The organism is Affinundibacterium flavidum, assembly GCF_014284175.1.
GTDB lineage: Bacteria > Pseudomonadota > Gammaproteobacteria > Burkholderiales > Burkholderiaceae_D > Undibacterium > Undibacterium flavidum.
Map to the genome: position 1 here is coordinate 115,343 of NZ_JACOGA010000004.1, position 115,343 is coordinate 230,685.

At 46.7% G+C, this 115,343-nt stretch carries 76 protein-coding genes (2 of these 76 running past the window's edge); 22 read left to right on the forward strand and 54 right to left on the reverse strand.

The window, feature by feature from the left end:
* From H8K55_RS05395 to H8K55_RS05420, 6 genes are all read right to left on the reverse strand, one after another.
* Positions 1-876 carry the 5' end (the start) of a methylmalonyl-CoA mutase family protein gene (locus H8K55_RS05395; RefSeq protein WP_186941057.1) on the reverse strand. It extends 2,508 nt beyond the left edge of the window, so the window shows 876 of its 3,384 coding nt (coding positions 1-876); it begins with the start codon at positions 874-876; its stop codon lies off the left edge, out of view.
* Positions 877-1,073: 197 nt separating this feature from the next.
* Complete coding sequence (locus H8K55_RS05400) at positions 1,074-4,679, reverse strand: indolepyruvate ferredoxin oxidoreductase family protein (protein WP_186941058.1); 3,606 nt, start codon at positions 4,677-4,679, stop codon at positions 1,074-1,076.
* Between the two features lie 591 nt (positions 4,680-5,270).
* Positions 5,271-5,999, reverse strand: a complete 729-nt coding sequence (locus tag H8K55_RS05405) for a LytR/AlgR family response regulator transcription factor (protein ID WP_230408491.1) — start codon at positions 5,997-5,999, stop codon at positions 5,271-5,273.
* A 2-nt stretch (positions 6,000-6,001) separates the two neighbouring features.
* Positions 6,002-7,135, reverse strand: coding sequence for a sensor histidine kinase (locus H8K55_RS05410; protein WP_186941059.1), 1,134 nt, complete (start codon positions 7,133-7,135; stop codon positions 6,002-6,004).
* Positions 7,093-8,025: a LysR substrate-binding domain-containing protein gene (locus H8K55_RS05415; protein WP_186941060.1), complete on the reverse strand. Its 933-nt coding sequence runs from the start codon at positions 8,023-8,025 to the stop codon at positions 7,093-7,095. The genes H8K55_RS05410 and H8K55_RS05415 overlap by 43 nt, the downstream gene beginning before the upstream one ends.
* 133 nt (positions 8,026-8,158) lie before the next feature.
* The gene (locus H8K55_RS05420; RefSeq protein WP_186941061.1) at positions 8,159-9,208 is read right to left on the reverse strand and encodes a GGDEF domain-containing protein; all 1,050 of its coding nucleotides are present in this window, start codon (positions 9,206-9,208) and stop codon (positions 8,159-8,161) included.
* A 575-nt stretch (positions 9,209-9,783) separates the two neighbouring features.
* On the opposite strand from H8K55_RS05420, the gene ettA reads away from it, so the two are divergent.
* The 3 genes from ettA (at position 9,784) to H8K55_RS05435 (ending at position 12,656) form a co-directional block, all read left to right on the forward strand.
* A complete protein-coding gene (gene ettA / locus H8K55_RS05425; RefSeq protein ID WP_186941062.1) occupies positions 9,784-11,451 on the forward strand; it encodes an energy-dependent translational throttle protein EttA in 1,668 nt (555 codons plus the stop codon).
* Positions 11,452-11,629: 178 nt separating this feature from the next.
* Positions 11,630-12,043, forward strand: a complete 414-nt coding sequence (locus H8K55_RS05430; RefSeq protein WP_222612375.1) for a flagellar basal body-associated FliL family protein — start codon at positions 11,630-11,632, stop codon at positions 12,041-12,043.
* Positions 12,044-12,068: 25 nt separating this feature from the next.
* Entirely contained in the window at positions 12,069-12,656 is a 588-nt protein-coding gene (locus tag H8K55_RS05435) for an IMPACT family protein (protein ID WP_186941064.1), read from the forward strand.
* Between the two features lie 6 nt (positions 12,657-12,662).
* On the opposite strand, the gene slmA is transcribed toward H8K55_RS05435, so the two are convergent.
* The 4 genes from slmA to argB all read right to left on the reverse strand — a co-directional run bounded on the left by slmA (position 12,663) and on the right by argB (position 15,625).
* Positions 12,663-13,235, reverse strand: coding sequence for a nucleoid occlusion factor SlmA (slmA, locus tag H8K55_RS05440; protein WP_186941065.1), 573 nt, complete (start codon positions 13,233-13,235; stop codon positions 12,663-12,665).
* A 55-nt stretch (positions 13,236-13,290) separates the two neighbouring features.
* A complete protein-coding gene (locus tag H8K55_RS05445) occupies positions 13,291-13,989 on the reverse strand; it encodes a pyrimidine 5'-nucleotidase (RefSeq protein ID WP_186941066.1) in 699 nt (232 codons plus the stop codon).
* 299 nt (positions 13,990-14,288) lie between these two features.
* Entirely contained in the window at positions 14,289-14,681 is a 393-nt protein-coding gene (locus tag H8K55_RS05450) for a hypothetical protein (protein ID WP_186941067.1), read from the reverse strand.
* A 20-nt stretch (positions 14,682-14,701) separates the two neighbouring features.
* Positions 14,702-15,625 carry an acetylglutamate kinase gene (argB, locus tag H8K55_RS05455; RefSeq protein WP_186941068.1) on the reverse strand — a complete coding sequence of 308 codons (924 nt, stop codon included), beginning with the start codon at positions 15,623-15,625 and terminating at the stop codon, positions 14,702-14,704.
* 91 nt (positions 15,626-15,716) lie between these two features.
* Here argB and H8K55_RS05460 point away from each other — a divergent pair, with 91 nt between their 5' ends.
* The 4 genes from H8K55_RS05460 (at position 15,717) to H8K55_RS05475 (ending at position 18,027) form a co-directional block, all read left to right on the forward strand.
* A complete protein-coding gene (locus tag H8K55_RS05460; protein ID WP_186941069.1) occupies positions 15,717-16,301 on the forward strand; it encodes a sigma-70 family RNA polymerase sigma factor in 585 nt (194 codons plus the stop codon).
* Between the two features lie 21 nt (positions 16,302-16,322).
* Positions 16,323-16,529 carry a zf-HC2 domain-containing protein gene (locus H8K55_RS05465; protein WP_186941070.1) on the forward strand — a complete coding sequence of 69 codons (207 nt, stop codon included), beginning with the start codon at positions 16,323-16,325 and terminating at the stop codon, positions 16,527-16,529.
* Positions 16,530-16,694: 165 nt separating this feature from the next.
* A complete protein-coding gene (gene folE / locus H8K55_RS05470; protein WP_186941071.1) occupies positions 16,695-17,399 on the forward strand; it encodes a GTP cyclohydrolase I in 705 nt (234 codons plus the stop codon).
* Between the two features lie 202 nt (positions 17,400-17,601).
* The gene (locus H8K55_RS05475; RefSeq protein ID WP_186941072.1) at positions 17,602-18,027 is read left to right on the forward strand and encodes a BLUF domain-containing protein; all 426 of its coding nucleotides are present in this window, start codon (positions 17,602-17,604) and stop codon (positions 18,025-18,027) included.
* A 27-nt stretch (positions 18,028-18,054) separates the two neighbouring features.
* On the opposite strand, the gene H8K55_RS05480 is transcribed toward H8K55_RS05475, so the two are convergent.
* From H8K55_RS05480 to H8K55_RS05495, 4 genes are read right to left on the reverse strand one after another with little or no spacing between them, the layout of a single operon-like run.
* Positions 18,055-20,064, reverse strand: a complete 2,010-nt coding sequence (locus H8K55_RS05480) for a M48 family metallopeptidase (RefSeq protein WP_186941073.1) — start codon at positions 20,062-20,064, stop codon at positions 18,055-18,057.
* Positions 20,065-20,124: 60 nt separating this feature from the next.
* A complete protein-coding gene (locus H8K55_RS05485) occupies positions 20,125-20,712 on the reverse strand; it encodes a LemA family protein (protein ID WP_186941074.1) in 588 nt (195 codons plus the stop codon).
* A gap of 59 nt (positions 20,713-20,771) precedes the next feature.
* Positions 20,772-21,443, reverse strand: a complete 672-nt coding sequence (locus tag H8K55_RS05490; protein ID WP_186941075.1) for a BON domain-containing protein — start codon at positions 21,441-21,443, stop codon at positions 20,772-20,774.
* Positions 21,436-22,044, reverse strand: a complete 609-nt coding sequence (locus tag H8K55_RS05495; protein ID WP_186941076.1) for a phosphoheptose isomerase — start codon at positions 22,042-22,044, stop codon at positions 21,436-21,438. The genes H8K55_RS05490 and H8K55_RS05495 overlap by 8 nt, the downstream gene beginning before the upstream one ends.
* A 122-nt stretch (positions 22,045-22,166) precedes the next feature.
* On the opposite strand from H8K55_RS05495, the gene H8K55_RS22010 reads away from it, so the two are divergent.
* Positions 22,167-22,292, forward strand: coding sequence for a hypothetical protein (locus tag H8K55_RS22010; RefSeq protein WP_268977987.1), 126 nt, complete (start codon positions 22,167-22,169; stop codon positions 22,290-22,292).
* 75 nt (positions 22,293-22,367) lie between these two features.
* Here H8K55_RS22010 and H8K55_RS05500 read toward each other — a convergent pair whose 3' ends face one another.
* The gene (locus tag H8K55_RS05500) at positions 22,368-22,754 is read right to left on the reverse strand and encodes a YraN family protein (RefSeq protein ID WP_186941077.1); all 387 of its coding nucleotides are present in this window, start codon (positions 22,752-22,754) and stop codon (positions 22,368-22,370) included.
* A gap of 40 nt (positions 22,755-22,794) precedes the next feature.
* Between H8K55_RS05500 and rsmI the strand changes: the two genes are divergently transcribed.
* Positions 22,795-23,703, forward strand: a complete 909-nt coding sequence (gene rsmI, locus H8K55_RS05505) for a 16S rRNA (cytidine(1402)-2'-O)-methyltransferase (RefSeq protein WP_186941078.1) — start codon at positions 22,795-22,797, stop codon at positions 23,701-23,703.
* Between the two features lie 34 nt (positions 23,704-23,737).
* Here rsmI and H8K55_RS05510 read toward each other — a convergent pair whose 3' ends face one another.
* The 6 genes from H8K55_RS05510 to H8K55_RS05535 all read right to left on the reverse strand — a co-directional run bounded on the left by H8K55_RS05510 (position 23,738) and on the right by H8K55_RS05535 (position 30,980).
* Positions 23,738-24,925 (reverse strand): septal ring lytic transglycosylase RlpA family protein, encoded by a 1,188-nt coding sequence (locus H8K55_RS05510; protein WP_186941079.1) that lies wholly within the window; start codon positions 24,923-24,925, stop codon positions 23,738-23,740.
* A 9-nt stretch (positions 24,926-24,934) separates the two neighbouring features.
* The gene (gene rodA / locus H8K55_RS05515; RefSeq protein ID WP_186941080.1) at positions 24,935-26,044 is read right to left on the reverse strand and encodes a rod shape-determining protein RodA; all 1,110 of its coding nucleotides are present in this window, start codon (positions 26,042-26,044) and stop codon (positions 24,935-24,937) included.
* A 1-nt stretch (position 26,045) separates the two neighbouring features.
* A complete protein-coding gene (gene mrdA, locus H8K55_RS05520; protein WP_186941081.1) occupies positions 26,046-28,190 on the reverse strand; it encodes a penicillin-binding protein 2 in 2,145 nt (714 codons plus the stop codon).
* Between the two features lie 18 nt (positions 28,191-28,208).
* Entirely contained in the window at positions 28,209-28,724 is a 516-nt protein-coding gene (mreD, locus tag H8K55_RS05525) for a rod shape-determining protein MreD (protein ID WP_186941082.1), read from the reverse strand.
* Positions 28,721-29,821, reverse strand: coding sequence for a rod shape-determining protein MreC (gene mreC, locus H8K55_RS05530; protein WP_186941083.1), 1,101 nt, complete (start codon positions 29,819-29,821; stop codon positions 28,721-28,723). The genes mreD and mreC overlap by 4 nt, the downstream gene beginning before the upstream one ends.
* Before the next feature lie 124 nt (positions 29,822-29,945).
* A complete protein-coding gene (locus H8K55_RS05535) occupies positions 29,946-30,980 on the reverse strand; it encodes a rod shape-determining protein (protein WP_186941084.1) in 1,035 nt (344 codons plus the stop codon).
* A gap of 521 nt (positions 30,981-31,501) precedes the next feature.
* Between H8K55_RS05535 and gatC the strand changes: the two genes are divergently transcribed.
* From gatC to gatB, 3 genes are all read left to right on the forward strand, one after another.
* Positions 31,502-31,804, forward strand: a complete 303-nt coding sequence (gene gatC / locus H8K55_RS05540) for an Asp-tRNA(Asn)/Glu-tRNA(Gln) amidotransferase subunit GatC (RefSeq protein ID WP_186941085.1) — start codon at positions 31,502-31,504, stop codon at positions 31,802-31,804.
* 109 nt (positions 31,805-31,913) lie between these two features.
* Entirely contained in the window at positions 31,914-33,368 is a 1,455-nt protein-coding gene (gatA, locus tag H8K55_RS05545; protein WP_186941086.1) for an Asp-tRNA(Asn)/Glu-tRNA(Gln) amidotransferase subunit GatA, read from the forward strand.
* Positions 33,369-33,609: 241 nt separating this feature from the next.
* Complete coding sequence (gatB, locus tag H8K55_RS05550) at positions 33,610-35,082, forward strand: Asp-tRNA(Asn)/Glu-tRNA(Gln) amidotransferase subunit GatB (protein ID WP_186941087.1); 1,473 nt, start codon at positions 33,610-33,612, stop codon at positions 35,080-35,082.
* Positions 35,083-35,195: 113 nt separating this feature from the next.
* On the opposite strand, the gene H8K55_RS05555 is transcribed toward gatB, so the two are convergent.
* The 6 genes from H8K55_RS05555 to H8K55_RS22130 form a co-directional block, all read right to left on the reverse strand.
* A complete protein-coding gene (locus H8K55_RS05555) occupies positions 35,196-36,545 on the reverse strand; it encodes a TolC family outer membrane protein (RefSeq protein WP_186941088.1) in 1,350 nt (449 codons plus the stop codon).
* A gap of 2 nt (positions 36,546-36,547) precedes the next feature.
* The gene (locus tag H8K55_RS05560; RefSeq protein WP_230408492.1) at positions 36,548-37,903 is read right to left on the reverse strand and encodes an HlyD family type I secretion periplasmic adaptor subunit; all 1,356 of its coding nucleotides are present in this window, start codon (positions 37,901-37,903) and stop codon (positions 36,548-36,550) included.
* Positions 37,904-37,905: 2 nt separating this feature from the next.
* Complete coding sequence (locus H8K55_RS05565) at positions 37,906-39,729, reverse strand: type I secretion system permease/ATPase (RefSeq protein ID WP_186941089.1); 1,824 nt, start codon at positions 39,727-39,729, stop codon at positions 37,906-37,908.
* Between the two features lie 332 nt (positions 39,730-40,061).
* Entirely contained in the window at positions 40,062-41,582 is a 1,521-nt protein-coding gene (locus H8K55_RS05570; protein ID WP_186941090.1) for a class I SAM-dependent methyltransferase, read from the reverse strand.
* A 247-nt stretch (positions 41,583-41,829) separates the two neighbouring features.
* Positions 41,830-42,435, reverse strand: coding sequence for a calcium-binding protein (locus tag H8K55_RS05575; protein WP_186941091.1), 606 nt, complete (start codon positions 42,433-42,435; stop codon positions 41,830-41,832).
* Between the two features lie 391 nt (positions 42,436-42,826).
* Complete coding sequence (locus H8K55_RS22130; protein ID WP_329605000.1) at positions 42,827-43,441, reverse strand: calcium-binding protein; 615 nt, start codon at positions 43,439-43,441, stop codon at positions 42,827-42,829.
* Between the two features lie 1,525 nt (positions 43,442-44,966).
* Here H8K55_RS22130 and H8K55_RS05585 point away from each other — a divergent pair.
* Positions 44,967-52,679 carry a DUF4347 domain-containing protein gene (locus tag H8K55_RS05585; protein ID WP_186941093.1) on the forward strand — a complete coding sequence of 2,571 codons (7,713 nt, stop codon included), beginning with the start codon at positions 44,967-44,969 and terminating at the stop codon, positions 52,677-52,679.
* A gap of 533 nt (positions 52,680-53,212) precedes the next feature.
* Here the strand turns inward: H8K55_RS05585 and H8K55_RS05590 are convergent.
* The 6 genes from H8K55_RS05590 to H8K55_RS05615 form a co-directional block, all read right to left on the reverse strand.
* Positions 53,213-53,806: a calcium-binding protein gene (locus H8K55_RS05590; protein WP_186941094.1), complete on the reverse strand. Its 594-nt coding sequence runs from the start codon at positions 53,804-53,806 to the stop codon at positions 53,213-53,215.
* Between the two features lie 280 nt (positions 53,807-54,086).
* Positions 54,087-54,938, reverse strand: a complete 852-nt coding sequence (locus H8K55_RS05595) for a SapC family protein (protein ID WP_186941095.1) — start codon at positions 54,936-54,938, stop codon at positions 54,087-54,089.
* Between the two features lie 134 nt (positions 54,939-55,072).
* Positions 55,073-67,525 (reverse strand): DUF4214 domain-containing protein, encoded by a 12,453-nt coding sequence (locus H8K55_RS05600; RefSeq protein ID WP_186941096.1) that lies wholly within the window; start codon positions 67,523-67,525, stop codon positions 55,073-55,075.
* A gap of 333 nt (positions 67,526-67,858) precedes the next feature.
* Positions 67,859-69,085, reverse strand: a complete 1,227-nt coding sequence (locus H8K55_RS05605) for a tetratricopeptide repeat protein (protein ID WP_186941097.1) — start codon at positions 69,083-69,085, stop codon at positions 67,859-67,861.
* A gap of 178 nt (positions 69,086-69,263) precedes the next feature.
* A complete protein-coding gene (locus H8K55_RS05610; RefSeq protein ID WP_186941098.1) occupies positions 69,264-71,246 on the reverse strand; it encodes an adenylate/guanylate cyclase domain-containing protein in 1,983 nt (660 codons plus the stop codon).
* A gap of 86 nt (positions 71,247-71,332) precedes the next feature.
* On the reverse strand, positions 71,333-72,700 hold the full coding sequence (locus H8K55_RS05615; protein ID WP_186941099.1) for a FecR family protein: 1,368 nt from the start codon (positions 72,698-72,700) through the stop codon (positions 71,333-71,335).
* Positions 72,701-73,021: 321 nt separating this feature from the next.
* Between H8K55_RS05615 and H8K55_RS05620 the strand changes: the two genes are divergently transcribed.
* Positions 73,022-73,726 carry a Crp/Fnr family transcriptional regulator gene (locus H8K55_RS05620; protein ID WP_186941100.1) on the forward strand — a complete coding sequence of 235 codons (705 nt, stop codon included), beginning with the start codon at positions 73,022-73,024 and terminating at the stop codon, positions 73,724-73,726.
* 39 nt (positions 73,727-73,765) lie between these two features.
* On the opposite strand, the gene H8K55_RS05625 is transcribed toward H8K55_RS05620, so the two are convergent.
* The 3 genes from H8K55_RS05625 to H8K55_RS05635 are packed head-to-tail and all read right to left on the reverse strand — an operon-like array spanning position 73,766 to position 79,759.
* Positions 73,766-74,728 (reverse strand): acyltransferase family protein, encoded by a 963-nt coding sequence (locus tag H8K55_RS05625; protein WP_186941101.1) that lies wholly within the window; start codon positions 74,726-74,728, stop codon positions 73,766-73,768.
* Positions 74,722-78,246, reverse strand: a complete 3,525-nt coding sequence (locus H8K55_RS05630; protein ID WP_186941102.1) for a glycosyltransferase family 4 protein — start codon at positions 78,244-78,246, stop codon at positions 74,722-74,724. Before H8K55_RS05630 ends, H8K55_RS05625 begins: the two co-directional genes overlap by 7 nt.
* Before the next feature lie 13 nt (positions 78,247-78,259).
* Positions 78,260-79,759, reverse strand: coding sequence for a class I SAM-dependent methyltransferase (locus tag H8K55_RS05635; protein ID WP_186941103.1), 1,500 nt, complete (start codon positions 79,757-79,759; stop codon positions 78,260-78,262).
* Positions 79,760-80,087: 328 nt separating this feature from the next.
* On the opposite strand from H8K55_RS05635, the gene H8K55_RS05640 reads away from it, so the two are divergent.
* Genes H8K55_RS05640 through H8K55_RS22135 form a run of 3 tightly spaced genes read left to right on the forward strand, consistent with a single transcriptional unit; the run spans position 80,088 to position 83,653 of the window.
* On the forward strand, positions 80,088-81,539 hold the full coding sequence (locus tag H8K55_RS05640; protein WP_186941104.1) for a mannose-1-phosphate guanylyltransferase/mannose-6-phosphate isomerase: 1,452 nt from the start codon (positions 80,088-80,090) through the stop codon (positions 81,537-81,539).
* A gap of 60 nt (positions 81,540-81,599) precedes the next feature.
* A complete protein-coding gene (locus H8K55_RS05645) occupies positions 81,600-82,394 on the forward strand; it encodes an ABC transporter permease (RefSeq protein WP_222612376.1) in 795 nt (264 codons plus the stop codon).
* Positions 82,391-83,653 (forward strand): ABC transporter ATP-binding protein, encoded by a 1,263-nt coding sequence (locus H8K55_RS22135; RefSeq protein ID WP_329605001.1) that lies wholly within the window; start codon positions 82,391-82,393, stop codon positions 83,651-83,653. Before H8K55_RS05645 ends, H8K55_RS22135 begins: the two co-directional genes overlap by 4 nt.
* 42 nt (positions 83,654-83,695) lie before the next feature.
* Here H8K55_RS22135 and H8K55_RS05655 read toward each other — a convergent pair whose 3' ends face one another.
* The 7 genes from H8K55_RS05655 to H8K55_RS05685 form a co-directional block, all read right to left on the reverse strand.
* A complete protein-coding gene (locus H8K55_RS05655; RefSeq protein ID WP_186941105.1) occupies positions 83,696-84,814 on the reverse strand; it encodes a glycosyltransferase family 4 protein in 1,119 nt (372 codons plus the stop codon).
* Positions 84,815-84,896: 82 nt separating this feature from the next.
* Complete coding sequence (locus tag H8K55_RS05660; RefSeq protein WP_186941106.1) at positions 84,897-86,129, reverse strand: glycosyltransferase family 4 protein; 1,233 nt, start codon at positions 86,127-86,129, stop codon at positions 84,897-84,899.
* Positions 86,126-87,118 (reverse strand): GDP-mannose 4,6-dehydratase, encoded by a 993-nt coding sequence (locus tag H8K55_RS05665; RefSeq protein ID WP_186941107.1) that lies wholly within the window; start codon positions 87,116-87,118, stop codon positions 86,126-86,128. The genes H8K55_RS05660 and H8K55_RS05665 overlap by 4 nt, the downstream gene beginning before the upstream one ends.
* A complete protein-coding gene (gmd, locus tag H8K55_RS05670; protein WP_186941108.1) occupies positions 87,102-88,139 on the reverse strand; it encodes a GDP-mannose 4,6-dehydratase in 1,038 nt (345 codons plus the stop codon). The genes H8K55_RS05665 and gmd overlap by 17 nt, the downstream gene beginning before the upstream one ends.
* A gap of 203 nt (positions 88,140-88,342) precedes the next feature.
* Positions 88,343-89,008, reverse strand: a complete 666-nt coding sequence (gene pyrE, locus H8K55_RS05675) for an orotate phosphoribosyltransferase (protein WP_186941109.1) — start codon at positions 89,006-89,008, stop codon at positions 88,343-88,345.
* Positions 89,009-89,043: 35 nt separating this feature from the next.
* Positions 89,044-92,022, reverse strand: coding sequence for a glycosyltransferase (locus tag H8K55_RS05680; protein WP_186941110.1), 2,979 nt, complete (start codon positions 92,020-92,022; stop codon positions 89,044-89,046).
* Between the two features lie 22 nt (positions 92,023-92,044).
* The gene (locus tag H8K55_RS05685) at positions 92,045-92,428 is read right to left on the reverse strand and encodes a hypothetical protein (RefSeq protein WP_186941111.1); all 384 of its coding nucleotides are present in this window, start codon (positions 92,426-92,428) and stop codon (positions 92,045-92,047) included.
* Positions 92,429-92,581: 153 nt separating this feature from the next.
* On the opposite strand from H8K55_RS05685, the gene H8K55_RS05690 reads away from it, so the two are divergent.
* Complete coding sequence (locus H8K55_RS05690; RefSeq protein WP_186941112.1) at positions 92,582-93,352, forward strand: exodeoxyribonuclease III; 771 nt, start codon at positions 92,582-92,584, stop codon at positions 93,350-93,352.
* Positions 93,353-93,473: 121 nt separating this feature from the next.
* On the opposite strand, the gene H8K55_RS05695 is transcribed toward H8K55_RS05690, so the two are convergent.
* From H8K55_RS05695 to H8K55_RS05720, 6 genes are all read right to left on the reverse strand, one after another.
* The gene (locus H8K55_RS05695) at positions 93,474-94,370 is read right to left on the reverse strand and encodes a M48 family metallopeptidase (RefSeq protein WP_186941113.1); all 897 of its coding nucleotides are present in this window, start codon (positions 94,368-94,370) and stop codon (positions 93,474-93,476) included.
* Positions 94,371-94,595: 225 nt separating this feature from the next.
* A complete protein-coding gene (locus H8K55_RS05700) occupies positions 94,596-95,921 on the reverse strand; it encodes an AmpG family muropeptide MFS transporter (RefSeq protein WP_408057952.1) in 1,326 nt (441 codons plus the stop codon).
* Positions 95,922-95,924: 3 nt separating this feature from the next.
* Complete coding sequence (gene metW, locus H8K55_RS05705) at positions 95,925-96,530, reverse strand: methionine biosynthesis protein MetW (RefSeq protein ID WP_186941114.1); 606 nt, start codon at positions 96,528-96,530, stop codon at positions 95,925-95,927.
* Complete coding sequence (gene metX / locus H8K55_RS05710; RefSeq protein WP_186941115.1) at positions 96,527-97,654, reverse strand: homoserine O-succinyltransferase MetX; 1,128 nt, start codon at positions 97,652-97,654, stop codon at positions 96,527-96,529. The genes metW and metX overlap by 4 nt, the downstream gene beginning before the upstream one ends.
* A 291-nt stretch (positions 97,655-97,945) precedes the next feature.
* Positions 97,946-100,159, reverse strand: coding sequence for a carbohydrate binding family 9 domain-containing protein (locus H8K55_RS05715; RefSeq protein WP_186941116.1), 2,214 nt, complete (start codon positions 100,157-100,159; stop codon positions 97,946-97,948).
* A gap of 270 nt (positions 100,160-100,429) precedes the next feature.
* Complete coding sequence (locus H8K55_RS05720) at positions 100,430-101,494, reverse strand: porin (protein WP_186941117.1); 1,065 nt, start codon at positions 101,492-101,494, stop codon at positions 100,430-100,432.
* Between the two features lie 402 nt (positions 101,495-101,896).
* Here H8K55_RS05720 and coq7 point away from each other — a divergent pair, with 402 nt between their 5' ends.
* A complete protein-coding gene (coq7, locus tag H8K55_RS05725; protein ID WP_186941118.1) occupies positions 101,897-102,529 on the forward strand; it encodes a 2-polyprenyl-3-methyl-6-methoxy-1,4-benzoquinone monooxygenase in 633 nt (210 codons plus the stop codon).
* Positions 102,530-102,572: 43 nt separating this feature from the next.
* Here coq7 and H8K55_RS05730 read toward each other — a convergent pair whose 3' ends face one another.
* The 4 genes from H8K55_RS05730 to H8K55_RS05745 all read right to left on the reverse strand — a co-directional run bounded on the left by H8K55_RS05730 (position 102,573) and on the right by H8K55_RS05745 (position 106,538).
* Positions 102,573-104,855, reverse strand: a complete 2,283-nt coding sequence (locus H8K55_RS05730; RefSeq protein WP_186941119.1) for a UvrD-helicase domain-containing protein — start codon at positions 104,853-104,855, stop codon at positions 102,573-102,575.
* A 51-nt stretch (positions 104,856-104,906) separates the two neighbouring features.
* A complete protein-coding gene (locus tag H8K55_RS05735) occupies positions 104,907-105,413 on the reverse strand; it encodes a 3'-5' exonuclease (RefSeq protein WP_230408493.1) in 507 nt (168 codons plus the stop codon).
* A gap of 279 nt (positions 105,414-105,692) precedes the next feature.
* Positions 105,693-106,070: a hypothetical protein gene (locus H8K55_RS05740; RefSeq protein WP_186941120.1), complete on the reverse strand. Its 378-nt coding sequence runs from the start codon at positions 106,068-106,070 to the stop codon at positions 105,693-105,695.
* Between the two features lie 9 nt (positions 106,071-106,079).
* Positions 106,080-106,538 carry a DUF2721 domain-containing protein gene (locus H8K55_RS05745; protein WP_186941206.1) on the reverse strand — a complete coding sequence of 153 codons (459 nt, stop codon included), beginning with the start codon at positions 106,536-106,538 and terminating at the stop codon, positions 106,080-106,082.
* Positions 106,539-106,762: 224 nt separating this feature from the next.
* Here H8K55_RS05745 and H8K55_RS05750 point away from each other — a divergent pair, with 224 nt between their 5' ends.
* Positions 106,763-107,284, forward strand: coding sequence for a DUF6622 family protein (locus H8K55_RS05750; RefSeq protein ID WP_186941121.1), 522 nt, complete (start codon positions 106,763-106,765; stop codon positions 107,282-107,284).
* A 5-nt stretch (positions 107,285-107,289) separates the two neighbouring features.
* On the opposite strand, the gene H8K55_RS05755 is transcribed toward H8K55_RS05750, so the two are convergent.
* A complete protein-coding gene (locus tag H8K55_RS05755) occupies positions 107,290-109,713 on the reverse strand; it encodes an EAL domain-containing protein (protein ID WP_186941122.1) in 2,424 nt (807 codons plus the stop codon).
* A 334-nt stretch (positions 109,714-110,047) separates the two neighbouring features.
* Here H8K55_RS05755 and H8K55_RS05760 point away from each other — a divergent pair, with 334 nt between their 5' ends.
* Together H8K55_RS05760 and H8K55_RS05765 are read left to right on the forward strand one after the other, a co-directional pair.
* The gene (locus tag H8K55_RS05760) at positions 110,048-110,344 is read left to right on the forward strand and encodes a DUF4286 family protein (RefSeq protein WP_186941123.1); all 297 of its coding nucleotides are present in this window, start codon (positions 110,048-110,050) and stop codon (positions 110,342-110,344) included.
* A 560-nt stretch (positions 110,345-110,904) separates the two neighbouring features.
* On the forward strand, positions 110,905-115,343 hold the 5' portion of the coding sequence (locus H8K55_RS05765) for an Ig-like domain-containing protein (RefSeq protein WP_186941124.1). It continues 1,984 nt past the right edge of the window; 4,439 of the gene's 6,423 nt are visible here — the first part of the coding sequence; it begins with the start codon at positions 110,905-110,907; its stop codon lies off the right edge, out of view.

The following is a 115,343-nucleotide window of genomic DNA, read 5'->3' on the forward strand; positions in this document are numbered from 1 at the left end:
CAAAGCTTGCGAAATTTCTGAGCCTGCTTCCCGTGTCGCTAAAGAGCGCATGAAAACTTTGACTTTGCCTTTCCACGGATTGATCGCGTTCATACGGATACGGTCACCGAGCAAAGCACCGCCAGACTTACGACGCGATGGATCAATCGAGATCAAGGCGATATTGAGTTCATCATCTTGATCGAGACGAACGCGGCGTATCAATTCGTCAGTTAAGGAAGATTTACCTGCACCGCCGGTACCTGTGATACCAAAGGCTGGCGTCTTGATGGTTTTCGCAGATTCAATAATACTGGCGCGCAAACCTGCATCGACTCTATCGTTTTCTAAAGCGGTAATCAGTTGCGCCAATGGACGATGTTTGTCGGCCAAATCACCTTGCTGCAAGACATCCAGCGTCGTCGGCGCAAACGAAGAGAGATCAATATCACAAGCTTTGATCATCGCCAAAATCATGCCGACCAGACCCATGCGCTGACCGTCTTCTGGGCTAAAAATACGCGTCACGCCATAGGCATGCAAATCCGCGATTTCTTCTGGCACGATCACACCGCCGCCGCCGCCAAATACCTTGATATGCTCACCACCACGTTGCTTGAGCAAGTCAATCATGTATTTGAAATACTCTACGTGACCACCTTGATAGCTAGAAATCGCGATGCCTTGCGCGTCTTCTTGCAGGGCTGCCGTGACGATTTCTTCTACCGAACGGTTGTGACCCAAGTGGATCACTTCCGCGCCATTTGCCATCAAGATGCGGCGCATAATATTGATCGAGGCATCGTGGCCATCGAACAGGGAAGCTGCAGTCACGAAACGAACTTTATTGGCGGGTTTGTATTCGGTGAGTTTTTCAGTAATTGACAGATCAGTCATTTTCTTTCCTTAGATGCTTGTGGCATGGTTTGGGTGTTTTTTCGATTATATGACGTTTCGATTTACGTTTACGTTCGCGTCACTTATTAATTGTGGTTTTGTGTTGGTTTTGGCAATTTCGTAGGGTGCGCCGTGCGCACCGTTTTTCGTTGAATAATCAGACAACGGTGCGCATGGCGCACCCTACGCACTCAATTTCAAGCCGCGTGTTGCTTCCCAGGCGCACTCATCAAAGCCGTTTTCTCAACATGATAAGCCTGCATTGCCTTTTCTTTCACATGACCAAAGCCACGGATTTTTTCTGGCAAGCTCGCTATCGCGACGATTTGATCGAGATTGTCTGCGTTCAACTTGGTCAGCAAAGCCAAGACCGTGTCGCGATAATCAATGATCAAAGCGCGCTCTTGTTTGCGTTCTTCGGTGTAGCCAAATACGTCAAGTTTGGTGCCGCGTAAGCCCTTGAATTTTGCCAGCAATTTAAAGGCTTGCCACATCCAGGAACCATACTGCGCTTTGATCAAATGGCCTTGACCATCTTTCTTAGCAAATAGCGGCGGCGCTAAATTGAATTTGACTGAGAAATCGCCTTCAAATTGTTGTTTGAGTTTTTCTGTGAATTCACCATTCGTGTACAAACGCGCGACTTCGTATTCGTCTTTGTATGCCATCAATTTGTAGGCATATTTTGCTACCGCTGTCGCTAATTTATTGCCGCCGATTTTTTCTTCGACTGTGCGTACTTTGCTTACTAGGTCTTGATATTGAGCGGCGTAAGCGGCGTCTTGGTACTCGGTTAAGAAAGCAACGCGACGTTTGATGATGCTGTCTAAACTTTGCGGCATTTGAATCACAACCGGTTGACCCGGGATCGCGATTTTTTCTACACGTGCCAGATCGACTGCTGCTCTGCGGCCCCACAGGAAGGCTTTCTTATTCGCGTCGATTGCCACACCGTTTAATTCAATCGCACGTAACAAAGCGGCTTCGGACAAAGGTATCGCGCCTTTTTGGAAGGCAAAACCTAAGATGAATAAATTGGTGGCAATTGAATCGCCCATCAAGGCGGTCGCGAGTTTGGTCGCATTGACGAAATCGACATTGCCACCAACTGAATCAGAGATCAGACGCTCAGTTGATTCTAAAGGGAATTGCCAATCAGGATTTTTAGCGAATGGGCCAGTTGGCTGTTCGTGCGTATTGATCACCGCACGGGTGCGACCTGCACGCATCTTAGAGATGGCATCATGTTGGCCTGCGGTCAAAATATCGCAACCCAAAATCAAATCAGCTTCACCTGTAGGAATGCGTTGCGCACGGAGTTTGCTGACTTTTTCTACGATGCGAATATGCGAAGTCACTGAACCATTTTTCTGTGACATGCCGGTCATATCGAGCACTGAAGCTACCTTGCCTTCGAGATGCGCAGCCATGCCGAGCAAAGCACCAACTGTGATCACACCTGTGCCACCAATACCGTTCAACAAGATGTTGTAAGAAGTATCGCAGCTTGGCAATACTGGTAGAGGCAAATCACCGAAATCATCGGTCTTCGCTACACCCGTCTTCGACTTCACTAACTTGCCGCCTTCTACCGTGACGAAGCTAGGACAGAAACCTTTAACGCAAGAGTAATCTTTGTTGCAGGAAGACTGATCAATCGCGCGCTTGCGACCGAATTCGGTTTCCACCGGCATGACAGAAGTACAGTTCGATTGCACACCACAATCACCGCAACCTTCGCACACTGCTTCGTTGATAAACATGCGTTGATTCGGGTCAGGGAATTGACCTTTTTTACGACGACGACGTTTTTCAGCGGCGCAGGTTTGATCGTAAATCAAAACACTCGCGCCTTCGATTTCACGCAACTCACGTTGTACTGCATCCATGTCTTTGCGATCGTGCAAACTGATGATGGCGGGTAAGCCACTGCGATCTGTATAACGCGTGAGATCTTCGGTCACCAAAGCGATACGCTTCACGCCTTCGGCTGCCATTTGCTGCGCCATCATTTGTACGCTAATCGTGCCATCGACGGGCTGACCACCTGTCATCGCAACTGCATCGTTATACAAAATTTTGTAAGTGATATTGACCTTCGCAGCAACCGCGGCGCGTATCGCCAAATAGCCGGAATGGAAGTACGTGCCATCACCCAGATTTTGGAAAACGTGCGGCAAGGTCGAGAACGCTGCTTGACCTATCCACGGTGCGCCTTCGCCGCCCATGTGGGTCGTCAACTTATTAAACTCAGGATAGATCGCGGTCGCCATCACGTGGCAACCGATACCTGCTAAAGCCAAACTACCTTCGGGTACTTTGGTGGAAGTATTGTGCGGGCAACCTGAACAATAGTAAGCGGGACGCGCTGGCGTATTGACTTGTTTGTTCAGCACTTCGTCTTTGGCTTCGAGGAAAGCCAGACGAGCTTTAATTAAATCACTGGTATGGAAGCGCGCAATACGTGCTGAAATTACGCGAGCGATTTGCGATACGGAGAAATCCGCTTTCGAGGTCAGCAACCATTCACCGCGCGGCGCCACCCATTCGCCTTTTTCGTCAAACTTACCAATCACGCGTGGACGCACATCATCGCGCCAGTTGTAGAGTTGTTCTTTGAGTTGGTACTCGACCATTTGACGTTTTTCTTCGACCACCAAAATCTCATCCAGACCTTGCGCAAATTCACGCACACCATCGGGTTCGAGTGGCCATGGCATCGATACTTTATACAAACGGATGCCGATGTCAGCCGCCATTTGTTCATCAATACCGAGATTTTCAAATGCTTCTAAAACATCGAGATAAGATTTACCGGAAGCGACGATACCGAGTTTGGCGTGCGGACTATCTATCGTGACGTGATTGAGTTTATTCGCGCGGGCATAAGCCAATGCTGCGTAAATTTTGTAATCCTGCATCAAGGCTTCTTGCTTACGTGCTTGTATACCCAATGTATCAAGCGAGAGACGCGTATTCAAACCACCTTCTGGCATCACAAATTCTTCTGGGATTGTGATCTTTAAACGGAAAGGATCGGCATCCACTGAGGAAGTCGATTCAACAGTATCCGCCAATGCTTTGAAACCCACAGCGCAACCCGAGAAGCGCGACATCGCCCAAGCATGCAAACCCAAATCCAGATATTCCTGCACATTGGCTGGATACAACATCGGGATCATGCAAGCAGAAAAAATATGATCGGACTGATGTGGCAGCGTTGAAGAATAAGCGCCGTGATCATCGCCCGCCACCAAAATCACACCGCCGTGTTTTGATGTGCCTGCGTGGTTCATGTGCTTGAAGACGTCGGCGCTACGATCAACGCCCGGGCCTTTGCCATACCACAAGCCAAACACGCCATCGTATTTTGCGGGACCTATCAGATCCACAGTTTGTGTGCCCCACACAGCGGTGGCGGCGAGGTCTTCATTCACGCCGGGGACGAACTTAACGTGATGTTGTTCTAAGAGTTTTTTGGTTTTCCACAAAGTTTCATCCAAACCTCCGAGCGGCGAACCTCGATAGCCTGAAATGAAACCAGCCGTATTCAAGCCAGCGGCGAGATCACGCTGTCTTTGTATCATCGGCAAGCGCACTAATGCCTGAATGCCTGATAAGAAAATCGTGCCGGTGTTCGAGGTGTATTTATCGTCTAGAGTGACTGGCGCTAATTCGTGTACAAATGCAGTAGTTGCATTGATGTCGGAGGATGTTGCTGAAGTTGATGCTATAGCTGAGGCGGACGAAAGCGAAGACGCTTCCACCAGACCAGCAGATTTCATTGCTGTGTCGGATGACATGGTAGAGCTCCAAAAAATTTGTGATTTTTGTGTGCAAAGAACTTGGGCTGCGTCCGGTAAGACACAAGTCTGTTCTGAACTTATGGGAAGGTAATCGCCAAAAATTCAAGTTGCATCGGCTGAGATAGCAGCCATTTTAATTCAATTCAGGCCTGATACCCAAGAAAAAGCCCGGCAATTCTGGCGTTTTTCTCGCGAAAGTTTCTTAAAACCTAATTATCCGCACCACTATTCAAATGATAGGCGCTTGAAAATCAGGTTTTAAAACTTCGACTTAGTTTCCACTTAGTTTCAACTTAGCATCAGGCAAATCTGAATCGGAGACATCAAAGAAAGCTTTCGAAATTCTGGGATGGAGACCACACCCATTCGCTGCAGCGCTTTCTCGACTTCCTTTGAAATCTGCTGTGTTCACAGTGTAGTGAGAGTTATTGGATTTGAAAAATACGGAATAGAAATAGGGGTATCGTGAAAAATGATAGCAAAAATAATCACAAAAACCTTGATCACCATCGCAATAGAGATTTTTTGTATTGTCACTTGATTTTTCATTCGCAAAAACTATCCATATATGAAATGGACCCGTCAAAATCAGCTCTGCTGTTGCAGACGTTGCAAAATTTCTTCGCGGTATTGACGGCTACAAGGGATTACCGCACCACTCTGCAAATAAAATTCGCCGTCGCCTTTTCCATTTGCGTCAAAACGTAAAATTTGATCACGCCTGACCAGATAGCTACGATGGCAGCGTGAAAATGCAGCACCTAATCTTTGCGCACTCACCGACAAAGTTTGGCGCAGCATGTGAGTGGTATGTGCGGTGTGTAGCAAGACATAATTGTCAGCCGCTTCGACCCAGTGGATATCTTCCACCTGAACTACCTGCATATTGCCACGTTCTTGAATAATCAGTGGTGCGGCTTTAATTGGCACCGCCGATTGCACACGTTGCGCCGCTATTGCATTTCTGGCTTTATTGAATGCGCGCAAAAATCGCTCTTCATCAAATGGTTTTAGCAAATAATCCAGCGCATTCGCATCGAAGGCCTGCAACGCAAATTGGTCGTAAGCTGTCACAAAGATGAGTTGCGGTGCGGGTTCAGGAATTTGTTGCGCAACGCTTAAGCCATCAAGCTCTGGCATTTGAATATCTAAAAAAACGATATCAAATTTTTCTTGTGCCAAGGTCTGCAAGGCAGCAACGCCATCGCGTACTTCTGCGATAAAACTCACTGCCGATTGCGCACTAAGCAAACGCCGCAGCTTATCGCGTGCTGGTCGCTCATCATCCACAATTAAAACGCGCAGTTGCTCAGCCATGTTTATCCTTCGCTCCGCAATGGCAAGCAAATTTCACTACGAACCCCAGCAAGGTGCTGCGGCTCAATTTCAAAGCTCGCACGTTCACCATACATCACCGCCAAACGCTGGCGTAAATTATTCAAACCTATGCCCGCAGGTTTGCTATCTAAATTACTGCCTGAGTTACTACACAAATGCCCGGCATCATCTTCCACAATCAATTGTAATTGGTCGGCCAGCACATTCGCTCGCACGACGATTTGCGTCATGCCCGAGCGTTTTTCCACTGTATGTTTAAAGGTGTTCTCCAATAGCACTTGTAAGCACATGGTAGGTACTTTACAGCGCAAAGTTTGGGGTGCGATTTGCCAACTTATGAGCGCCCGCTCGTCAAATCGTATCAACATTAAATCAGCATAAGCATGCAAGAGTTCTAGTTCACGCTCCAGGCTGGTTTCTGTCTCCTCACCTAAGTCTAGGGTATGACGTAGTAAGGCCGCGAGCCGACTGAGTGCTTTATCGGCGGCATCCACATCGGTATACATGAGCGAAGAGATCGCATTTAAGGCATTGAATAAAAAGTGCGGTTGTATTTGCTGACTCAATCTTTGTATATGTGCGGCTTGCAATAATTTGGTAGCGCGCTCTGCGTTATTTTTTTCTTCTAGCAAAAATATATACGATTGCACGCCGAAAATGACCACGTAAAACAGGCCAAGAAAGATCGACAACTTAATCGATTCATACACAAAAACTTCTGGCCAGGGATCGTGCGAATAAGTGCGCCCAAAGAGAAAATACACAGCATGGCGCAGTGAAAAAGTCAGAACAATAAAGCCGATGCAGACCAAGGGCAAGTAAGCAATCTGGCGCAAGAACCAACGCCGCGGCGTTTGTAGTAGCTTTCGCTCGGTCAAGACCGGCAACTGCAAATAAAACAGAAAACTACCCACGAGTGCCGAAGAGCTTTCCCAAAATATAGGCTCCCACACATTCTGCCCGCCATCACGCCAGTAATCCTGCACCGCGACTGCGACCATCAACGCCCAGAACAATATTGCACCGCCTATCATACTGAGGCGACCGATGCGTTGTTGTGTCAGACCGGTCATCAGATCAAACTCTTCGCGCCCAGCCATTTGCCACTCAGGCATAAGTCACGGCTAACATCGAGTACCAATTTTTCTACTGCTTGCGCAGCATTGGTGAGTGGGATATTTTTAGAAGAACATAAAGTCACCGTGCGGGATAGTGCAACATCGCTGATCACGCTCGCTCGCATATCACCACGTTCAATTTCTGCCAGCAACGGCGATACAGGTAAGATCGTCGCTCCCATATCCGCCAAAATTGCAGACTTTAAAATCGCAATCGACGTAATATCGATCACATTCACAATCTGTTTGCCTTGTTCGCGTACCACTTGTTCTATGCGCGGCCGGACACCGTGCTGAATGCTCGGTAGTATTAAAGGTGCTTGAAGAACTTTATCGAGCGTGATGGATTTACGCTTGCATGCATATTGCGAATCGGCACGCGTGATGTACATCATCTGCTCTTCAACCAAAGGCTTGGTATTGAATTTCCCTAGCTGTCCATCGTCAAACAACACGGCCAGATTCAAACGACCTGAAGCTAGCTGTTCGGTCAAATTGCCAGTTAATTCTTCAGTCAATTGAAACACGATATCGGGGAATGCCGCACGCACCGCGGTTAACAACGGTAATGCCAATGCGCCCGAGGCACTTTGAGGGATACCAAGTGCCACTGTACCACTCGGTTTATCGGTCGATTGGTTCACTGCAGATTTTGCATCAGCCACTTGTTTCAAGATCGCTAAAGCATGCTCGTAAAAAATCTTGCCCGCATCGGTCGCCTGCATACCTTGTGCAGAGCGATGTAAAAGATTCGCACCCAATTCTTCTTCTAATTGTTGAATCTGTTGGGTTAAAGCGGGTTGAACGATATGCAAAACTCGTGCTGCACGTGATAAAGAACCGTGATCAACAATAGCGACGAAATAGCGTAGTTGACGTAGTTCCATGAGTGAGGATGTGGGTGGTGGAATTCAAAAAACTGGCGCAAATCTCATGTGCAAGACGATGCACCCGACTGCAGACGTTTCAATCAATAGGTTTCAATGAATCAGTTTCAGTGAATAAGTTTCAATGAATGGGTTAGAAGAATTCCACACTATCATGCGATTGTTCTATGTGCAGATCACCTGACTGAACCAGATCTTCGTAGTGGCAAACACGATTACGACCATTGCTCTTGGCGAAATACAAAGCTTGATCGGCGCGACCAATAATCCCAACAGCTGGTTCGAAAGGGTCGATATGCGCAAAGCCAATACTGATGGTGACAGTACCCACTTGCGGGAAAGGATAACGCGCCACGTTTTCACGGAAACGCTCAAAGATCATACGCGCATCATCTTTACTGGTTGAGCGCAACAAGATCACAAACTCTTCACCACCAAAGCGGAACAATTTGTCACTTGGCCGAAAGGACGTTCGCATGAGATTCGCGACCAGAATCAACACTTCATCGCCATACAAATGTCCAAAAGTATCATTCACACGTTTGAAGTGATCGATATCCAGTACGGCCAGCCAATGCTGTTTCTCTTTATCGCTGTTACGACGTTCAACATCGGGTTGATCAATTTCATCCGACAATTGCTTCTGTACGCTGGTGCGCAAAATCTTTGAAAAATTGTCGTCGAAAGTTTTGCGATTTAATAAGCCCGTTAAAGAATCACGCTCACTGTAATCGAGCAAATTTTGGAAGTTACGATAGACCACCAAAATGCCACTCATGACTTCTTTGGTATTTTCTGAATACACGCCGGGATTATAAATTTCCAAGCAAACATTCACTTTTTCATTGATCCAGATCGGCAACCACACTGTGCGTATGCCTTGCTCATCAAGCTGTTCAATCACGTTGTCTTGCTGACTTAATCCTTTTAACAACTGAGGAAATTGTTCTATCGGTAGCTCTGGCACCAAATGTACGAGATGCTCTTCGTTAGGTGCTACTTTTCCGTGATCTACAGTAATTTGCGCTTTGACCAACACCTTATCGCCGACGTGCAAGATATCCAGCACGCGCGCACGCGCTGCCTGAGTCAACTCACTGAGCGCAGAAATAACGGAAATATTGAGCAGATCATGGTCACGATGACCCGTAATCTCCATCAAATGTTTAATGATTGATTCCATAAATACGATCTAAGGAACAACTTCCAAAAAAAGACAACAATGAAGACAGCAAAAAAGTCCACAAAAAAACAAGTAAAGCAGGACAAACAACAACGACACTAGGCATACGACATGACACAAACTACATCAACTGAGACTAATGCTGGCACCCACCATGCAAATGAGGCGAAATGTCGACTATACCAGTATTTTGTTTATTTTCTAACCATTTTAACGCCAGTCGCATTCATCTTAACTTTATATGACAATCGATAGCAACACTTTCAAAGTGTCTTTAAAGAATATCAAATTATTGTTGTCTGATTGCCTTATTTTTGTGCAGCTGCTTCGGCGCACACGACGCACCTAGCTTGCCACATTGACTATCAATGCCAATACGATTTCCATCTTTATCGCGAATGACAAGAGAACACAACAACGCCCGTATCTGTTTTACGTAAATCCTATGAACCTCTTGCCATTTAAGTATGCATAGCAATTCTCTCAACAACTATTTTTCTTCGCCATGGCACGATTCAGTCTGCTCTTGAGGTATCCTAGCGGCTTCCAATTTTCACTCTGAAAACTCCCCAAAAATGGCAAATTACGTCTATACCATGAACCGGGTCGGCAAAATCGTGCCGCCTAAGCGTCAAATTCTGAAAGATATTTCTCTGTCCTTTTTCCCAGGTGCCAAAATCGGCGTGTTGGGTTTAAATGGCTCCGGGAAGTCTTCTCTCTTAAAAATCATGGCGGGTATCGATAAAGATATTCAAGGTGAAGCCGTACCTATGCCGAATCTGAACATCGGCTATTTACCGCAAGAACCACAACTCGACCCAGAACAAACCGTACGCGAAGCCGTTGAAGGCGCGCTCGGTGAAGTGTTTGAGGCCAAAGCAAAACTAGAATTGGTATATGCCGCTTATGCTGAAGAAGATGCTGATTTTGATGCGCTGGCAAATGAACAGGCGCGCTTAGAGGCGATCATTTCCACATCAGCGGGTGACAACGTCGAATTGCAGTTAGAAATGGCAGCTGATGCTTTGCGTCTGCCACCGTGGGACGCCAAAATTGGCGTCTTATCTGGCGGTGAAAAACGTCGCGTCGCCTTATGCCGCTTGCTATTATCGAAACCAGACATGCTCTTGCTCGACGAACCGACCAACCATTTGGATGCGGAATCAGTCGATTGGCTGGAACAATTTTTATTGCGCTTCCCGGGCACTGTAGTGGCGATTACGCATGATCGCTATTTCCTGGATAACGCAGCGGAATGGATTTTGGAGCTCGATCGCGGCGCAGGTATTCCTTGGAAAGGTAATTACTCTTCCTGGTTGGATCAAAAACAAGCGCGCTTGAAGCAAGAAGAAGCCACAGAATCAGCCCGTCAACGCGCCTTGCAAAAAGAATTGGAATGGTCACGCCAAAATCCAAAAGCACGTCAGGCTAAGAGTAAAGCCCGTTTGGCACGTTTCAATGAAATGAGCGAGCACGAATACCAGAAGCGCAATGAAACGCAAGAGATTTTCATCCCAGTCGCAGAGCGTTTAGGTAATGAAGTCATCGAATTCAAAAACGTCAGCAAATCCTTCGGTGATCGCCTGTTGATTGACAATTTGAGCTTCAAGATTCCACCTGGTGCTATCGTCGGTATCATCGGCCCGAATGGTGCGGGTAAATCCACCTTGTTCAAAATGATCAAAGGAATTGAACAACCCGATAGCGGTGAGGTCGCGCTCGGTCAGACTGCCAAAATCTCACTGGTTGATCAATCCCGTGAGGACCTCGGCAATACCAAAACCGTGTTTGAAGATGTCGCGAACGGCGCAGATGTTTTGACAGTCGGTCGTTTCGAAATGCCATCGCGCGCCTACCTTGGTCGTTTCAATTTCAAAGGTGGCGATCAACAAAAAATCGTCGGCAATTTATCTGGCGGTGAGCGCGGTCGTTTGCATCTGGCAAAAACTTTACTGCAAGGCGGCAACGTCTTATTACTCGATGAACCATCGAATGATCTGGACGTAGAAACTTTGCGTGCCTTGGAAGACGCCTTATTGGAATTCGCTGGTAGTGTGATGGTCATCTCGCATGATCGCTGGTTCTTAGATCGTATCGCGACGCACATCTTGGCGTTCGAAGGCGATTCACAAGTGAGTTTCTTCGACGGTAACTACCAAGAATATGAAGCGGATAAGAAAAAACGTCTGGGTGAAGAAGGTGCGAAACCCAAGCGTATTCGTTACAAACCTTTGACGGTGTAAGGCGAAAACGAGTAACAGAAAAAGTAACTAAGCAAGTAACTAAGTACGTAACTAAGCAAGTAACAAACGTCATAATTAAGAATATAAATAAACGGTTGATGCAATGCTGTCGGTACAGCAGCATCAACTGTATATTTATCGCAGTAAGGAAATGAGATTGATCAGTAAAAAATTAGTAATGCGCATCGGAATACGCGAATTTATTTTTCTCAGCAGCCTGTTTTTCGGCACTGTATTTATCACAAATGATGCGCGAGCAAATAGCGACAAAGCGCCTGCCAGTGAAAGCGCACCAGTTGCGCGTTTAGAACCTTTCGTCGTCAACTTGAGCCGCTTTGATCAGTATCTGCAAACAACCATGACCTTGCAGTTAATGAATGCGAATGCGGCAGAAAAAATCAAACAACTGATGCCCGTGATACGGCATGTGATTATTTTGACGCTGAGCGGAAAAGAATCGGCGGATATCCTCACGACTGCGGGAAAAAAATACTTAATCGATGAATTACGTGACAAACTCAATAAAGCTTTGACGCAATGGGATAAAGAAATAGTTGCTGAAATTTTTCTTGAAAATTTCGTAGTCCAATAATTTTTTCAGCTGACAAAAATCTGATATGTATCAACTTAAATCGGCAGTCGCTGCTGAAATCGAGATTAAGAAAAGTCGTTTTCTTGGTCAGCTTTATCCGATTTATAGCCGTGGCGAAGCACAAACATTACTCAGCCAAATTCGTGCGCAACATCCAAATGCCGTGCACGTTTGCTGGGTTTTGTTATGTGATGGAGATTCAGGTTTAGACGATGATGGCGAACCTTCAGGGACTGCCGCAAAACCTATGTACAACGTCTTGGTACATAAGGAATTATTCAACGTGTTAGCGGTCGTAGTGCGTTATTGGGGCGGTACCAAGCTAGGTGCAGGCGGATTAACCCGCGCTTACGGCCAGGCGATTTCAGATGCGTTTAAAAATGCAGAATTGATCGCGATTGAAGTCTTGAGTGAAATTCAATTAGCGGTTAACTTCGCCGATGAATCGCAATTACGGCGTGTATGCGATCACTATCAGGCGAGTATTTTGCAAGCAGACTATGCTGAGCGCGCAGTATTGACCATCAAACTTAAAGCCAATCAAGTCGATGCCCTATATCAAGAAGCTTTCAATCTCTTGCGTGGCAATTTGGAACGGCTGTCGGAAAAGTAAATCCCATCAGAGCAGTACGGCAATTTGCAAGGTCGCCAGTTCAGTCGGGCTAGCTTTAAAACCTGTCTTAGCATACCGCTGCCAACGTCCAAGTACAAAAGTCGTCAACAAATTCGCCCGCATCGCCACTTCCGATTCGGGCACTTGTCCCTGTGCACCAGCTTGTCTGAGTGCCTGCTTGTACGCTAACTCAATTCTATCCATCAATTGATTGATACGCAGTTGTAAGCGATCATCTTCATGTACCAAAGCATCCCCAATTAACACCCGCGTCATACCCGGATTGCGCTCAGCAAAACTCAGTAACATCAAAGTGATTCCATGCGCTTGTTGCAGACCGTCTTTATGTTGTTGACTGATTTGATTGATCAATCCAAACACCGTGGTTTCAATAAACTCAATCAAGCCTTCAAACATCTGTGCCTTACTGGCAAAGTGACGATACAAAGTCGCTTCCGACACATCAATCTTGGCGGCCAATGCGGCCGTGGTGATTTTTTCGCCCTTAGGATTTTCCAACATACCTGCTAAGGCTTGCAAGATCTGGAGCTTACGCTCGCCGGGTTTTGTGATAGACATAGCTTGAGAATATTTGGCAGTAACAATGAAGAAGACTAAGAGTAACTAAGTACAACTAAGCGAGGCGCAACTGACGCAAACGTCGTGGCAATTCGAATACTGATTTTACTGTGATATCGGCGCTGGCAGAAATACTTTTCTGTTGCACGTGTTGTCCATGCCCCGTCACCATCACAGTGCGTATGCCAATTTGTTTAGCGGCTACGATATTCGCGACACTATCTTCTACCAAAATGCATTGACTAGCTTGCCAGCCGTGTTGCGCTAAGAGCTTGCGCAAATAAGGCTTACTGGGCTTGGGATGAGATTTGCCGTGCACGCGCATGTTCTCTATAGCGATATGTGCAGCAAAATGCCGGTGTAGGTTGAAGTGCCTGATCGCTTGTTGTGAATAGTCTTGCGGGGCATTCGTGAACAGGATTTTTTTGCCCGGTAGACGCGCAAGTATTTTCGACAGGCCACGTTCTTTTTTCAGCAGATCAGGTAGGTGATCGAATTGGTGCGCTTCACGCAGGAAGTCTTTTTCATTGACACCGTGGTGGATGATCATGCCTTTTAGCGTGGCACCATAACGTTTTAAATAGCCGACACGTAATTCTTCTACGGTGGTGGGGTCGGATGGGTGATTCGCATCTGCCAACACCTGCGTAATGTAGCGCGTCATGTTGGTGGCGATGCTGGGGAAGACTGCTGCGCTGGCGTTGTGTAGGGTGTTGTCTAGATCGAATAGCCAGATGGTTTGTTTTGACTTCATACTTTTTAATCTTCTGGGCTAAATTTGTTGACCTCTGGTCGGGGGTGGCCCGACAGCCACATCCTTTCTTTGCTTCGCCAAAGAAAGGATGCAAAGAAAGGCGACCGCGCTGTCGCTGCCCTTCGGGTTCCCAATTATGCAATACAAAAAATGGGAAAACTTCGAAACTCGCTTCGCTCAAACAACGAAGCTTTCTTTTTCCATTTTCTGTATCGCACAATTGGCATCGCCAGAAGCGGAAGAACTATCCTCCAGCGTCTATAGACAAACTATTTACATCAAATTTCAAACGTAGTTGTTTAACTTTCGAGCTCATATTTTTCACGCAATTCAAAATATGCTCGCTTGCAGTGCTCAAAATAAGTTTGCTCGTTATAAGCTCTCTCTTTTGCTTCCTCACCACTGATAATGGAGTCAGCAATGTCAACATCTACAATTTCAATGATGACTTTGTCACCTAATTTTAAGTCATGATTTTCTACCCAAACCAAGTGTTCATCCGTAGCACCATCGATCCTCGATGTCAATCCTCCAAGTCGAAACATAAATTCCTGAGTGTCGTCACCACTTGGTGGGTTCGTAGCATCGCCCAATTTTCCTGAACAAGTCAGTATCGCAGACAACACAGAAAGGTCGTCTGCACCACCGACTATGCAAGGGTTATCATTGATTCTAACTTTAAGTCCATACATACCAAAATCCCAAAAAGATATTAATGCGATCGAATCATCGTACCAAAAGCCTGCTCAGTCAAAATTTCCAACAGCAACGAATGCGGAATCCGACCATCAATAATATGCACCGTATTCACACCTGATTTTGCTGCATCCAAAGCTGAAGAAATCTTCGGCAACATGCCGCCGGAGATCGTGCCGTCTGCGAACATTTCGTCGATTTCTCTGGCGGATAAATCTGTGACCAAGTTGCCTTGTTTATCTAAGACGCCAGGGATATTCGTCATCATGATCAGCTTTTCGGCTTTCAGGATTTCGGCGATTTTGCCGGCGACTAAATCAGCGTTGATGTTGTAGGCTTGGCCGTCTTCGCCGAAACCGATAGGGGAGATAATCGGAATAAAGGCGTCATCTTGCAAGGCTTTGACGACCGCAGGATTGATCGCATCGATTTCGCCGACGAAACCGATGTCTAAGAATTCACCTGGGTTTTCGCGGTCTGGCATTTTCATTTTGCGGGCGCGGATGAGACCACCGTCTTTGCCGGTTAAACCGACAGCTTGACCGCCATAGTGATTAATAAGCATCACGATATCTTGTTGGACTTCACCGCCCAAGACCCATTCCACGACTTCCATAGTTTCTTCGTCAGTAATACGCATACCTTGGACGAAAGTGCCTTGTTTGCCGACTTTTTTCAGGGCGTTGTCAATTTGTGGACCACCGCCATGTACAACGACTGGGTTCATACCGACTAATTTGAGCAAAATCACGTCGCGGGCGAAGCCGTGTTTCAAACGTTCTTCTGTCATCGCATTGCCGCCGTATTTCACGACGATAGTTTTACCGTGAAATTTACGGATATACGGTAAAGCCTCAGCCAAAATCTCCGCTTTGATTTCAGGTTCTACCCCGGCTAAGCGATCTGGTGTTTCGTCGAGAGTGTTTGTCGTAATGCTCATATTAAGGTTATCCTATGAAGTATCGAGGTCTTAGCCTGAATTTTACAGGCAAAAGCGATGCCCGTTAAAACCTGATCAGGTATTTTTATTCATGTCCCACATTGCGGAACTACATCAACAACTAGAGATTATGCGCCCCGCCTTGCTGCGGTTTGCCCTGCTGCAGCTGAGAAATGCTGTGCATGCGGACGATGCGGTACAAGAAACCTTGCTGGCCGTACTAGAGAAACCCGATAGTTTTAGCGGCAAATCCAGTCTGCGCACTTATGTTATTGGTATTTTGAAATTCAAAATTATTGATTTTTTGCGTGCGGGGAATCGTGAAGCGCAATTCGCCGATTTTGCCGGAGAAGATCAATCCGATGACGATGTTGTCGATCATTTATTTAATGCAAATGGGCATACGATAGAAGTCGCTAGCGCCTGGGGTGCGCCTGAGGCGAGTTTGCAGCAACAGGATTTTTTCAAAACCTTGGAAATTTGCTTGGAAAAATTGCCGGCACAAACTGCCCGTGTTTTCATGATGCGTGAGTGGCTGGAATTATCTACTGAAGAAATTTGTAAGGAATTGGCCTTGAGCACGTCTAATCTATGGGTTCTTCTCTATCGTGCACGCTTGCGTTTGCGCGAATGCTTGGAACTCAACTGGTTTGCCCACACACCGTCTGCGAAATAGCTTCTTTACCAGAATTTTCTTATGCGCATCTTTTATACCTGCAAACAGGCTCACCAAAAACTATCCGAAAACTTAGATCGTGAACTAAGCTTGGCAGAGCGCACCCAATTAAAAATTCATTTAAGTATGTGTCGTTCTTGCACGAACTTTGGCACGCAAATGCGCACCATACGCATGGCAATGCAAGAAATGGCGAAAGGAAAATCGTCGGATCGCGATGAACCCTAAATTATTAGGTTTGCTTGAATAGTTAACTTAGATGAATCGCTAAAAGCACTACAGTGCAAAACACAAGAGCGCTGATTCAGTTACCATAACAACTTATTGCACGCTCTTTTACCTATTTCCTGCACGAATTCTTGCTTTTTGGCGCCCGCGCCGACTGGACAAACAATGCCAACTGATTCCAAGTTTCAAGCCGTACCTAGCATCCCCGTCTCTCAACGTATCCGTGAGCGCATCGTCAATGCCAAAGTACGTTATCACGCGAATGACAATATCGCCGACTTCATCGAACCCGGCGAACTCGATCAATTATTGGCAGAAGTAGAAGACAAACTACGTGGTGTATTAGAAAGCCTGGTAATCGACACGGCCAGCGATCACAATACCTTAGACACAGGACGTCGCGTCGCTAAGATGTATTTGAATGAAATTTTTAAAGGACGCTACCAGCCTATGCCGTCGGTAACGGAATTTCCCAATGCATCCCATTTAAATGAATTGATGATCATCGGTCCGATTACGGTACGTTCCGCATGCTCGCATCATCTGTGTCCTATTATCGGCAAAGTCTGGATAGGCGTGATGCCAAACGAGCATTCGAACCTGATCGGCTTATCAAAATATGCGCGCATCGCCGACTGGATTATGAGTCGTCCGCAAATTCAGGAAGAAGCGGTCGTACAACTCGCCGACACCTTACAAGAAAAAATGCAACCCGATGGCTTAGCCGTAGTGATGGAAGCCGATCACTTCTGCATGCACTGGCGTGGCGTGAAAGATATGGATTCAAAAATGATCAATAGCGTGATGCATGGTTCATTCTTAAAAGATCCGAATTTACGCCGTGAATTTTTGTCGCTGATTAAGAAGTAAATGAGAAATAAATGAGAAATAAATGAGAAGTAAACAATGACTATATGCAGTAGGGTGCGCCATGCGCACCACTCCGACGGTCAACAATAGTCATGTCGATAGTAATAAATTCGGTGCGCATAATTCCTCCAATCAACACCGTTTAAACAGATCCGATTTTCAATAACCAAGCTTCAACAACAAACGTGATAGGAAAACCAGCATGTTAGTTCGTCTTTTATACGCGAGCCGTACCGTTGATGGCAATTTGAATGACGTCATACAAAGCATCATGCAACAATCGCGTGAACACAATCCGCAGCACGGCATCACTGGCATTCTGTGTCACAGCGATCATGTCTTTATGCAAGTTTTAGAAGGTGGACGTGAAGCCATTAACACTTTGTACGGGCACATCTTGCGCGATCCTCGGCATACCGATGTGATCTTATTGGACTATGAAGAAATTACCGAGCGGCGTTACGCGTGCTGGACTATGGGACAAGCGAATCTGGGTAAAATCAATCCATCGATTCTATTAAAGTATTCAGCTTTGCCCGAGCTCAATCCACATCGTATGTCGGGCAAGATGTCGCTGGCGTTGATAGAGGAATTGATCGCAACGGCGGCGATTGTAGGACGCGCTTAAGCTATTCTTGTACTATTTTTGTTGACGTCACAGTGCTGGTACCGAGGTGTAACTGGCACTAACAACTTCTGGCACTGGCGCATCTAAGGCCGCACAAACGCTGCGCAATAAATCAGCGCCAGCGGTACTCAATTCCTTACCACTTGCCTTGAGCATCAAGCGAATCAAAAATGGCTTTGCCAATGGTGCGAGTTGCTGCAATTTATCCAAAGCTTGCTTCACTTCAAAATAATCTACCTTTGCAAGCGGCACAAATCGGGCTGCACCCAAGCTAAGTTCGGGCATACTATCCAAGGCGGTCTGAAACCTTTGTTCCGCCTGCTCTAGACCAAATTCTGTGCTCGCCATGAGTGAAACAAGCAAAGCAGTTTCTGCTGGTAATTGATGTAGCCCTGCATATTTCACTTTCACGTCACGACCCGCTTGCGAACTCAAGCGTCGCTGCAGCACTGTCTGCAAGACAAATTCTGCTTGTGTCACCACTTGATCTGCTGCGATCAGACGGGCTGCAATACCCAATAATTGTTGTGCCTGCTCAGCACTCAATAATTTCAGAGCAGGCGTCGCGAGATCCAACACGGGCAAACGCATACTGGCGGACATGGTTTCCGTCATCTCATGCAATAGACTGACTAACGCGCATTGTGCAGGGATAGCTTGACGTAAAATGTCCAGCTGAATTTGAAAGCTAGCGGCATCGCTGCGATCCAGTAATAGCGCATAAACCAAGGCGCTGGCCGCTTTCGGGTCACGTGCTGCTTGCACGATTTCCGACGGTATACTAGCCGCCACTGGGCGAGTTATAGATGCAGTTGCAGGTACAGATAACTTATTGGCGAAGGGCATATCGACCGAAGACTTGGCGGTCTGATAACCATACTCCGGATGAAAGCTGGTGGTAGAAACGGCTATAGCCGCGGGCATCTGCGCTTTTGCAGAATTAGGCGCAAAACCAGCTACTGCCGCCCCCATCGCCGCAGCTTCGTCAATTTCAGGAGGCAGCTCACCAGCATCTAACAGCTCCACATTACGCCCGTACAAACGCTGCAAGCGGGTCGCAATAGGCGGATGAGTAGCGAATAGGCCGGACAATAAATTCGGCCGCGCCGCGCCTAAAAACATGTGCGATAACTGTTCAGCATTCGGATTTTTGATCCGCGAGCCACATTTATTTTCACGCGTGAGTCCACCAATCTTGCGCAAAGCACCGCCGATCCCATCCGGATTTCGGGTAAATTGTACGGCGCTGGCATCGGCTAAAAATTCCCGTTGGCGCGATACCGCAGATTTGATCAAACGTCCAAAAAATATTCCGATGTAACCGATCACAAACAAAGCCACACCCAGCAAGATCATCATCAACTGCAGCGATGGGCCTTTTTCATCGCGGCTACGTGAGCCCCCCATGCGGGCGCCCCACTCCATCAAATGCTGACCCAAACTGGCGAGCATTTGGATTCCAAACAAGACGCCAATCAACTTCACATTCATGCGCATATCGCCGTTCAAAATGTGACTGAATTCGTGCCCAATCACACCTTGTAATTCATCGCGGCTTAAGCGCGATAAAGTACCGCGTGTGACTGCCACCACCGCTTCATTTTGATGATAACCAGCGGCAAACGCATTGATCGCATCTTCTTCATCCATCACATACACGCGCGGACAAGCGATGCCCGCAGCTAATGCCATTTCTTCGACGATATTCAAAAGCCGACGCTCCTGAATATCGCGCGAATCAGGTTGCACTAAACGACCACCAGCCATCTGCGCCACGGCATCGCCACCGTCTTTTAAACGCGCCATTTCAAACAAAGTGCCGCCGACAATAAACAATAGCGTCACTGCCGTATTGGTCAAAAAGAATCCGCGCGGATAAGTGAACGACCCCGCCGCATGCATTCCTTTCGACCACAGCCATAACAAAGCTAAGGTGCCATTGACTGCCACCACAATCGCGATCACCGCCAGCACAAATAAGAATAGTAATTTCTTACTTTCTCGATGTGCTTGCGCCTGATGCTCGAAGAAGTTCATGGATGCGTATTTAAATGGTATAAATCGAATGAAGAAAATTCACACAAATCACAAAGAAAATCAGAAAGAAACTTTGACCGCTTTGCGCTCTTCCGGTGCTTCGGTCGATTCCAATAATTCAGCGGTTTTAAAACCAAACATACCGGCAAAAATATTCCCTGGAAATTGTTCACACGCCGTGTTGTACTGCATTACGCTATCGTTATACGCTTGACGGGCGAATGAAATTTTGTTTTCGGTGCTGGTCAATTCTTCCGTCAATTGCAGCATGTTTTCGTTCGCTTTCAGATCTGGATACGATTCTGATAAAGCAAACATTTTCCCCAAAGACGATGCTAAGGCACCTTCAGCATTCGACAATTGATGCACCGCTGCAGCGTTCGCTGGATCAGCCGCCACTTGCGCATTCGCAGTGACTGCCTGATTACGCGCCGCGATCACTGCTTCTAGTGTTTCGCGCTCGTGCTTCATATAGCCTTTGGCGACTTCCACCAGATTCGGAATCAAGTCGTAGCGGCGTTTAAGCTGCACATCGATTTGTGCGAAGCCATTTTTAAAACGATTACGGAAGCTGACCAGATTATTGTAAGTACTGATAGCCCAGAAAATCAGCGCGCCTACGATAAGTAAAAAAATAATGAATCCCATATCATTCTCCTAAAAAAAAGAGCTGCGAATTGTAATATTCTGCAGCTCTATGATTTTGTTTACTTCGATTCTTCGTTCAAATCTACTTTGCTAGGCGTTGCCAGCATGCTCTTCAACTCGTCTTCGGTAATGTATTCAAATACCTTGACCACCTTACGTACACCGTTCACACCAGCTGCGACGCGCGCCGCTAAATCCCCCTCACGATGAGTGACGCGGCCCATCAAAAAGACCGTACCGCCCTCGGTGATGACCTTGAATGCGCTGCGATAGAGATCTTTGGTATCCACCAGAGACGCAATCACTTTAGTGGTAATCACCATATCCGATGAACGTGCAGAAAAATTCGATAAGCCCGACACCAAAATTTCGTTTTGCACATTCATAACGCCTTGCACTGCACGTACTTCTCGCTCGGCGGCGGCTCGCGCTTCGTTATCGGCGACTTCGCCGGTCAATAAAGCGACTCGATTAAAACTATTGACATTCACGTGCGCTGCATCGCCTAAAACACGTTTAATCGCCAGTTCACCTTTTAAGACGATAGCTTTATCTTCGGTTTGTGCACCGAATGTACGTCTGTCAGTGGCGGCTAAAGTACCCATCACCGCACCGCCGACCACGACTGCGACACAGCCTTGTAAGCTCACTAGCACCGCGCAGGATAAACTCGCCACCAACAATGGTCGTGCCAAACTTTTTACTACTGGATTCCAAAAAGACTTATTCATTCGTATCATCTCCAAAATCGCCGCCAAATAAAGCGGCATCAATGCCGTCACACATACAGTGTATGGTTAATAAATGGACTTCCTGAATCCGTGCGGTTCTGTCATGGGGAACACAAATGTGCACGTCAGCTTCAGTCAGTCTGCTGCTCATCTCGCCGCCGCCTTTGCCAGTTAAAGCAATGACGCGCATATCGCGCTCTAGTGCAGCGTCAACTGCATTCAAAACCCCTTGTGAATTGCCGGAAGTCGTAATCGCCAATAAAATATCGCCGGCCTGACCAAAGGCTTGTACCTGCTTAGAAAACACCTCTTGAAAACTATAATCGTTTGCAATCGCCGTCATAATCGAACTGTCGGTGGTCAGCGCTAATGCCGGCAAAGGCAAACGCTCACGTTCAAAGCGTCCCACCAATTCTGCGGCAAAATGTTGGCAATCAGCCGCTGATCCGCCATTACCGCAGGCCAAAATTTTGTTGCCGTTCGAGAGTGCGGTGAACATCAATTCGATCGCCTGTTCGATAGGTTCGGCGAGTAATTCAGCCGAAATCATTTTGAGTTCTGCACTTTCTTGAAAGTGCGAAAGTATGCGTGGATTTTTCATAGTGAGGCGATTATAGGGGAGTACAGATCAAGTAGGTATCTGATTTTCAGGTAAAAGAAGGGTTTTATTACCGTCAACGCTGACAATAAGGGGTTTTCAGCGCATTTTAGGGACAATTCTTCGTGGCAATCTCTATTATCTATGGGGCTTACGCAAAATTGTCCCAGCTAGGCGTGCCGACGAAGACAGTGCTTGAGCACGGCGAGGTGGCGACAACGACGCTGGGGGCTGAACTCGGACATAAATAAGCCCAATGGCTTATTTATGCCTAGTGAAGGCCAATGCCTCTGGCTTTGGCATTTTTGCGTAAGTCCCATTTTAACTCAGCCTGAAATCACATTCTTTAGCCAAATCAGTTGTTCGCCCTCAAACGCGACCAAATCAAAGCGACAAGCGGGCAAGGGCTTAATACTCTGCAAATAAACTTGTGCCGCATGAATCAGGCGTTTTTGTTTGCTGGCCGTGACGCTGGCGACCGCTCCGCCGAATTGCTGTGAGCTGCGCTTGCGCACTTCGACAAATACCAGATGCTTGCCATCACGCATGATCAAATCAATCTCTCCACCTTTACACAAGAAGCTTCTTTGCACTAATTGCAAACCCTGCCTTTGCAAATGCAATAAGGCTTGCTGCTCCGCGGCGTCGCCAGTTCTTTGCTTGCTGGTACGGATAGACGCCAGTCGGCGTGCTAACCAATTTGATTCTGTCATAGCGTACAATCTTTGTTACGAACAATATGGAAATAGTCCCATGAGCCAAGACCACGATGCTGCTTTCAATCCTACAGCCTTATTTGAAGCGGTGAAACAGCAAAGCTATCCTAACGCGACTCTGTACATAGTAGCAACACCCATTGGCAATAGCGCAGATATTTCTTTGCGTGCCCTGCATCTATTAAACATCGTTGATGCAGTCGCGTGTGAAGATACACGCAATACGGCGCAATTACTCACACGTTACGGTTTGCATAAACCTTTAATCGCTGCACATCAACACAATGAACACGAAGTTGCCGCCAAGCTTATACAGCGCTTACAAGCGGGTGAGCGCATCGCACTGGTATCGGATGCCGGTACACCAGCAGTGTCCGATCCCGGCGCGATTATTGTTGATGCGGTACGTGCCGCTGGCTTGCGTGTCTCGCCTTTACCTGGCGCATCCGCCGCGATCAGCGCCTTATCCGCCAGTGGTTTATTGAATGACCAATTCTATTTTGTCGGCTTCTTACCAGCCAAAGCCGGGCAACGCGAAAGCGTGCTACAGGGTTTGATGCAAGTACCAGCGAATCTGATTTTTTATGAGGCACCGCACCGGATTTTGGAATCTTGTCAGGCTTTATTGCAAGCCTTTGGCGCTGAACGCCGTATTGTGTTTGCGCGTGAACTAAGTAAGCTGTTTGAAGAAATTCATCGCTGTACTTTAGCCGAAGCCGCGCATTGGCTGGCGCAAGATAGTCACAGAGAAAAAGGTGAATATGTCGTGATTGTCGAAGGAGCCAATCCGGATCAGGCCGATGACGATCTGGAAGCGAAACGCATATTGACTATCTTGTTAGCAGAACTATCTGTGAAGCAAGCGGCAGCGTTGGCGGCACAGATCACTGGTCAGAAAAAAAATGCCTTGTATCAAATGGCATTAACAATGAAAGATCAAGCCTAAATCGATATTCGCCTGCAATCAACGGCGCCCCAAATTAGCGTTGAATCACAATAGGTTTGGCACTACCGACCGCAAGTTCTTGCGCTGCACGTTGTGCCGCATCACGCTGCGTGTAGGGACCGCTTTGCAGGCGGTACAAATTACCTTGCTGCACAATTTCTAAGTTAACTTCAGCGCCAACTTCACCACGGCTTTCACGGTTTTTAAGAACTTGCTTTAGCTGTGTCATGCTCGTCTCTGCATTGGCACGAATCGCAAAAGCTGCGAACTGCAGGTAGAAATTAGCTCCGCCCGATCCCACGTTGGCTTCGCTACTGTTTTGTGGTTTAGTTTCCGCTTTGACCGTTTGCTCAGACAGTGTCACTGGTCGGATTTCAGTCTGTAATTTACGTTCTTGCGCAGCGATCATGGTTTCCAGCGTCAGGCCATCTTTGTCTGCTGCTGCCGATGTTGCCACCGTTGCCACTGTTGCAGGCGGATTGCTCGCACTGATGGTACGACTTGGAGATGCGTTCTGCGCGACTTGATTTTGGCTGTTCTCCGCCATTCTGGCGATATCTTCCGGCAGTAAACGTTCAAGCTCTACTTCGCTGCTGCCCTTGCCTAAGTAGCCTAATTTCAAAGCAGCGGTGTACGACAAATCCATAATCCGGCTGGAATGAAAAGGCCCCCTATCATTGATGCGCACAATAATTTGTTTGCCGTTACTTAAATTAGTGACGCGTGCATACGATGGGATCGGCAATAGCGGATGAGCAGCCGTCATTTTATACATGTCATATGGCTCGCCTGAAGAGGTGCGTTTGCCATGAAATTTTTTGCCATACCAACTGGCGATACCGCGCTGTTTATACGGCGTGGTACTGTCGTTAATCGGTGTGTATTCCTTACCGAAAACTTTATAGGGTTTGTTGCCGGTGCGCGAGTAAGGTTCGACGACGGGAATAGGATCTACCGTCGACTCCAAACCTTCAGGAATATCATCGCCTGGGCCATCGTCTTGATAATAACCGCCACGCCCTGAATTCGCCTTTGGTAAGGCTGGCGCAGTGCTGGTAGCAATTTTGGGCGTAAGTGCGCTATTGCTTGCATTAACTGGCTTACTCACTTCTTTTGCTGCGGGCGCGACCTTGACTGGGGTAGAGCAAGCCGCCAAAAACAAGACACCAGCAATGGCTGCGCTCTGGCTGAGATAAGACAAGCTACGTTGTATCGTCATCATGTCCCAGCCCTAGGATTTCATCAATTTACGATGATATTGCACACTCATCAAAATGCCCGCGCCCATGCCCAAGGTGACCATCGCAGTCCCGCCGAAACTCATAAACGGTAAGGGCACACCAACCACCGGTAAAATTCCAATCACCATGCCCATGTTCACAAAAGCGTAGGTGAAATAAATCATGGTGACTGCACCGGCCAATAAGCGCGAAAATAAAGTCGGCGCATTCGCCGAAATCATCAAACCACGAACCACCACCAAAAAGTAAAGCACTACTAAAAACACTGCGCCGACAAAGCCAAACTCTTCCAGATACACTGCAGAAATAAAATCCGTCGTATGTTCAGGGATAAATTCCAAATGGGATTGCGTACCGTTTTGCCAGCCTTTACCTGTCAAGCCACCCGAACCTACTGCAATCATCGATTGAATAATATGAAAACCTTTGCCGAGCGCATCGACGGTAGGATCAAACATAATTTCTACCCGATGACGCTGGTAATCGTGCAATAAAAATTGCCAAACCAAGGGTAAACTGGCCAGTCCTAATATCACTAAAGCACCGAGCAAACGCCACGACAATCCAGCGAAAAAGATCACCGAAAATCCGGCCACAAAAACCAAGATCGTCGTCCCCAAATCGGGCTGTTTCGCAATCAAACCCGCGGGAATGGCTAATATCACCGTCGCAATGCCGAAATCTTTCCAGCGCAATGCACCTTCACGTTTTTGAAAATACCAAGCCAGCATCAAGGGCAAAGCGATTTTTAAAATTTCTGAAGGCTGCACCACTGTGCCCACGTTGAGCCAGCGCCGCGCACCTTTTTTGACTAATCCAAACATCGCCACTGCCACCAATAAGGCAATGCCTATCGTATACAAAGGCACGGCAAATCTCATTAAAGTTTGCGGTGGAATATTGGCGACAAACCACATCACAAAAAAGGCAATCACGATGTTACGTAGATGATGTTCAAGGCGACCAGGGAAATCCATACCCGCGGAATACATGGTGACGATACCGGTCGACATAATCAAAAACAAAAGTATCGATAAAGGGGCATCGAAGACTAAAAAGAAGGAGCGTATGCGCTGCCAGTAAACCGCTTTACTATCCATCTTATTTTTTCACCTTAGCAGCTTGAACCGGATCGGGTATTTGCTCTGAAGATTTCGCTGGGGTCTTAGATGTATCCTTAGGTTTGTCTCCCGGTCTAACCTTTGCCGAATTTGTGCCATTAGTGCCATTAGTTGCAGGACCAATAGGCAAATTCGCTGGCACATTTGCAGGAGGAGGAGTCGGCGCTTTTTGCGTAGACATTGCCTTCACTAAGTCTTCTTCGTTTTGTATCGCGGGATCAATTAATTCTGTATCGTCGATGACTTTGGCTGCTGCTGGCACGGCTTTATCAGTCGGGCGCTTACCTAACAAATAGTAATCCATTGCCTTACGCACTATTGGTGCCGCCGACTCTGCACCATAACCGCCATTTTCAACAATAATCGCAATCGCAATTTTTGGTTTATCTAGCGGTGCAAAAGCGATATACCATGAATGATCACGGAAGCGTTGATTCGCATGTTTGGTGCCGTGTTTTTCAGTTTTTTTCATCGCTACAACCTGCGCTGTACCTGTCTTACCGCCCGACTGATATTCAGCGCCAGCGAAAGCACGCGCTCCAGTTCCCTCGCGTACCACGCCGCCCATCGCATTCTTAATGAATTCCACGTTTTCAGGCTTCAAAGGAATTCGGTTGCTTTCTTTCGGAACCGTCAAAGTTCTGACTTTGGACTGCGGGTCTTCTACCATTTTCACCAAGTGTGGCTTCATGACAATACCATTATTCACCAGGGTCGCCGTTGCATGCGCCATTTGCAAAGGTGTAAAAGTATTTTGCCCTTGTCCAATGCCTAGCGAAATTGTATCGCCTGGAATCCAGCGTTGATTAATGGTTTTTTTGAATGCGGTACGCTTCCATTCGGTCGATGGCAATAGACCTTTGCGTTCGTTATCCAGATCGATACCGGTAATCTGTCCCATTCCAAATTGCGCCATGAAATCATGCATAGCATCGACGCCCAGATCATTCGCAAGTTGATAAAAATACGTATCGCAAGACAAAGCGACAGCACGATACATGTCGACCATACCATGTCCTCCAACTCTATCGTCGCGGAAAATCTTATTTCCAAATGCAAAATAACCGGGATCAGAAATTGCCTGCGTCATCGTACGTTTGCCCAATTCCAAAGCTGCTAATGCCATGAAAGGTTTAAACGTAGAACCAGGCGGATAAGCACCGGTCAGCGGACGGTTCAATAGCGGAATATCTTCGGAAGTATTCAGTTCATTCCAACTTTGCTGGTCGATACCTTCCACAAAAAGATTTGGATCAAAAGTCGGCATCGATACAAAGGACAATACGTCGCCAGTCTCTGGTTCTATCGCGACTAATGCACCGCGCCTATCGCCGAATGCTTGTTCTATGACTTTTTGTAATTCTATATCGACCGACAAGATCAGATTTTTGCCCGAGCTAGGTAAATTGTGCGACAAAGTACGAACTGGACGCCCACCCGCCGACACTTCAACTTCTTCAAAGCCGGTATTGCCGTGTAAGAGCTTTTCATAGCTCTTTTCCAGACCTTCTTTGCCTATGTAATTCGTGCCTTTGTAATTCGGCGCATCATCGCTGTCTTCGATCAATTCTGCATCATGTTTATTGATACGACCGATGTAGCCAATCACATGTGAGGCGACATCACCGAGTGGATATTGACGGAACAAACGCGCTTGCACATCGACGCCGGGAAAGCGAAAGCGCTGCGCCGTAAAACGCGCGACTTCCTCCTCCGACAAACGGGTGCGAATAGGCAAGCTGCCGAAACTTTTTGACTCTTCCATCAACTTACGCAAACGCTTACGATGTTTAGGTTGAATATCAACCAGTGTCGCTAACTCGTCGATCAAGGTATCTAGATCTTGGGTGATTTTTGAAGGAGTAATTTCTAAGGTGTAGGCAGAATAGTTACGCGCCAAAATCACGCCATTTCTATCCATAATCAAACCGCGATTCGGCACAATAGGCACGACCGAAATCCGGTTCTCGTTGGCCTTGGTCGCATACGATTCATGCTTGACGATTTGTAGCCAGACAAAACGCCCTATTAAGGCGCTAAAGCAAATCAGCGCCACAATACCGACGACTAGCAGGCGTACCCGAAATAGATACAGCTCACGCTCGGTATTTTTTAACTCCGTCATACTCGCTCCGCTCTGAGGTTAAATAGGACGCGTATTGTCTTTATCGACAGGGCGACGTTGCGGCGCTAAAAGTAACCAGGAGGCGACTGGCCAGAGTGCAGTAGTCACTGCGCATTCAAGAAAGAAAGTCCAGCCAGGAAAATGCGAATCAGAAGACAACAGACGCACAGCTAACTGAATCAATTGCACACCCAAGAATAAAGGGAAGACTTGTAAGCTCTGCACCAGCGGTGGAAACCACAAAACGCGGCGGTGAATGGAAATCGCAAAATACGATAGCAGCGTGAATGCCAAGGCGTTTTCGCCCAGAAAAACCGCATCATGCACATCCATCAATAAGCCCATGGTGAACGCCACGCCGATACCGACTTTGCGCGGTTGGTGGATACTCCAGAACACCAATACCAAGGCAACAAAATCAGGAATACCAACTCGTGCGCCCCAAGGGAACAGGTTCAACATAAATGCCACGACTAAACTCAGTGCGATAAAGAAAGAATTAGCAGGCAATAAAATATAGTGAGGACGGTTCATTTTTTATCCTCTTTCGTTGGGCTGGCAGCGGTACTCTGCACTTCGGTTTTTGGGGCTGCAATATTTGCGTTAGCGACCGGATTCGTCTGCAAACTAGTGCCTGGGTTATTGGTTGATGGCACAACAGGTGGCACCGTATCGGCAGTCGCTGGTACAGCTTCCTTGCTCAGATTTTTATCGCCGTCTTTCACTGAATCGCGCGTCATACGACGATTAATTTTTTCTTTCTTCGTGCGCTCTTCTTCTGACTCTGGCGGCGGCAATTGATTAGTTTCTACCAACAAAACCAACAATTGCTTATGTTGTTCTATGCCGGCGATGGGTGTGCACAAAACAACTTCAAAAGTAGTGGAAGCTTTGCTTTCAACCTGTGCCACTTTCGCGACCTGTAAGCCTGCTGGATAAATGCCATCCAGTCCCGATGTCACCAAAATATCACCCAATTTGATATCCGCATTGCTGGTCACCCGCATATCCAGATACGCCGAACGACCGCGACCGGTAATCACGCTGCGCATACCGCTGCGTTCAACTTGGACCGGGATCGCCTGGTTTTTATCGGTTAATAAGGTGACTTCAGACGTCAGAGGAAACACCCGCGTCACTTGACCGATCACACCACGTTCATCGATGACCGGCTGACCGAGTGCAATACCTTGTTGCATACCTTTGTTAAGGATAATTTTACGTACATATTCATCGCGCGCGTCGTACAAAATTTCGACTAGCAATGACTTTCCAGGTGTACGTTCTTTGAGCTCCATCAAACGCCGCAAGTGGGCATTTTCGGTTTCTAACAAAGTGCTTTTTTGCAGTGTCTGCGTCTGCAAGATTTGCTGCTGTTTTAGGTCGGCCAATTCTTTTTGCAAAGTCACCGTCGATGCAAAATAGCTGCCTACACTTTTTACCGCATCACGCGGCATCAACACTAACATTTGCAAGGGATAAAGTGCCGTAGCAACGACTTGACGCACTCGCACCAGAGAATTAATACGTGAATCGACGATCAAGAGGGCGAGCGCAAAAACTGCGAAGAACACCACTTTAACTCGCGCCGATGCGCCCTGTTTAAAAAGTGGAGGTGGACTATGTTGCATAGGTTGACGCCAGCGAACAAGCAATAAAACTTAAAAAAAGATCTGGCATTCTACGGCTGCCAGATCTGACTTTATACTGTGAGTGCGGCAATTTCAAACTTCGCCGCACCATATCGCTCAACAATTATTCGTAGGAAAACAAAGAACCTAATTTATCCATACGTTCAAGTGCCATGCCAGAGCCGCGCACTACGCAAGTCAAAGGCTCCTCTGCGACTAACACTGGCAAACCAGTTTCTTCCATCAGCAAACGATCCAGATCACGCAATAAAGCACCGCCGCCAGTCAACATCATGCCTTTTTCAGCGATGTCGGCACCGAGTTCTGGTGGCGTTTGTTCCAAGGCATTTTTTACGGCAGAAACGATATTATTCAAAGGATCGGTCAGCGCTTCGAGAATTTCATTGCTAGAAATCGTGAATGAGCGTGGAATACCTTCTGACAAGTTGCGACCTTTGACTTCCATTTCCTTAATCTCAGAACCTGGGAAAGCCGAACCAATAGTCTTCTTGATTGCTTCTGCCGTTTGCTCACCAATCAGCATGCCGTAGTTGCGGCGGATGTAGTTGACAATCGCTTCGTCAAATTTATCGCCACCAACGCGCACAGAACCTTTGTACACCATACCGCCGAGCGAAATCACGCCAACTTCAGTAGTACCACCACCAATATCGACGACCATAGAACCTGTCGCATCAGACACTGGCAAACCCGCACCTATCGCAGCTGCCATCGGCTCTTCAATCAGATATACCTGAGAAGCGCCTGCTCCCAATGCAGATTCACGAATCGCACGACGTTCAACCTGCGTCGAGCCGCAAGGAACGCAAATGATAATGCGCGGCGATGGTTTGAATAATTTGGTGTCATGCACCATGCGTATAAATTGCTTGAGCATTTGCTCAGTCACGGTAAAGTCAGCAATCACGCCGTCTTTCATCGGGCGAATCGCTTCGATGTTACCAGGCACTTTACCCAACATTTGCTTGGCTTCTTTACCTACGGCCTGAATCGTTTTCTTACCATTCGGGCCGCCTTCTTGACGAATCGCGACGACGGAAGGCTCATCTAAGACGATGCCCTGACCGCGAACATAAATGAGCGTATTGGCAGTACCGAGGTCAATTGCCAAATCATTACTACGAAAAAAACCAAACATGTAAATTCCTGTGTATTCTGTATTGTCGATATGGTGCCGACTGAATGTCGACATGTGCAGCAGCTTTGCTACACGAAAACTTGTTACTCTTTGACTATTCAGGCTTGGAAAAGCGTCATACTTTCATAAAAAACACGGCGAAAAACAGATTCAGCCGGAATGAAAATAAGATTTTTTAAGTGAACTTAACGACAAAAGAGCGAAAATCACAAATTCATCCACATTAAGCACTGTATTTAACACTTCCCGTTCCTCAACACCAAAATCACAAAAGCTATCAACAAACTCGACATCTTCGGCGATTTTAAGAGTATTAACCCGACATTCTACCTTATAATCCTAGAATTCATAGGTAATCCACTAAATAGAATTAGCGCTTTTCTTGGGGCTTTTTACGAGGATTTTTGTGCAGATTTAAAAGCATAAAAAAAGTATAAGTTAACGCTAAGCGGTACATTCGTTTCACGCGACAATTTCTTATCATTAACATCATTCCGGCGCGCCTAACGGCGTAGTAAACCATGTCTTTAGAACTCAACGATGTAAAACGTATCGCCAATCTGGCCCGACTAGAATTATCTGAAACCGAAGCGAATAGCACCTTAGAAAAACTCAATGGCTTCTTCTCCATTGCCGAACAACTAAAAGCTGTCGATACCACGGGTGTTGCGCCTTTAAGCCACCCAATCGCCACGGTCATGCCAGAAATTTGCTTACGTTTGCGTGAAGACAAAGTCACCGAAAGCAATCATCGCGCAGAATATCAACAAGTCGCACCCGCGACCCAAGATGGCCTCTACCTGGTACCAAAAGTCATAGAGTAGAACCGCTCTCATTCAGTCATTTTATGCATGCCCGCTTTCAACTAAGAATCCTGCTGGCATGACGCTACAAACATAAAGCTACAAAACAAAGAATACGCTGAGAAAATCCATGCATACGCACTCACTGAAACAACTCTCTGCCCTGCTGCAGAGTAAGCAAGTCTCCGCTACCGAATTAGCGACCCATTATTTAAACCGGATTGAAGCCAGTAATCTGAATGCTTTCACACATGTTGATCGCGCCTTGACATTGGCGCAGGCTACCGCTGCCGATCTGCGTTTAGCAGAAGGTAATGCGACTGCATTGACTGGCATTCCCATCGCGCACAAAGATATTTTTGTGACGCGCGACTGGCGTTCCACTGCAGGTTCACGCATGTTGGAAAACTATGTCAGTCCATTCGATGCGACTGTCGTTGAGCTCTTTAATCAGGCCGGCACGGTCACCTTGGGCAAACTCAATTGCGATGAATTCGCGATGGGCTCTGGCAATGAAAATTCTTATTTTGGTGCGGTCAAAAATCCCTGGGATATGACTGCGGTGCCGGGTGGCTCTTCAGGCGGTTCAGCCGCGGCGATTGCTGCGCGTTTGGCGCCAGCAGCGACCGGCACCGACACGGGTGGCTCGATTCGCCAACCCGCGGCATTCTGCGGCGTGACGGGCATTAAACCGACCTACGGCAGCGTCTCACGTTTCGGCATGATCGCATTTGCTTCGTCGCTCGATCAGGGCGGCCCGATTGCGCAGACCGCAGAAGATTGCAGCTGGCTGCTCAATGCGATGACGGGTTTCGACGAAAAAGATTCAACTAGCGTGCAACGCGACAAAGAAGATTTTTCACGCAATATAAATCAAGACATCAAAGGTTTACGCATTGGCGTACCGCGTGAATTTTTCGGTGAAGGTCTCGCCAAAGATGTAGAACAAGCCGTTCGCAACGCCTTAGCAGAATACGAAAAAATGGGCGCAATTTTGGTCGATATTTCTTTGCCAAAAACGGAGTTATCGATCCCCGTGTATTACATCATCGCACCAGCCGAAGCATCTTCCAATCTGAGTCGTTTTGATGGCGTGCGTTACGGTCATCGCGCAGCAGAATACAAAGACCTCAATGACATGTATCGCAAAACCCGTACTGAAGGTTTTGGCGATGAAGTCAAGCGCCGCATTTTGACGGGTGCTTATGTTTTATCGCATGGTTATTACGATGCTTACTACTTGCAAGCACAAAAAATCCGCCGCTTAATCGCGCAAGATTTCCAAGCGGCGTTTGAACAATGCGATGTAATTATGGGCCCGGTTGCGCCGACAGTTGCTTGGGATCTTGGTGATAAATCAGATGACCCGGTGGCGAATTACTTGGCCGATATTTTCACCTTATCGACCAGCTTAGCAGGCTTGCCTGGCATGTCGATTCCTTGTGGTTTTGGTCAAGGCGAAAAGAATAGTAAACGCCCGGTTGGCTTGCAGATTATTGGTAATTATTTTGCAGAAGCGAAGTTATTGAATGTCGCGCATCAGTATCAGCAAGTGACCGATTGGCATACTAAGGCACCAGAATAGAAGCAAAATCAAAGCCCTCACGGCCATTAAATTAAGGATATAAATGTAGGGCGGGTGAAACCCGCGCCGCCAGAAAGTTGGGCACCTGAGCAGCGCGGGTTTCACCCGCCCTAGAATACTAAGTTTGCACGACCGAAACCCATCCCCACCCTAGCCCTCCCCTTGAAGGGGAGGGGACGTGGCAGTAGGTAACGGTAGGCTGCATCTGCCTTACAAAAAAATATGAATTTAAGGATTTATTATGCAATGGGAAGTCGTCATCGGTTTTGAGACGCACGCACAGCTCAAAACCAACTCTAAAATTTTTAGTGGTTCGTCCATACAATTCGGCGCGGAACCGAATACCCAAGCTAGCCCGGTTGATCTGGCTTTGCCTGGCGTCTTGCCAGTGATGAATAAGGGTGCAGTAGAAAAAGCGATTCAATTTGGTTTGGCGGTTGGCGCGACCATCGCACCAGAATCTATCTTTGCACGCAAAAATTATTTCTACCCTGATCTGCCTAAAGGCTATCAAATCAGTCAGTTTGAAATCCCGGTAGTGCAAGGCGGCACCATCACTTGCGTGGTTGAGAAAGACGGTAAGTCTGAAGTCAAAGTCATAGAACTCACCCGCGCGCATTTAGAAGAAGACGCTGGTAAATCTCTGCACGAAGATTATCAAGGCATGACCGGTATCGATCTCAATCGCGCTGGCACGCCGCTGCTAGAAATCGTCACTGAACCGGTGATGCGTAGTGCGGCGGAAGCGGTAGCGTATGCCAAAGCTTTGCACTCCTTAGTCATGTGGCTCGATATCTGTGATGGCAATATGCAAGAAGGTTCCTTCCGTTGCGACGCCAATGTCTCGGTGCGTCCGGTCGGTCAAAAAGAATTCGGCACGCGCTGCGAAATCAAGAATTTAAACTCTTTCCGCTTCCTGGAAGAAGCTATTAATATCGAGGTGCGTCGTCAAATCGAATTGATAGAAGACGGCGGCACCGTGGTGCAAGAAACCCGTTTGTACGATCCAGATCGTAAAGAAACGCGTTCTATGCGCAGTAAAGAAGATTCACAAGATTATCGTTATTTCCCTGATCCGGATTTGCCACCATTGCGCATCAGCCGCGAATGGGTAGAACAAGTGCGCAGCACCATGCCTGAACTGCCGACTGCAATGCGTGAGCGTTTTATCGCGCAATATGATTTGTCCGATTACGATGCAATGATCGTCACCCAATCAAAAGCGATGGCAGCGTATTTCGAGGCTGCAATTGCGGCATCACCTGCGGGCGACAAAGCTGCGCAAGCCAAGCAAATAGCCAATTGGTTGATGGGCGATGTTTCATCCACGTTGAATCGCGAAAGCATGGACATCACCAGCATTCCAGTGAATGCCGCGCAACTTGCTTTGTTATTACAACGCATCGCCGATGGCACGATTTCCAATAAAATCGCGAAGGAAGTTTTCGCCGCGATGTGGCAAGCACCATCTGCCGATGTCAATCTGGCGGATCAGGTGATCGATGCTAAAGGCCTCAAACAAATTTCCGATGTCGGCGCACTGGAAAAAATCATCGATGAAGTGATGGCAGCGAATCAACAATCGGTCGACGAATATCGTGCCGGCAAAGAAAAAGCGTTTAATGCACTCGTCGGCCAAGCGATGAAGGCGACTAAGGGCAAAGGTAATCCGGCGCAGGTGAACGAATTGCTGAAAAAGAAATTGGCGGGATAAACACACTCTCTACCAATACACACAGTGCACAAAACGCACAAAAAAACAGGACGCATGAAAATCATGCGTCCTGTTTTTTATTCCCATCAGAACAGATGGCTTATGCGTCGATATCAGTCCGCACTAAAAAAACTAGCAACGGTTTGCAGATCATCTAGGTTAGCTGTTCCTGCTGTAACTTTGAGTTTCACAAAGCTAGACAAATAGCTGTAACGCGCTTGTGCTAAATCTCGCTTAGTAGATACTAATTGTTGCTGAGCACCGAGCAAATCCAAATTGATACGCACGCCACCTTTGACACTTTGCTTAGTCGCCTCCACCAACTGGGTTGCTGAGCTTACTGAGTTTTGTAAAGCAGCAATTTTTGCGACACTGCTTTTTAAGCCATTGTATTGTTTACGCAATTCATTCATCACACGATTACGCACATTTTCCAAATCAGCCAGCGCTTTTTCTTTCTGCGCTACGGCTTGTTTGGAAGTCGCATTTACATATCCGCCAGAATAAATCGGAATCACAAGCTGTACACCAACAGAGCGAACATTATTATCTTGCTGCAAGGTTGTAATCGTTTCTGATTTTCCGTGGTTATAGTTGGCACTTAAGTCCAAACGCGGAGCATGTCCGGCACGACTTTTTGCGATCTCTTGTTCGGAAATTTCAACGCTCAATTGAGCGGCCGCCAACTCAGGATTGTTCGCCGTTGTAATCGAACGCCACGACTCAAAATCACCGTCAATCAGATACGAATATTCAGCGCCTTCTCGCAAGTTATCTAGGCTGGTAATGTCCATGCCAATGATGGCAGTTAAGGTATTACGCGCATTAAATAAATTGTCTTCTGCTTCCAAAATCACGGCTTCCGCGACGTCCAATTTTGCCTGGGTTTCAAGCATATCGGTTCTCGTGCCTTCGCCTTTTTCAAACAGGCGTTGATTCAATTTGCGTTGCTCGGCATAAGAATCACGTTGCGCCTTGAACAGGTTTAATTGATCCTCTGCGAACTTCGCTTCAACATATGCCGTCAAAACGCGTGACATCAGTTCTTTACTACGAGCATCAAATTGCGCAGCACTGTATTTCGTTTGGACTACACCCTGCTTAAAACGGGCATAACTATCCAAATTAAACAAAGTCTGACGAACCGAAACGCTTTTGCTGGTACTGAGATAATCCAAATTGCTTCTGGTAACGCCGAAAAGGTTAGGTGGACTAACCGATTCGCCTTTATTACGGGTAAGCGAATAGCCATACTGCGCTTGCGGCAATAATCCAGCGCGACCTATCACTTCATATTGTTTACCCAAATCATTATCGGCCTTAGCACTACGATGCTGAGGATCATTTTGCAATGCCGCCTGGTAAGCTTGAATTAAGCTAATCGCACTTGCCGGTTGCGCGTGTATCAAGATACAAGCGCAGGCTCCTGAAATGAGGCTAAGACGAAAAGGTAGTTTGAACATAATTACTCTTCCTTCATCGAAGAATGGACGCGATCAAGTACAGGTTTCATTAAGTAATTCATCATCGTACGCTCACCCGTTTTGACTGTCATATCGGCTGGCATACCAGGACGAATTTGCAAATGACCGAGCATTTTGACGCCAGCAGGAGCGACCGCAACTTTAATTTTGTAAAATGGCTGACCAGTACGTTCTTCAATTGTACGGTCGGCGGACACTTGCTTCACAATACCCGGAATATGCGGTGTCGTGTTCGTGTTAAATGCGGAGAAAATGATATCCACACCTAAGCCGACATGCACTTTGTCGATCAGATGCACTGGCAATTGACCTTCAACAATCAACATATCATCAGCAGGGACTACCTCAAGCAATTTAAAGCCACTACCAACAACTGCACCTACGGTAAACACGTTGAGTCCCGTCACAATGCCATCTACAGGTGATTTGACGTCGACATTTTTCAACTCATAATCCAAAGCTTTCAAGCGATTCAACAAGGCTTCAGCTTCTTTCTGTGTATCCGACAATTGGCTACGAACTTCACGTTGGTATTCTTGCTGACGCTGCCCTTTACGCAAATTTAACTCGGCGATCTGACGTCCGACGCGACCGATGGTGCCGATATCTTCGGAAACCGCACCTGTCACTTGAGAATAAGTACGCTCAAGATCTAATAAACGACTTCTCGCAACATAACCGTCTTTGGATAAATCGCGCAAATTATCTAGCTGTTCTTTCAAGAACGAAATTTGCTGCTTTTTATTTTGCATGGACTCTTCCAAACTCTTTAACTGAATTTGAGCACCTGCAATATTCTCATCAAACGCCGCCATTTCGTTACGCAATGCGCCTGTACGAGCACTGAAAAGCTGTTGTTGCAACAGCATGCTATCGGCCACATGTGGGTCTGACTTTGCCGCCAGCAATTCTTTAGGAAAGACGACAGAAGATGCGTTGTCACGCTCAGATTTAAGGCGTGACTCGGTAGCGATTGCGGTATACCACTGCACGCGGCTTACCTCGGCATTCGATTTCGCTGACACGCTATTCATCTTCACCAGCACTTGCCCTGCTTTAACAACGTCACCGTCACTCACTAAGATTGCATCGACCGTACCGCCAGCCTGATGCTGTATCACTTTACGATTGCCGGAAACAGCAACCGTGCCACTAAGTGCGACGCCTTTGTCCAGCGGTGCAAATGAAGCCCAGATGAAGAAGCCAAGTACACCTACTAAAACAATCATCCAGCCAAGACGTGCATAGCTGCCAGCATCGGTCGCGACATCAATTTCTTCAGCCTCATGAGGGACAACATCTGTCACGTCATTTTTTTTCATTAAAGCGTTATTCATAATTAATCCTGTTTAGCCTCTTCAAGGTCAGCATCCGCATCTTCCGCTTCTATTCGCGCTTGCGTATCTGCTGGCGGCGTTGCGGGAGCTTGCGATTTCTGTGCTATTAATTGTTGTGCCTGCGCTTGTTGCGCTTGTTGACTTGCCTGTGCCAGCGCTTGCAATACTTGTTCACGTGGTCCAAATGCCTGCGCAGTTCCATCGTTCAACAGCAACAATTTTGTCGTTGCACTCAATACTGTCGTTCTATGCGTAATCAAGACTATCGTTTTACCGCGTTCACGCAAATCATTAATCGCCGCGACCAAGGCTTGTTCACCGACATCATCCAAATTCGAGTTTGGCTCATCCAGTACCAACAAAGACGGATCGTCATACATAGCACGCGCCAGTCCTATCCTTTGTTTTTGACCACCGGATAAACCTGCACCGCCATCACCTAAAATCGTGTCGTAACCTTTGGCGAAGTGCAGAATCATTTCATGCACACCTGCACGTTTTGCTGCCTGAATGACTTTTTCAGAATCGACAGTACCGAAGCGCGCGATATTATCGGCAACTGTTCCGCCAAATAATTCGATATCTTGCGGTAAGTAACCGACGTGGCTACCCAATTGATCTTTACTCCACTGATAAATATCTGCGCTATCCAAACGCACCTTACCAACCGCAGCAGGCCAAACGCCGACTAACAATCTAGCCAATGTTGATTTACCTGCACCAGAAGGTCCGATAATACCGAGCACATCGCCAGGTTGTAATGCAAATGAGAGCGCTTTGATAATCGCGACTGGTGAGCCTGGAGGCGCAGCTGTGACGCCTTCGACCGCCAAGTGACCTTGTGGCTTAGGCAATTCCATACCTGGGTTACGCGGAGGATTATTTGCCAGCAATTGATTTAAGCGTTCGTAAGCACCCTTCACAGAGCTCCATTGCTTCCACACACCAATCAATTGATCGATTGGACCAGTCGCTTTACCTAACAAGATGGAGCCAGCAATCATCATCCCCGGTGAAACCTTACCTTCGATGACCAAGATTGCACCCAGACCGAGCACCAAGGATTGCACGGATACGCGCACAAACTTACTTAATGCCGTCACAATTCCAGACTTCTCACTCGCTTCTGCTTGCAGTTGCAAAAAACGCCCATGCAATTTGTACCAACGTGCCATCAAATTTGGCAACATACCCATCGCCTCGATCACTTCTGCATTGCGCAAATTATTCGTGGCGAGAGTGGTAGAAGAAATCGCCATCGCATTTGCTTCGGCTAAAGGTTGTTTTGAAACGCGTTCATTGATATACGCGAGCAAAACCATAATCGCCACCGCGCACAAAGCAAACAAGCCCATGTACATGTCAAACATAAAAATGACGAACAGGTAGAACGGAAACCAAGGCGCGTCAAAAAATGCGAAGAGGCCATTACCGGTCAAGAATTGACGAATAGTAGTCAAGTCTTGCAAGGATTGCCCCGCATTGCCACCACCACGTTTCAAGTTTTGCTCAAATGCAGCGGTATAAATACGCTTGTTAACTTGCATATCGAGTTTGGTACCGACGCGTATCAATACAAAGCTACGGATAAATTCCAGCGCGCTCATAAATGCATAAGCACCCAGTATCAATAAACTGAGCATTAACAAGGTCATTTCATTACGACTTTGCAATACGCGATCATAGACTTGCAACATGTACAATGATGGAGCCAACATCAATAAATTGATGATGGCACTAAACACACCGATTGTAATAAATGTACTTTTGAACGAGGTCAAAAGAGAAATTATTTCATTTCTTGGGAGTTGTGAATTTGATTTCATAAACCATTTCAGCACATCATCGTGCCCTTGAGATCCAACGAAAAAACGGATTAAACGCGCTAGCGAAAGCCTTCACGCAAAAAACCACTCGACTTCTACAGCATATTATCGTCTGCCTGACGCATCAAAAATGTGATGAACGTCACATTTTCAACATCGTAACATAGCATTCTTAAAATACCAACCGATTTCATAATCCGATACTTCCTTGGATTATGAAGGCCAAATAAGCACCATTCGGGTAGATTCAAAAGACGAAAAAAAAGATGTGCAAGCCTATGCACATCTTTCTTAACGCTATGAATTAGATAATATTAGATAATATTAAGTGTTTAGATCGCTTTAACTGATTTGAAAAAAGGCACCCTTATCTCTACCCAAGTCTTAACCAGTCCATCCACAATTTGATTTTGTGTTGCGGCATCGAATATGGGGGCACCATCTTTCAACAAACTACGACCAAGACGTTTCAATACCTCAGGAAGCGCCTTGTTCCACTGACTTGTAGGAACATCCGTCAGTGTCAAATGCATCAATACCCAATCAACTTCTCCCATCGCAATCGCGGTACCGACCACTGGCAATGGAAGGTATTTATAAGGTGCGCCAGCCAGTACGGCTTCGGTCAACTTGATGGTAATCTGACGTCCAGATGCGTCTGCATTGGTAAGTGGCATTAAGTAATTTGAATGCACCATCAGCGTTACAGTGGACTGAACAGCTTGACGCTCCGCAGGATCGGTCAAACGCGCCATCAATTCAGAGATACTGGCACCAGCAATACCCGCATCTTTAACGAATTGCAATAAGGGCAGATAAATTTCAGGCTTACCTGAAATAGTTAAGATGCCGCCTTTAATTTCAAATGGTGCTCCTTCTTCAGGGAGCTTCATCATCGGATTAAACACAAAGCGTGTTTCGTTGATGAACTTAGTCTTCTCGTGTGTCCAAAATTTATTTCCGCCTTTGACATAAAGATCACGACGGAAACTCTGGTTCAATGCGTAGTCACGTAATTGTTCACGCATCGTCACACTCTCTTGCGTGAATAACCAGTCTTTCAAATCTTTAGGCAAAAGCGCATCAAAACACTCGGGCAATGTCGCAGTGCCCAAATAATTCAATTTAACATTCGCCATATCACCTATCATTTGACTAACAAAGAGAGGTTCCCAAAACTCGTTATTGTATTCTTGCAGCAAGTAGCTAGTATCTTGCACTTTCATATTTTGAAAACGCGCTTCCATACCCGGCAAAGCTTTAAGAATCGAAGGTGCCAATGTGCGCAAACTATCAATATCAGCAGTCGCTGCTTCAATCGCGAGCTTGCCTGACTTCGATTTTTGCTCCAACAATACCAAGTGCTGGAAAGGAATCATGCTTAACCAGCCAGGTAAAGTGTTGTAGCTATTGTAGAAAATTCCACCCGGCTTTAACACTTGACCGATCAATTTAAACAGCGCGTTTCGCACGACAGGCGCAATCCAAGTACTAATACCGTGGCAGACGGCGTAATCAAATTCGCCCAGAGACGCCGGATCTTCCGCCAAGCGAATGAAGTCGCCTTCAATAAAACGGACATTTTGAACACCACAACGCTCGGCCAAACCACGGGCATGGGCAATATGTTCAGGTAAGAAATCGATACCAACAAATTCAGAATCTGGATGGCAAATGGCGGCGATAATTAAATTGTAGCCTTGACCGCAGCCCGCATCGAGGTAACGGAATCCTTGCAAATTGGTGCGATGATCTTGCAACTTGGCCGCCCAATGCAGACGCCAGGGCATGGTCTCAGGATAAAATCCGTAGGTATATCCACTGTCTGCGAAATAGCCGTGTTTCCAGTTCAAAATGTTGCTCCTTTTGATGTTATTTAGATCATTTTCAGAATTTTTTGATCTCAGCAGTGTAGCAGAGCTATAAGCCATCCTCTAAATTTTCACTGACAGTTCAACAACAATTCAGCCGAATACCTCTTCGCAGCTGTTCACAATCAATCACAAAAATCGCAAACCCAAAGAAAAAGGGACGATATGCAGTTCATATCGTCCCTATTATCTCTATTTCATTCAACCTAAATTTTGCCCAAAAAACCTATCAATCTGGGGCTATTACATAGTGGGTAATAATATCGTTAAATAAGAGATCAGGTGCGCCCAATAATTTAGCGATCAAGACCGAACCTCCGGGCGCATTTCCGTTCTCATCCCAATACAAATTCCCAGTAGACCTATCATAAATTATTCTGTCATCTCCATCGTGTGCAACTGCACCATACCCAGAGACGAATGTTGACTCTGGCAGGTTCGCATTCCCAAATTCTGGGCCCAATATAGCGATAGCAATCAAATCCACTCCAGGCACATAATCAACGATTGTATCTACACTAGTTGCATCGAAACGTATAATCCCATGGTCCGTGGTGAGTCGAATATAAAAGAAATCCTTACCATACCCCCCAGCGAGAATATTATTACCAGCACCGCCAAACAAATAATCGTCACCATCTCCACCAAACAAGGAATCATTTCCCTTTTCGCCGTACAATACGTCAGTACCCAATCCACCATAGAGCCTGTCATTGCCATCCCCGCCACTCAGGGAATCTTCTCCAGCGCCACCATAGAGGGTATCATCTAAGGCGGTACCTAATAAATAATCATTATTATCTGTACCGTACTGTGTACGCGAAATTTTTGCCATTATCACTCTCCCTGAATCGCTCTTAATTGCAACAACAATAACAAGGAAGTTATTGTTGAAAATTTTATTTATTTCAATTTGCTATCTTAATGAATGGCGCTATAGAGTCAAACGATATCGTCAAATACTGCGCCAGCACGGCCTCACGACCCTCATTTGTAGGAAACTCGCGACAGACGCCGGAATTTCATAGAGATTGCTTGAGTAAAATCTTCCACCGTGGCAATGAAGTATGAAGTAATTAAGACGACCATCTCGCCTCAAGAAATCAATCCCAATATTATGTACAAATAAGCTACTTACCACCTCAAAGAAAAAGGGATGATAGCTAAGTTCATATCATCCCTTCTGTCCATCTGCCCCGATCAAATGTATCAAGGCACTAAAAAAATCAAGTCTGTGCAGTCACGTTGAACGCATAGATATCTGTATATTGCAAGTTAGGTGCACCAAGTAATTTTGCAATCAATACAGATCCTCCAGGCGCATTTCCATTGTCATCCCAGTACAGATTCCCAGTTGACCTGTCATAAATTAACCTGTCGTCTGCATCATGCGCAACTGCACCATAGCCAGAGACAAATGCTGATTCAGGGAGATTCGCCGGCCCATCACTCACTAAGCTCAATACACCAATAAAAAATTTATCCACACCGGGCACATAGTCGACGATCGTATCAACACTATTTGGCTCAAAATGACCAGAACCAAAAAAGAGCGTTGAGTCTATTCGTAACAAAAATAAGTCCATGTCGTAGCCACCGGCAAGAATATTATTGCCAGCACCGCCAGCCAAAATATCGATACCATCTCCACCAAATAAAGAATCATTTCCCTTGCCACCGGACAAAAAGTCGGTGTCCAAACCACCGTATAGCCTGTCATTACCATCGCCACCAGCAATGTAGTCTTCTCCCGCACCGCCATAGATAGTATCGTCTAAGGCTGTACCCAACATCTCATCATCGCCATCAGTGCCGTACTGTGTTCTTGATATTTTTGCCATGCCGAACCCCTTTTTCATTTTCGAAAATAAATTCTTTGTCGCGATTAATTATCTTAGAGTGTTTCGATCCAGATTCAAGCAATTTAAGTGACTTACAACATAAAAATGTGGAACATCGTATTCACTGTCTCAAACGAACGACAAATCTAATCATGTTTACGGACAAAAAAAGGATGGCTATGACAAGGCCATCCCTACTTTCAATTCACATCAATGATTCAAGACCTGTCACCTTTTCGTTGCTCATTGCCCCGCTGGTACCTCAAGAATCAAAATGTCAGACAATTATTTAATCCAGTACATCCAATTATAATGACGATAAAAACGCAAGCGCATCCCCAGTAAAAAGAGAACGTCCACGTTTTTTGTACGTAAATATGTATCGCCTGATCATAGCCCAGGAAGGCATCCACAAATCGCCCGAACCTTTGCAATGCAATGGCTCGATTGATGTAGGATTCTGCGCGATCAGGTTGAAATGAAGAGCCAGATCAAAACTAGACAATGCTTCTTCAAAGCAAACTAGTTCTTGCAATACTATGCCGCGATTGGAATAACATTCCGCGTAGTCTGGCTGTATCTGGATTGCTTGATCGTAACTCAATTAGGCTTCATCGAAACGCTCGATCTCTTGTAAAACATTGCCTCGGTTCGAGTATGCTTGCGCATAATCGGAATTGATACCTATCGCCAACTCATAACTAGGCGCTTGAGTTCTTTTAGCTCATTCCCACGATTCGAATAGCACCCTGCGTGCCGAAGATTGATGCGAGATACCTTGGACAACGATTCAAGCGCTAGCGCAAATTGTTGAAGTTGTGCGGACAAGGTTGCCGACAAATACAGTGCATCAAAATGATCTGCCTGCATCTCGAGCACGCGTTCGCAAATTTTTGGCGATTGCGGGTATTTGGTTTGCTGCTGCAACACCACAGGTTGTTGAATCAACTCCATCAACTGTATTTTTTGTGTCGAAATTTCGACCGAAGAAACCGCTAGGTAAGCTACTTGGTGAACATAAAATGAGACGAACTACTAGAGTCAATTAGTCTATGCTGCACAAGCGACCGAGCGCAAGATTGCTTGACATCAAAGTGATGAAACTACGCATAATTACGCTGGCTGAGGCCTCATTGCCTAGATTACCCCAATCGCACGATACTCATAGTCTACCGCGTCGGTGCACACAACCCACTCAGGCTCATTTCATCAATTTTGGGACGAATACTTCCTCCCTTGTCGCGCACTACAAGTAAACACAACAACTTCTGCATCTGTTTTGCGTAAGTCACAAATTACATCATTGCATCCATTTTTTACATGTAATTAAATGTTTTTTCCAATTTTTACATGTCAATCAAAAATATCAAAGACATTCGCAAGTTTTATCTTCCTAGTAAGAAATTTTACTATTTCCGCACGGATATAGATTTTGATGGGCACATATTTTGCGTATGGATTCAGAGTTCATCCATTTTGTGGCTGCAATCGCCCTTACATTACTTTCCCTTTGAAGGAATCGCCCATGTCTATTTTTACACCAGCGTCTATCGAAGACAGCCGCATCCAATCTACTAGTGCCAACGGCATAGCGCCTGTCACTAGAAAAGAAATCGCCTTCATTGCCAATAATGTGCAAGATTACGCGAGCCTCATTGCCTCGCTAAAATCCAACGTTGAGGTGCATGTCCTAGACTCTACACAAAATGCATTAGAACAAATCGCAAGCATTCTGGCGCATCGCGGCAATATTGATGCTATCCACTTAATCACACATGGCTCAAATGGGGTGATCGATTTGGGCAACGCACAACTGAATACCAGCAATTTATCGCAATATGACGCGACCCTCAATTCGATCAAAAGCAGTTTAAATAACCAGGCGGATGTCCTGATTTACGCTTGCGATGTCGCAGAAAATACGGAGGGCCTTGCATTTATCCAAGCGCTGTCAGTCAAGTTAGATGCAGAAATCAGCGCCTCGAATGATTTAACTGGCAATCAGGCTTTGGGTGGGAATTGGATCTTAGAAAAATCCACAGGCGCAATTGAAACCGCCTCGCCATTTGATCAGGCAAAACTTCTTTCCTATCAATTTGCATTGGCCGCACCAACCATAGGCGGCACAGCGGCGGGTCAAACCGTACATGACATCGGCACGATCAAACCATTCGCCAATGTGACGATTAACGACGCCGATGGTGGTGCCACTGAAACCGTAACGATCACTCTCGATACTGCCGCAAAAGGTGTCTTTACCGCAGCTTCGCTAACGGCCTCAGGTTTTTCTACATCGAATGGCGGCTTGAGCTACACCCATGCTGCCGCTAGCCCTGCAACAGTGCAAGCGGCGATCCGCCAACTAGTGTTTGACCCAGCCGATAACCGGGTGGCCACTGGCAGCACGGAAACCACCACTTTCACGATCGGCGTCAACGATGGCAACTCAGGTGTGGTGAACAATAGTACGACAACGGTCATTTCGGCTTCCGTTGATTACGTTCAAAAAACCTTCTCACCAGCCATGAATGGTCTTAGTGTACGTCCAGGCGGAACGAGTTTTACCTGGACTTACTCATCTATTTTTGATTCAGGCTTCTACGATGTAGTCGCGTTTGGTTGGATATTAACCCGTGGTAGTTTTCAATACAGCACCAATGGCGGTTCAACCTGGATTGACTATGTTGACACCTCCAAGGCCAACGGCAATACTGGCCCCGTGAATTTTATCGAGACCGCAGGAACAACCTGGCGCTATGTCGATCACAATTTAACGAACACACCAGCAACTGAAACCGTCGGATATACCTATCGCGCTACAGAGGGTGGTGGCACCACAGGGGCAGGACTATTTCTGTCCATCGATCTGGCACCCACTGACATCAGCACCAACAACATCTATGTACTAACCAACTCCACTACCGGTACCGCGTTCGCTACACTAGCACCGACCGATACAGGCGATACCAACTACGGTTTATGGCAAATTGATAGCCAATCGAATGCGAATTTATTTACACTGGTTTCAAACAATAACGGCAGCAATGGTATCAACACAGCGGCGGTCAAAATTGGCTCAGGAACATTACCCGCGGTAGGGCAAACGGCCACCCTCACCGCACATTATTACGATATTTATCAACACAATAGCAACGGCACACCACTGGCTGGTGAAGGCATTTCGAAACAATTCACCTTCCATGTGGTCGATGATCAATCGAGGGAATTTGATTTTTCAAATGATATCAACACCAGCACTACTGCGGCCAATAGCCAACTGCGCCCTACAATTACCACACTCAGCAATGGTAATTTTGTCGCCGTCTGGCAATCCGACGGTCAGGGTGAAGCCACAGGCAAAAATGGGATTTACGCGCAAATTTATACCGAAGCGGGTGTCGCCGTCGGCTCAGAGTTTGCAATTACGGTTGCCGCCAATGGCACTGATGACATCACACCAGTCGTCACGGCACTCGGCTCTGGTCGCTTTGCAGTCGCGTACACGACTGATGGTACGTCCACAGATATCGCGGTCCGCTTCGTCGCGGCGAACGGCACCATAGAAGGCGAAGTGATTGCCAACACTACGGTAACGGATGCGCAAGTGACGCCAACAATTACCACACTCTCTGATGGCAATGTTCTGGTAGCTTGGGTCACAACAGAAACGGTGCAAGAAATTCATGCACAAAAATTCAACCCTACCACCCGAGCCAAAATCGGTGGCGAGATCACTATTTTCACAGATGATCCAGTTACCCCGGTGGGCGTGGCAAACCCCACAATTACCGCACTTGCTGGCGGTGAATACGTAACGGCTTGGGGCGATGGCAATGGCAACGTCAATGCCGTGCGCAGTGCAGCGCCATCCACGATTATTTCAGTGTCGACCGATGCTAGCGCGTTTTCTGTCGATACGGGTTTCCCGTTACCGCGCATCACGACCTTAACCAACGGTAGTTTTGTGATCGCCTGGGACAGTGCGGCGAATGACACTGTGAACTATCTGCGTTCTGATATTTTCTTCCAACGCTTTTCCAGTGCTGGTGCCAAGTTAGGTAGTATTACCCAAGCCAACGTCGACCCCGCCAGCAATTCACTTAAATACGAAGCCTCGATTGCCGCTTCATCAGACGGCGGCTTCATCATCACCTGGCAATCTGATTTAGGTGACTACGATCAAAATGGTATTTTTGCGCGACGCTTTAACTCCTCCGGCGTCGCTGCCGAAGCCAGTGAGTTTGAAATCAATCAATATCGTAAAGGTGACCAAAATTCACCTGCCGTCACCGCACTCTCTTCTGGCAAATTTGCCGTGGTCTGGGTCGACAATGACTCCGATGGAGCAGGCAATGCTGGCATTGAAGGCCGTGTCTTACTATCGACTGCAACCAATCCAGCGGTCGTGACTTCAGTCAGCGCAACGACTGCTGATGGCGTCTATAAAGCGGGCGACATCATTGACATTACGATCGTGTTTGATAAAGCGGTCGATGTAACAGGCGTACCAAAATTAACTTTGGAAACAGGTGCAACCGATCGTTTAGCGAGTTACGCAAGTGGCACGGGCACCAATACCTTACACTTTACTTACACGGTGCAGGCGGGCGACACTTCGGCCGATCTCAACTATTATGATGCCTCGGCATTAGGCCTGTCTGGCGGCACGATCAAAAATGCGAATGATGTCACTGACGCTGATCTCGACTTGCCAGCGACCAATGCAGCCGCCTCACTGGGAGGTGGCAAAAGCATAGAGATAGACACAACAGCGCCAAGCACCACCATTGCAACAGCCTCACTGAGCGCAGATACTGGTATCTCAGGAACCGACTTCATTGCCAATACCGGAACCCAGACCATTGGCGGTACACTCAGTGCCAATCTGGCATCGGGCGAAACCGTCGAAGTGTCCGTCGATAATGGTTCTACGTGGAGCGATGCCTCGGCCTCAGTAGGAAGCAAGGCCTGGTCTATTAATAAAACACTGACCGGCAGCAATACCATCAAAGTCAAAGTCAGCGACACCGCAGGGAATGATGGCACTGTCTATTCACACAGCTATGTAATCGACACCACGGCGCCGACAACAACCATCGCCACTATGGGTCTATCAGATGATCATGGCGTTTCAACGACCGATTTCATTACCGACACCGCAATCCAAACAATTTCAGGCACCTTAAGTGCAGGCATCGCCGCTGGCGAAATTGTCAAAGTGTCGGTCAATAATGGCTCCACATGGGCAATCGCTACCACCACCTTAGGCAGCAAAAATTGGACGATCGATACGACGATCGTTGGCAGCAATACCATCAAAGTCAGCGTAGATGACACTGCGGGTAATTCAGGCACAATGGCATCGCAAGCCTACGTTTTGGATACCACAGCGCCGACTAAAACAATCGCCAGTGCTCAGTTTTCAGTCGATAACGGCGTATCGAATTCCGACTTTATTACCAACACGGCCAACCAAACCATCTCAGGCACGCTCAATGTCAATATCGCCAGCGGTGAACGCGTTGAAGTCTCCATCGATAATGGCGCAAGCTGGTCGGATGCCACGACGACAGTAGGGCAAAGTAGCTGGACTATTGACAAAACCTTAAGCGGCAGCAATACGCTAAAGGTCAGAGTGTCTGACACGGCGGGTAATAGTGGTACGACGTATTCACAAGCTTATGTACTCAACACAGTGGCACCGACCACCACCATCGCCACGGCCGGCCTTTCCTCAGATACTGGTATCTTATCGAACGACTTCATTACCCAAACGGCCGCGCAGACAATTTCAGGAACGCTCAGTGCAGTACTGGGAGCAGACGAACTTGTTGAAGTATCGATTGATAATGGCGCGACATGGGACGATGCCACGGCAACAGTAGGCACTAAAGCCTGGACGATAGATAAAACGCTGAGTGGCACAGATACGATCAAAGTAAAAGTCAGTAACACCGCTGGCAATAATAGTACAGTCTATTCACATACCTACACCATTGACGCCACAGCGCCGACCAATACTAATGCAACGATGACGTTGTCCGACGATTATGGTATTTCATTGACCGATTTCATCACCAATACCGGAGATCAGACGATTTCTGGCATGTTAAGCGCCAACCTTGCGGCAGATGAAAGTGTCGAAGTCTCAATCAACAATGGCAGCACGTGGACAAACGCAACATCCACTACTGGCAGTAAAGCTTGGACAATCAATAAAACACTCTCTGGCAATGACACGATCAAGGTGCGAGTCACCGATGCTGCAGGTAACAACGGCACAGCCGCAAGCAAAGCCTATGTCATTGACACTACAGCTCCAACAAAAACGATTGCCACTGCACAGTTTTCGGCCGACAGCGGCGTTTCCGATTCAGATTTCATTACCAATACCGCCAATCAAACCATTTCTGGCACGCTCAATACGACCATCGCCAGCGGCGAACGAGTCGAAGTCTCTATTAACAACGGCAGCACGTGGGTGGACGCAACGACTTCAGTTGGTGCGAACACTTGGACTATCGACAAAGTCTTAAGCGGCAGCGGCACGCTCAAGGTTCGGGTCTCGGACACGGCAGGTAATAGCGGCACAGTGTATTCGCAGGCCTATGTACTGAACACCAATGCACCAACCACTACCATTTTCTCTACAAGCTTATCCGCGGACACGGGTATATTGTCGAACGACTTCATTACTAAAATCGCAGCACAGACCATTGCAGGAACGCTCAGTGCAAATCTGGCAGGCGATGAATTTGTCGAAGTCTCCATCAACAATGGCAGTACATGGACAAGTGCATCATCCACCATAGGCAGCAAAAACTGGTCAATAGATACAACCCTATCTGGCAGCGACACAATTCAAGTACGCGTCACCGACACTGCAGGTAACAGTGGCACGGTAGCAAGTAAAGCCTATGTGATTGATACAACAGCCCCAACCAAAACAATTGCCACTGCAATGTTTTCGGATGACAGCGGCCCATCCGATTCAGACTTCGTTACCAATACTGCCAACCAAACCATCTCAGGCACGCTCAATGCCAATATCGCTAGCGGCGAACGAGTTGAGGTCTCCATCGATAATGGCGCAAGCTGGTCAGATGCCACTACGACGGTAGGGCAAAGTACCTGGACTATCGACAAGACCTTAAGCGGCAACAGTACACTGAAGATCAGAGTGTCAGACACGGCGGGCAATAGTGGTACGACGTATTCACAAGCTTATGTACTCAACACGGTGGCACCGACCACCACCATCGCCACTGCCGGCCTTTCTGCCGATACTGGTACCTTATCGAACGACTTCATTACCAAAACCGCCGGACAGACAATTTCTGGAACGCTCAGTGCGACTCTGGGAGCGGACGAATTTGTTGAAGTGTCGATTGATAATGGCGCGACATGGAACAATGCGACGGCAACAGTAGGCACTAAAGCCTGGACGATAGATAAAACACTGAGTGGCACCGATACGATTAAAGTAGTCGTCAGCAATACGGCTGGCAACAGTGGTACCGTTCTGTCAAAAGCCTTCAAGATCGACACCACTGCACCAACGCTCACGATGAATAGCAATCTTCTGAGCATGAATGGTGGTCAGACTGCAACCCTGACTTTCAACTTTAGCGAAGATCCAAGTTCTAGCTTCTCGCTCAGCGATATCAGCGTAAGCGGCGGTAGCGTCAGCGCTCTCGCAGGTACGGGATTGCAACGCACGGCGACCTTTATACCGAGTAAAAGCGGCACTGCGAGCATCCAAGTCAGCACCGGAAAATACACCGATATCGCAGGCAACGACGGTAGCGGAGATCAAGTATCGATAGAAGTCCTCAATCGTGCCCCGAGCACCAGCAATCACACCAGTACTATCAATGAAGATGTCACCTACACATTCTCAACTGCTGACTTTAATTTCTCTGACTTAGATAGTGGCAATACCTTGCAATCGGTTTTGGTCACCACCTTACCGGGCGCTGGCGCTCTGACCTTAAATAGCAATCCAGTAACGCAAAATCAAACCATCAGCGCGCAGGATATCATCGCTGGACGCCTCAGTTTCACCCCTGTGGCAAATGCCAACGGCACTGCTTACGCAAACTTCGGATTTAAGGTCAGCGATGGAGAATCACTGTCAAATGCAGCGACTTGGTCGGTTAATGTTACTGCGGTCAATGATGCGCCAACCGGCACTGTGACCATCACTGGCAATCTGAACGTGGGGCAAGTACTGACTGCCATTAGCACCATCAGCGATCAAGATGGTATGGGGCCAATCACCTACACTTGGAGATCAGGCGGCTCATTAATCAAGGGCGTGACCGATGCAAACTTCACCTTACGCAGTATTGACGTGGGCAAGACAATTACGGTCAACGCAACATACATTGATCAGCAAATGAACATTGAAAATGTCTCCTCTGCTGCCACCGGCGTCGTTATCGACAATAATCACGCGCCAACGGGAACAGTGAACTTTACTGGCCTCAACAAGCAGGGAGAAACACTCGCGGCGACGAATACGCTGGCAGATATTGATGGCATGGGCACAGTCAGCTATCAGTGGCGTGCGAACGGTGTCAATATTGACGGCGCAACCAATCCAACTCTCACCCTAGGACAAGCGCAGGTGGGTAAGTACATTTCGGTGACGGCTATTTATCTGGATTTACTCGGCAACACCGAGCGGATCAACTCAGGTGCTAGTCCGGCGGTAATCAATGTCAACGATGCACCGACCGGTACGGTCAGTCTCATCGGTCAGGCAAAAGTCGGCCAAGTTTTGAGCGTCAACAGTACCGTCAATGACCTTGATGGGATGGGCACGGTTTATTATCGCTGGATGGCAGATGGTGTGAATATCAAAGGTGCGAGCTCTTCGAGCTACACGCTTAAGACTAGCGATGTGGGCAAGCAGATTACCGTCAAAGTTTATTACACCGATCTTGGCAACACCGAAGAGAGTGTAACTTCGGCACCGACGGCGGCGGTAGTATCCGCAGGCCTCTTTGCTTTTGCAGGGCCAGGCAGCAACGGCGGCACCATACCAACAAGTATCATCGCATCGTCATTCGGCGCAAACGATGCACATGACGCGTATTTCTACGGCAAACATTTTGGTGTTTTGGAAGCTGCATCTTACACGCCAGAATCCAACATTTTCACGGCGAATGAAGTAGCGCACTTGGTTCAAACTGACTTGATCGGTACGCATCATATCGCTGAAATTTATTTTTGATAGAGGTGCAAATTCGAATCTGAATTTGGATCTGAATTCGAATCGAAATTTGTCCTAAATTTGACCCAAGAATCAGCCTTGCAGGTTTACCTGCAAGGCTGTACTTTTTGCTGAAGGCAATTCCTTCTGCACTCGACTAAGCGTAACTACACAAGTCCTTCTAAAGCGTTAAGAAATAAGGAAGGCGATGTCACAGCGATGCCCGTCATTCCTGCGTAGGCAGGAATCTAGCGACGTTCGCTGATCAACAAAAACCACTCGACTCCTGCTGCCTACACAGGAGCGCCGGTTAATGGTTTTTGCCGCTTGCAGGACTGGTGTAGGTACCTATGCTTGATGGAAAGAACAAATTTAAGTTCGTGGTTCAATTTCAGGATGGCGATACCCCCAAAAAAAAGACCGCCTAACAGATGTTAGGCGGTCTTTTTACAAAACTCTGATACTTCACATCCTAAATTTGCGCATAAGTTCTATACGCAAATTCACAACGCTGCACTAATTGAGCAGAAGCTCAGTGCAAATAACGACGAATATTAAACAGGAATATAAGTTTCAATATCTCCAGCTTTCAAATCTGGATGACCAAGCAGAGTCGCGATCAAGATCTTCGCATCACCACCATTGCCGTCTGCGTCGAAATACAGGCTACCTGTAGCACGGTCATAAATGAAATAATCATTGTTGTCGACTGCTGCAGTACCAGTAACAAAGTAAGCTGGATCAATCGGACCTGATTGTAGATTAATGCCTTGCACAGGATCTTGTACGCGTATCTTATCAACACCAGAAACGAAGTCGGCAATAAGATTTGTTGGTTGTATGATCGGGCCAAACGGTATGACATGATAGTCGTTCAAAACAAAAGTATCGGCACCATAACCACCAGCCAATACGTTATTACCCGTGCCGCCGTCTAATTCGTCATTGCCGTCACCACCAAACAGGTGATCATTGCCATCTTCGCCCATCAGGACGTCGTTACCGATACCACCGTACAGGTAGTCATTACCATCTTCACCGAAGATAGTATCGTTGCCACCATTACCGTAAATAACGTCATTGCCCGTCGTGCCGAAGCCGAGATCATCATTTTCGCTTAAATACTGGGTTCTAGAAGTTTTTGCCATTATTCATCCCTTTCGTTTTTAACCAAATCTAGCTCTTTAGATTCCATCTCTGAGCTGTTTTTTAAGTCAATTTTTTGAAATTACTGTAATCCTCATCCATGATAGCGAATCAAGAAAATTGGTCAAGTGAAACTTTGCAATTTGCCACAAAGTTTCACTTATTCCAGATGCAGATGCACAGAAAGCGACGATTTCGCTCGTCGGGATCATCTGCGCATATCTCCATTGTTTTTTGAAATTTATTTAATATCAAAATATCTCAATAGCGCTCTATGTCAGATTATTTCATCCAATCAAATTTTAGGATTTCACCCTGTGGATCACCGAACATTTGGGCGAGATTTTTGGTATCAAGGGGTGCTATTTTTTCGGCTGCCTTGGCAAGTGCTTGATGGCGTTTTAGGAGCTCGACCAACACGGTAACACGGCTCATTGAGAGTAACTGTGCATACGCTATGGCGAGTGCGTGATCGCGGTGCAACTGCACTAAAGTCGCATCTTCAATGGTGCGCAAAGCTTGTTCGTCGATACAGAATAGACCTTGCGGGACGGTCGTCGTCGGCTCAGCGGTAATGCCGGCAGTATTCATAATCGGTGCCCAAGGTTTCAATAAGTTCGCTGCCGCCAGGGAGTTCACTGCTGTTTGCGTCAAGTTTTGCTTGATCACAATGTCGGAGAGAAATTGAATTGCTTGCTTGAGCGTCTCTTGTTGATTGCCTGCGTCATCGAAGAAGCGAATTTCACCTTGATTGGCGTCGGGCTTTTCGCAATACAAACCACTCGCACGATCAAAACACAGTTGGAATTGTTGTTCGTTGTCTGATTTCGCGCCGGCAGCTTGCAGGCTGAAAGGATAAGCTCGCAAATGATTCGGCAAATACCTGCCACCCCAACGCCCTTGTTCATCGACAAACAGATTACGTCCATCTTTAAATCCGGTCACGGCGACCAGCACAAACATGCCATCAGGCATTTTTGCAAACGCCAGCGGCAAACTTGCGACTAAAGCGCCTATTTCAGAAATCTGTATCGGGAGCGCTGGCTGCTCTTTTGCGAAGAGATAATTGCTGACTGGACGAAAACCATGTTGCGCTGCGCTAATTTGATCAATTGCCTGGATGTTAGGTGTCATAAATATCTATATGAATCTCTAAAAATAAAAAAATACTGCTCTCATAAAGAGAAACCCCCCGAATCCGGCCGGATCCGAGGGGTTTCTCATTCACAGAACCTGAGAAAATCTCAGGCTCTATACACTACATCGACTTAAGCAATGATGTCAGTGTGTGTGAAGTTAGCTGAAGTAATACCAACCAATTTCACTACACCGTCAACTGTACCGTCGCCGTTTGCATCGAAGAACAACACGCCATAACCGCTCGCGCCATTAACTGATGTCAAGAAGTACTGAACTACACTTGGGCTTGCACCGAATGCTGCATTCGCTGCTGCCAGAGCAGTCGCGTAATCTGCAACGCCAGCTGCTTCAGCGTAGTTAGTTGCACTACCAGCTACCAAGTTCAGATCGATCTTATCAGTACCTGACAAGAAGTCAGTAATGATATCAGCCGTCGCAGGATCAGCTGCACCAGTTACAGATGCACCTGAACCACTGAAACCACCTTTAGTAACAGCAGAAGCTGTGAAGCCACCGTTGTCTGGGTTAGTGTCAGTAATTGTCAAGACGTTACCAGCTACTGTCGCGCTGATTGCTGTTTGCAGATTGACTTCCGTTTGGAAACGAACAGCGATATCGCCTGCTGTTTCGCCACCAAGAGCTGTCAAAGTGATCGCAGTACTACTTGCTGCACCTGCTGGTGTGAAAGTGAATGTGTATTTCTCACCTGCAACCAACATATCACCAGCTGCTGCACCGATAGTCAGTGTTTGAACTTGCGCAACGTCAGAACCGTCAGCGTACATGATCATGTCTGAAGCCGTATCAGCATCAGCGCCAGCTCCGTTGAAGCCAGTAATAGTGATAGAGCTACCATTTGCTGCTTCTACAGAAACGAACTGGTTAATTGATGTAGCAGTGAAGCCTGTCAAAGCGCTAAATGCCGCAGCAATCTTACCGGAGACTTGATTAACCGTATCACCGTTCACCAATGCGATGTTCAACGCTACCGCTGCTGCGCCATTGACTGAGTAGTTGACGATCAAGTTACCAGAAGCAGTAGCTGCCTCTTGAACAGTAATCAATTCACGGTCATGGCCAGGTGTTGTCGTCACTGTTGTCATAGACAATGGTGTACTTGTACCGACGATGAATTCAAACACGTCTGCACCCAAACCACCAGTCATAGTATCGACAGCCAAGGCATTGCTTTGATTAGTGTTACCACCCGCGATGAGATCAGCGAATGCACTACCAATCAAAGTATCAGTGCCAGTCGCGTTATCTGTGCTACCAGTCAAGCTGTAGCCCTTAGAACCTGTTGCCAAGCTCATATCGACTTTACTTGCTGCTGCACCGACATCTACTGTCAAGTTCACAGTACCACCGTTGTTAGCGGATGCTGCTGTCGCTACGAAACCACGTACACCTGCAGAGATGTCGTTAGTCAACAAAGCATTGACAGTTGCACCAGCAGAAACTACCAACACGTCTTGCTGTGTGCCAGGAGCAACTTCGCCGATCAAGCCAACGATAGTGTCGATACCGGAAGTGATGTTGTGTGTCACGATACCGCCGAAACTAGATTCGTCGATTGTGTCATTACCACCATTACCAGCAACTGTTGCGTCTTTCGTGCCTGTCAATGTGATTGCGTCATCATTTACAGAACCGATTACTGTAGGACCAGACAACACTGCTTTGCCACCGATAGAACCGATGTTTGCATCGCCCAAAGTCAAGGACAAAGTTGCATCTGTATCGAAGCCAACTGCTGGAGCAACGACCAATGTCGCGCCAGAGATATCGACGATAGCTGTTTGCAAATTAGCGCCCAATGCCAAGTTAGAAGCATTGCCAACCAGTTTCACTGTACCTGCACCGAAGATGTTCACGCCAGCTGTTGCCAATGCATCTGCTTGAGCAGGTGTCAATGTCAATGTTTGGCCTGTCTTAACTTCGATACCAGCTGCAGAGTTCATCGTCAAGTTGATCAATGTCAAATCGATAGAGCTTTCGATGACCAATGGTACGTTAGTCAATGTCAAGAATGAACCAGTTTGCAATACCAAACCAGCGCCGAATGCCAAGAAGCTGCCTGGTGCTGCTGTTGTGTAATCAAACACCCAGTGGCTGCCTGTCGTCAATGTTGGAGTACCTTGACCAGCTACTGCTGCCAATGTTGCTGTAGTTACGCCAGCACCAGTTACGAATGTGAACGCTTCTTCACCAGACGCTGCATCGTACTTAGTCAAATTACCGCCTTCAGCCACGTCATCTGTGCCATCCAGGTTGGAAATTGTACCGAGATTCAATGTGCCGTTATAGCCATTGACAACGATGTTACTCAACTCTGTACCTGATACACCAGCATTAACTACTTTGCCTAACAAATCGTTAGAACCCAAAGTGATCGTTGCTGTTGTGTTGAAGCTAGTTGCATCGCCTTTGATCGTCAAAGTTTCAGCTTTTGCGTTCAAGTTGATCGCTGGGCTTGCACCTGTGATTGTCAATGTGCCTGCGAAACCAGTTGTACCGTCAACACCAGTTGCGATGATGTCAGTCAAATCGATAGTCGCTGCTGCAAAATCAACGTCCGTTACATTCAAAGACTTCAATGTCACGTCATTTGCGCCATCCAGTTTCAATGTAGCAGTGTTGATCGTTTTTGCTGCTGGAGCTTCTGCATCAAATGTGATCGTACCAACAGACAAATCAGCACCTGTCAATACATTCGAAGTGTGATCTTTGTTGTTCAATGCCAGATCCAAGCCTGTCAACATTGTGACTTCTTTGAGATCCAAGCCATTGCTTGTACCAACAGAGATGTTACCGATTGTATTCAAGCCAGTTGGGCTGACATGTTTGGTTTCATTGAAGCCCCAACGTGCCAACAAATCGCCTGTGTCATCTGCCAATACTGAACGGATAATCAAAGAGTCAAAGTGGATAGACGCTGGATCAACCGCTGGTGAAGCTGGAACCACCATGTTGTCGATTTCAATGTTACCTACAGTCACTTGACCACCCATGCGGATGTCGAGAGATTGGATATGTTCCAAACGATCTGCATCTGCGAAGTTGATGCCCAAAGGTGCATTTGTGAACGAAGCCAATTCGATCACGCGATCTACGCCTACTGAACTATCCAAAGCTGCTGCCAAATCTGTCAGGCTATGGAAGTCAACGCGCAAGATTTGTGTCGGCAATGTTGTGAACAAGTTCTCAACGTTTTGACCATTGACCAATGCTTCTGGGAAGAACACACGACCGATATTGCCTGCATAGCCGTTTGTATTCACTGGTGCAGCTACACTTGTGAACAACCAAACAACGTTTGTAGATGTTGTTGGATCGACGTCAGCGATATCTTGAACGACAGTGATCTTATGAGCTGCTTGTGCAACGTTTTGGAACTGGATAGTTTGACCACCCAATGTTGTGTTATCACCAGCAACGTCGAACAATTGAACAGTGAAGTTACCCAAGTTAGTAGCAGCATTCAACGTCACGTTTGCTGCGTGCGTTACAACATTGCTTTCTTTCAAGGTCACAACACCTGCAACCTCAGCTGCGATGCCGCTCAAGTCAACTGCTGCAGTGCTCAGATCAACTACGTTGACTGTACCGTTAGTCAATGCATTGCTGTCCAAATCTGCGCCAGCAACAATGTGCAAACCGCTCGCTTGTGCTGCTGTCAATGTCAATGTGACGCCATCTTTCAATACGATGTTTTTCACACCAGTGATGCTCAAACTATCGAGTTGAGTGAAGTCAGTATTAGCATCGATATACAGAGTTGCATTCGCACCCAGATCGATAACCAAAGCATTAGACTCAGTTGCACTTACCAAATCGCCAACGTTACCGTAGGTATTCGCACCTAAGTGGAATTCACTACCAGCTGCTGCTTTAGACAAGTCAAATTTCCATTTTGCTGCGTGTGTTGCTGCTGCATCCAATGTATCGCCACCGAAAGTCAAGCCACCGAAAGTCAACTTAGTCACGCCTGAACCAGATGTGAATGTGAAGTCTTCAGAGTCAACGTCAGTGATATCGCCCAAGGACAAGTTACCGGACAAGTTAGATGCATTCAAGACGGACAAAGTTGCGCTTGTGATACCTTCACTTGCACCACCTTTAGTATCGAACACAATATTACCTGTACCAGACAAGTTAATTGTTTCGAGGTGGCTATCGCTAGTGATTGCAGGTGTGTTACCTGTCACTGTCAATGTGCCGCCGCCTGTCAAGTTATTGACGACGTTCAATGTTGAGATACCGTCATTTGTGCCATCAACTGTGCTCAAGTGCGTCATTGTGACGTTTTTAGTACCTGTCAATGTCAAGCTTGCTGTGTCGTGTGTGCCATCAGTTCCTGCAGATTGGAACGCGATGTCACCATTGATCACCAAGTCTTGTTTTGCATCGATAGTGATTTTCAACAAGTTGTTTTGACTTGTGATTGCACCACCGAGCAATGGCACTGTTGTGACACTACCAGCGATCGTGTTGACTTTCGCGCCTTCGGATACGATGGTCAATGTATCGAAGAACTTCTGAACCATTGTGCCAGTCTTGTCGGTACGTGTTGGAATACGCAAGCTGCCGTTCAATGTGACATCGCCTTCTAAAGACAATTTCAATGAACGAACTTCATCAGTAGCGTCCCAATCATTGAATACCAATTGAGATGGTGTTGTGATACCAGCTTCGATCACGACTACGCGGTCTGTTGCGTACAAATCGATGCCCATATCTGCAGCATTTTGGTACAGACGCAATTCGATTGCGCTTGCCAATTCGTCGATTGTGTATTCCACGTTCGAGTGATTTGCTGTGAAGAATGCCGCCAACGCTTTCAATGTTGTCACGCTGTAGTTCTTCGCATTGATCTGTGTCAAACCAGGAACCGCGCCAGAACCGAATGTGTACACCACTGTGGAGTTTGCACCACCAGCTACATGCAAGCCATTCGCTTGGTCGTAAGTTGTTACGCCCAATGTTTGACCAGCAGCCAATGTGAAGTTTGCAGTGTTACCTACGCCACCAACAGCGATGATGGATTCGATAGTGTAGCCAGTGCCAGACACAAACTTACCGAGTGTGACAGTTGCATCTTTCAATGTGACATTGACAGTTGCATTTGCTTGTACGTTAGACAAGTCGAAACCAGCAGAACCACCAGTGCCAGAATCATCTTTATTGACATCAGCTTGTGTCAAATCAGTAATGTTCAATGTGAACTTGTTACCGTCGCCAGCATTGCCGTTTGTATCCAAACCAACGATCGTACCTTTACCTGCCAGTTGTTGGAACTGAGCAGCTGTCAAGTTCAATACTGAACCTTCTGGTACGTAGATTGTTTGAACGCCTGTCAAGTTAGTCGCAGCATTCAATGTTGTTGTGCCAGCAGCCACAGTCACGGAATCAACTACGATACCAGAAGCTACAGATGCTACGTTGAATGCAGTGCCATCCAAGCCAACGATGTTCAAGTGCGCTGTTGTGAGCACGTTTGCATCTGCTTTGATGTTAGCTGGAGTCAATGTATTGAATTGCGCCATCGACAATGTTGCTGTCGCGTTACCATCCAATGTCAATGTGCTTACGCCTGCCAAGTTGTCACCAGTGAAGTCGAATGTTGATGCGCCTTCTACTTTCACAGCGATTTTGCTACCTGAGAATGTCAACACGTCTGCGTCTTGCACTTTTGCAGAGTTCAAAGTAACAGATACTGTACCTGAACCAGTGTTGTTGATTGTCAAGCCATCAACGTCTGTATCGTTAGTGTTTACTTCGCCCAAGCTTACGTTCTTAGTACCAGTCACGTTCACTACCGCTACCGCTGTAGAGTCGTAAGTTGTGTAAGCTGCACCATCATTGACAGATGAGAACTCGATGCCGTTGATATTCAATGCTTGATCTGCATTGATGTTTACTTTCAACAAGTTGTTGTCAATATTGCCACCAAATGCAGAGAACGCAGTGATCTTGCCACTAATGATATTGGCTGGATCGAAGGAGTTCGTGTTACCAGCTGTACCTGTAGAGTTGATTGTCAATGTATCGAACAATTTCAACTTCAAGCCAGTTGCTTTGTTGTGTGCATCGAGAACGATATCACCACCAACATTCACGCCACCTTTGAGGTTCAATGTCAAGCTGTGCAATTCTTCTGTGTCAGCAGCTGGATTGAAAATCAAGCGGCCTGGTACAGTTGAACCTGCATCGACAGACACGATTTGATCAATTTGCGTTGGCGCATTGAGCATGTCGCTTGTGATCTGTTTCGCAACACTGCCTGGCAAGCTTGTGAACACACTGTCGATGTTGCGGCCGCCGATAGCGTCTGCAGCAATTTTCAATGTGGAAACATGGAAGCCAGATGCGTCGATGTGTGTTGACCAAGAAGCTTGTGATGTTTGTGTGAAGATCAACGCGCTGTTTGCACCGCCATTGACTGTCAAACCATCAGCTTGTGTGATTGTTGGCAAGGACAATGTCATGCCGTCACCCATGTTCACAACTTTGAAGCCACCCAAACTGTCGCCAGGTTGCAATGCAACGCTTTCTTTCAGCGTGATAGTGCCAAACTTAACACCTACGATGCCAGACAAATCGAACGCACCGATTGCATCGATATCAGCTTGAGTCAAGTCAGTGATATTGACTGTACCCATAGTGCTGAGACCAGAACCGTGGATGTCATGCGCAACCAATTGCATGAATTGTGCTGCTGTCAAGTTCAATGTCGTGCCATCTGGAACTACCAAGGAGTTGATACCTGCCAAGCTAGTTGCGCTGTTCAATGTAACAACTGGGTCGTTCGCCAATGTCAAAGCGATTGTGAACTTAGCAGAGTAGTTTGCAACAGCGAATGGCTGATTAGACAAACCGACTAAGTTCAAATTCGCACCAGCACCAGAAACTGCCAAGTGAGAAGCACCCAATGCTGTTGCTTGTGCCATTGTCAATGACAATGTTTGAGTGTTAGACACTGTAATGTCAGTCACGCCAGTCAAGACGTCAGCTGTCATGTCACGTGTAGCAGTCAAGTTCAACTTGATGTTACCACCAGTGAAGGACAATGCATCAGCAGCTTGAACACCAGAACCGATATTTGCTGTAACAACGCCTGTACCTGCATTGTTGACTTTCAATGCAACAACGTCGGCATCACTTGTATCCAAGTTACCCAAGCTAACGCTCTTCGAACCGTTGATTGTCAATGATGCAGTTGCTTTAGAGTCAAATGTTGTTGTAGCCAAGCCATCGTTATGAGAGCTGAATACGATACCACCAGTGATCTTCAATGCTTGATCCGCATTGACGACAACGTTCAACAGATTGTTTTCTGTTACGCCACCAGTACCAGCACCAGTAATTGTGCCGTTGATGATGTTAGTTGCATCGCCAGAGTGTACGTTTGTTGCTGTACCTGTGGAGTTGATTGTCAAGGTTTTCAAACGTGCCATTGCATTGTCAACGACATCTTTTGCACCTGTGCGCAGATCGATACCGCCATCCAAGTTCACGCCACCGTTCAAATTCAATGTAACAGAATTCAACTCAGCAGATGTTGCTGTTGGGTTCAACATGATTGTGCCAGTTGCTGTTGTAACACCTGCGTCGAGGTTCACAACTTGGTCAATCAATGTAGCGCCTGCAGCGTTGTACACCACTTTAGTGACAGTGCTCTTCAAGCCAGTCAAGATTTGGTCGATATTTTGACCTGCTACCAATGTATCCAACATCTTGATTGTTGTAACGTTGAAGCGAGATGCATTGATCACGTCAGAGCCAACAGCATTCAAACTACCAGTGTTGAATACGCTGTCTGTGAAGACGATCGTGCTGTTTGTACCACCGTTGACAGTGATTGCACCTGTACTTGTTACGCCACCCAACTGCGCTACGCTTGGTACTGTCAATGTCAAGCTGTCGCCCAAATTCAAAGTCTTGAATGCAGAGAAGCTGTCAGAAGTAGCTAATGTGACGCTTTCTTTGAAAGTGATTGAACCAGCTAATGAGCTAACGTTACCCAAACGTGCCAACAAGCCATTTGTTACGTCAGCTTGTGTTACGTCAGTGATGTTCACACGACCAGCACCAGCAACTACGGCTGCTGAATTTGGCAATTGCAAGAATTGTGCAGCTGTCATGCTCAAAGTTGTGCCAGCTGGGATAGACAACACCGCCACACCTTTCAAGCTTGTTGCTGCATTCAATGCTGTTGTACCAGCTGCTACAGTCACAGTATTGATTGTTACACCGCTGCTGAAGCCTGCTGCGTTAAAGACTGTTGCGCTATCCAAGCCATTGACGTTCAAAGTTGCTGTGTCAGCTGCCAATACTTTTGCAACTGTCACGTTAGCTTGGCCAATTGCAGTGATTTCTGCAGCAGACAATGTCAATGTAGAACCGTTAGTCAAGCCAACAGATTTTACGTTTGTCAATGTTGCAGCGGACAAGTCATTTGTGCCAACTACTTTCAAATTAACGCCACCTGTGCCACCAACGATAGAGCTACCGAAGTCAGCGCCCAAAGTAGAGCTGATAGAAACATTGTTCAACGTCAAGTTTGCAACACCAGCACCACCAACGAATGACACTTTGTGATCCACTGGATCTACCAAAGTTGCGCTGAATGCACCAACTACTGCACTTGCATCGATCGTTGCCAAGTTAGATGGTAATGCAGAAGTAACAGCAACGTCTTCAGAACCAACGAATGTCAATGTAGACAAACCGCTACCAGCAACAGCAGAGATTGTTGCATCACCTTGTGCAACATTGATAGTTGCTGTAGATGCATTGTTCAATGTGATGCTGCCAACACTGAATTTACGCTCTGTACCTGTTGTTGTTGTGCCGAGTTCAACGCCTGCGTTGTTGATGTCAACTACTGCAGTTGCATTTGAACCGTAGAAGTTAGCAACGATATTACCGACATCAGATGTGTCTGGGCTACCGTCAACTTTTAACGCTTGATTTGCATTTGCGTAGCCGTCGCCTTCCAACACGATATGCGGAGCAACTGCACCCCATGGTACGCTGTTCAATGTCAATGTATTGCCAGTGTTACCTTTCAAACCGATGAACTTGACATCTTTTGTCAAATCGCACAGGTTGATCGTCACAGAACCAGCTGCATCGCCGAATTGGCCGTCAACTGAACCATTCTCACCGTTTGCATTACCAGATTTAGTGTCGATACGTGTAACCATGAAAGTTTCAACACCGCTTGTGTTCAAGCCTTTGTTGAAGCCAGTAGTACCAACATCGCCGTTCAAAATAACGTCGATACGGTTACCTGCTTGGCCGTTACCACGAATAGTACCAACGTCTTGGAAGTGATCCAAAGTCAAGCCAGTTACTTTGCCTGTGACAGCAGAGAAATCGACTGAGAATGCATCAGTTTCGTTGTTGGTAATATCATCTTTACCGCCCAAGGAAACTTCGCCACCCAGATCAACAACGCCAGTGAACTTGATGTTTTGCGCGCCGATCAATTTCAATACTTGCGCTTCATTTACAAAGTTACCTACTGTCAAATCTGCAGTTGCTGTTGCTGAACCCAATGTTGTTGAGTCTTGCAATGGGCCTGTAGTTGGACGCTCGTAAGTACCATCACGGATGATAGTTACATCTTCTGCGCCGTACAAGTTACCAACAGAAATTGAACCACCGTCGATTACCAGATAGTTATTGCCGCTGTTGAATGGGTCAAAGTTTGCACCAGCTTGGTTGATGACTACTTTACCGTTCAAACCGTCAGCACCAGAGATACCGCCAACTGCAACATATTTATGCAATTGTTCAGCTGTCAATGTCAAAGTCGCGCCATTGTGCAATTCGAAGTTCAAACGTACGTTTGCGCTCAGATCTTTGCCGTTCAACAAATCTGTCAAAATAACATTGGAGTCAACAACGATACGCAGATCTTCTGTTGCGCCGAAAGAAGCGTGCCATGTGCTGAAATTGTTTGCGCCGAGTGCTTTGAATTGATCATCAGTGATCGTCAATTCTTGCTTCAATGTCACTTTAGTGATACCTGACAATGTTGCTTCGCGCAAATCGCTGTTATTTTCAACGAACAGAGTGATGTTAGAACCAGTGATGCTGGAACCTTCCAACGCTACAACGCCTGCGCTCAAACGACCCAAGTTCAATGTATTAACACCAGCGCCCAGATCGACTTTCAACAATACGCCGCTAGAAGAGATAGTGCCTTGGAAATCTGTGGAGTTATTGTCGTTACCGTTGTTGTCGCCGTTCAGGAACGTGTTGTTAGTACCGTTGATAGTAACAGTGTCGTTACCTGTACCAGTTGTTACAGAAACGTCCGCACCAGACACAACCACTTTGTTCATGCCATTACCAGCATCGATCACCACTGCTGTACCGCTAGCTTGTGTTGTCAATACTTGGATATTGTCGCTACCTGCGCCAGTTGTGACGGAGATGTTTGCGTTAGCTTTAGTAGAATCAGCAACGATAGTGTTGTTACCATCACCAGCGCTAATCACAACATTTGTACCTTCTGTTGCATTGATAACGTCGTTACCAGTGCCAGATGTGATACTGATGTTTGTCAATGCAGAACCAGTGTTGTTTGCATTGATAGTGTTATCACCGTTACCAGCAACGATTACAGACTTAACGATGCCTGATGCTGTTGAGTAGTTAGTAGTGATTTCATCATCAGCCGCTGTACCAGTGATCTTCACATTGTAGTGATTGTTCAAAGTTACATCGAGACCACCTGTGTTAGCAGATGCATTGATGACAGCTGGACGACCAGAGTTGAAGCTTGAGAACAAGTCTTGATCAACGCCGAATACGCCTGTGCCCTTGATTGTCATGTTGCTGACAGAGCCACCAGCGAAGAAGGTGTGGAAATGATTTTCAACGCCTTGGCTGTCGATATTCAAAGTGGACGCATTTTGCAACACGTTGATTGGCGCAGTGACATCACCTACAGCCAATTCCATGTTCAATGTGCCAGTTTGGCCAACACCGTATTGGATTGTTGTTGAACCGCCGCCGAAGTTGCCTTCTAAACGCAAAGTTGCGCCGTTGCGTACGCCAACGATAGTCAAGTTGCCAGAATCTACACTTTGATCAGTAACAATCAACTTACCTTTAACAACTGTGCCTGATGCGGTTGTTACTGAATTGCCCAATGCTGTTGCACGGCTCAAATCGATCCAGCTGTCGTTCGTTGTTTGTGTACCTGATGGAACTGGGAAGCCAGCATCGTTAGTGTGTGTATTTTCCAGATTACCTGAACCACTACCGTATGGTGTGGTGTAGAAATTTGGCAAATCTGTTACACGAATTTCTTGAATGTTCAAGAGTTGTGTAGGTTGTGCGTATGTACCTTTTGCATCGATTTCGAGTACGTTGAAACCAGCACCACCGTCGATGTAAGCTTGATGCAACAACTCTAAACGACCAGCAACGATAACGTCGTCACCCAAAGTTGTGTAACCTTCTTCCAAAGTGCCACCGTTGTTTACCGCTGGTGTCAATTTGATTGGTTGCAATGTTGCTTCTGTACCAGAAGTTGCACCGATAACTTTTTCGAACAAACGTGTGTTACCGTTTTTGTCGAACAACAGATCGCTCAAGAACTTGAAGTAAGCTTCGCCCAATTTCACTTCTGCGTTCAGGCTTGTGCCGTCAGCGAAGCTGATTGTCAATGTGTTACCCGAACTTTGGCTTGAGCTACCAGAACCGCTTGTATTGGCGCCACTAGTTAGTGGGTTGCTCAATGTCAAGTTTGTTACGTTTTGGAATGGATCTTTGCCGTCAGCATCGATCAAACCCAATTCTTTCAAATCTAAACCAGTGATTGTCAACAAGAATGCTTTCAAGTCTTCAACTGGAATACCGCCAGTGCTTGGAGCACCAGTGCCGTTATTGCCAGCAGCGATTGGGTTGTAGCCCCAATACACAACCTTAGTACCAGCGGAACCTGCTGAACCTGGAGCATAGCTTTCCGTCAATGTGAAAGTATGTGCTTGATCTAAATATGCTTTCGGTGCATCTGCACCATTTGCACCTGGAGTTACCATTGCGATAACGTCTTTAGAAACGGTTGCCATTTTATCGACTAAAGCCGCTTGAACTTTGGCATCGTTTGCTTTGTCAATGCCGTAGTACAAAGCAACTGTTACTTTGTTTGCTAACAACGACTGAGATTTGAGCGCGTCTGCATCTGAACCGTTGTAGTTAGCAACCGCTGTCAACATTTCTGTAATGACTGTACCGACCGCAATAGCTTTGGTCGCTGCTGTGCCAGTTGTGGATTCAGTGTTCAGACGTGCTGTCCAATACGCCAAACCTTGTGCATCTGCAGGGCGACCCAATACGTTTTGATAAAACTTAGCAACGATTTCTTGATTTGTTAATGTGCTTGGATAGTAATCGCGCGCTGGGGCAACGTTAAACATGTCTTGTGCAATTGTTTGAAACGATTTGCCTGCTTCCAATTGCTTAGCCCAGTAGCTCAATCCTTCTGCTTCAGGCGCGCGGCCGAAAAGCGAGACGTACAACTGAGCAACTTGCGTGCGCATTTGTGTAGTAACAGCCATGTGTGTAACTCCTAAAAGGAAATTAATAAAAAAAAACTGCTAAAAAAACAGCTTAAAAACAGCAAGTTCGCCTGTCGGGTTACTTGTCTTCTAGATGATAAAGAAACAGAATGAAAACAAATGTGACGCCTATCACATTTGTAATCTTTTATCAGTAAAAACAACAGATTTACTTACTCTTACCGCCTAACAAACTTTTTCGTTTGAAACTTGTATGCGCAGTAACCGACAATTCTACTGCAGAACTTGCATTGAATGTAAACACTTGTTTGTATTAACATTGTAAAAAAATACTTTTATCTAATATTTTTACCAATTATCAAGCTGCCCTCATCAGAACCCAATTTTCAATCCCAAATTAACAAGTTGACCAGATTGATTAAACAATGGCAGATTCGATTGAATAAGGTTTTTTTCTATTTTAAATAGAACATTGACAGTGGGATAAACAAGTACAGAGCACTGCCACCCATAACTTTTTCTGGTCAGATTTCTACGTGCATTATTTTCAAGTAAACTGCTATAGCCTTTTGCATCCAAGGTAGAAGAAAAGTTAGCACTCAATTGGGAATTGATCTTGTTGCTTATTGGCACACTTATTTGCAGCATCAACTCTTTGCGCCGAGAGTCGCCCCCCGCCCTGACGCCTGTTGCATTGTCGATACCATAGCGGGTCATCATGGATATTTGCATCTCTCGGCTTAATAACTCAGTCTGACAGACACCCGCCAATTGCACCCAAACAATATTAGCATTCAACGGCTGTAATGCAAGGTATCTCCGCATTTCAAATTCATTACCCACGCCATACCGACAAGTTTTCCATTGGCGATCCCAGCTTGCATTCAAGCGCACATTGTTGAGCAAGCTTTGACCAGATAGCTGGCTGTGATCTAAATAGAGGTTGGTGGCGAGTATGCCTTTGGTCGTCCAAAGTTGCCCGCCAGCATTCACAGACAACTCTGCACTTGAGAAAGCTTTTTCTCGCTGATATATGCGGTTCTTTGCAGCAACTCCTAACTCGATCATGCTGTTATCAGTAAGCTGTCGATAACTCCCGGCAACACCGGTTTGAATAAATTCGTCTGCGCGCGCTTTTAGACTTAAATCTAAAGGGAGGTTAACTGTTTCGCCACCGAAAGTAATTGGTATAGCTGTAGATTGAAGGCCGCTGTTTGCATTCGAATCGTGTCCCAACTGAAATTCGACAAGTGCTTGCCATGGCTTGGGAGAAACCGACTTGAGTTCAATTCTCCTTTTGTAGGCGTCGATTAATTTCCTTATCGCCACCGGCGGTTGAAATTTTGATTCTATATATTCAAAGTAGCTCTGCGCACTGAGAGTGTTTCCGGATTCAAACGTTGCAATAGCAAGATCCATCCAAGCGCCAGCGTTATCATGATCAATTAAAACCGCACGCTCAAACATATTTGCCGCAGCAACATAATCTTTTTTCTTAAGCTGCAAGACACCAACCAAATTAAAGTACTCAGCATCATCTTGATACGACATCGCTTGCGCATCCAGAATCTGGACGGCCTCAGCCAGCTTTTCTTGCATAAAACATTCATAAGCAGATGGGAAGGATCGCAATTTTTGCATCAAGGCATCGTTTGTCTGGCTTGAATTTTGCGCATAGACAGGTATACACAAAAACAAACTCGCGCACGCTATATAGAAGGGAAAAAGAAATACTAAGAAGCGCATATTTTTTCAGTAGGGTTTTGTGGCTGGGCAATCAAAGCGGAGCGAACACTTGTATTGATTGCGACCGGCCACGAATTTGTGTTTGCCCCAGATGGCGGAGCTTGTCTTGATCTAATTGCTGAGCACATCCTTGTCCTAATAAAATATGCTCTTGAAATTGCGCAGCTAAGGCTTCTAGCCGACTCGCGACAACGACGACATCGCCAAACGCGGTATAAGTTCGTCTTTGCTCAGAGCCAAAATGACCAACTATCGCCATCCCGGATTCTATTCCTATACTAATACTGACTGGAGGCAAGCCAAGTTGTGTACAAAAATCGGTCAAATTTTGTATGCGTTGATGCATTTCTATTGCGGCCATCAGCGCATCCGCCGCTTGCTTGTCAGAGCCGCTAGTCGCAGCCGCTACCTTGCTGTCGATCTGATGTTCATTACCACTCCAAAATGCCATGACCGCATCGCCAATGAATTTGTCTATGGTGCCACCATGATGTATCACCGCGCTCGCCATCTCACCAAATACTTTGTCCATAAGTACCGCAATCACCTCAGGACTTTGCGTCTCAACTAATCCTGTAAATCCTCTCACGTCCGCGAACAAGACTGTGATTTCTCGCCTCGCAGCATCGATACTGGTATCCATAATGCGCTGAGCGCGTGCCACATCGGTCTGCTGATTCGTCACTTGCTTAGGCAAATAAGTACTCATCAGTTTTTGCAAACCAAAGTATTCGGTATTTGACCTATACAATGCGAACAACACATAAATCAAAATCGCGAGTGGTGGAAAAATAAGAAAACCAAACAGCGGCAATAGTAAGTGCGCAAACAAGTAAATACCGAGAGAAAAAACAAAACCACATGCGAACGCGATGGCCAGCCAAACCGGATAAATCAAGGGAGCGTAAACAGATTTTTTCCACCGTCTGTTCGCATAATTTAACAACAGTAGTAGCGGAAAAAGTACACTCAAAACTAGCAGCTCTGCATACCTTGGTCGATAAGAAAAACTGTCATCTAACATTGCCGATAAAATCTCGGCATGCGGCTCCAAACCAGCGGCGTTAGGATTAATCGGCGTGGCGATGACGTCCGCCATACCCATCGCGGTAGACCCAATGAGCGCAATGGTGGACTGCACGTTTTGTACATCAATTCGACGACGCAAAATATCGGTCGCTGAAAAAGCCGTCCAATCACTGGGCAGGTGACGATAAGGTATCGCCAACAAACCATCGCGATCTAAAGGAATATGCGCGACTACAGAGCCTATACCATCAGACACTAACAATTCCCAAGGAGAGGCAAAAAAACCCGTGCCCGCTTGTAAGCGCAATTGCGGCTGCTCAAGCAAGCCGCTCATTATCGATGCTTCAAACAAAGGGATGCACTTTAGGTCTCGGCCCGGAGCACAGATTGTGCCGGGGATTTTTCGAATCGCCCCATCATCGTCAATCACGGGGGTAATATGACCTATTCTTAGGGGCATAATGCCAGGGTGATTACTCGTCGTCGCTTGACCAATAATTCTCGGCGCATTTTTAGCAAACTCCGCACCCATGACCGATGGCAATTGATAGCTGAGTTGTGGCAAATGCCGGCTTTGTAAGTCGTAAATAACGGAGCCTGTGACTTCACTTCTCTTAATTTGTTTCGCCAATACCGCATCATTCTCGCGCGCCTCTGGGAATACAATATCTAAGGCAACGCCCGAGGCGTGATAGTGCTCCACCAAACTTTCTAGCAATGCCGCAATTTTCTCGCGCGGCCACGGCCAGGCACCTTCGATTGCCACGCTTTTTTCGTCAATATCAATTAAAACCAAACGACGCTCTTTGCTATCCAAAGAATGGCGACGAGCCTGATAATTAGTCCACTGGATGGCGACACGCGAGCGCCAATCGCTTAAAAATCTATCAATAGGGCTGGTTAATTCAGGAGAGAAATGGCCGGCGAATACGACGACCAATAAGACACACAGCGAAGTCAAAAACCGAGTCTGTGGAAAACGCATAAATTGTTTAAAATAAAAAAATCAGGAGCGAACTCCTGATTTTTGAAAGATGCACTGCGCGTACAGATAGCTTAACAATCACTTGATCATTGCACCCAGCGGGTCGCACCTGTAATCAAACCGCCTGAGGTGGTTCTCTGAAATATGAATCCAGCTTGATCGGCGCTCTTCGATAAGGATCCGGCCAGTATAGTGTCGGCAGAGGTCGTTTCCGTCATAAATAATCCCTGCGTCGTGATCTCACCGCTAGCACGAATTTCAGTTGGTGCCAAACCTCTCACATTGACCATCAATGAGGTATCAAATTTCTTACGTCCAAAATCGACGGTCAATTTCGGGTCTGTAATATTAGCGACTGTCAATGATCTGTCTGGATTCAATAAATAAGATTCCGATTCTGCTAAGGAAAATTTAACCACGCCAGAATTAGGGACAAACGCCTCTCCTTTTTCGCGCAGCATACCAAATACCACGTTGCTGATTGTCACTTCACGATCTGAAGTATTCACAGAATTAAAAGAGCGCCCTTCATTCTCGGCGATTGCCCAACGTCCCCACCAAATTCTGGCAGGCGCAGGCGGCAGAGCTACTGGAGGCGGGCCTTGAGGTGGTCTATCTGTACCAGTTTCAGGTGGTTTCGCATCTTTTACCAATGCATCCACATGTCCCTTAACCGTCGCCACGGCAACAGATTGCGCGTTATCTTGTCCATTTTCAGAACTCGAAGTGCTTGAAGTCTTATTGGCTTTATCTACCGCTGGTTCTTCAGGTCGTGGAGGTGACAATGAGTTTGGAGAATTTAATGACTTCGCTGCTGGCACTAAAACTGGCGCTTCCTTGCGATTGCGCAATTCGAGGTAAGCATCTCGCATTGCTGACGTCAAGACGCGTGCGGCATTTGAGTTGCATGGTCCAAGCTCGGCAAACAAGCATTCCTTGTTTAAGGGAGTCATCACAATCGCCCCGCTTTGCACTAGGACACGTGTAACATCGACGCCTGCCTGCACGACAAAATCTGTTCCGCGAATGCCGATTGCGGCTAAAGGTGTATTTAAGCGAAATGATTGTTTTGCGGACTGTCCAGCCTTGCCCGTGATGCTGCGTACTGTGCCAGATTCCAGCGTGAACTTAATACGACTGTCTTTCGGGTTTTCCGCATCATACTTGTACTCTTCGATGCGAAACCGAGACATAGGGCGAATACTAACGAAAGCGCCATCAATCATTTTCAAATGCACATGACCGTTCGCGCCAGTCAAGATGGTTTGTCCAGACACTATCTGATCGCCGCGACGTATTGCTTGATCCGATGACGCCGTCGTCGATGCATTTGCTTCACCAATCACGAATGAAACTGTGCCTGCACCAGTTTGTGCGATTGCCATGCCTGGTGTCAAACAAACCAAGCTGGCTGCGAACATCAATTGAATTAATTTGAATATAAAATCCTGCATAGCACCTAATAACCTGTAAAACAGCTAAAATTCTTTTTTCTAGACAACGCGCGATTTGCCCTTGGGTAACTCTACACGCGATTTTACATTATTTCAGGTATCTTGTTGTTTTTTAAGGACGTTTTGTTTTAGTTCTCAAGAGGAAATGTTCATCCTTGGGTCTCGCAAAACTTCATAAAGTAATATTAATCAATTAACTGCGCAATATGTTGCATTGATCCTTGCTTTGATTCTTGTATTCATTTTTGCATTAATTCTTGCATTAATTTTTGTATTAATAACAAGCCGATTTTCTTTTAATTCAAGTCTTTTTCTATCTACATGTCCATCGCATTTGAAGTAGCAGCAAACATTCCACTGTTCAAAGATTTTGATGAGCCGTCGCTACAAAAAGTAGCGCAGCAGATGACTAGCCGTAGCTTTTTAAGCCACGATATCGTCATGAGAAAAGGGGAAACAGCCGACACTCTGGGCTTTTTATTAAGCGGCAAATTACAGGTTGTCGATCTCAGTGAAGAAGGCAGAGAAATTGGCATTCACTTCATTCAACCTGGCGCTTACTTTGGTGAGTTATCGGTGATTGACGGTCAACCACGTTCTGCATCGGTCATTTCAGTAAAGCTTTCCGAAGTTGCTTTTTTACCCAGCAATCACGCTCGCGAACTGATTTTTCACCATCCGTTGATCGCCAAAAGGTTGATGACGCATTTTGCGCAAATTGTGCGCGCAGCATCCAATCAGCGCACACTCTTGAGTATTCCGAATGCGTTTCAACGCGTTTATGCACAATTGCATACCTTTGTTCGGGATTCAAAAGATGGGCAAGTCATTGAGGGTTTACCAAAGCAACATGAAATTGCGATTATGGTCAACACCAGCCGTGAAACCGTCTCGCGCGCGATTCACACTTTGATGAAATTAAATATTGTCGAAAAGCAGGGCGCGATATTGATCGTCAAAAAACCCGAGCAACTTAAACATGCCGCTACAGTTGGCGTTGACGAAGCAAGCTCAGCTAAGAAATGATCCTGCTCTAGAAAATTTAGCCTTACTTTAAACCTTACTTCAAGCCTTACGTAATTTCTTCCGCCATTGCAGTACTGGTCGCTCTATCAGTTTTTGTGTGAGATATGACAAAACTAAGGAACTGCCGATATACAAGACCCAAGTACCAACTGAATGTGGTTTGCCGATCAGACTCCATTGCAGCAAAAAGTGATTGAGAAACACCCCATAAGATAAATCGCCCAAGCGATTATCCCAAGCACGCTGCGGCAAACGACCTAAGAAGTATAAGAGCGGAATGCCGATACCCGCGCCGAGTAAAGTTTCACGATTATAGGGAAGCTGCAGGTGGCCGCTCAACTGCAGCACGGCAACACCAGCAACGATCGCCAACAAAGCAACAAGACATACCGTTTTGCGCTGCACTGGACGCTCGCGATAGTCGTACAAATACGACCCCAGCATAAAAAACACCAGCACGCCCGGCAATAAACGATAACCATAATAATCGGTATGAATCATGCCCCACGCCGCTGAGACGAATACCAACAAACTACCAAGCAGCACCAACCAGCGTACGCGCAATAATAAAATCAAAGGTATCAACAAATAAAATTGGATTTCTGCGCCTAGCGACCATGCAGGTGGAATCAAGGTAAATTGATCGCTGTGATTGAACATAAAATAATTCAAAGGCACGACTAAAACATTCGCCAGTAATTCCATACTGCCCGGGCTGTGTTGCAGGAATGCCGTGTTCTGCTGTGACCAGTTAAACCACATCAAAGTCAAGCAAGCGAGTGCAAAATATTGTGGTAATAGACGTAATCCACGATCGGCAAAAAAAGCAGGAATGTCACGCCAACCGGCATAATGCACGCGCAGTAATCCGGTCATGACATAGCCAGAAATCAGGTAAAAACAAACGACTGCAAATACGCCAGGGTTTAGTCCGCAGAGCCGAAAGTCTGCGTGGCTCATCGCGACTAAGATCGCCAAGATTAATCGAAAACTTCCTAACATAATGTTCCATCTTCCGGGGGTAGTGGATTCGCAATGCCATCAATTAAATTGAGCAAGCGTCGTGACAACACTGGCCAGCGCCGTTCTTGTAACCATGCATCGGCGCGCGCCTTTTTTTCTTGCCTGCTATTCGAGACTTCGGAGGAATCAGATGCTTCCCATGGTTCCAATAACTGCGAGATGCCTTGCGCCAGATCTGCAGGCGTGGTCCCTGGCAGCTTAGTGACAGCTTCATCTACGTCATCAAAAATCGCCAGCGGTGTCACCGCCACTGGTCGCCCACTGGCCAAACCACTCCGCACTGCGGCACTCGACGACTCTTGTGTCTGCTGGTAAGGAAAAACAATTAAATCCGCCTGCGCCAGCAAATTTTGCGTTTCGACTTCGGACAGAAAATCTGTCAATAAACTCACCTTGCTCTGCAAACCTAATTTGGCAATTAATTCTATGCAGCGATTTTTAAGTTCGGTCGAAATGTGCATCGGATATAAGGCATTGACCAACAACAGGTGGTAGTTTTTGTTCACATGATCAAGCAAAGAAAAAGCTTCTATGAGTTCTGGAATGCCTTTATGCGGCAATAAGAATCCATAAGAAGCGATCACCGTTTTCTGTGCGCTGTGTGTAGATGTCTGCCCGCCATTTCCATGCTTAACAGAGGCTGGCGGTAAGGCAATCCCGTGCGGGAAGTAAGTGACATTGTCGATTAGCTGCCAATTTTTCAGGCGGTTCATGTCATCAATGCCATGGACAAAAATTCTATCCACCAGCTTCAATTGTGGTGCAATACTGCGCAAGCTCTTGGTTTGCTCGGGCAGGACCACATCTGCAGTTGAATGAAAAAAGATATGTACTTGCTTTCCAGCAGCTTTAAGTGCCTCTATCGTTGCAGCCAAAGTCGCCAAACTAAAGAAACTGAAATTATACTGAATCACTACCGCATCAAACCCGTGCTCTTCTATGATTTCAAGGGCGTAATCAAGTTGCCCTGTTTCACTCGCATTCCAGCAACGAATCACATTCGATTGATCAATATCCATACGCTCAGCGATGTGATTTGCTAGCACTGTGAACCGACTCAGCGGAAATGCTTGCGTCAGATAATTTGAATAATTCGCAATGCCGCAACGTGCATTCCACGTGCTGATCCAGGCGATTTTTGGCTCACGCCGCAATACAGCTTGCTGACTTAATGCACGGACCGCTGCTTGTACATTTTGTGCTGTATTGGCCCAACTCAAATTGCGCATTACTCTTTGCCGTGCGGCCTCAATTTTTTTTGTTTTTTGCGCATTGTCGACGGTGTGAATCTGCCTGAGCAATTGCGCCAGATGCCGTTGATCCGGTTCTGCCCACAAAGAATGGGTCAAACCCATATGCGTCTGTGTCTTTTGAAAAGTATAGTCGCAACACCACGCCGTCGTGTCATCGCAGAAATCGGTTTGACCACCCCAGGCGGTGGTAATTACTGGTAACTCAAATAGCATCGCCTCTGCCATCGGTAAGCCCAAGCCTTCGCCACGACTAGGCGCAACGAAGGCATCCGCAAATTGGTACAGTGCCACGATGTTTGCATCGTCCCAATCTTCATTCACCACCACCACATGCGGAAACTCTGCATCAGCTAGCTGTAGCTCTTGTAGCTGCGCAGCGACTGTATTGTGGACATTCGGGAAGGTCTTAATGATCAGGCTAACTTCATCTTGTGCGCGAAACGCAGCACCATAAGCACGCAACAGCGCATCTACACCTTTGCGCGGAAAACAAGAAGAGATATGCAAGAAGCGGAACTCTTTACATGACTCGGTCAGCGTTGTTGGCAACACCCCCGCAGGCACCTGCAATAAGTGATCCACACCCGCACCGGTCACTGCGATCGGCACACGCACGCCATTGTCGCGCAAGATTTTTTCGACGGCTTTGGACAGTACGGTAATTAAGTCCAGGCGTCGGTTAAATTCTTCCACATACATGGCCGGAAAACCGGTTTCTTCCCAACCGTAAGAATGGATCGCGCGCACCGTCGCTGGCATGTCGTCGAGATGCGGTGGATAACAAAAACGCAGCGCGACAGCTGGCGGCAGCTTCGCATCAAGTGCGGCCTGGTACATGCGTTGACACGCAGCATCGGCCTGCAAAAAATCCGGCGCGGGTGCAAAATCGCCATGTCCCTCATGTGAACGCAAACGTAGCGAAATGGGCATCTGATCGAATGCTTTAGCTAATTCACGATTCACAATCGCCAAGCTATAGCTAGAATCAAATGGCCCTTCTATCTGCCAATCATCTGATGCGAGCGATACATTGGATACTTTAGTCTCACCAATATGATCCAACTGCACAGAATAGTTTGAGGTATCTGCGGTGCTTGCTTGAGCAACTTGTGCAGCTTGTGCAGCATGAGCAGCAAGCGGAATGTCAATCTGCAGCAACTGCAAATAATCACGTAACTGCGTGCGCACGGTATCGAAAGAAAAGCGCTCTACATTATTCAGTTGACGTTCAATAATCTGGCGCCGTAAACCTGGCTCTTGCGACAAAGTCCACACAGCCTGCGCACATTCCCAAGAATTACTCTCTGCCGCCAACAACAAGCCACCAGTGCCCAAGGTATGGCGAATATGACGACTGGCACGCGCTACGATAGGCAGTTTATGACGCATTGCTTGAATCAGTTGCGGGCCAGATTCTTCATGTGCGCTCAGACAGACAAAGGCATCGACGCTACGATACAGGCCGATCAATTTTTCATCGCTTAGTTTGCCGGTGAATAGTACCTGATCATGTAAACCGCGTTCCGCAATGATGTGATCTATCGATATCTTATAAGACGCATTCGTCACAGCACCGGCAAGGATCAAACGCACTGGTGTTGGTGATCTATGCTTCAAGTGCCAAATCAAATCTACCAGTTCAAGTTGCTGATGATCTTCGCCAATATTGCCGACAAACAGTAGATTATAAGCGTCGCGCAAATGCGCAAACTCAGCGACTTCTGGCTGAATATTCATCCATTTTTCAAAATCAAACAGCATGGGAATCGTCGCTACGTTCGCGTAATGCGAGGAATGTAGCACCTGGTAATTCGCGGGTGACATTCCAATCGCGCCAACAAAGTGCTGCGCCCACTGCGCTAATTGCGCGCGCCCTGTGATATCCGCCTCTACTGACACTGACGCTGACGCCGTCATATTGCGATAGATCATCACTTTGGGCTGCGGTAATGCCACTAAGCTTTCCCAGTTATTTTCACCACCATGATGATGGACGAATAACAGCATATCGTTCTGTTGCGGCAACTGGTCGATAGCTAGCACATCCTCTTTTAGCTCTTCCGGAATCGCGTCGGAACAATCGGCATCATCGAAATAAATAGACGAAACAAAACCCAAACTGCGCAATAAGCCACGAATCGACAACATGCGATTGATCAGCGCGTCATCCGCATCGCTGCTAAAAATTTGATGGATTTGCTGAAGGCGCGACGGCGGCAAACTAGTTAAAGAAGTATCGGACATAGTGAATGACATACTATTTGCGCGCAATCACGGCGTAGTCTTGTTCGCTGAAAAGGAATTTATTCAGGGTCTGAGCAACTTGACTGCCATCCGTCATATGCGCCCCTTCAGGGAAAGGATGGAGACGTTTAATTTCAACTTGGCGGAAACCACGCTGCTTCGCAATAAACTGTGCAACCTCCGGAACTATCGGCTTCAAATGCGTAGGGTCGAAATGAAAATTGCAAGCACCAATAATCAGATTCTCTGGATTCGGCGTTTCAAAAATCAGCAGACCGCCATCACTCAACGCCGCATACGCTGCATCAAACAGGGCGATCAAGGCCTCAAACGGTAAATGTTCAATAATATGAAATCCACTCACACCTGATAGACTGGATTTTTCTTGCTCGCGCAAAAATGCGATACCATCCGCGACTTTTGCTGCATAGCCCTTCTGCAGACAAGCCTCAACCATGCTGGTATTAGAATCAATTCCTATGGCTGGAATCCCAGATTCACTCAACAATTCCAACCATTCACCACGCCCACACCCAACGTCCACAAATAATTTTCTATTCTCCGCAGCTTGCCCAAGTATCTCGTCTAAATAGGGTAAATAAACTTCCTGGCGTCGCTTAATATCCGCCCGCATGCCACGAAACTGTTCTTCAAATTCGAGATAGAAAGCGGCTAAATCTGGCTTATCTGTTACATCATCTGTTGGCTGTGCTGCAGGTCTTTCTGCACCGTGCTGTGATTCATACGTATTGTCGTCTGTGGGCACGTATGACTGCACTCGCACCATTTTTTCCAATACATCCAGGCGCTGTAAGATTTGCTGGTGGTATTGCGTGTTGCTCAGTTGATCCTGAGTTTGCTCCTGAAATTGAGCCTGCGGGTAAGCACGCTGCACCACGTTAATCAAGTGCGTCAATTGTTTAAATTTGCGTGCAGTTTCTAACTGCTCTAGCTGCATCAAGCGATTGCCGATGTCAAAGTTTTCTAAATGACGCAACCGCGCTGCGCTTTGTACAGCCTCTAATTGATCAGTGCGTTGCGACATACTGTCAGTATACGGCTCTAACAAACTAATTCTATGATTTAAGCTTTGTATCTGCGCATGCAACAAATTATTCTGTTGACGCAATACATCGATCGCAACGGTATGACGATAGCGCGTGAGTGGCAAGCGTAACAAAGCATTTAACCAGCCAAAACCATATCCTATAACTGGCAAGGAACGCAGGCGAGTTTTCAATGCCAGGCTTGTATCAAACAGTGTGGCAACTCTGGCTTGAAGGTAGGGCATAAAGCCACGCGGCCACACTTTACCTGGCTGCTCCTGTGGCAACGCGCAATGCAAGTTTTCTGGGCTAGGTGGAAACAAGGGTTTCTGTGCAAAAATATTTACTTCGATTTCGTCTGACGCGCTGCCTTGCTCAAGTCCAAGCTTACGCGTACCTTCGACATTTGATTGAATTCTTTGGCGAATCAAGGCATCTTCTGCATCAAGCTGCTGCTGTGTTTTCATAATATAATTACTCTTCGCCATGATCTTCGACTTAACTCAATACAATGCGGCATCAATTTACGCCGCGCTGAAAATATCTCAGTATAAATGATCAGCCCACTTGTTCGCTTTACTGATTTTATATTTCTACAATATTCAGACAATCTTCAACAAAGACCGGCTTAATCTGCATGTACAATAAGCGACTTTATTATTTGCCTTATTTCATCGAACTTTAAGCTGTCTGCACAGACAATCTGATCTGAAGCACAATACGCTCCAGCAAAATAATCAACACATCTGCAAATATCAGCAAAATATCAATACGATTCAAATCTGAAGGAAGAGCATGTTACTTCAACCGGTAATTTTGTCGGGCGGTTCCGGCACTCGCTTGTGGCCATTGTCACGCGAAAAACACCCTAAACAATTACTCTCGCTGTTTAACAACGAAACGATGTTACAAGCGACCGCGCAGCGCGTCAGAAGTTTTCAGGGTGAAATTGAAGTCAGTTCAAAACTCATCGTCGTTTGCAATGAAGAATATCGCTTCATCACCGCAGAACAATTGCGCGAAATTGATTACCAGAATTGCGCTTTAATCTTAGAACCATTCGGAAAAAATACCGCACCAGCAGTCACCCTCGCCGCACTCAACGCCTGCAGTCAAGATCAAGACAGTGTGCTGCTGATCATGCCAGCGGATCATGTAATCGCTGATGAAGAAAAATTTCATGCGGTGGTAGCAAATGGATTGCCGCAAGCATTGCAAGGTGCAATGGTCACATTTGGTATCGTACCAACCCGACCTGAAACTGGTTATGGTTACATAGAAGTCGGCGAGTCTATCGATGGCGGCGCACCAGTCGCACTGAAAAATTTCGTCGAAAAACCTACGCACGAAGTCGCGCAACAATACGTAGCAAGTGGCAACTATGTCTGGAATAGCGGCATCTTTATGATGCGTGCCAGCGTCTGGCTCAAAGCAATTCAGCATTTCAATCTGCCTATGTATCTAGCCTGCGAAAAATCAATTCAGGAAGCCAAGATTGATTGTGATTTTGTACGAATCGATAAAGCTGCTTTTGCTGAATGCCCATCCGACTCTATCGATTACGCGGTGATGGAAAAATTAGCCAACACGCCTGAACTCGGCATACGCGGCTGTGTTGTCCCTTTCGATGCGGGCTGGTCTGATGTCGGCGCATGGGATGCGGTCTGGCAAGTCTCAGACAAAGACGAGCAAGGCAACTCGGTGCGCGGCGATGTTTTAATGGAAGACTCGAAAGACTGTTTGGTGATTTCGGATAGCCGACTTGTCGCATGTTTAGGTCTACACGATGTCATTGTGGTCGAAACACCGGACGCAGTCTTAGTCACGAACAAGCAAAACACCTGCAATATCAAACGCATCATTACGCGCCTCAAAGATAATAATTATCTGCAGACCGATAATCATCGCAAGGTGTATCGTCCGTGGGGTCATTACGATTCCGTCGATAGCGGAGAACACTTTCAAGTCAAGCGCATCGTCGTCAAACCGGGCGGCAGTCTGTCGATGCAAATGCACCATCACCGCGCCGAACATTGGATCGTCGTATCTGGTTCGGCCCGTGTCACACGTGGTGACGACATCTTGCACTTGAGCGCAAACCAGTCTACGTATATCCCACTCGGTGTTAAACACAGATTAGAAAATATCGGCACGATCGATCTGGAAGTAGTCGAAGTACAATCGGGCACTTATCTGGGTGAAGATGACATCGTTCGTTTTGGCGATATTTACGGACGCGTTGAATAAGGCCTGACTGATTTACTTCATGCTGACACTAATTTCTTTTCCAGAATTGCGAGTTCTTAATTGAAAGCCCTCTTAGTTTCTATCTGGGCGTTCCGGCATTTTATGCTGTCGTCTATCAAGGCCGAATTTCGCGGTCGCTTTGCACGCAGTAAATTAGGTGCCCTATGGATGATCTTAAATCCGCTAGCGCAGGCGACGATATTTGCCATCGTATTATCAGAAGTATTGGCAACCAAATTACCTCACGTTGATAGCAAGACAGCCTATGCGGTGTATCTGATGGCGGGCACTGCAGCATGGGGATTATTTGCGGAAATCGTCACCCGTTGCAGCACCGTATTTATTGATTACGCCAATACCTTAAAAAAAATTGCCTTCCCGCGCATCTGCCTGCCATTAATCGTCGGTGGTAGCGCATTGCTTAATCACTGCCTGTTGTTGTTGGCGATTTTGTTCGTATTTCTATTTCTGGGTCATCCCCCAAATCTGGCATGGTTGACGCTTCCTATCGGTATGCTCTTAATCGTCTTGTTTGCATTTGGATTGGGTATCTTGCTTGGTTTACTCAATGTATTTTCGCGCGACGTGGGGCAGGTTATGACCATCGTCATGCAATTATGGTTTTGGTTGACGCCGGTAGTTTATACGGCAGATAGTTTACCGAAACGTTTTAGTTTTATTTTAGGTGTCAATCCTATGTCTAGTCTGGTAAAAATTTATCAGGACGCTTTGCTCTACGGAAGATTTCCAGCCTGGGAAAATCTGCTGACGCCATTCGCGATTGGTGCAGGATTATTTCTCTTCGCGTTTTGGATTTTCCGTCGCGCTAGTGCGGATTTGGTGGATGCATTATGAGTCAGGCGAATCACAGCGTATTAAACATTGATGGCGTAGGTAAATGCTATGCCAAATACCATGGCAATTTTTCACGCCTACTCAACTGGATGGGTTTAAACGTCCAACCAGCCTATGAATATTGGGCCAATAAGGACATTAGTTTCACAGTACAAACCGGTCAGGCGATTGCGATCATTGGTCAGAATGGTGCCGGCAAAAGTACCTTACTGAAAATGATTACTGGCACAGTGCGCCCGACGCAAGGCAGCATTACGGTGAATGGACGTATCAGCGCCATGCTGGAATTAGGCTTAGGATTTAATCCCGAATTCACTGGTCGTCAAAACGCATATATGGCGGGCGGCTTGATGGGACTGAGCAATCAAGAGCTCGATCAATTAATGCCCGGCATTGAAGCCTTTGCCGAGATCGGTGATTTTTTCGATCAGGCATTACGCGTCTATTCTAGCGGTATGCAGGCGCGATTGGCATTTGCGGTTGCTACTGCGGTGCGCCCTGACATTCTGATTGTCGATGAAATTTTGTCGGTGGGTGATAGCTATTTTCAACACAAAAGTTTTGACCGCATCCGTCAGTTCAAAGCTCAAGGGACTTCCATTATTTTGGTAACGCACGGCATGGGTGATGTTCGTTCTCTGTGTGATCACGTCGTTTTGATCGATCAGGGACATATGCTCAAGCAAGGTGCGCCAGATGAGGTTGTCGATTTTTATAACGCATTAATCGCGAAAAAAGAAAATGAAAAACTCGCGATTGAACAAAGTCGTGATGCGCAAGGATGGCTAAAAACACGTTCAGGTTCTGGCACAGCCGTCGTCAAACGCCTGCAATTACTCGATCAAAAAACCGACACTGAAGTAGCTGCAGCGCAAGTTGGGCAAGCAGTTAAATTAGTCTGCGAAGTCGAGGTATTGGATGAGATTCCTGAGTTAGTGTTAGGAATGATGTTGCGCGACAAACAAGGCAGTGTGATCTGGGGTAGCAATACTTGGCATACCGGTCAATTGCAAGCGAATTTACAAGCTGGCGATAGTTTACGTTTTGTATTGCCGTTTGACTGCAATCTTGGTGCGGGTTCTTACTCAGTCACAACTGCCTTAACTCGTGGCGAGTCACATCTGGATCAAAACTTTGAATGGTCAGACAATCTATTGGTGTTTGATGTCATTAACGTCGACAAAGACTTCTTCATTGGCAGTCATTGGTTGAATACTAAATTCATTGTGGATGTACAGAAGAAATCGGAAACAAGCTAATCGTCAAAAGTTGCGTTGTTTAGTCAATTTACATTCACGAACTTATGCTCGCTTTGTAAGCAATTGTTGATAAAGCGTCTGATAACTGCGCGCCATTCGCTCGGCGGTAAAGCATTCTGCATAACGCTGCGCCGCTTGCTTACCCATCTGCTGTGCTTGCGCTGGATTCTCTAGCAAATACTGCATTGCTTGCCGAAATGCCTGTGGATCGCTAGCAGGCACGACCAGACCGGTTTGTTGATGCACATTCACGTAGGAAGTACCGGTTCCGATCTCACAAGAAATCATAGGCTTACCGAACATAGCCGCTTCCAGCAAAGTGATGCCAAACGCCTCAGAACGTAGGTGGGATGGGAACGCCAATCCGTAGCAGAGCTGCATCAAAGCGACTTTGTCTTCTTCTGGCAAAGCCCCAAGAAAATGCACATTCTGCAAACCCAGACTCTGTGCCTGTCGCTTCAGCTCTGCTTCGACCGGACCATCTCCCAAAATCACGACAGGGATTTGCGTGCCAGCCACGGCCTCAAGTAAAACATGCAAGCCTTTGTAGTAGCGCAGCATACCGACGAACAAGAAAAATGGTGCAGGGAATCGTGCTTGCCACTGATCCAACAAATTACGGGAAGGGGTTGGATAAATTGCTGCATCCAAACCATAGGTGATCACTTCGGTTTTTTCCCGATAGCGCGCCAAAGTCGCACTGGTCGCCAGATAATTGGGCGAGGTTGCGACTATCTTATCGACACTATTTAAGAATTGATTCTGCAATGGCTGATACAGCTTAAACAAATGCTTTTGGCGCACTATGTCGGAGTGATAAGTGACCACACTAGGCTTCTTGATCTGACAGGCGAAATGCGCAATGTCCATGAAGGGCCACGGAAAATGATAATGAATAACATCGGCCGTTTTTGCTAATTGCTTCAAACGGGAAAATGCCGACCATGAAAACCCAGTCGAAGCAATTTCAATATTCAAAGGCACACGATGCACGGCATGTCCTTCAAACTCTAGTTCCAACTCGTGCTTTTCACGTGTCAGAGTCAACACTTCCGCTTGGATACCCAGACGTGCGGAACCCGTCACCATTTGCCGTATGACTTGTTCTACACCACCAAAACTATCGGGATAGTAGGTGCGATAAAAATGAAGTATTTTCATTCTTGACTATTTTTCTGACAACTCGCTGTGAGTGATTTCGCAGTAAATGATCTTGCGGTAAATGATCGATCAAAGGCCAATATCAACACCGTGAAACGGCTTGATAGGCCGCGACTGTATTATTTACGCACGCATCCCAACTCAATTCTTTAGCACGCATCAGTCCGCGTGTGATCGCTTGCAGGCGCCATGCTTCATCTTCTAATCCGCGCATCAGTGCAGTACGAATATCGTCCTGATCCGCTGGATTCACCAGCAAAGCAGCGCCTGCCGCGACCTCGGGCATCGAAGACGTATCCGATGTCAACACCGGCACGCCGCTCGCCATCGCTTCGGCAATCGGTAATCCAAATCCTTCATACCACGATGGATAAGTAAACAAACGACAGCCCGCATACAAATACGGTAAGGCATTTTGCCCGACAAAACCAAGGTACTTCAACCATCCTTCCGCTTCACCTTGCAGTATCGCAGCATGGATAGCACCGCTCTCCCAGCCTCGTCCACCCGCAAGCACTAAAGGCCAGCGTTGCTTCACGGCGAGCGGTAAAGCGCGATAGGCGGCAATTAAATTTTGTAAGTTCTTGCGCGGTTCTATGGTCGATACAAATAAGGAATACGTATTCGTTTGCAAACCAAATTTACTTAACACTGGTAGCAATTCTGACTCGGAGCGGGGGAAATAGATCGGATCAACACCTAGCAACACTGTTCTAACTTTTTGTTCAGGCAATTTGAATTGTTCGATCAATTCACGACGTATCGCTTCTGAATCAGTCAAGACCAAATTGGCACGCTCGATTGAAGTCGGAATGGTCACTCGCATGCGTTCAACTCGCGCTTTCGGATGCCATTGCGGATAACGATAAATCGAAAGATCATGAATCGTTAACACGGTCGGCAAATGTGTTTGTGGCACAAAATAATTGGGACCGTGAAAAACACCCTCTTTGACTTTATTTAATTTTCCTGCGACTAAGCCTGGCATCAACTTGCCATATAGGCGCGAAACGATAGGAATTTGACCAAAATGGCGACGCCATTGCGCGGGAATATTTTCCAGGCGTTGCCGAATTCTGCCTTTATGATTTAATTCGGCGGTGGTAGGAGTAGAGCTTGATTGACCCGATTCTAGCGACGTACTGACACCACTAGCTGGTTCAATTATCGGCAATTCTGTCCAACGTCCATCCGACATGAAGCGCATAGATTCAACCGCAGGGTGTGCCGGAGCGCGGGTTGCTAATTCCCACGCATAACGTCCTATCCCTGCCAGTGGTGCGTGAATCGCCTCTATCGAGAGGATGACTTTCAAGCTGCGGCCTCAATCATCACATGCCGTGATTGGACAAGAGATGGATTGCTGACGGTATTGACTGCTGCACGAATCAGATTGTGCTCGAACAACATCCACTGCAAGGTTTGCTTCAGTTCTATGCTTGGCAAAACACCGATACAACGATGTAATTTGTCAGGATTCCCTATCAAGATCCGTACTTCATTGGCGCGCACAAATGCTGGATTTACCTGAACTTGTATCGGATATCCAGCGAGCTCTTCTACCAATTGAATCACTTCGCGCAGCGTGTAAGCCTGGCCGGTACAAATATTAAAGGTCTCTCCAGCCGGAGCTTTCAATAACAATTCGCAATAGGCTTTAGCGACATTTCTAACGTCAGAAAAATCCCGTGCAACATCCAGATTTCCTAATTCAATCTGTGTTGCTTGACGTTTGAAATGACTGATAATTTTGGGCAGCAAAAAATTGTCTGCTTGGCCGACGCCCGTATAATTAAATGGGCGCGTAATAAAGATCGGCAGCTTATCCATCCACAAACGCGCAACATGCTCCATTGCCAATTTGCTGACCGCATAATCATTCGCTGGTTGTGGCGTTTCGGTTTCGGCAATCACGCCAGCACTAGAATTGCCATAAATATTTGCGCTACTAGCGACTAATACCGAACGCGGTGGCGTCGGCAGATTACTTAATGCTGCCAATAAATTGCGCGTACCAACCACATTGATGCGATAGATATCTTCAACATTGCCGTGCCCCACAAATGAAATCGCCGCTAGATGGGCGACAATGTCGGGCTGCACTTGATTTACGACTTCTTGCACCGCCACGGGATCGCACAGATCGACGTAATAAACCCCTAGACCTAGGGCTTCATTGCCATAAGCGGTACCGTAAATGTCATAGCCACATGCGCTAAGTTCGCGTGCCAGATACTCGCCAGTAAAACCGCGTAAGCCAGTAATCAGCGCGCGTGGTCGCGCATGTTTAGAATGAGTGTCCATGTGTATTTCTCTGTATATCTGCTGCGACCATCATCTGGCACAGCTGTTCTAGAGTTGTTTTTGGCTCCCAACCTAGTACGTCTTTTGCTTTTTGTGGATTACCTATCAGTAATTCCACTTCGGCTGGGCGATAAAACTTCGGATTCACTTTGACAACGATCTTTTTTGATACCGAGCATCGCGCAGTTTCATTCTCCGCGCTGCCTTCCCACTCCAACTGTATATCTGCTGCTTTGAATGCCATCGTCACGAAATCGCGCACGGTTTCGGTACGATTCGTCGCGAGTACAAAAGTATCTGGCTCATCAGCTTGCAGCATACGCCACATACCTTCTACATATTCTTTCGCAAAACCCCAATCACGCTTCGCATCCATATTGCCCAATTCCAGGCAGTCAAGTTTGCCGAGCTTGATTTTGGCGACAGAATCCGTAATCTTCCGTGTTACAAACTCACGCCCACGCAATGGTGATTCATGATTAAACAAGATACCACTGCAGGCAAAAATCCCGTAAGACTCACGATAATTGATGGTCATCCAATGCGCATATAACTTCGCTACGCCATACGGACTACGTGGATAAAACGGTGTACTTTCTATCTGCGGCACGGCTTGTACCTTGCCAAACATTTCAGAAGTAGAAGCCTGATAAAAACGAATCTTAGGATTAACAACACGAATCGCTTCCAATAAATTGAGCGCGCCCAAACCTGTGATTTCGGTTGTGGTGACAGGCTGTTCAAATGAAACGCCAACAAAACTCTGCGCCGCCAAGTTATAAACTTCACTCACGCCCGTAGACTGTATCAAACGTACACTAGAAGATAGATCCGTCAAATCGTATTCCACCAAATGCAATTGCGGATGATTTTGGATTCCTAATTCTTCGATACGCCAAAAGTTCACCGAACTGGTACGACGATAAGTGCCATAGACGATATACCCCTTCTCTAACAGAAGTTGAGCCAAATAGGCGCCGTCTTGTCCAGTAATACCAGTGACTAATGCTTTCTTGTTCATGCAAAACCTTTCGCCTGAGCGAATATTAATTTTTAAATAATTTTAACGCTATAACGAATATTTCCACGTTGCGCTTACTAATTCTGTGATGGTCATCACATTTGATCAGTATACCTGCACTTAGTGTTGCCAATAGTAATTTTTTGTCATTTATTTGTAAGCAAATACTGCAATTACTTTAAATTGGACTATTTTTATTGAGATTAAAGCACTCCGTATTTTTGCCGATAGTTGGCAACCGCATCTTTGAATTGGCTTAACCGAGCATCTGCATTTTCGGCTGACAAACAAGCAAATAAATCATTCAGGTTGGCAATGGCAATCACTGGGATACCGTAGCTGCGACTCACTTCTTGTACCGCAGAATTCGCGGATAAGGCATCGTCTGCCCCCACCCGCTCCATACGATCAAGCGCGATCAAAACCGCTGCCGGTTCGGCACCTGCTGCACGAATTAATTCCACAGACTCGCGCACTGATGTCCCAGCTGAAATTACGTCGTCAATAATCACAATACGACCTGCCAATTTCGCACCAACGATAGTGCCACCTTCTCCATGATCTTTAGCTTCTTTGCGATTGTAGGCGAACGGCACGTTCCTGCCCTTATTCGCCAGAGCAACCGCCGTGGCCGATGCCAGAGTGATGCCTTTATAAGCAGGACCAAACAGCATATCGAACGCAATACCAGAATCAAGTAAGGTCTGCGCATAAAAATTGGCAACTTTGCCTAAATTGGCACCATCGTTAAATAGACCAGCATTAAAGAAGTACGGCGAAGTGCGCCCTGCTTTGGTAACAAATTCCCCAAAGCGAATCACTTGGGCATCAACAGCAAAACGAATAAATTCTTCGGTTAAAGCAGTCACAATAAATTCCTTTCACTCTATTTGAGTGTTGATATTCAATTCGAAAAAAGACCAAGCATCTGCGTCATCATTGGACTACTGATTCCTGACGCATCTAAAGTAAGCTGATCGGACAAAATATGGACACCATGAAATTTACACAGGTCTAAAAGTGGGGCGTAATCTTGATCGGTGCTTATCGCTCCCAGTAAATAATCCCCTGCCTCTAAATGGATGTGATCATCTTCCATCATAACGGGGCGCAAACCGAAATTACGCCATGCCCATTGCCGGGCATAACGTAAACCTGTTGAACTGGCCCGTACAAATTCAAAACGCAGCTTGCTCTCTTGCAGTAACAGTTTTTCAACTTGAAGTCGAGTTTCATGATCGAGGTCAGTGGCACTAGTATCCGAAGCAGCTACCAATACATATATCACTGGCAAATTGATGCGTTTTTTATTCTGAGCCAGAGAACTTGCGGTGTCATTGACATCTTGTGCGATGTGGATAGTTTCGTCGATTTCCGCAATATTTTTTACCGTCTTGTGCATTAAGGCATTGGCATTTTTCTGCGCTTGTTCTTCGATTACCTCCCAGTAGCGCATCGCGATTTGGGACGGCTGCCTTGTTTCGGCGACATATTTCTGCGCAGCGATGCTCAATTTTTTTCGCAGATGCTGATCTGAATAAATCTGTTCTAAAGCATCTTGCAACTCTTGCACATTAAATTGATCATTTAAACCAAATGCGAGCCTCTCTGGTATTTCAACCATCGTACCATGTTGGTTATAAATCAATGGCAAGCCATACGCCATGCTATCTATCACCGTCCCAGAAGTTTCGCCGCGCGACTGCGAGCGCAATTGAACTGCTGCATCAGCGGCTTGTAAGTAGCTTCGATAAAGTTCAATATCGGCAAAACCGGTAATCTGAATTCTCTGAGGAAATGGACTCGCATTCATCAGTGATTGAAATTCCTTACCGTAGTCAGCTTGGTCATTCTGTCCGACAAAAATCAGATAACAATTCTCTCTCTGTGATAGATCACTCGCATTCCATGCCTCTAACAACTCCTTATTCAATTTGCTGGGACCCGCCATGCCAAAACTGCAGACTAAAAAAGCGTCGTGGTCAAAACCTAAGCGGAGACGCGCTAGTGTCTTATCTATACGTGGCGGGAGTTCTCGCAAATGCGGAATAATATTCCATTGCGCCGCAACCTCGCTTCCCTGCCATTGCTTCGCTAATGCACACGAATACTCAGAATGCACGATGACACCATCTGCAGCTTGCGTCAGCGCCGGGCTACAAGGAAACCGCCGGATCAAATCCTGATGATTTACATCTTCACGTTGTGCCAACAAAGCTGGATATCCATGTGCTTTGTAGAGCATCCTCGTCCAGATTTGAGCCGCCATACCATTCATTTCCGCGTATGCGAGCGCATCTCCCAGAAAAAAATCATGCAAGACTATCGTGCCTGAAACCTTTTCAAATAAATCGTACATGTACAAATGTGCTGGCGAATTTCCAAAATGGTAAATCACTCGATCAAATTTACTTCGATGTTGCTCTAACCATTGTGCATCTTTGATTGGAAAGCCAGCCTGTAGCCAAGCATTATCGACCTGATCTTGCACCACAATGAGCGTCAGATCGTAATATTCCGCCAGCGCTGGAATTAATTCAGCACTGTAATCAGCGATTCCAGATGGCAGCGCAGGCAAAGGCGAAACATAGGCACAACGCAATTTTGTCGCCGGTGGAACTACCGGGCCACCTCGCAATAAAACTCGCTGAGATTCTTGCCCTCGCACATGCATATCCTCTAATGCCGCAATTGCCTTTTTCCCAGATGCGTCCCAAGAAAAATGTTTAGCCCGTTGTACACCATGTTCACTTAAAAATCTTATGAATGCCGGATCACTCAAAGCTTGTGCCATCTTACTTGTAATGGACGACATATTCCGCGGATCAAACAAAGCATCGTCGCAACCCAGCACTTCAGGCAAGCTACTACTATTCGCCGCAATCACCGCGGCGCCACAAGACATCGCTTCGAGCGCGGGCAATCCGAATCCCTCGTGCCACGAAGGAAACACAAACAATTTACATTCCTGATAGAGCAAGGGTAAATCGTGATCAGGAACAAATCCAGTCAAAATGAGATCTTGTTCTGTCAAACCATGCCTGTGTGCCAGCTTCATTAAGCGCTGGCGGTCATCCGCACGCACACTACATACGATCGCCAATTGATGTTGTTGCCGTATTTCGCTTGAAAGCGCGGCATAGGCAACAATCAGTCCATCGATGTTTTTACGTAAATCAATCCCCCCTGTGTACATCACATAGGGCTTTGACAAGCCATAGCGCTGGCGCATTGCCAACATGCTGGCATCACTGGCACTACGTAATTGAAATTGCGCATCGACTGCCGAAGATATGTTCACCACTTTTTCCGGTGCCAAATGCAAATATTCGATACCTTCCAGACGTGATGCTTCGGAAATCGCCAGCAGCAGGTTTGCGCGTTTGGCGTTCAACAATTTCCGATAGTACCAATTCTTAAATGGCAGATTCGTTAAGTATTGTTTTTCATAAACTAGCGGAATGAGATCATAGAGAGTGACCGCCGTTGGTAATAGATTTCCGTTCACCCCAATACTGGTGACAGCGTCATCGCCCGAACCTTCAAATAAACTACTGACGTGAACTATGTCTGGGCGCAATTCCGCCAAGGCCTGTTCACGCACAAATTCAGCGGCACGACAACGCCACATATTTCCAGGCGATATTTCGGCAACGGGTTTGGCAGCCTGCCAAACATGAATATTTTTCGCTGGAATAGCATGTGCAAAAGCATCACGCAAATTGGCGATAGTTTCAGGAAATAATCCATTCAACAATAGGTGACAATCATGGCCACCTGCATTAGCTAACATCGCTTTCGCCAGCGAAAGGGAATATCGACCTATGCCCCGGTCACGGCTTCCGGTGGATTGGCAAGCTTGTAAATCTATTAGTAGGCGCATAAAGTTTTGTATTTCTTATTCTTTATTTCTTATTTTTAAGTGCTGCTTCCAACTCGGACAAAATTTGAATAGATGCTTCTGACATATTGGCTGTACGCTTCAATGCAACACTATCCTTTGCTGGTTTTTGCCTAAACTCAGACGCCTGTGGTTCAAAATTAAAAACATGACCACGTATCCTTTTTTTTATGCCCGGAAAATAATCTAAAACAAATGTTGCAGCCGATACGATCCACCGATACTGATTTAGATAGCGCAAGACACGGATCATTGATTTTTTTGGCGAACCAATCGAGTAAATCAAGAATTTCAAGCCAGCCATGAAAAAACGTAGAGGAGCAGTGATTCGCCATGAAGTGCTGCGATAAACCGCATCAAGTTCTTCTCGCAATTGCTGTTCGCTCATGGTAGTTAAGGTAATAAAAGTGTAAGGGCGCTAGTATAAACCATACTGCTTGATTTGCTTTGGCTCGATCCGTATGACTTTGTCTGAAAGTATGTGCTAATCTCACTCTATAATTTAGACATTCAAACAATTGCTAACATTTCCCTACAAATCATGACAAAAATCATCTCAGCTAATCTGAATGGCATACGCTCTGCCGCAAAAAAAGGCTTTTTCGACTGGATGAAGCTAGAAATGCCGGATTTCTTGTGCGTGCAAGAATTAAAAGCACAAGCTGACGATATGACGGAAGACTTCTTGCAGCCACATGGCTATCATGGTCATTTTCACTATGCAGAAAAGAAAGGCTATTCGGGCGCTGGCGTGTATAGCAAAAAGAAACCCGATGCCGTTCATATCGGCTTTGGCAGCGAGGAATTTGATGCGGAAGGACGTTATGTGCGCTGTGATTTTGGCGACCTATCTGTCATCTCAGTGTACTGCCCGTCGGGCTCGTCTTCGCCAGAACGGCAAGAAGCTAAATTTCGCTTCATGGACGAATTTGCACCGCAATTAAAGAGTTTAATTAATGAAGGCCGAGAACTAGTCATTTGCGGCGACTGGAATATCGCCCACAAAGAAATCGATTTAAAAAATTGGAAGAGCAACCAGAAAAACTCAGGCTTTCTGCCAGAGGAACGTGCGTGGATGACGCATTTATTCGAAGAGATGGGCTGGGTCGATGTGTATCGCCGCCTGCATCCCGATACCACTGGCGAGGCTTACACCTGGTGGAGCAATCGCGGTCAGGCCTGGGCGAATAATGTCGGGTGGAGGATTGACTATCACGTGGCGACGCCAGGTATTGCGGCTAAAGCAAAATCTGCGTCGATTTATAAAGAGCAGCGTTTTAGCGATCATTCGCCTTTGATTATTAATTATTGATGATTACTTATTGAATATTGCACATCGCCGGGTGATTTACAGCACGCGACATAAAAAAGCTTGATGGAGAAATCTCGATCAAGCTTTTTTTAATTCTTATTTAGCTTTTCATTCCCACTGCTTATTTCACCTCAGGAACACCCTTCACATTACTGCGATACGGTGGCAAGGTCGACAAATCTACATCTTTCGCTTTTGCATACAAAGGCATTACTTCCGGGAAGTGCTTGCGAATTTCATTGATCCTGTCTGTACCAGCCGGATGTGTCGATAACCACTTCGGTGGCGCTTTCTTATTCACGATGCCCATTTTCTGCCATAGAGCGACGCCAGCACGAGGATCGTAACCAGCCCGGGCGGCGATATCGAGACCGACAATGTCAGCTTCGGTCTCATCATCGCGCGAAAACTTTAACATAGATAAATTTGCCACCACACCGCCAGCTCCCGCGACAGCCTGACCGTTATAGCCTTTGTATTCAGCAAACAAGGCTGCACCCTTGACCAGAATATTGGTGGCAAGAGACTTACCAGCGCGCTCCGCGCCATGTTCGCGCAAAGCGTGGGCAATTTCATGTCCCATCACAATCGCGACTTCATCATCAGTTAGTTTTAAGGTATCGAGAATGCCGGTATAAAAGGCTATCTTGCCACCAGGCATACAGTAAGCATTGATTTGGGTAGAGCCTAACAAATTCACTTCCCACTTCCATTCTGCGGCACGATCATTCCACGGCAACGCAAACGGAATCAGTTTCTTAGCGATAGCGCGCAAACGGATGACCTGTGGGTGATTGTCTGGTGCTAATGCACGCTTTTGCTCCGCATCTTTCATGGTTTGCATGTATTGCGTGGCAGCCTGCTGATCTAAATTTCCACCGAGATTACCGAGCTTGCGCATCATCGACATTTTGCCGACTTTGACACCATCTTGCGGTTCATGGTCTTGCGCTGTGACTAAAGCTGGAACACAGCAGGCCGAACTAATGGCAAGTGCTAATAAAGATTTTTTCATCATGAGTGATCTCCATTTCTATCGCCGGAATGGTAACAGAACAGCATGTTCTTCACATCAACACCAAGGCAAACGAATGTTAATTATGAGAGACCTCTGCACAACTTACTGCGCGGCCGAATTTTGAATCTCCGAATTTGCAAATGCGTCGCTGTGCTCTAGCACAGGTCCGCTCCTCAATTCAAACTTCGACCGCTCGCGACTTTGTGCAGAGGTATCTATGAAGGGCTATAAAGCTAATCCGTTTGCAGTGGTCTTCTGATCGCCATTCCAAGGTGCTACTTTAAATAAAAGCAACATACCAGGAATCGCCAAGGCAAAGCAAATCAAGAAGAAATTAAACCATCCGGTACTCGCCACAATATAACCAATCAAAGCGGTAGTAAAGGTGCGTGGTACGGCAGCCAGGCTCGTGAAGAGCGCAAACTGAGTAGCGGTATAGCGTGGGTCGGTAGTGCGCGCAATATAGGCCACAAAGGCCGCAGTTCCCAAACCAACGCCAAAAGCTTCCGATGCCAGCACGATGCCCAGCATCAAGGGATCTGGCCCCATCTGCGCCAGAATAGCAAAGCCTAAAATACTCAAGGCTTGTGGTACGCCGAAGATCCAGAGCGCACGATTAATACCTAACTTGATCATCCAGACGCCGCCGACCACACCACCAGCAATACTGCCCCAAAATAAAGTCAGCTTAGCAATCGCGCCAATTTGGGTGAGCTGAAATCCAAGATCGAGAAAAAATTTGGTCGCCAGCGTTGCCGCCATCGTATCGCCGAGACGATACAAAAAGATGAAGGCTAAAATCCAAAATGCATTCAACCAACCCGAGCGCGTTACGAATTCACGGAAAGGCAACACAACCGCTTCTTCCAAGGTTTTGGGAGGTTCGCCATAGGTCTTAGGTTCTTGCACCAACAATGTACAAAACAGGCCGGGCAACATGAAGGCGGCGGTGATCCAAAATACCCACGTCCAAGAAATTAAATCCGCCAAAATCAAGGACAAAGCCCCCGGCACCAGACCAGCGACTTTATACGCATTAACTTTAACTGCCGCCCCTAAACCCTGTTCGTTATCGTCCAGAATTTCACGACTAAAAGCATCAATCACGATATCCTGACTTGCCGAAAAAAACGCGACTGCAATCGCCAGCGGAATCACCCAGGAAAATTGGGCGATGGGATCAAGCATCCCCATAGCGCCTACACACAAAAACAGGGCGACCTGAGTAAATGCCATCCAACCACGACGCCGTCCGAGTGAACCGAAACTGAATCTATCCATCAGAGGCGACCAGATGAATTTCCACGGATAGGGAAACATCACCAGCGTAAACAAGCCCAACTTTTTAATATCGATACCGGACTTCGCCAGCCACGCCTGCACCAGATTGATCAGAATGAATAAAGGTAAACCTGAACTGAATCCCAGAAAAACCAAGATTAACATGCGTTTATTCAAATAGGTTTGCCACTTATTCACGGCAAGTGCAGTTTGTTTTTGATCGGGTATTTGATCGGGCTTCTGATCGGAACTGGAATCGTGATCGCTCATTTCTTATGTTCTCTTCTTGAGACGGAAAACCGCAAGACTACCACGCAAATTAGGTAGCCAGTGTATCTGTTTACCCTCATGTAGCGCGACGCATTCCATCACTTGCAAACCGACGTCATCCGCCAGATCAGCAAAATCATAAATTGTCGCGCAACGCACGTTGGGCGTGTCGTACCACTCGAATGGCAGCGACTTAGATACCGGCATTTTTCCTTGCAATAAGGCGGTACGATGCGGCCAGTAACCGAAGTTAGGGAAAGACACGATGGCTTCATTGCCGACGCGGGCGATGTCGCGTAATAGCGGTTCTACATGCTTCATCATTTGTAGCGAAGATAAACACAAAACGGTATCGAAAGCATGTTCGCCAAACATACTCAGACCATTTTCCATATCTTGTTGAATCACATTGATGCCACGTTTTGCGCATTCCAAGACTTTGTCATCGGCGATCTCGATGCCATAGCCACTGCATTGTTTATCGGTGCGCAGATAGTCGAGCATGACGCCATCGCCACATCCGACATCCAGTACGTGCGAGCTAGGTTTGATCCAATCAGCGATGAAAGCCAGATCGGGGCGAAGCAGTTTTAATTCTTGACCATTCATGCGAACTCCTGCGCGATGCGATTGTAGTAAGCAGCCACGAAATTGAGATAACGCGCGTCATCCAACAGAAAGGCATCGTGTCCATGCGGGGCGTCGATTTCGGCGTAGCTGACTGTGCGTTTATTGTCGACCAAGGCTTTGACGATCTCGCGGCTGCGCTCCGGCGAAAAGCGCCAGTCGGTGGTAAACGAAGCAAGTAAAAATTGTGCTTTAGTACCCGCTAAAGCTTTACTTAAATCACCGCCATGTTCACGCGCCGGATCAAAATAATCGAGCGCTTTGGTAATCAGCAAATAGGTATTCGCGTCAAAATAATCGGAGAATTTATCGCCTTGATAGCGCAGGTAGGATTCAATTTCAAATTCCACGCCATAGCCAAATTGATAGTCGGCAGTTTTCAGTTCACGTCCAAATTTTTCTGCCATATCGTCGTTCGACAGATAGGTGATGTGGCCTATCATGCGCGCGACGCGCAGACCATTTCTGGGCACGACTTTGTGCGCATAAAAATCACCGCCGTGAAAATCAGGATCAGTCAAAATCGCCTGACGCGCAACGTCATTAAATGCAATATTCTGTGTTGAGAGTTTGGGCGTAGAAGCAATCACCACACAATGGCGCAAACGCTCAGGGAATAAAATACTCCATGCCAGAGCTTGCATGCCACCGAGCGAACCGCCCATCACCGCAGCAAATTGGGTGATACCCAATTCATCGGCGACCCGCGCCTGCGCACGTACCCAATCCTCTACCGTGACGACCGGAAAATCTGCGCCGTACTGTTTGCCCGTCGCAGGATTGATATGCATAGGGCCGGTAGAGCCAAAACAAGAACCTAAATTATTAACGCCAATGACAAAAAATTTATTCGTGTCTAGCGGTTTGCCGGGGCCGACCATGTTATCCCACCAACCGACGTTTTTCGGCTGATCGGCATAATAACCGGCGACATGATGCGAGGCATTTAAGGCGTGACAAACCAGTACGGCATTTGACTTATCGGCGTTCAGTGTGCCGTAAGTTTCGACCATTAAGGTGTAGTCGGCAATACTGGCACCGCTTTGCAATGGCAAAGGATCACTGAAGCGATACGCTTGTGGCGTGACGATTCCAACGGATGACATAGATTTTCCCTTGAGACTACGAAGGTCTCATTTTAAAAAACAAATTTTAAAAGGGGCTAAAAGAGAGGGGCTGAATGAGGAGAGAGGTACTGCGGCATTCAAGCTCGCTTTAGCCGTATTTATTTGTTCAAATCCCTTTTCAGACATTCAAACTGCGCCCGCAAGCTGATTTCAAATCGGCGCAATGTGCGAAGAATAGCGAAGTCTGGGCTTAGCGTCAAATTTGCCCAGATTTTCGATACTTTTTAAATAACTTCCATCAATATTAATAGATCAATCTTCAAGTTTCGATTAGATTTGCCACGAGAACTTGGTGAACAATTCACTTTGCTTACGCTGCGCTACAAATCCGGGGGTTTCTGACTTAGTCATCGTCCAACCCAAATACACAGCGCTACCGACGCTTGCACGATGAGTGTAGACCAAGGAATTCACGCTCCGGCTACTATCGGGTGCGACCACGATAGTGTACGCCTGTGGATCGCGCTTAGTCCGCGCATCTTGCAAAATCATGCGTATCGTATCTTTGGGGCTCAAATGCAAGATGCTATTGATTTGCAATGCCGTCTCCGAGTAGGCGCGACCCTGACTTCCTGAATCGCCACGCCCATTAATCCAATTAGTCGCAAAACTAGGTTCCACTTCAAGGCGATCCAGCGGGCGCAATTTTGCGCTCATAGAATACGAACCACCACGTCCCAAACGATTAGCCAAAATATCGATCACATCACCAACACTAAAATCAGCCGAGATTCGCGCCACTTGCTTACCTGGACTGGCTGCAAGCCCCCAAGCGAAACGGCCGATAGAAAACAATTCCCCTTGCTGATTCACGCGACTACGCACAGTCGGACTAATGTTCAGATATGCTGAGCTATCATACGGACCCGCAACCCGGACACCTGGGCTGAGAATTTTTGACAGAATATTGCCGTCGCTATCCACTTTGTATTCTGCAGAGACATAGGCATTCACTTCATGCAATTCACCCATACGACCGAATTTTTTGGTGATATCAGAGTTCACGCTACGGAAACCAACTTGCGAGAAAAAACCATTATCAGCACGAAAATCTTTACTAAAATCACGCACGCTGACTGACATACCGTAGTCGTCATTACCACGCGACCAATCAAAATAGGCCGCATGTCCAGTGGTGACATCGCCGCGCGCAATGTTTCCTTTACTATCTAATTGCGCATTCGTCGAACTCATCAAAAGCTGACCGCGCATCAATTGATTTTTATCGACTTGCCAGACAAAATCCGGCCCAGCGACGCGATTGTAGCCTTGCCCATCGGCATATTGTCGATCAGTCGCAATCGCACCCAATGACATTGAGCCCAAACGAAAATTGGCTCTGGCATCGGTCGCGGTCGAAGCAACGGTGCTATTCGCATACCCGGTGTAGTAAGTATGCGGCACCATCACCAATGCACCAGCCGTATCGCGGCTAGTGAGAATACTAAAATCTTTATCGGCGTCACGTTGGGTATAACGTAGACCTACATCAGGGTTCGCAATCGTGCGCGTGCTGATTGCATTCAAGGGCGTACGGAATATGTCCGCACCTTCCAGAAAGAATGGGCGCTTTTCCTGTACAAAAATACCAAAACGGGTATTGCCGGACAACTGCGGAGAATCTAATTCAATTTGGGAAAAATCAGGATTCAAGGTCGCATCAAGTGTGATTGCAGATGTGGGTCTGAACTTGAAATCAACGCTCAGATCACTAGATGAACTGGACAAAGTAGGCTTACCCTCGGTCTGATCTTTATTACGACGTCCAACCAATTGTGGCGTGACGTTCCAGTTCATGCCAGAAGGAAGATCTTGCATACCTTCGATAGGATGAGAAAAACATAAATTGCAACTAGTCGCTCGCGTCACCGCACCGCTATACATGCGATAGCGTTGATCGCGCGTCATATTGCGCAAGACCAAAAGACTCCAGGGTGTCGTTGAATGTTTGTCGTAAGCGATCGACGAGAAAGGGATTTTATATTCAGCGCTCCAGCCACCGTCAAAACGTGCTGTACTCACAGAGAACTCGTAATCCGGCGCAGTATCATCGCCGCTAGTATCGCTGTAGATGCCATCCATCACCGCACCACGTGCATTCACATAAAACACTTGTGCTGCTTTGTGACCGCTACTCGGATCGATGTATAAAGTAAAAAAATCTTGGTCGATACTGATCTTATCCCTGCGCGCAAATGAGTCACGAATTTGATTCGACTCATTATCAAAACCCGTTACGCCGACATATAAAAATTTATCGTCATATAGAACTCTGACTTCAGTACGCAAATGCGCTGCGACGCCATCAAAAGGTTGAGTTTGAAAGAATTCTGTATGCGGCGTTACTTGTTTCCACACTGCTTCATCCAATTTGCCATCCAACTTGATCGCTTCTTTTTTCTGTAATTGGTGTGCCTGAAATCCTGCCTGGGCAACGCCAGAAAAAAGCAAAGTGCTAACAAGAATGGAGAGGGAAACTTTCATAGGCAATCAAAGTGAGTATTTTGGAAAACTAGTATTTTAACAAGTTTTCATAGAGGAAACTTAGAGCATGAAGCACTCATTTAGTTCAACTTATGTTCAGCCTAAGTTCAAACCTCGCTCAAACAGATTCTTCTAAACCATGTGACTGCTCACAGGTTGATTGGATAAGAAAGCGATACACTTCTTAAGAACGAATGAACATGCAAATGCCAGATAAAAAAAAGACTGCCGAAGCAGTCTTTTTTGTGAGGCAATTCTAAACAGTGATGATTAGAATGCGTGCAACAAACCCACTGTTGTACGAGTTGCTGTCTTGTTGCCAGCGCCGATGAACAAGCCCAATTCTTGATCTTTAGCAGCTGTAGTGCCAGCTTTAGCGTAAGAGAAAGAACCGTAGAATGCTGTACGTTTGCTCAAAGCATATTTAGCAACGCCAACGTATTGGTCTGCTTTTGCTTTCATGTCGCCAGAACGACGGTTAGCGTAGTAAGCTGCTGTCAAAGTTGTTTGTGGAGTCAACATGTAATCAACACCAGCGCCGAATACACTGATAGTGCGGCCTGTTGTGTTCAAATCGTTTTCAGCGTAAGTTACTTTTACTGTGAATTCGTCATTAACTACGAACTTCGCACCACCTGTGTAAACGCGCAATGTAGAGCTGTTTGTCGCGTCTTTCATTTGGCCGTAAGAGAATACTGCTGTCAAACCATTTTGGCTGAAACCAGCAGAAGCGCCTGCATAGCTACTTGCAGATGCGTCACCAGCTTTTTCACCGAAACCGTACATCGCGCCGAAATTGATTCCGCCCAATACTGATGGCAATGCGTATTTCACTGAATTGTTTTGACGTGTAGCAGAGCTAAAACCGTTGCTAGTGCCATGAGTGCCGTACAAAGTTGCGTTGTTCAAACCGCCCAAAACGATATTTGGGTTAGTACCAACGTGCGCTACGTTCAATGGATCAACTTGAACCAAAGTATCATACGCCAAGTTAGTTTGACGACCCATGTTCAATGTACCGAAGTCACCAGAAACACCAACAGTGGCGATACGGTCAAACAAAGAACCTGCTGTACCTGTATCAACGCTCAAAGAGCTTTCTAATTGGAAGTTTGCTTTCAAGCCACTGCCTAAATCTTCAGAACCTTTCAGGCCCCAACGGGAAGATGACAAGTTGCTGTTATCCAAAGATAATTTTTTGCCGCCAATCGCTGTTTGGTTAGTTGTGTAAGATGTAGATGCATCCACGATACCGTACAAAACAACAGAAGATTGAGCAGAAGCAACGGATGCAAATGCACCCAAAACTGCGAAAGCGATAAGTGATTTTTTCATTGAAAAACTCTCCAAAGGTTAATAAATTTTTTAGCCTGATACCGAACTCTGTCCTACTACGCAACTAAAGAATTTGGTATCAAACGAAAATTTTTGTCTCTTGTTAGCACCATGTTATAAAAACATGGCTACTTTTGCCTCGTATACTAAGTGGCATTTGAACAAAATGCGCTATTTTGGGCAAAGAGAATTGCGCTATTATAGAACATATTCAAGATTTATGTGGCATTGCAACAACAAAGCCCAAATTTCATTCAAAATAGCTGTCACAAGTATAATTTTTCTGTTAACACCAGTTTTGTCTTAGCGCAAACTTCCGAGCGCTATTCCCACTTTATTATCAGCAGTGATTGCGCTTAATCGCATTACAATTAATGCTTTTCCAGCATATACAAATCTGCCATGTTTCTGCCATCAATAGACCGCGCCATTATCAACTTTGACCGCGCATTGCGCGTCATTTCTGGGCATGCAAAAGCATCGCGCCCCAATCCTGCAAAAAACTGCCAAGATCAAATACTTTCCGAAACCGAGCAACAACATAGCGCAGGATTAATGCGAGTCAACCATGTAGGGGAAATTTGCGCGCAGGCTTTGTATGATTCACAAGCGGTGTTTTCCAAATCAAGCGAAGTCAAACAGCAATTCGCACGTTCCAGCATAGAAGAAGAAGATCATTTGGCATGGACCGCAGAGCGTCTGCAACAACTCAATTCGCATACGAGTGTCTTTAATCCACTGTGGTATGCCGGCGCCTATGCCTGCGGCTTAATTGCGGGTCGCTGTGGTGATGCGATCAGCTTGGGCTTTGTGGTGGAAACCGAAAAACAAGTCGAGGCGCATCTCGCCAGTCATTTGGAAAAACTTCCACCACAGGATGAAAAGTCACGCGCTATCGTTGAGCAGATGCGCGTCGACGAAATTGCACACGGTGCCGCGGCTGATTCTTTAGGTGCGGTTGAGTTGCCGCTCCCTGTGAAAGTCTTAATGCAGGGAATGGCGAAAGTCATGACGACGACCGCCTATCACCTGTAGTCGCGACCCATTGGCACGACCTACAGTCGCAGACTGAAGTCCACTAGCACTTTTCCAACTTAGCAATACTCAGGTCTAGCAGTTTCATTCCAAATTTGCCAAAATTAATATGGGCACGGGCATTTGTCCCGCTGCCTTCAATATTCACAATCACACCTTCACCGAATTTTGCATGTGCGACATTTTGACCTATGCGCCAGCTGTTTCCATGATTGGCCTGAGTCTTTTGAAAGCTTTGTGCAATGAGGTTCGCGCCTGATTCTGGCGCCTCATCCCATGCTGATTTTGGACGCGCAAACCAGCTCGGTTGTATCTTCGGCGATAACCACTTCAGCGACTCTTCTGGCATTTCATCAAAGAAGCGTGAACGCATGTTGTAACGCGTCTGACCATGCAACATACGCGTTTGTGAAAAGGTCATATACAGACGTTGGCGGGCACGGGTAATCGCCACATACATCAAACGACGTTCTTCTTCCACACCCGATTCTTCCTGGCTACTATTTTCGTGCGGGAATAATCCCTCTTCCAAGCCGCCGATAAATACCGCATCAAATTCCAAACCTTTAGCGGCATGCACCGTCATCAATTGCAGCGCGTCTTGTCCGACCTGTGCCTGATTATCGCCCGCTTCTAACGAGGCATGTGACAAGAAAGCAGAGAGCGGTGACATCACGGTAGGCAAGGCAGCATCTGCATCAATAATCTCTACGCCATCGGCATTCGCAAGCAAACTGCTCGCAGGTCGTGACGCAGGACCTGCTAGTGCAGGCGCATCGTGTCCAAAGCCTTCTTCGGAGACAAATAAAGTCGCCGCGTTCACCAACTGCTCTAAGTTTTCTATGCGGTCTGCGCCTTCTTTTTCGGTTTGATAATGGGTCAGCAAAGTACTCAGATCGAGCACCACTTGTACCATTTCTGGCAAAGGCAAATTCTGCGTTTCAAAGCGCGCGCCTTCGATCAATTTTACAAAACCACCTAGCGAAGAACCCGCTTTACCCGATACATAGGGCACCGCCGCATACAAAGAAATATTGTATTGTTTTGCCGCATCTTGTAGCTGCTCTATCGAACGCGCACCGATGCCACGCGTAGGGAAATTCACTACCCGCATAAATGCGGAATCATTATGTGGATTGTCCATCAACTGCAAATAAGCAATCGCATGTTTGACTTCGGCGCGGTCGAAGTAACGCTGGCCGCCGTACACGCGATATGGCACATTTGCCGAAAATAAAGCATGTTCGATCACACGCGATTGTGCATTTGAGCGATATAAAATCGCAATCTGACTGCGCTCAAAACCGTCGCGTATCAGATTTTTTGCTTCTTCGGTAATCCATTGCGCTTCTTGAATATCGCTGCTGGCTTCAAAAATTCTGACGAGTTCGCCGTGCCCGGCGTCGGTGCGTAAATTCTTGCCTAGACGTTTGCTATTGTGTTCAATCAGGGCATTCGCAGTGTCCAGAATATGACCATGTGAGCGATAGTTTTGCTCCAGCTTGATGAGATTTTCGACCTTAAATTCTTTTTCAAATGCGGCCATATTCCCCACATTCGCGCCACGGAAAGCATAAATACTTTGATCGTCATCACCGACCGCAAATACGGCACCATGCGTGCCCGCCATCAGCTTTAGCCATTTGTATTGCAGGTCATTGGTGTCTTGAAACTCATCAACCAGTATGTGTTTAAAACGCGCCTGATAATGTTCACGCAAGGGTTGATTCCGACTCAGTAACTCATAAGTGCGCAATAAGAGTTCGGCAAAATCGACCACGCCTTCACGCTGACATTGCAAATCGTAAAGGTCGTACAGCGCTACCATCTTGCGATTGAAATCATCGTAGGCATCGACCTGCGCTGCCCGTAGACCTTGGTCTTTGGCACTATTGATGAAGTACATCAGAGTCTTAGGTGGAAATTTTTCGTCATCAATATTATTCGCTTTTAGTAAGCGTTTGATGAAAGATAGCTGATCGCCGGAATCCAAAATCTGAAAAGTCTGTGGCAAACCCGCATCGCGGTGATGCGCACGCAGCAAACGATTACATAAGCCGTGGAAAGTGCCTATCCACATCCCGCGCGTATTGATCGGCAACATCGCCGATAAACGCGTCAGCATTTCTTTGGCTGATTTATTGGTAAATGTCACCGCTAGCACGCCATTCGGCGACACTTGCCCCGTTTGGATTAACCAAGCAATACGCGTCGTCAAAACACGGGTTTTACCAGAACCTGCACCTGCCAGAATGAGGGCAGATTGGGAGGGAAGCGTAACAGCGGCGAGCTGTTCGGGATTGAGGTTATGTAAGAGATTTTGCATCCCGACATTATACGGGAGTGTCGGCAGGCATCATCAAAAAAGACTGGTTTTTTATACAGCTTGTTTCTTCGCTTCGTCGTAAGTGCGTAGCCATGTTAATTGCAATACTCGCGCATCGCTGCTGGCCCGATGTCTGGCGACGCATAGCTCTTTCATGATTTGATCTTTGGTCGCATCCCAATTCGGCAATTGATCATCTTCGATTATTTCAAATAAGTCTATTAATTTGAATTTCGGTGTAATTTGTGCAGAATCAAATAAGCGCGCCATCCAGACATAGTCCTGGCCCCAGCCGTCGGTATACACAGTGCGACCACCCAAAAAGAAATTGAGTTGCTCCGCTACAAACAGCGCTGTATTGCCGCGTTCAATTAATATTTCACGGGCAATCCCATGCAAGCGAGCGGCATCTAGGTCCCAATGCGTCCAATCATCCTCAGGCCGGATCAACGAGCACCAGCCTTCGCCGTGACGGCCGGAAAATCCAACCTCAATCGGATAGCTGCCTTGTCCAAAACCAGATGCTTCGAAATCTATAATGATGGGCACGGTCATCATCGCCAACTCCTGAAAATGGAATCCCATGTCTCGACAGGGAAAGGGGAATTCCATTGTGCCTTAATTGTTCGACAAAGCAAGATTTGCTGCGATCTTTACGCCAGAACAGGCGCTGGGCGTGGTTTTTAGTGCACGTCTTAAATTTGACTTAAGGTCTCTAACTAAGATAGCTAACGTTGATTTGACGGGGTCGCCGCCAAGTTCACAAATATCAATAAAGACATCATTGGCGACTCCTCGTCGAAAATTTTGTTATGCATTCAAAGAGCATTCACCATTTCACTTGCTTTTCACAGCCTCTATATTAGAAACAACATAGACCGCAGCTGCATGTCTGCCATCACGTAGCGAAACTACTCTTTTCAATTCTGGGAGTGAAGCTTCTCCAAAAAATACTAAAGCTTTTTCCGCTCCATATTTAGTAACATCGTCGTCACCGAGTAGATTAATAAGTACTGGAATATCACTTTCGGATATTTTTTTTAGAACGGCTGGCATCGTTTCATCAGTAATCGCTCGGCACATACAATGCACACTAAAGTGAAGATTTGATTTGATCAATTTGCGAATAACATCTTCTCTCAATTCATTCGCAAAAGATATCTGAGCAATGAAAGATCCCAGTACAAAAGTGATTAAGGAAAGTTTAAATTTCATAATGCATAACTAAGGTAAGTAACGCGCACCATGTTCGCGTTGTCGCTTGAGCGTCTTGGTTGCGACGAAAATCTCGCGCAAGAAAAAAATGAAACTGCCAATCAAAGCGAAGACTGCGCCAACAAACAATGCCGCAATGATTTTGTCTAAATGCAGATCTAATGCATCGCCAAGAAATAGAGCCGCGATGACCAAACACACGAACAAAGCGCAAGTAGAACTCAAAGTGATTGCCCGATTGATTAAATGCGAACGCTGATACAACTCGTCGAGTTCTATCCGCATATTCGGCGTTAAACCTTCTGCGCCTTGAATAGTAACGATTTCTTCTAATACTCTGGAACGATCAATAATGCGCGCCAGCCGATTCGTTAATACCGTCAGATTGGTGCCAACGCCGGTTAGCAAAAACACGGGGGCGATTGCCAATTGAATAATTTGACCGATATTCCCTAGATGTAAATTGATCACGATAGTCTCTGTGCAAGATGGGATGCGATATTTTAACAGGCATACAGCAAAGTAAGTCGCAGCCACCCTATTTATGCGCGACAGTATTCGATAACACCAATGTTAGTTCGCGCCAATATGGCGAGGCTCACGTCAAATTTAGACGCTTCGTCGCATTTCTATCGCCATCGCCATTATGCCAAGGCAAAGTAGCGTCATTCAACTAATTCAGGAGAAAAAGCATGATGCAAATATTCACACACACACCAGTTTGGGTTTGGTTACTGTTAGCTGGACTATGCCTGCTGGGATACAGCCAAACCAAAACCCGCCAAGTTACATTGCAGCGTGTACTAATAATGCCCCTGGTGATGCTACTCTTATCGCTCAGGAGTATGCATAGTGGGATTGGTGCCGACCCTTTCATTCTGGGTGCGTGGGCTATTACGGTGGCGTTGAGCGGCCTACTTTTTGTACGTCGGCCTCTGTCGAATCAACATCACTATGATCACACAACTCAGCGCTTTACCATTGCGGGAAGTTGGTTGCCAATGTTCTTAATACTCGCCATGTTTATCGCCCAATATGCCTTGAATGTCAGCTTAGCAATACGCCCAGAATTAGCACAGCATGCCAAGTTCACACTCGGCTTTGCGATTCTTTTTGGGATTTTTAACGGCGCTTTTTTAGCCCGTCCCATCAAATTAATCCGATTGAAAAACCAATCTCAAGAACAACTTGCTCAGGCAACTCAAGCAGCCTAGGTCGGTCAAATCCCAACAATAGCGGTTTGATGCTCAAGGAAATACTGAATTGCCTGCTCAGCAGGCAAAGCTTTCGAAAAGTAATAGCCCTGACATAAATCACATCCAGCCGCTTGCAAAACTTTGAGCTCTTCTTCGGTCTCTACACCCTCTGCCACGACGGTGAGGTTCATTGCAGCAGCGAGCGCGACGATGCTATTGATAATCGGATTTTCTTGCTGATTGCCGCGACTACCTTTCACGAAGGTGCGATCAATCTTGAGTACATCTAAAGTCAGTTGATGTAAATAATTCAGTGAAGAATAACCAGTACCAAAATCATCTAACAAAACACGTATATGATGTTTTTGCAAAATCTGAATATTGTTTTGCGCGATCGCAAATTTATCAATCACCGCGCGTTCGGTGATTTCTATCCCTAGCGTATTCGGTGGAATCTCAAACTCTTCCAACAAACTCAGCACGGTATTGATAAATTCCGGGCTGGCAAAATGCCGTCCCGAAATATTCACACTAACTTTAGGCGCAGTGCCAGTATTCGCACGCCAGATGCACATCTGCTGTAATGCCTGACGCAACACATAGCGATCTATTTTTTCGATTAATCGATGCTTCTCGGCATAGTCGATAAATTCATTCGGTGCGATCCACGAGCGTTCTGGATGTTGCCAGCGAATTAGCGCTTCAAATCCCACGGCAACACCGGTCGCGACATCAATCACAGGTTGATAGTGCAATTCAAATTGACGCTCCGCGAGCGCGGTACGGATTTCTTCACCTAGAACCAAGTCACGGACATTGGCACGATCAAGTTGCGGATCATAGAGTTGAAAATTTCCACGCCCTGCTGCTTTTGCCTGATACATCGCCGTATCGGCGCGACGGATTACTTCGGTTGCCGACATAGAGGTGTCGTGAATAAACGCAATGCCTATACTAGTCGAACACGTGATCAAAGCTTCATTGGCGTTGATCGGCTGCTGCAATGCCTGAATGATGCGCTCTGCGAGTTGAATCGCGGTCGCTTGGTGCTCGATATCTTCCAAAAATAAAGCAAATTCGTCACCACCCAAACGCGCTACCGTATCAAGCTGACGCGTCTGCTGAGTCAGCAAAGTCGCAAATTTATTGAGTAAGGCGTCACCTACCGCGTGTCCATACCGATCATTCACGGTCTTGAACAAATCGACGTCCATATACAGTACGGCACACAAACGATTTTCTTGTCGCTCTTGCTTCTTCAAGGCGTGCGACACTCGATCCAGAAACAAACTGCGATTGGCCAAACCGGTTAGAGGATCATGCAAGGCCAAATGCTGCAGTTTCTTTTCAGTGACTTTGCGTTTTAAGAGATTTGAGACATGACGCGAAACATAGCTGAGCAATTCGCGATCTTTCTCCAAATAAGAAACTAGGGGCGAATAAGTTTGCACTACCAATGCGCCCTTTAAGTCATCCCCCGCATGGATAGGCACACCTAACCACGATTCAGCGACCGTCCCCAGAATTTCAAAGTCACCACGACTCGCCCGCTCCAATACCTCTGCACGGCTTAACAGGAGCGAAGTATTGTTAAAAATCACCCAGGCCGACATGCCGCGCATTTCGATATCAACTGGTCCGATATCGGCCGCTAAATCGGGGTGCCGCTCGTCGATGAAATAGGGAAATTCTATACGCCGTGTTTCTTCGTTATAGACCGCTACAAAGAAAGATTTTGCGTATAAAAGTTCAGCAATCAGGTGGTGAATTTTTTCATAGACTTTGAAAAAATTTTCGTCTTCATAGGTCAATGCAGCGATGTTAAATAAAACGCTTTGTAATTTTTTCGCGTACTCCAACTCACTGATTGAAGACTCTAACTGATGGATCAGATTCGCCTGCGCTAACTTAGCGGCGACCATCGAGGTTACCGCGGTCAGAATCTTGATGTGCTCCGCGGTATAAAAATTCTTCGCCAGATTTTCACTATCAATCACGCCTATCAATTGATCCGAATGAATAATCGGAATCGCCAATTCAGAGCCTGCCTGCTGCATATCCATCACATAGCTTGGCTCGACACTGAGATCATTAATGACGATCGTCTCTCTGGCCTGCGCGGCGCGTCCGACGATGCCTTCGCCCAAACGCAAAGTCAGGGCATTGTTCACTGAACCTTGTTCAGAAATCTTATGTCCGAACGCCGATTGTTGAATCAAAGTTTGAGTCTGCACATCCCACAAATAGATCACACAATCATCAAAACCCATTTGCCCGACGACTTCGTTCGCGGTGTACCACAAGACTTCTTCACGCGTGCGCAAACGTAGCAAGGCAATTGCAAATTCGCTCAAAATATTCAGCAGAGAATTGCGTTCGCGCAGCGTCGCAATTTCCTGCTCAATATTGTGTTCGGTATTCACACTGGGCTGCGACTGATTCGGCATAGTGAGTAATGATATTCACAAAGTTAATAAGGTTATTTAGGACATAAACTAAGCAAAATAAAGCTTAGCATTTCTTGTTATTAGTGCAGGCATTCTACTCGTGGACAGCCAGAAAATAGATAAATTAGATTGCAAAACAACAAACCGCAACAAAGAAAAATGCGACACAAATCCTTGTCGAGAAATTGGATAGAAAATGTTAGGCAAAAAAATGCCATCACCTGATGACAAGCGCGATGCAAACCACCATAATTCTCGCTCCGGGCGTTTGTAAATTGAATGCTCACTTTTTCGATTCAATGCATGGCAATTGAATTTATTCTTGAAAGCTAATATGGTCTTATATGAAGTGAGTGTACAAATCCGGGCGGACTTAAGCGCTGCTTTTGAGGAATATATGCGGGTCAAACATATTCCTGAAATTTGGGCGACTAAATGTTTTCAACAAATACAGTTTGATAAAGTCGATGCGACGCAATACCGTACCTCGTATCAAGCCACCGATCTCGATAACTATCAACGCTACATCGATCAACATGCGACTGCCATGCGTGCTGACTTCATGCAGCACTTTCCTGAAGATTGTGCGGTCTCGCGACAAGTCTTGCACACGCAACAAATCTGGAAATAGCCGTTCTACCCGGTGCAGGTGGCAAATTTACGACACTAATCGCCATCGGCTGCTGGTAGCATTTTCCTTAGCTTTTCCACAAATTCGGCACTAAATTGGCACCAATGCAGTACTAAATCAGCATTAATGCAACGCTAATTCAGCACTAAATCGACGCCAACACGAAGCAAAACCAAAACTAAGCGCTCGCCACACGATACTGTCCCAGCGGGATTTGGCGCGCACTTTATTATCCTCTTCTCTCGTCTTTGCCCCTCAGGGCTATCAGCAAACGCTCGTTATTCCAGCAATAGTTTTCAGCTGTAGTTTTCAGCTGCGGTTTTCAAGCTTACTTTTCTACTTTAATCCTCAGTGAACTCTGCATTTCACTTTGCAGATCTTTGCCTCGCCAACGACAAGAACACACTTGCCAGTCATTCCTTCTTTGACGAAGATGTTTCGATATATAAAAAAGTATTGAAAAACAAACTCGTCTAGGCTCCATAATCGTCCTATACTTAAACCAAATTTAATCAAAATTTAGCCTATAAATACTAGCTTGCTTACCAAAGGGATTTTGTATGATGAACATACAGCATAGCGATACTTTTTTAAATCTAGCACCAACTGAGGGAATATCCCGCAAGAGCTGGATTACTCACTTTTGCCTCTGGATGCAGTACGCGATAATCAGCGCATTATTGTTAATGCTGGTGTCGCCCACAGTAGCCTTAGCGCAGTCGACATCTGGGCCACCAACCGCGAATCCTTTTGGCACTACGGTTCTGGAAAATAGTGTGGCAAATGTGATTCCATCACAAACCGTGGGGACTGTTGACACGATACAAATTACGACTCCGCCAACGCACGGATCACTGATCGTCGCTGGTCTTAATTTTGTGTATACACCGGCCTCAAATTATTCGGGCGCAGATAGTTTCTTTTATACGGCAACCAATATTGCAGGTATATCGGCTCCAGCTCGCGTGTCGATTACGGTTTCGCAGGTGGTACCGATTACCTATCCCGTCAACGCCACGCTGACTGTCAATAGCATTAACTATCTGATCAATCCCAGCATCACAGGAAACCCTAGTAGTATTGCGATTAGCAGCCCGCCTTCACATGGTACGGCTAGCGTCAGTGGTCTCAAAATTCTGTATACCCCCAGCGCCGGATATATTGGTGCGGATAGCCTGAGTTATACCGCCACTAACACAGCGGGCACCTCATCTGCCTCCAGCGTTAACATCACTGTGAACGGCCTGCCGCCGACAGCGAATGCAGTCACTGCGAGTGTGTTTGTCAATAGCAGCGCCAACTCAATTCCCGCAAATCTCAGCGGAATCGCTTCGAGTATTGCGTTGATTGGTTCGCCTGGTCACGGCACTGCCAGCGTGAGCGGATTGAATATCATTTATACGCCAACCCCGGGCTACATCGGCTCAGATAATTTTTACTATGTTGCCAGTAACTTCTATGGCACTTCGTCGATTGCGGTAGTCAATATCAGCGTGAATGGCATTCCACCGATTGCGAATACTGTCAACACCACCGTATTACAAAACAGTAGCGCGAATCTGATTACAAGCAATATTACCGGGACCGCGAACAGCGTTGCAGTAGCCAGTATGCCTGCGCATGGTAGCGTCAGTGTCAACGGCTTAAATTTCGTCTACACCCCGAGCGCGACTTACGTCGGCACTGATGTTTTCACTTACTCAGCAACAAACAGCTACGGTACATCGGCGACTGCATCAGTCAATATTATTGTGAATGGTGTACCTCCCAGCGCAAATAGTGTCAGTGCAAGTGTATTGCAAGACAGTAGCAGTAACACGATTGCCAGCAATGTCACGGGCGGCGCCACTAGTCTCAATCTGTTTAGCGCACCGATACATGGTACGGCGACTGTCAGCGGGATGAATATTCTTTACACGCCCAGCCCAGGCTTTGTTGGTAGCGATAGCTTTAAATACACTGCCAGCAATGCGTATGGCACCTCAAACATAGCGAGCATTAGTATAGATGTTAATGGTATTCCTGCAGTTGCCAACCCTATCAGTGCGAGTGTTTTGCAAAATAGTAGTGGTAACACCATCATTTCTAACATTACCGGAAACGCTAGCAGTATTGCTCTGTTCAGTTCACCGAGTAACGGAACCGCCAGCGTCAGCGGACTGTCGATTATCTATACCCCGACACCAGGATTTGTCGGTGTCGATAATTTCAAATATACGGCGATTAATGCCTATGGTGTTTCTTCTGCGGCCTCGGTAAGTGTAACCGTCAACGGCATCCCTCCTGGTGTCGCAACCGTCATCGCGAGCGTGCTACAAAACAGCGGAGCTAATTCAATCAGCACCAGCATTACTGGAAGTGCAGCGAGTATCACACTAGTGAGTGCTCCTGCACATGGCACTGCAAGTGTCAGCGGGCTCAACGTCATCTACACACCAGCACCTGACTATGTTGGCAGCGACACTCTGCAATACTCAGCGAGCAACGCGTATGGTGTTTCGAATGTGGGTGCGATTAACATCACAGTGAATGGCGTCGCACCAGTCGCCAACGCGCTCCGTGCCAGCGTGTTACAAAACAGTTCAAATAACGCTATCCCTGCAAGTGTCAGTGGATCTGTCACTAGCTTGACCCTAGCTGGCGCACCATCGCACGGCACGGCAACTATCAGCGGTCTGAATATTATTTATACGCCTACGTCTGGCTATGTTGGAACAGACAGCCTGAGATACACGGCGACCAATGCTTACGGAACTTCCGTTGCGGCTGATCTGATTATCACTGTGAATGGCATTCCACCGATTGCCAACCCTATCAGTGCGAGTGTTTTGCAAAATAGTAGTGGTAACAGCATTATTTCTAATATTACTGGAAGCGCTAGCAGTATTGCTCTGTTCAGTACACCAAGTAACGGAACTGCCAGCGTCAGTGGAATGTCCATTATCTATACGCCAACACCAGGGTTTGTCGGTGTCGATAATTTCAAATATACGGCGATGAATGCCTATGGTGTTTCTTCTGCGGCGACGGTGAGTGTGACCGTCAACGGCATCCCGCCTACTGTCGCAACCGTCAATGCGAGCGTGCTACAAAACAGTTCAAATAACGCTATCGCTGCAAGTGTGAGTGGGTCCGTCACTAATTTGAATCTGATTAGCGCACCATCACACGGTACGGCAACTATCAGCGGCTTGAATATTATTTATACGCCTACGTCTGGCTATGTTGGAACGGACAGCCTGAAATACACGGCGACCAATGCTTACGGAACTTCGGCCGCAGCGGATCTTATTATCACTGTGAATGGCATTGCCCCGATTGCCAATGCCGTCACCAGTACTGTCGCCGCGAATAGCAGCAATAATCCAGTGAATTCGAATATCACAGGGAACGCAAGCAGTATCGCCATTGCCTCTTCACCTCTGCATGGTACTGCTAGCATTAACGGTCTCAATATCGTCTACACACCGACTGCGGGCTATGCAGGACCGGATAGTTTTAGCTACACAGCGAGCAATACATACGGCACCTCAGCACCTGCAAAAATTACGATGACGGTCAATGGTATTGTGCCAGTTGCGAGCCCAATTACAGCTAGCGTATTCGCCAATAGTAGCAATAACACGATAGACAGTATCACCTCTGGCGGGACGACCAGTCTCACAATCCAGAATACCCCGTCATCAGGCACTGTCAATGTCAAAGGGATGACGTTCACCTACACGCCGAATGCTGGATTTATCGGTAACGACAGCTTCACCTACACTGCCGTCAATGCCTTCGGTAGCTCAGCGCCGGCCACGGTGTCGGTACAGGTAAAAGATACCGTACCAGTCGCGAATTCTGTTTCCGTCGACGTGTTCTTGAATAGCAGCGCGAACGCGATTAATCCAAATATCAGCGGCAATGCCAGCAGCCTCTTGATCGCCACTAGCCCAGCGCACGGCGTCGCTACCAACCGTGGCTTACAAATTATCTACACCCCGACTGCGGGTTTCTTGGGAGACGACAGCTTCACCTATCAAGCCGTCAATGCGAGTGGCACATCGACAGCTGCGACTGTCACCGTGCGCGTGTTGGCAACGACACCGAAGGCAAATTCTGTGAATGCCAACGTGCTAGCGAATAGCACGAATAATGTCATTCCCGCCAATACGTCTGGCACGGTGGATAGCATTTCCTTAGTGAGCCAACCACAACACGGCAGTGCGCAAATTGTAGGATCATCCATTTCTTACACACCGGCGCATGACTATGTAGGCAACGATTCGTTTAACTACACGGCAACGAATACTTTTGGTAGTTCAGTACCAGCGACCGTGACCATTACGGTCAATCCTATGAATCCGATTGCAAATGCTATCAGCGCAAACGTAAATAGTAATAGCGTGAATAATCTGATTAGCACCAGTACTGGCGGCTCGGTGAATTCAGTGCGTATAGAAACGACGCCAGCAAACGGCACCGTCAGTGTCAATGGCTTGAATCTGATATACACGCCGCGCACTGGTTTCGCTGGTGTCGATACATTTAGCTACAGCGCGGCGTTCGACAACACACGATCCACAACTGCAAGCGTCACCGTCACCGTGATCAATTCGACGATACCTGTCGCCAATGCAATCGACACTACGGTCGATGCAAATAGTTCGAACAATCAGATTGCTGCCAGCATCACCGGCACTGCAACGAGTATCAGCCTAAAAAGCAGCGCCAGTCACGGCACTGCAAGTGTGGAGGGCTTAAAAATTATCTATACGCCGACCAGCAATTTTGCCGGACTAGATACCTTCAGTTACGCTGCCACCAATGCGGCAGGGACATCTGAAGTCGCCCTCATCACGATCAACGTCAAGGGCGTGATCCCGACTGCACGTCCAGTGAGTGCGACGGTGTTGAGTAATAGCAGCAATAACGCGATTACCAGCAGCATACTTGGCGACGCCAGCAGCATTGTTCTTGGCAGTGCGCCAGCGCACGGGACAGTCAGCATCTCTGG

Excerpts from the sequence above, each read along its gene's own strand:
- H8K55_RS05400 (WP_186941058.1), bottom strand. The coding sequence starts at position 4,679 with ATGTCATCCGACACAGCAATGAAATCTGCTGGTCTGGTGGAAGCGTCT.
- H8K55_RS05405 (WP_230408491.1), bottom strand. The coding sequence starts at position 5,999 with ATGGCTGAGCAACTGCGCGTTTTAATTGTGGATGATGAGCGACCAGCA.
- H8K55_RS05410 (WP_186941059.1), bottom strand. The coding sequence starts at position 7,135 with ATGCCTGAGTGGCAAATGGCTGGGCGCGAAGAGTTTGATCTGATGACC.
- H8K55_RS05415 (WP_186941060.1), bottom strand. The coding sequence starts at position 8,025 with ATGGAACTACGTCAACTACGCTATTTCGTCGCTATTGTTGATCACGGT.
- H8K55_RS05420 (WP_186941061.1), bottom strand. The coding sequence starts at position 9,208 with ATGGAATCAATCATTAAACATTTGATGGAGATTACGGGTCATCGTGAC.
- ettA (WP_186941062.1), top strand. The coding sequence starts at position 9,784 with ATGGCAAATTACGTCTATACCATGAACCGGGTCGGCAAAATCGTGCCG.
- H8K55_RS05430 (WP_222612375.1), top strand. The coding sequence starts at position 11,630 with ATGCGCATCGGAATACGCGAATTTATTTTTCTCAGCAGCCTGTTTTTC.
- H8K55_RS05435 (WP_186941064.1), top strand. The coding sequence starts at position 12,069 with ATGTATCAACTTAAATCGGCAGTCGCTGCTGAAATCGAGATTAAGAAA.
- slmA (WP_186941065.1), bottom strand. The coding sequence starts at position 13,235 with ATGTCTATCACAAAACCCGGCGAGCGTAAGCTCCAGATCTTGCAAGCC.
- H8K55_RS05445 (WP_186941066.1), bottom strand. The coding sequence starts at position 13,989 with ATGAAGTCAAAACAAACCATCTGGCTATTCGATCTAGACAACACCCTA.
- H8K55_RS05450 (WP_186941067.1), bottom strand. The coding sequence starts at position 14,681 with ATGTATGGACTTAAAGTTAGAATCAATGATAACCCTTGCATAGTCGGT.
- argB (WP_186941068.1), bottom strand. The coding sequence starts at position 15,625 with ATGAGCATTACGACAAACACTCTCGACGAAACACCAGATCGCTTAGCC.
- H8K55_RS05460 (WP_186941069.1), top strand. The coding sequence starts at position 15,717 with ATGTCCCACATTGCGGAACTACATCAACAACTAGAGATTATGCGCCCC.
- H8K55_RS05465 (WP_186941070.1), top strand. The coding sequence starts at position 16,323 with ATGCGCATCTTTTATACCTGCAAACAGGCTCACCAAAAACTATCCGAA.
- folE (WP_186941071.1), top strand. The coding sequence starts at position 16,695 with ATGCCAACTGATTCCAAGTTTCAAGCCGTACCTAGCATCCCCGTCTCT.
- H8K55_RS05475 (WP_186941072.1), top strand. The coding sequence starts at position 17,602 with ATGTTAGTTCGTCTTTTATACGCGAGCCGTACCGTTGATGGCAATTTG.
- H8K55_RS05480 (WP_186941073.1), bottom strand. The coding sequence starts at position 20,064 with ATGAACTTCTTCGAGCATCAGGCGCAAGCACATCGAGAAAGTAAGAAA.
- H8K55_RS05485 (WP_186941074.1), bottom strand. The coding sequence starts at position 20,712 with ATGGGATTCATTATTTTTTTACTTATCGTAGGCGCGCTGATTTTCTGG.
- H8K55_RS05490 (WP_186941075.1), bottom strand. The coding sequence starts at position 21,443 with ATGAATAAGTCTTTTTGGAATCCAGTAGTAAAAAGTTTGGCACGACCA.
- H8K55_RS05495 (WP_186941076.1), bottom strand. The coding sequence starts at position 22,044 with ATGAAAAATCCACGCATACTTTCGCACTTTCAAGAAAGTGCAGAACTC.
- H8K55_RS05500 (WP_186941077.1), bottom strand. The coding sequence starts at position 22,754 with ATGACAGAATCAAATTGGTTAGCACGCCGACTGGCGTCTATCCGTACC.
- rsmI (WP_186941078.1), top strand. The coding sequence starts at position 22,795 with ATGAGCCAAGACCACGATGCTGCTTTCAATCCTACAGCCTTATTTGAA.
- H8K55_RS05510 (WP_186941079.1), bottom strand. The coding sequence starts at position 24,925 with ATGATGACGATACAACGTAGCTTGTCTTATCTCAGCCAGAGCGCAGCC.
- rodA (WP_186941080.1), bottom strand. The coding sequence starts at position 26,044 with ATGGATAGTAAAGCGGTTTACTGGCAGCGCATACGCTCCTTCTTTTTA.
- mrdA (WP_186941081.1), bottom strand. The coding sequence starts at position 28,190 with ATGACGGAGTTAAAAAATACCGAGCGTGAGCTGTATCTATTTCGGGTA.
- mreD (WP_186941082.1), bottom strand. The coding sequence starts at position 28,724 with ATGAACCGTCCTCACTATATTTTATTGCCTGCTAATTCTTTCTTTATC.
- mreC (WP_186941083.1), bottom strand. The coding sequence starts at position 29,821 with ATGCAACATAGTCCACCTCCACTTTTTAAACAGGGCGCATCGGCGCGA.
- H8K55_RS05535 (WP_186941084.1), bottom strand. The coding sequence starts at position 30,980 with ATGTTTGGTTTTTTTCGTAGTAATGATTTGGCAATTGACCTCGGTACT.
- gatC (WP_186941085.1), top strand. The coding sequence starts at position 31,502 with ATGTCTTTAGAACTCAACGATGTAAAACGTATCGCCAATCTGGCCCGA.
- gatA (WP_186941086.1), top strand. The coding sequence starts at position 31,914 with ATGCATACGCACTCACTGAAACAACTCTCTGCCCTGCTGCAGAGTAAG.
- gatB (WP_186941087.1), top strand. The coding sequence starts at position 33,610 with ATGCAATGGGAAGTCGTCATCGGTTTTGAGACGCACGCACAGCTCAAA.
- H8K55_RS05555 (WP_186941088.1), bottom strand. The coding sequence starts at position 36,545 with ATGTTCAAACTACCTTTTCGTCTTAGCCTCATTTCAGGAGCCTGCGCT.
- H8K55_RS05560 (WP_230408492.1), bottom strand. The coding sequence starts at position 37,903 with ATGAATAACGCTTTAATGAAAAAAAATGACGTGACAGATGTTGTCCCT.
- H8K55_RS05565 (WP_186941089.1), bottom strand. The coding sequence starts at position 39,729 with ATGAAATCAAATTCACAACTCCCAAGAAATGAAATAATTTCTCTTTTG.
- H8K55_RS05575 (WP_186941091.1), bottom strand. The coding sequence starts at position 42,435 with ATGGCAAAAATTTCGCGTACACAGTACGGTACAGATAATAATGATTAT.
- H8K55_RS22130 (WP_329605000.1), bottom strand. The coding sequence starts at position 43,441 with ATGGCAAAAATATCAAGAACACAGTACGGCACTGATGGCGATGATGAG.
- H8K55_RS05585 (WP_186941093.1), top strand. The coding sequence starts at position 44,967 with ATGTCTATTTTTACACCAGCGTCTATCGAAGACAGCCGCATCCAATCT.
- H8K55_RS05590 (WP_186941094.1), bottom strand. The coding sequence starts at position 53,806 with ATGGCAAAAACTTCTAGAACCCAGTATTTAAGCGAAAATGATGATCTC.
- H8K55_RS05595 (WP_186941095.1), bottom strand. The coding sequence starts at position 54,938 with ATGACACCTAACATCCAGGCAATTGATCAAATTAGCGCAGCGCAACAT.
- H8K55_RS05600 (WP_186941096.1), bottom strand. The coding sequence starts at position 67,525 with ATGGCTGTTACTACACAAATGCGCACGCAAGTTGCTCAGTTGTACGTC.
- H8K55_RS05605 (WP_186941097.1), bottom strand. The coding sequence starts at position 69,085 with ATGCAAGAAAAGCTGGCTGAGGCCGTCCAGATTCTGGATGCGCAAGCG.
- H8K55_RS05610 (WP_186941098.1), bottom strand. The coding sequence starts at position 71,246 with ATGCGTTTTCCACAGACTCGGTTTTTGACTTCGCTGTGTGTCTTATTG.
- H8K55_RS05615 (WP_186941099.1), bottom strand. The coding sequence starts at position 72,700 with ATGCAGGATTTTATATTCAAATTAATTCAATTGATGTTCGCAGCCAGC.
- H8K55_RS05620 (WP_186941100.1), top strand. The coding sequence starts at position 73,022 with ATGTCCATCGCATTTGAAGTAGCAGCAAACATTCCACTGTTCAAAGAT.
- H8K55_RS05625 (WP_186941101.1), bottom strand. The coding sequence starts at position 74,728 with ATGTTAGGAAGTTTTCGATTAATCTTGGCGATCTTAGTCGCGATGAGC.
- H8K55_RS05630 (WP_186941102.1), bottom strand. The coding sequence starts at position 78,246 with ATGTCCGATACTTCTTTAACTAGTTTGCCGCCGTCGCGCCTTCAGCAA.
- H8K55_RS05635 (WP_186941103.1), bottom strand. The coding sequence starts at position 79,759 with ATGAAAACACAGCAGCAGCTTGATGCAGAAGATGCCTTGATTCGCCAA.
- H8K55_RS05640 (WP_186941104.1), top strand. The coding sequence starts at position 80,088 with ATGTTACTTCAACCGGTAATTTTGTCGGGCGGTTCCGGCACTCGCTTG.
- H8K55_RS22135 (WP_329605001.1), top strand. The coding sequence starts at position 82,391 with ATGAGTCAGGCGAATCACAGCGTATTAAACATTGATGGCGTAGGTAAA.
- H8K55_RS05655 (WP_186941105.1), bottom strand. The coding sequence starts at position 84,814 with ATGAAAATACTTCATTTTTATCGCACCTACTATCCCGATAGTTTTGGT.
- H8K55_RS05665 (WP_186941107.1), bottom strand. The coding sequence starts at position 87,118 with ATGGACACTCATTCTAAACATGCGCGACCACGCGCGCTGATTACTGGC.
- gmd (WP_186941108.1), bottom strand. The coding sequence starts at position 88,139 with ATGAACAAGAAAGCATTAGTCACTGGTATTACTGGACAAGACGGCGCC.
- H8K55_RS05680 (WP_186941110.1), bottom strand. The coding sequence starts at position 92,022 with ATGCGCCTACTAATAGATTTACAAGCTTGCCAATCCACCGGAAGCCGT.
- H8K55_RS05685 (WP_186941111.1), bottom strand. The coding sequence starts at position 92,428 with ATGAGCGAACAGCAATTGCGAGAAGAACTTGATGCGGTTTATCGCAGC.
- H8K55_RS05690 (WP_186941112.1), top strand. The coding sequence starts at position 92,582 with ATGACAAAAATCATCTCAGCTAATCTGAATGGCATACGCTCTGCCGCA.
- H8K55_RS05695 (WP_186941113.1), bottom strand. The coding sequence starts at position 94,370 with ATGATGAAAAAATCTTTATTAGCACTTGCCATTAGTTCGGCCTGCTGT.
- H8K55_RS05700 (WP_408057952.1), bottom strand. The coding sequence starts at position 95,921 with ATGAGCGATCACGATTCCAGTTCCGATCAGAAGCCCGATCAAATACCC.
- metW (WP_186941114.1), bottom strand. The coding sequence starts at position 96,530 with ATGAATGGTCAAGAATTAAAACTGCTTCGCCCCGATCTGGCTTTCATC.
- metX (WP_186941115.1), bottom strand. The coding sequence starts at position 97,654 with ATGTCATCCGTTGGAATCGTCACGCCACAAGCGTATCGCTTCAGTGAT.
- H8K55_RS05715 (WP_186941116.1), bottom strand. The coding sequence starts at position 100,159 with ATGAAAGTTTCCCTCTCCATTCTTGTTAGCACTTTGCTTTTTTCTGGC.
- H8K55_RS05720 (WP_186941117.1), bottom strand. The coding sequence starts at position 101,494 with ATGAAAAAATCACTTATCGCTTTCGCAGTTTTGGGTGCATTTGCATCC.
- coq7 (WP_186941118.1), top strand. The coding sequence starts at position 101,897 with ATGTTTCTGCCATCAATAGACCGCGCCATTATCAACTTTGACCGCGCA.
- H8K55_RS05730 (WP_186941119.1), bottom strand. The coding sequence starts at position 104,855 with ATGCAAAATCTCTTACATAACCTCAATCCCGAACAGCTCGCCGCTGTT.
- H8K55_RS05735 (WP_230408493.1), bottom strand. The coding sequence starts at position 105,413 with ATGATGACCGTGCCCATCATTATAGATTTCGAAGCATCTGGTTTTGGA.
- H8K55_RS05740 (WP_186941120.1), bottom strand. The coding sequence starts at position 106,070 with ATGAAATTTAAACTTTCCTTAATCACTTTTGTACTGGGATCTTTCATT.
- H8K55_RS05750 (WP_186941121.1), top strand. The coding sequence starts at position 106,763 with ATGATGCAAATATTCACACACACACCAGTTTGGGTTTGGTTACTGTTA.
- H8K55_RS05755 (WP_186941122.1), bottom strand. The coding sequence starts at position 109,713 with ATGCCGAATCAGTCGCAGCCCAGTGTGAATACCGAACACAATATTGAG.
- H8K55_RS05760 (WP_186941123.1), top strand. The coding sequence starts at position 110,048 with ATGGTCTTATATGAAGTGAGTGTACAAATCCGGGCGGACTTAAGCGCT.